Annotated in this window: 107 protein-coding genes, 1 tRNA gene and 2 pseudogenes (2 of these 110 running past the window's edge); 35 read left to right on the forward strand and 75 right to left on the reverse strand. The window is 71.1% G+C overall.

From position 1 onward, the window contains the following. Window positions 1-264, reverse strand: the 5' portion of a protein-coding gene (locus tag EDF21_RS02870; protein ID WP_123570218.1) for a hypothetical protein. The gene continues 291 nt to the left of window position 1, outside the view; 264 of the gene's 555 nt are visible here — the first part of the coding sequence; its start codon is at window positions 262-264; its stop codon lies off the left edge, out of view. Window positions 265-332: 68 nt separating this feature from the next. Between EDF21_RS02870 and EDF21_RS02875 the strand changes: the two genes are divergently transcribed. Further along, window positions 333-1,202 (forward strand): A/G-specific adenine glycosylase, encoded by an 870-nt coding sequence (locus tag EDF21_RS02875; RefSeq protein WP_233568336.1) that lies wholly within the window; start codon window positions 333-335, stop codon window positions 1,200-1,202. Window positions 1,203-1,230: 28 nt separating this feature from the next. Here EDF21_RS02875 and rbfA read toward each other — a convergent pair whose 3' ends face one another. The 20 genes from rbfA to EDF21_RS02975 all read right to left on the reverse strand — a co-directional run bounded on the left by rbfA (window position 1,231) and on the right by EDF21_RS02975 (window position 22,479). Continuing rightward, window positions 1,231-1,770, reverse strand: a complete 540-nt coding sequence (gene rbfA, locus EDF21_RS02880; RefSeq protein WP_123570219.1) for a 30S ribosome-binding factor RbfA — start codon at window positions 1,768-1,770, stop codon at window positions 1,231-1,233. Between the two features lie 101 nt (window positions 1,771-1,871). Next, complete coding sequence (gene infB, locus EDF21_RS02885; protein WP_056045821.1) at window positions 1,872-4,664, reverse strand: translation initiation factor IF-2; 2,793 nt, start codon at window positions 4,662-4,664, stop codon at window positions 1,872-1,874. 88 nt (window positions 4,665-4,752) lie between these two features. Further along, on the reverse strand, window positions 4,753-5,244 hold the full coding sequence (locus EDF21_RS02890) for a YlxR family protein (protein ID WP_369794377.1): 492 nt from the start codon (window positions 5,242-5,244) through the stop codon (window positions 4,753-4,755). 4 nt (window positions 5,245-5,248) lie between these two features. Further along, the gene (gene nusA / locus EDF21_RS02895) at window positions 5,249-6,238 is read right to left on the reverse strand and encodes a transcription termination factor NusA (protein WP_056045823.1); all 990 of its coding nucleotides are present in this window, start codon (window positions 6,236-6,238) and stop codon (window positions 5,249-5,251) included. A gap of 163 nt (window positions 6,239-6,401) precedes the next feature. Continuing rightward, window positions 6,402-8,162: a proline--tRNA ligase gene (locus EDF21_RS02900; RefSeq protein WP_123570220.1), complete on the reverse strand. Its 1,761-nt coding sequence runs from the start codon at window positions 8,160-8,162 to the stop codon at window positions 6,402-6,404. 26 nt (window positions 8,163-8,188) lie between these two features. Further along, the gene (locus EDF21_RS02905) at window positions 8,189-9,025 is read right to left on the reverse strand and encodes a hypothetical protein (protein WP_056045829.1); all 837 of its coding nucleotides are present in this window, start codon (window positions 9,023-9,025) and stop codon (window positions 8,189-8,191) included. After that, entirely contained in the window at window positions 9,022-10,116 is a 1,095-nt protein-coding gene (locus EDF21_RS02910) for a VWA domain-containing protein (protein ID WP_233568337.1), read from the reverse strand. Before EDF21_RS02910 ends, EDF21_RS02905 begins: the two co-directional genes overlap by 4 nt. Further along, window positions 10,113-11,111, reverse strand: a complete 999-nt coding sequence (locus tag EDF21_RS02915) for a VWA domain-containing protein (RefSeq protein WP_123570221.1) — start codon at window positions 11,109-11,111, stop codon at window positions 10,113-10,115. The genes EDF21_RS02910 and EDF21_RS02915 overlap by 4 nt, the downstream gene beginning before the upstream one ends. Further along, window positions 11,102-11,584: a hypothetical protein gene (locus tag EDF21_RS02920; RefSeq protein ID WP_123570222.1), complete on the reverse strand. Its 483-nt coding sequence runs from the start codon at window positions 11,582-11,584 to the stop codon at window positions 11,102-11,104. The genes EDF21_RS02915 and EDF21_RS02920 overlap by 10 nt, the downstream gene beginning before the upstream one ends. Then, window positions 11,571-12,458: a DUF58 domain-containing protein gene (locus EDF21_RS02925; RefSeq protein WP_056045840.1), complete on the reverse strand. Its 888-nt coding sequence runs from the start codon at window positions 12,456-12,458 to the stop codon at window positions 11,571-11,573. Before EDF21_RS02925 ends, EDF21_RS02920 begins: the two co-directional genes overlap by 14 nt. A 5-nt stretch (window positions 12,459-12,463) precedes the next feature. Continuing rightward, window positions 12,464-13,495 (reverse strand): MoxR family ATPase, encoded by a 1,032-nt coding sequence (locus tag EDF21_RS02930; RefSeq protein ID WP_082460258.1) that lies wholly within the window; start codon window positions 13,493-13,495, stop codon window positions 12,464-12,466. A 55-nt stretch (window positions 13,496-13,550) separates the two neighbouring features. Next, window positions 13,551-14,210 (reverse strand): methionine ABC transporter permease, encoded by a 660-nt coding sequence (locus EDF21_RS02935; protein ID WP_056045843.1) that lies wholly within the window; start codon window positions 14,208-14,210, stop codon window positions 13,551-13,553. Next, a complete protein-coding gene (locus tag EDF21_RS02940) occupies window positions 14,210-15,271 on the reverse strand; it encodes a methionine ABC transporter ATP-binding protein (RefSeq protein ID WP_056045846.1) in 1,062 nt (353 codons plus the stop codon). The genes EDF21_RS02935 and EDF21_RS02940 overlap by 1 nt, the downstream gene beginning before the upstream one ends. 81 nt (window positions 15,272-15,352) lie before the next feature. Beyond that, window positions 15,353-16,276 (reverse strand): MetQ/NlpA family ABC transporter substrate-binding protein, encoded by a 924-nt coding sequence (locus EDF21_RS02945; RefSeq protein ID WP_056045848.1) that lies wholly within the window; start codon window positions 16,274-16,276, stop codon window positions 15,353-15,355. Between the two features lie 230 nt (window positions 16,277-16,506). Then, window positions 16,507-17,655 carry a flavodoxin-dependent (E)-4-hydroxy-3-methylbut-2-enyl-diphosphate synthase gene (ispG, locus tag EDF21_RS02950; protein ID WP_171007237.1) on the reverse strand — a complete coding sequence of 383 codons (1,149 nt, stop codon included), beginning with the start codon at window positions 17,653-17,655 and terminating at the stop codon, window positions 16,507-16,509. Window positions 17,656-17,735: 80 nt separating this feature from the next. Further along, window positions 17,736-19,067, reverse strand: a complete 1,332-nt coding sequence (locus EDF21_RS02955) for an RIP metalloprotease (RefSeq protein ID WP_199736192.1) — start codon at window positions 19,065-19,067, stop codon at window positions 17,736-17,738. Between the two features lie 84 nt (window positions 19,068-19,151). Beyond that, window positions 19,152-20,228: a 1-deoxy-D-xylulose-5-phosphate reductoisomerase gene (gene dxr / locus EDF21_RS02960; RefSeq protein ID WP_123570223.1), complete on the reverse strand. Its 1,077-nt coding sequence runs from the start codon at window positions 20,226-20,228 to the stop codon at window positions 19,152-19,154. A 74-nt stretch (window positions 20,229-20,302) separates the two neighbouring features. After that, complete coding sequence (locus EDF21_RS02965) at window positions 20,303-21,316, reverse strand: FKBP-type peptidyl-prolyl cis-trans isomerase (protein ID WP_123570224.1); 1,014 nt, start codon at window positions 21,314-21,316, stop codon at window positions 20,303-20,305. A gap of 36 nt (window positions 21,317-21,352) precedes the next feature. Continuing rightward, window positions 21,353-21,913 (reverse strand): FKBP-type peptidyl-prolyl cis-trans isomerase, encoded by a 561-nt coding sequence (locus EDF21_RS02970; protein WP_056045854.1) that lies wholly within the window; start codon window positions 21,911-21,913, stop codon window positions 21,353-21,355. A gap of 74 nt (window positions 21,914-21,987) precedes the next feature. Beyond that, window positions 21,988-22,479 (reverse strand): OsmC family protein, encoded by a 492-nt coding sequence (locus EDF21_RS02975; RefSeq protein ID WP_056045857.1) that lies wholly within the window; start codon window positions 22,477-22,479, stop codon window positions 21,988-21,990. A gap of 69 nt (window positions 22,480-22,548) precedes the next feature. On the opposite strand from EDF21_RS02975, the gene EDF21_RS02980 reads away from it, so the two are divergent. Then, window positions 22,549-23,565, forward strand: coding sequence for an asparaginase (locus tag EDF21_RS02980; RefSeq protein WP_123570799.1), 1,017 nt, complete (start codon window positions 22,549-22,551; stop codon window positions 23,563-23,565). On the opposite strand, the gene EDF21_RS02985 is transcribed toward EDF21_RS02980, so the two are convergent. From EDF21_RS02985 to EDF21_RS17210, 9 genes are all read right to left on the reverse strand, one after another. Next, complete coding sequence (locus EDF21_RS02985; RefSeq protein WP_123570225.1) at window positions 23,562-24,422, reverse strand: hypothetical protein; 861 nt, start codon at window positions 24,420-24,422, stop codon at window positions 23,562-23,564. The genes EDF21_RS02980 and EDF21_RS02985 overlap by 4 nt on opposite strands. 95 nt (window positions 24,423-24,517) lie before the next feature. Further along, the gene (locus tag EDF21_RS02990) at window positions 24,518-26,413 is read right to left on the reverse strand and encodes a zinc-ribbon domain-containing protein (RefSeq protein ID WP_123570226.1); all 1,896 of its coding nucleotides are present in this window, start codon (window positions 26,411-26,413) and stop codon (window positions 24,518-24,520) included. Then, the gene (locus EDF21_RS02995) at window positions 26,413-28,785 is read right to left on the reverse strand and encodes a transglutaminase domain-containing protein (protein ID WP_123570227.1); all 2,373 of its coding nucleotides are present in this window, start codon (window positions 28,783-28,785) and stop codon (window positions 26,413-26,415) included. The genes EDF21_RS02990 and EDF21_RS02995 overlap by 1 nt, the downstream gene beginning before the upstream one ends. Continuing rightward, entirely contained in the window at window positions 28,782-30,245 is a 1,464-nt protein-coding gene (locus tag EDF21_RS03000) for a DUF58 domain-containing protein (RefSeq protein WP_233568338.1), read from the reverse strand. The genes EDF21_RS02995 and EDF21_RS03000 overlap by 4 nt, the downstream gene beginning before the upstream one ends. Next, window positions 30,242-31,213 (reverse strand): MoxR family ATPase, encoded by a 972-nt coding sequence (locus EDF21_RS03005; protein ID WP_056045870.1) that lies wholly within the window; start codon window positions 31,211-31,213, stop codon window positions 30,242-30,244. Before EDF21_RS03005 ends, EDF21_RS03000 begins: the two co-directional genes overlap by 4 nt. A gap of 34 nt (window positions 31,214-31,247) precedes the next feature. Beyond that, on the reverse strand, window positions 31,248-37,007 hold the full coding sequence (locus EDF21_RS03010; protein ID WP_158612838.1) for a tandem-95 repeat protein: 5,760 nt from the start codon (window positions 37,005-37,007) through the stop codon (window positions 31,248-31,250). 44 nt (window positions 37,008-37,051) lie between these two features. Next, window positions 37,052-38,473, reverse strand: a complete 1,422-nt coding sequence (locus EDF21_RS03015) for a serine/threonine-protein kinase (RefSeq protein ID WP_123570229.1) — start codon at window positions 38,471-38,473, stop codon at window positions 37,052-37,054. Window positions 38,474-38,648: 175 nt separating this feature from the next. Beyond that, window positions 38,649-39,446 carry a PP2C family serine/threonine-protein phosphatase gene (locus EDF21_RS03020; RefSeq protein ID WP_123570230.1) on the reverse strand — a complete coding sequence of 266 codons (798 nt, stop codon included), beginning with the start codon at window positions 39,444-39,446 and terminating at the stop codon, window positions 38,649-38,651. Continuing rightward, the gene (locus EDF21_RS17210) at window positions 39,443-39,997 is read right to left on the reverse strand and encodes an FHA domain-containing protein (RefSeq protein ID WP_123570231.1); all 555 of its coding nucleotides are present in this window, start codon (window positions 39,995-39,997) and stop codon (window positions 39,443-39,445) included. Before EDF21_RS17210 ends, EDF21_RS03020 begins: the two co-directional genes overlap by 4 nt. 211 nt (window positions 39,998-40,208) lie before the next feature. Here EDF21_RS17210 and EDF21_RS03030 point away from each other — a divergent pair, with 211 nt between their 5' ends. Then, window positions 40,209-40,769 (forward strand): methylated-DNA--[protein]-cysteine S-methyltransferase, encoded by a 561-nt coding sequence (locus EDF21_RS03030; RefSeq protein WP_123570232.1) that lies wholly within the window; start codon window positions 40,209-40,211, stop codon window positions 40,767-40,769. Window positions 40,770-40,802: 33 nt separating this feature from the next. Here the strand turns inward: EDF21_RS03030 and EDF21_RS03035 are convergent, their stop codons facing one another. The 21 genes from EDF21_RS03035 to argS all read right to left on the reverse strand — a co-directional run bounded on the left by EDF21_RS03035 (window position 40,803) and on the right by argS (window position 63,124). Further along, window positions 40,803-41,558 carry a YaaA family protein gene (locus EDF21_RS03035; RefSeq protein WP_123570233.1) on the reverse strand — a complete coding sequence of 252 codons (756 nt, stop codon included), beginning with the start codon at window positions 41,556-41,558 and terminating at the stop codon, window positions 40,803-40,805. 28 nt (window positions 41,559-41,586) lie between these two features. After that, on the reverse strand, window positions 41,587-41,847 hold the full coding sequence (locus EDF21_RS03040; protein WP_043594515.1) for a F0F1 ATP synthase subunit epsilon: 261 nt from the start codon (window positions 41,845-41,847) through the stop codon (window positions 41,587-41,589). A 2-nt stretch (window positions 41,848-41,849) separates the two neighbouring features. After that, entirely contained in the window at window positions 41,850-43,310 is a 1,461-nt protein-coding gene (gene atpD, locus EDF21_RS03045) for a F0F1 ATP synthase subunit beta (protein ID WP_043594513.1), read from the reverse strand. A gap of 41 nt (window positions 43,311-43,351) precedes the next feature. Continuing rightward, entirely contained in the window at window positions 43,352-44,251 is a 900-nt protein-coding gene (locus EDF21_RS03050) for a F0F1 ATP synthase subunit gamma (RefSeq protein WP_056045889.1), read from the reverse strand. Between the two features lie 44 nt (window positions 44,252-44,295). Then, window positions 44,296-45,933 (reverse strand): F0F1 ATP synthase subunit alpha, encoded by a 1,638-nt coding sequence (atpA, locus tag EDF21_RS03055; RefSeq protein WP_056045891.1) that lies wholly within the window; start codon window positions 45,931-45,933, stop codon window positions 44,296-44,298. Between the two features lie 59 nt (window positions 45,934-45,992). Further along, window positions 45,993-46,787, reverse strand: a complete 795-nt coding sequence (locus tag EDF21_RS03060) for a F0F1 ATP synthase subunit delta (RefSeq protein ID WP_123570234.1) — start codon at window positions 46,785-46,787, stop codon at window positions 45,993-45,995. 2 nt (window positions 46,788-46,789) lie between these two features. Beyond that, entirely contained in the window at window positions 46,790-47,350 is a 561-nt protein-coding gene (locus EDF21_RS03065; protein WP_123570235.1) for a F0F1 ATP synthase subunit B, read from the reverse strand. 20 nt (window positions 47,351-47,370) lie between these two features. Continuing rightward, complete coding sequence (gene atpE / locus EDF21_RS03070) at window positions 47,371-47,604, reverse strand: ATP synthase F0 subunit C (protein ID WP_043594505.1); 234 nt, start codon at window positions 47,602-47,604, stop codon at window positions 47,371-47,373. Between the two features lie 54 nt (window positions 47,605-47,658). Next, window positions 47,659-48,465 (reverse strand): F0F1 ATP synthase subunit A, encoded by an 807-nt coding sequence (gene atpB, locus EDF21_RS03075; RefSeq protein ID WP_043594504.1) that lies wholly within the window; start codon window positions 48,463-48,465, stop codon window positions 47,659-47,661. A gap of 182 nt (window positions 48,466-48,647) precedes the next feature. Then, a complete protein-coding gene (locus EDF21_RS03080) occupies window positions 48,648-49,073 on the reverse strand; it encodes a hypothetical protein (protein ID WP_123570236.1) in 426 nt (141 codons plus the stop codon). Beyond that, entirely contained in the window at window positions 49,070-50,350 is a 1,281-nt protein-coding gene (locus tag EDF21_RS03085) for an MraY family glycosyltransferase (protein WP_123570237.1), read from the reverse strand. The genes EDF21_RS03080 and EDF21_RS03085 overlap by 4 nt, the downstream gene beginning before the upstream one ends. Continuing rightward, window positions 50,347-51,024, reverse strand: a complete 678-nt coding sequence (locus tag EDF21_RS03090; protein ID WP_123570238.1) for an L-threonylcarbamoyladenylate synthase — start codon at window positions 51,022-51,024, stop codon at window positions 50,347-50,349. The genes EDF21_RS03085 and EDF21_RS03090 overlap by 4 nt, the downstream gene beginning before the upstream one ends. A 39-nt stretch (window positions 51,025-51,063) precedes the next feature. After that, window positions 51,064-51,921, reverse strand: a complete 858-nt coding sequence (prmC, locus tag EDF21_RS03095) for a peptide chain release factor N(5)-glutamine methyltransferase (protein WP_199736256.1) — start codon at window positions 51,919-51,921, stop codon at window positions 51,064-51,066. A 29-nt stretch (window positions 51,922-51,950) separates the two neighbouring features. After that, window positions 51,951-53,033 (reverse strand): peptide chain release factor 1, encoded by a 1,083-nt coding sequence (gene prfA / locus EDF21_RS03100; RefSeq protein WP_123570240.1) that lies wholly within the window; start codon window positions 53,031-53,033, stop codon window positions 51,951-51,953. Window positions 53,034-53,035: 2 nt separating this feature from the next. Continuing rightward, window positions 53,036-55,378: a transcription termination factor Rho gene (gene rho, locus EDF21_RS03105; protein ID WP_123570241.1), complete on the reverse strand. Its 2,343-nt coding sequence runs from the start codon at window positions 55,376-55,378 to the stop codon at window positions 53,036-53,038. A 290-nt stretch (window positions 55,379-55,668) separates the two neighbouring features. After that, window positions 55,669-56,622 (reverse strand): homoserine kinase, encoded by a 954-nt coding sequence (gene thrB / locus EDF21_RS03110; RefSeq protein WP_123570242.1) that lies wholly within the window; start codon window positions 56,620-56,622, stop codon window positions 55,669-55,671. Continuing rightward, a complete protein-coding gene (thrC, locus tag EDF21_RS03115) occupies window positions 56,619-57,701 on the reverse strand; it encodes a threonine synthase (protein WP_056045920.1) in 1,083 nt (360 codons plus the stop codon). The genes thrB and thrC overlap by 4 nt, the downstream gene beginning before the upstream one ends. Further along, the gene (locus EDF21_RS03120; protein WP_123570243.1) at window positions 57,701-59,032 is read right to left on the reverse strand and encodes a homoserine dehydrogenase; all 1,332 of its coding nucleotides are present in this window, start codon (window positions 59,030-59,032) and stop codon (window positions 57,701-57,703) included. The genes thrC and EDF21_RS03120 overlap by 1 nt, the downstream gene beginning before the upstream one ends. Window positions 59,033-59,101: 69 nt before the next feature. Next, window positions 59,102-60,532, reverse strand: coding sequence for a diaminopimelate decarboxylase (gene lysA / locus EDF21_RS03125; RefSeq protein ID WP_233568340.1), 1,431 nt, complete (start codon window positions 60,530-60,532; stop codon window positions 59,102-59,104). Between the two features lie 67 nt (window positions 60,533-60,599). After that, window positions 60,600-61,379, reverse strand: coding sequence for a DUF2993 domain-containing protein (locus EDF21_RS03130; protein WP_123570245.1), 780 nt, complete (start codon window positions 61,377-61,379; stop codon window positions 60,600-60,602). An 83-nt stretch (window positions 61,380-61,462) separates the two neighbouring features. Further along, the gene (gene argS, locus EDF21_RS03135) at window positions 61,463-63,124 is read right to left on the reverse strand and encodes an arginine--tRNA ligase (protein ID WP_123570246.1); all 1,662 of its coding nucleotides are present in this window, start codon (window positions 63,122-63,124) and stop codon (window positions 61,463-61,465) included. A gap of 64 nt (window positions 63,125-63,188) precedes the next feature. Between argS and EDF21_RS03140 the strand changes: the two genes are divergently transcribed. Further along, the gene (locus tag EDF21_RS03140) at window positions 63,189-63,815 is read left to right on the forward strand and encodes a hypothetical protein (RefSeq protein ID WP_123570247.1); all 627 of its coding nucleotides are present in this window, start codon (window positions 63,189-63,191) and stop codon (window positions 63,813-63,815) included. A 39-nt stretch (window positions 63,816-63,854) separates the two neighbouring features. Here EDF21_RS03140 and EDF21_RS03145 read toward each other — a convergent pair whose 3' ends face one another. Both EDF21_RS03145 and EDF21_RS03150 read right to left on the reverse strand, forming a co-directional pair. Then, window positions 63,855-64,682 (reverse strand): gamma-glutamyl-gamma-aminobutyrate hydrolase family protein, encoded by an 828-nt coding sequence (locus tag EDF21_RS03145; protein ID WP_233568341.1) that lies wholly within the window; start codon window positions 64,680-64,682, stop codon window positions 63,855-63,857. Between the two features lie 101 nt (window positions 64,683-64,783). After that, complete coding sequence (locus EDF21_RS03150; RefSeq protein ID WP_158612839.1) at window positions 64,784-65,503, reverse strand: pyridoxal 5'-phosphate synthase; 720 nt, start codon at window positions 65,501-65,503, stop codon at window positions 64,784-64,786. Between the two features lie 77 nt (window positions 65,504-65,580). On the opposite strand from EDF21_RS03150, the gene EDF21_RS03155 reads away from it, so the two are divergent. Continuing rightward, window positions 65,581-65,655: transfer RNA gene (locus EDF21_RS03155), tRNA-Arg, on the forward strand. Between the two features lie 67 nt (window positions 65,656-65,722). Here the strand turns inward: EDF21_RS03155 and EDF21_RS03160 are convergent. The 3 genes from EDF21_RS03160 to EDF21_RS03170 form a co-directional block, all read right to left on the reverse strand. Beyond that, on the reverse strand, window positions 65,723-66,307 hold the full coding sequence (locus EDF21_RS03160) for a recombinase family protein (RefSeq protein ID WP_123570249.1): 585 nt from the start codon (window positions 66,305-66,307) through the stop codon (window positions 65,723-65,725). A gap of 105 nt (window positions 66,308-66,412) precedes the next feature. Then, window positions 66,413-66,628 (reverse strand): hypothetical protein, encoded by a 216-nt coding sequence (locus EDF21_RS03165; protein ID WP_148053617.1) that lies wholly within the window; start codon window positions 66,626-66,628, stop codon window positions 66,413-66,415. 141 nt (window positions 66,629-66,769) lie between these two features. Next, a complete protein-coding gene (locus EDF21_RS03170; protein ID WP_123570250.1) occupies window positions 66,770-67,660 on the reverse strand; it encodes a DMT family transporter in 891 nt (296 codons plus the stop codon). A gap of 50 nt (window positions 67,661-67,710) precedes the next feature. On the opposite strand from EDF21_RS03170, the gene EDF21_RS03175 reads away from it, so the two are divergent. From EDF21_RS03175 to EDF21_RS03200, 6 genes are all read left to right on the forward strand, one after another. Then, a complete protein-coding gene (locus EDF21_RS03175; protein WP_123570251.1) occupies window positions 67,711-68,118 on the forward strand; it encodes a hypothetical protein in 408 nt (135 codons plus the stop codon). 106 nt (window positions 68,119-68,224) lie between these two features. Continuing rightward, on the forward strand, window positions 68,225-70,228 hold the full coding sequence (locus EDF21_RS16825; protein WP_123570252.1) for a TPM domain-containing protein: 2,004 nt from the start codon (window positions 68,225-68,227) through the stop codon (window positions 70,226-70,228). A 130-nt stretch (window positions 70,229-70,358) separates the two neighbouring features. Beyond that, window positions 70,359-71,081 carry a PspA/IM30 family protein gene (locus EDF21_RS03185; RefSeq protein WP_123570253.1) on the forward strand — a complete coding sequence of 241 codons (723 nt, stop codon included), beginning with the start codon at window positions 70,359-70,361 and terminating at the stop codon, window positions 71,079-71,081. A 29-nt stretch (window positions 71,082-71,110) separates the two neighbouring features. Then, complete coding sequence (locus EDF21_RS03190) at window positions 71,111-72,217, forward strand: DUF418 domain-containing protein (protein ID WP_123570254.1); 1,107 nt, start codon at window positions 71,111-71,113, stop codon at window positions 72,215-72,217. Between the two features lie 13 nt (window positions 72,218-72,230). Further along, window positions 72,231-73,058 (forward strand): arginase family protein, encoded by an 828-nt coding sequence (locus tag EDF21_RS03195; RefSeq protein WP_370274445.1) that lies wholly within the window; start codon window positions 72,231-72,233, stop codon window positions 73,056-73,058. Continuing rightward, window positions 73,055-73,891, forward strand: coding sequence for a crotonase/enoyl-CoA hydratase family protein (locus EDF21_RS03200; protein WP_123570256.1), 837 nt, complete (start codon window positions 73,055-73,057; stop codon window positions 73,889-73,891). Before EDF21_RS03195 ends, EDF21_RS03200 begins: the two co-directional genes overlap by 4 nt. 81 nt (window positions 73,892-73,972) lie before the next feature. Here EDF21_RS03200 and EDF21_RS03205 read toward each other — a convergent pair whose 3' ends face one another. Next, window positions 73,973-74,143, reverse strand: coding sequence for a CsbD family protein (locus EDF21_RS03205; protein ID WP_123570257.1), 171 nt, complete (start codon window positions 74,141-74,143; stop codon window positions 73,973-73,975). Window positions 74,144-74,336: 193 nt separating this feature from the next. On the opposite strand from EDF21_RS03205, the gene EDF21_RS03210 reads away from it, so the two are divergent. The 3 genes from EDF21_RS03210 to EDF21_RS03220 are packed head-to-tail and all read left to right on the forward strand — an operon-like array spanning window position 74,337 to window position 76,908. Then, on the forward strand, window positions 74,337-75,737 hold the full coding sequence (locus tag EDF21_RS03210; RefSeq protein ID WP_123570258.1) for an NAD(P)/FAD-dependent oxidoreductase: 1,401 nt from the start codon (window positions 74,337-74,339) through the stop codon (window positions 75,735-75,737). Further along, window positions 75,734-76,090 carry a Fe-S oxidoreductase gene (locus tag EDF21_RS03215; RefSeq protein WP_233568342.1) on the forward strand — a complete coding sequence of 119 codons (357 nt, stop codon included), beginning with the start codon at window positions 75,734-75,736 and terminating at the stop codon, window positions 76,088-76,090. Before EDF21_RS03210 ends, EDF21_RS03215 begins: the two co-directional genes overlap by 4 nt. Beyond that, window positions 76,087-76,908, forward strand: coding sequence for an SDR family NAD(P)-dependent oxidoreductase (locus EDF21_RS03220; protein ID WP_123570259.1), 822 nt, complete (start codon window positions 76,087-76,089; stop codon window positions 76,906-76,908). Before EDF21_RS03215 ends, EDF21_RS03220 begins: the two co-directional genes overlap by 4 nt. A gap of 73 nt (window positions 76,909-76,981) precedes the next feature. Here EDF21_RS03220 and EDF21_RS03225 read toward each other — a convergent pair whose 3' ends face one another. Together EDF21_RS03225 and EDF21_RS03230 are read right to left on the reverse strand one after the other, a co-directional pair. Next, a complete protein-coding gene (locus EDF21_RS03225; RefSeq protein WP_123570260.1) occupies window positions 76,982-77,938 on the reverse strand; it encodes a siderophore-interacting protein in 957 nt (318 codons plus the stop codon). Window positions 77,939-77,950: 12 nt separating this feature from the next. Continuing rightward, a complete protein-coding gene (locus EDF21_RS03230) occupies window positions 77,951-78,379 on the reverse strand; it encodes an SIP domain-containing protein (RefSeq protein WP_123570261.1) in 429 nt (142 codons plus the stop codon). Window positions 78,380-78,664: 285 nt separating this feature from the next. Here EDF21_RS03230 and EDF21_RS03235 point away from each other — a divergent pair, with 285 nt between their 5' ends. From EDF21_RS03235 to EDF21_RS03255, 5 genes are read left to right on the forward strand one after another with little or no spacing between them, the layout of a single operon-like run. After that, a complete protein-coding gene (locus tag EDF21_RS03235) occupies window positions 78,665-80,164 on the forward strand; it encodes an ABC transporter substrate-binding protein (protein WP_233568343.1) in 1,500 nt (499 codons plus the stop codon). Beyond that, window positions 80,161-81,114: an ABC transporter permease gene (locus EDF21_RS03240; RefSeq protein ID WP_123570263.1), complete on the forward strand. Its 954-nt coding sequence runs from the start codon at window positions 80,161-80,163 to the stop codon at window positions 81,112-81,114. Before EDF21_RS03235 ends, EDF21_RS03240 begins: the two co-directional genes overlap by 4 nt. Further along, complete coding sequence (locus EDF21_RS03245; RefSeq protein ID WP_123570264.1) at window positions 81,111-82,064, forward strand: ABC transporter permease; 954 nt, start codon at window positions 81,111-81,113, stop codon at window positions 82,062-82,064. The genes EDF21_RS03240 and EDF21_RS03245 overlap by 4 nt, the downstream gene beginning before the upstream one ends. Further along, the gene (locus tag EDF21_RS03250; protein WP_123570265.1) at window positions 82,061-82,840 is read left to right on the forward strand and encodes an ABC transporter ATP-binding protein; all 780 of its coding nucleotides are present in this window, start codon (window positions 82,061-82,063) and stop codon (window positions 82,838-82,840) included. Before EDF21_RS03245 ends, EDF21_RS03250 begins: the two co-directional genes overlap by 4 nt. Continuing rightward, the gene (locus tag EDF21_RS03255) at window positions 82,837-83,643 is read left to right on the forward strand and encodes an ABC transporter ATP-binding protein (RefSeq protein WP_199736194.1); all 807 of its coding nucleotides are present in this window, start codon (window positions 82,837-82,839) and stop codon (window positions 83,641-83,643) included. The genes EDF21_RS03250 and EDF21_RS03255 overlap by 4 nt, the downstream gene beginning before the upstream one ends. A gap of 30 nt (window positions 83,644-83,673) precedes the next feature. Here the strand turns inward: EDF21_RS03255 and EDF21_RS03260 are convergent, their stop codons facing one another. Beyond that, a complete protein-coding gene (locus EDF21_RS03260) occupies window positions 83,674-85,098 on the reverse strand; it encodes an amidase (protein WP_123570266.1) in 1,425 nt (474 codons plus the stop codon). Window positions 85,099-85,219: 121 nt separating this feature from the next. Between EDF21_RS03260 and EDF21_RS03265 the strand changes: the two genes are divergently transcribed. Both EDF21_RS03265 and EDF21_RS03270 read left to right on the forward strand, forming a co-directional pair. Continuing rightward, window positions 85,220-85,558 carry a multidrug efflux SMR transporter gene (locus EDF21_RS03265; RefSeq protein WP_056045992.1) on the forward strand — a complete coding sequence of 113 codons (339 nt, stop codon included), beginning with the start codon at window positions 85,220-85,222 and terminating at the stop codon, window positions 85,556-85,558. Between the two features lie 4 nt (window positions 85,559-85,562). Next, complete coding sequence (locus tag EDF21_RS03270; RefSeq protein WP_158612840.1) at window positions 85,563-86,159, forward strand: TetR/AcrR family transcriptional regulator; 597 nt, start codon at window positions 85,563-85,565, stop codon at window positions 86,157-86,159. Between the two features lie 3 nt (window positions 86,160-86,162). On the opposite strand, the gene EDF21_RS03275 is transcribed toward EDF21_RS03270, so the two are convergent. The 7 genes from EDF21_RS03275 to EDF21_RS03305 all read right to left on the reverse strand — a co-directional run bounded on the left by EDF21_RS03275 (window position 86,163) and on the right by EDF21_RS03305 (window position 91,908). Continuing rightward, window positions 86,163-86,756 (reverse strand): GNAT family N-acetyltransferase, encoded by a 594-nt coding sequence (locus tag EDF21_RS03275; protein WP_056045998.1) that lies wholly within the window; start codon window positions 86,754-86,756, stop codon window positions 86,163-86,165. A gap of 32 nt (window positions 86,757-86,788) precedes the next feature. Then, the gene (locus tag EDF21_RS03280; RefSeq protein ID WP_056046001.1) at window positions 86,789-87,493 is read right to left on the reverse strand and encodes a uracil-DNA glycosylase; all 705 of its coding nucleotides are present in this window, start codon (window positions 87,491-87,493) and stop codon (window positions 86,789-86,791) included. Next, a complete protein-coding gene (locus EDF21_RS03285; protein WP_233568344.1) occupies window positions 87,490-88,233 on the reverse strand; it encodes a Type 1 glutamine amidotransferase-like domain-containing protein in 744 nt (247 codons plus the stop codon). Before EDF21_RS03285 ends, EDF21_RS03280 begins: the two co-directional genes overlap by 4 nt. Next, on the reverse strand, window positions 88,230-88,778 hold the full coding sequence (locus EDF21_RS03290; RefSeq protein WP_123570267.1) for a phosphoribosyltransferase: 549 nt from the start codon (window positions 88,776-88,778) through the stop codon (window positions 88,230-88,232). The genes EDF21_RS03285 and EDF21_RS03290 overlap by 4 nt, the downstream gene beginning before the upstream one ends. A 34-nt stretch (window positions 88,779-88,812) precedes the next feature. Then, a complete protein-coding gene (locus EDF21_RS03295) occupies window positions 88,813-89,577 on the reverse strand; it encodes a YqjF family protein (protein ID WP_233568345.1) in 765 nt (254 codons plus the stop codon). 79 nt (window positions 89,578-89,656) lie between these two features. Further along, the gene (locus tag EDF21_RS03300) at window positions 89,657-90,853 is read right to left on the reverse strand and encodes an FAD-binding domain-containing protein (RefSeq protein WP_123570268.1); all 1,197 of its coding nucleotides are present in this window, start codon (window positions 90,851-90,853) and stop codon (window positions 89,657-89,659) included. Window positions 90,854-90,915: 62 nt separating this feature from the next. Then, the gene (locus EDF21_RS03305) at window positions 90,916-91,908 is read right to left on the reverse strand and encodes a glycosyltransferase family 2 protein (protein ID WP_158612841.1); all 993 of its coding nucleotides are present in this window, start codon (window positions 91,906-91,908) and stop codon (window positions 90,916-90,918) included. Between the two features lie 557 nt (window positions 91,909-92,465). Between EDF21_RS03305 and EDF21_RS03310 the strand changes: the two genes are divergently transcribed. After that, window positions 92,466-93,056, forward strand: a complete 591-nt coding sequence (locus tag EDF21_RS03310; protein ID WP_056046015.1) for a hypothetical protein — start codon at window positions 92,466-92,468, stop codon at window positions 93,054-93,056. Here EDF21_RS03310 and EDF21_RS03315 read toward each other — a convergent pair. Next, on the reverse strand, window positions 93,043-93,819 hold the full coding sequence (locus EDF21_RS03315) for an SDR family oxidoreductase (protein WP_233568346.1): 777 nt from the start codon (window positions 93,817-93,819) through the stop codon (window positions 93,043-93,045). The genes EDF21_RS03310 and EDF21_RS03315 overlap by 14 nt on opposite strands. Window positions 93,820-94,003: 184 nt before the next feature. Here EDF21_RS03315 and EDF21_RS03320 point away from each other — a divergent pair, with 184 nt between their 5' ends. The 5 genes from EDF21_RS03320 to EDF21_RS03340 all read left to right on the forward strand — a co-directional run bounded on the left by EDF21_RS03320 (window position 94,004) and on the right by EDF21_RS03340 (window position 99,981). After that, entirely contained in the window at window positions 94,004-95,335 is a 1,332-nt protein-coding gene (locus EDF21_RS03320) for a bifunctional o-acetylhomoserine/o-acetylserine sulfhydrylase (protein ID WP_056046021.1), read from the forward strand. 102 nt (window positions 95,336-95,437) lie between these two features. Next, the gene (locus EDF21_RS03325; protein WP_123570271.1) at window positions 95,438-96,637 is read left to right on the forward strand and encodes a homoserine O-acetyltransferase; all 1,200 of its coding nucleotides are present in this window, start codon (window positions 95,438-95,440) and stop codon (window positions 96,635-96,637) included. A gap of 175 nt (window positions 96,638-96,812) precedes the next feature. Then, the gene (locus EDF21_RS03330; protein WP_123570272.1) at window positions 96,813-97,970 is read left to right on the forward strand and encodes a sensor histidine kinase; all 1,158 of its coding nucleotides are present in this window, start codon (window positions 96,813-96,815) and stop codon (window positions 97,968-97,970) included. Further along, window positions 97,967-99,217 (forward strand): hypothetical protein, encoded by a 1,251-nt coding sequence (locus tag EDF21_RS03335; RefSeq protein ID WP_123570273.1) that lies wholly within the window; start codon window positions 97,967-97,969, stop codon window positions 99,215-99,217. Before EDF21_RS03330 ends, EDF21_RS03335 begins: the two co-directional genes overlap by 4 nt. A gap of 86 nt (window positions 99,218-99,303) precedes the next feature. Further along, on the forward strand, window positions 99,304-99,981 hold the full coding sequence (locus EDF21_RS03340) for a response regulator transcription factor (protein WP_043593728.1): 678 nt from the start codon (window positions 99,304-99,306) through the stop codon (window positions 99,979-99,981). Window positions 99,982-100,136: 155 nt separating this feature from the next. Here EDF21_RS03340 and EDF21_RS03345 read toward each other — a convergent pair whose 3' ends face one another. Then, complete coding sequence (locus EDF21_RS03345) at window positions 100,137-101,387, reverse strand: MFS transporter (RefSeq protein WP_233568347.1); 1,251 nt, start codon at window positions 101,385-101,387, stop codon at window positions 100,137-100,139. Window positions 101,388-101,641: 254 nt separating this feature from the next. On the opposite strand from EDF21_RS03345, the gene EDF21_RS03350 reads away from it, so the two are divergent. Then, window positions 101,642-103,702: a cell wall-binding repeat-containing protein gene (locus EDF21_RS03350; RefSeq protein ID WP_158612842.1), complete on the forward strand. Its 2,061-nt coding sequence runs from the start codon at window positions 101,642-101,644 to the stop codon at window positions 103,700-103,702. Window positions 103,703-103,764: 62 nt separating this feature from the next. On the opposite strand, the pseudogene EDF21_RS03355 reads toward EDF21_RS03350, so the two are convergent. Next, a pseudogene (locus EDF21_RS03355) lies at window positions 103,765-103,938 on the reverse strand (MTH1187 family thiamine-binding protein); the annotation flags it as partial. A gap of 66 nt (window positions 103,939-104,004) precedes the next feature. Between EDF21_RS03355 and EDF21_RS03360 the strand changes: the two are divergent. From EDF21_RS03360 to EDF21_RS03380, 4 genes are all read left to right on the forward strand, one after another. Then, complete coding sequence (locus EDF21_RS03360; protein WP_123570277.1) at window positions 104,005-105,468, forward strand: recombinase family protein; 1,464 nt, start codon at window positions 104,005-104,007, stop codon at window positions 105,466-105,468. 632 nt (window positions 105,469-106,100) lie between these two features. Beyond that, the gene (locus EDF21_RS03370) at window positions 106,101-106,406 is read left to right on the forward strand and encodes a hypothetical protein (protein WP_148053618.1); all 306 of its coding nucleotides are present in this window, start codon (window positions 106,101-106,103) and stop codon (window positions 106,404-106,406) included. 55 nt (window positions 106,407-106,461) lie between these two features. Beyond that, on the forward strand, window positions 106,462-107,355 hold the full coding sequence (locus EDF21_RS03375; protein WP_123570280.1) for a P22 phage major capsid protein family protein: 894 nt from the start codon (window positions 106,462-106,464) through the stop codon (window positions 107,353-107,355). A gap of 32 nt (window positions 107,356-107,387) precedes the next feature. Then, entirely contained in the window at window positions 107,388-107,627 is a 240-nt protein-coding gene (locus EDF21_RS03380) for a hypothetical protein (RefSeq protein ID WP_123570281.1), read from the forward strand. Window positions 107,628-107,679: 52 nt separating this feature from the next. On the opposite strand, the gene EDF21_RS03385 is transcribed toward EDF21_RS03380, so the two are convergent. After that, complete coding sequence (locus EDF21_RS03385; RefSeq protein WP_123570282.1) at window positions 107,680-107,952, reverse strand: hypothetical protein; 273 nt, start codon at window positions 107,950-107,952, stop codon at window positions 107,680-107,682. A 1,807-nt stretch (window positions 107,953-109,759) separates the two neighbouring features. Between EDF21_RS03385 and EDF21_RS03390 the strand changes: the two genes are divergently transcribed. Both EDF21_RS03390 and EDF21_RS03395 read left to right on the forward strand, forming a co-directional pair. Then, window positions 109,760-110,701 carry a hypothetical protein gene (locus tag EDF21_RS03390; RefSeq protein ID WP_148053619.1) on the forward strand — a complete coding sequence of 314 codons (942 nt, stop codon included), beginning with the start codon at window positions 109,760-109,762 and terminating at the stop codon, window positions 110,699-110,701. A 184-nt stretch (window positions 110,702-110,885) separates the two neighbouring features. Beyond that, on the forward strand, window positions 110,886-111,092 hold the full coding sequence (locus EDF21_RS03395; RefSeq protein ID WP_123570284.1) for a hypothetical protein: 207 nt from the start codon (window positions 110,886-110,888) through the stop codon (window positions 111,090-111,092). A gap of 538 nt (window positions 111,093-111,630) precedes the next feature. Here EDF21_RS03395 and EDF21_RS03400 read toward each other — a convergent pair. The 4 genes and pseudogenes from EDF21_RS03400 to EDF21_RS03415 form a co-directional block, all read right to left on the reverse strand. Continuing rightward, entirely contained in the window at window positions 111,631-111,939 is a 309-nt protein-coding gene (locus EDF21_RS03400; protein ID WP_123570285.1) for a thiamine-binding protein, read from the reverse strand. A 171-nt stretch (window positions 111,940-112,110) separates the two neighbouring features. Further along, a complete protein-coding gene (locus tag EDF21_RS16460) occupies window positions 112,111-112,875 on the reverse strand; it encodes a hypothetical protein (protein WP_148053620.1) in 765 nt (254 codons plus the stop codon). Window positions 112,876-113,017: 142 nt separating this feature from the next. Beyond that, window positions 113,018-113,185 (reverse strand): annotated as a pseudogene (locus EDF21_RS03410) (thiamine-binding protein); the annotation flags it as partial. Continuing rightward, window positions 113,182-114,513, reverse strand: a complete 1,332-nt coding sequence (locus EDF21_RS03415) for a glycosyltransferase 87 family protein (protein ID WP_123570805.1) — start codon at window positions 114,511-114,513, stop codon at window positions 113,182-113,184. The pseudogene EDF21_RS03410 and the gene EDF21_RS03415, both read right to left, overlap by 4 nt. Window positions 114,514-114,592: 79 nt before the next feature. Here EDF21_RS03415 and EDF21_RS03420 point away from each other — a divergent pair, with 79 nt between their 5' ends. Then, a protein-coding gene (locus tag EDF21_RS03420; protein ID WP_123570287.1) for a transporter substrate-binding domain-containing protein crosses the window boundary here: on the forward strand, window positions 114,593-115,343 show its 5' portion. Its footprint extends 80 nt past the window's final position; 751 of the gene's 831 nt are visible here — the first part of the coding sequence; its start codon is at window positions 114,593-114,595; its stop codon lies off the right edge, out of view.

Below are 115,343 nucleotides of genomic sequence, written 5' to 3' on the forward strand. Positions count from 1 at the left end.
TCGGAAGAGGCTCTCGTCGAGGACCGGAGCGGAGTCACGAGATGCCCCTGCGGGCCGTTTCTCGAAGCCGGCGAGCGAGGCACGGAACGCCGCGTGGCTCTGCTCGCGGAAGGCCTCGAGGAGGTCGTCGGCGAGACCGGCCGCACCCGCGCCTCCATCGCTGTCGATCGCGACGAGCACGCGTCCGCGCCCGTAGTTGTGCACGATCTCGGTGGCGAGTTCGCGCAGCGTGTCCTTCTTGGCAGGGGCCCATCGGGTGGTCATGAGGCCACCGTACGCCCGACGGCCGGGACCTCGCCGGGCACGCCCTCGACGAGCCGTAGGCTCGTACGGTGAGCATCTCCCCCGCCGTGGCCGCCTGGTTCCGCGAGAACGGTCGCGACCTCCCGTGGCGGCGTCCCGGCTTCACGGCCTGGGGCACGCTGGTCAGCGAGATCATGCTCCAGCAGACCCCCGTGGCCCGCGTCGTGCCACGACTCGAGCAGTGGCTCGACCGCTGGCCCACACCACGCGACCTGGCGGCGTCACCGGCCTCCGAGGCCGTGCGCGCCTGGGAACGCCTCGGCTACCCGCGTCGGGCCCTGGCCCTCCACGCCGCCGCCGTCGCCATCACCGAGCGACACCACGGGGTCGTGCCGGAGGACGTCCCCTCGCTCCTGGCCCTGCCCGGGATCGGCGACTACACCGCACGGGCCGTCGCGGTCTTCGCCTACGGCCACCGGCACCCCGTCGTCGACACGAACGTCCGCCGGGTCCTGGCCCGTGCGGTCGAGGGACTCGCCGAACCGTGGGCGCCGAAGGCCTCGCGGGACCTCCCCCTGATGGAGTCGCAGCTGCCCGACGACCTCGAGGAGGCGCGGGTCACGAACGCGGGCGTCATGGAGTTGGGTGCCCTGGTCTGCACGGCGCGGTCACCGAAGTGCGACGTCTGCCCGCTGGTCGACCGATGCGCGTGGGTGCTGGCGGGTCGTCCTGCGCACACCGGGCCGCGCCTCCGGACCCAGGCCCGCTTCGAGCGATCGGACCGCCAGGTGCGCGGATTGATCCTGGCCGAGCTGCGGGCCAGCGACGTCCCCGTCACGGCGGCCGAGATCGCGACCGTCTGGCCGGACGACGTGCAACGCGCGAGAGCCCTCGCCGGGCTGCTCCGTGACGGTCTGGCCACGGGGTCGCCCGACGAGGGCTATCGCCTGCCCGACTGAGGCGGGGGCGTCCTGACGGGTGCTCTGGCTAGCGGGTCGAGCCGTCGGGCTCGGTCGATTCGCCTGCGGCGGGTGCCTCGAGCTCGTCGTCCATCGCCAGGTCGTCGTCGAGATCGTCGTCCGCGTCGAGGTCGTCGTCCGCGTCCAGGTCGCGGGGCTTGACGTACGGGTCGGCGTCGCCGGCGTACTCGGCCGACGAGGCCATGGTCTGGCTCTCGTGGTCGCGCTGGCGAGCTTCTTGCAGCAGACGATCGATCGAGGCCGCGTTCTCGGGGAGTGCGTCGAGGATGAACTCGAGGCTCGGGGTGAGCCGCGCGGTGATGTTCTTGCCCACCTCGCTGCGCAACATGCCGGTCGCCGACTTGAGGGCGGCACCCGTGTCGCGCCGTTCGTCGTCGGTGCCGTAGACCGTGTAGAAGACCGAGGCGTGCTGCAGGTCTCCCGTCACCTTGACGTCGGTGATCGTCACGAACCCGAGTCGAGGGTCCTTGATGCCGCGTTCGAGACGCCGCGCGATGATCTCGTGGATGCGGTCGGCCATCTTGCGGGCGCGTTGCGCGTCAACCATTGTTCACTCCTGTTCGTGCTGCTCGCCGCCGTGGCGAGAGGGGTGAGGCCCCGCCCCGACCGTAGTCGGAGCGGGGCCTCGTGTACTGCGACGACGCCGGGTCAGCCCCGGGGCTTCTCGACCATCTCGATGGTCTCGATCTCGTCGCCGATCTGGATGTCGTTGAACTTGCCGAGACCGATGCCGGCCTCGAAGTCCGTCCGCACCTCGGTGACGTCGTCCTTGAAGCGACGCAGCGAGTCGATCGCCAGGTTGTCGCCGACGACGACGCCCTCGCGGATCACGCGGGCACGAGCGTTGCGGGTGATCGTTCCCGAGCGCACGATGACACCGGCGATGTTGCCGACCTTCGACGAGCGGAAGATCTCGCGGATCTCGGCGACACCGGACTGCTTCTCCTCGAACTCGGGCTTGAGCATGCCCTTGAGCGAGTTCTCGATGTCCTCGAGGGCCGCGTAGATGACCGAGTAGAACCGGACGTCGACACCCTCGCGAGCAGCACGCTCACGAGCCTTCGTGTCGGGACGGACGTTGAACCCGATGATGACCGCGTTGTCGACCGTGGCGAGGTTGACGTCACTCTCGGTGACGGCACCCACACCGCGGTGGATGATGCGCAGCTGCACGCTGTCGTCCACCTCGATCTTGAGCAACGATTCTTCCAGCGCCTCGACGGCACCGGACACGTCACCCTTGATGATGATGTTGAGGGCTTCGACCTTGCCCTCTTCGAGAGCACGGGTGAAGTCCTCGAGCGAGATGCGCTTGCGGGCCTTGGCCAGCGAGGCGTTGCGTTCGACGGCTTCGCGCTTCTCGGCGATCTGACGGGCGGTGCGGTCCTCCTCGGTGACGAGGAAGGTGTCACCGGCCCGGGGAACGCTCGACAGACCCTGGACCAGCACGGGCCGGCTCGGGTAGGCCTCGTCGACCGAGTCGCCGTTCTCGTCGACCATGGCGCGGACGCGGCCGTAGGCCGTACCGGCGACGATGGCGTCACCGACGCGCAGCGTGCCCGACTGGATCAGGACCGTCGCGACGGCACCGCGACCCTTGTCGAGACGGGCCTCGATGGCGACACCACGGGCGTCCTTGTCGGGGTTGGCGCGCAGGTCGAGACCGGCGTCGGCCGTGAGCAGGACGGCCTCGAGGAGGGCGTCGATGTTCTTGTTGTCACGGGCCGACACGTCGACGAACATGACGTCTCCGCCGTACTCCTCGGCGACGAGGCCGTATTCGGTGAGCTGCTGACGCACCTTCGCCGGGTTCGCGCCCTCTTTGTCGATCTTGTTGACCGCGACGACGATCGGCACGCCGGCCGCCTGGGCGTGGTTCAACGCCTCGACGGTCTGCGGCATGATGCCGTCGTCCGCCGCGACCACGAGGATCGCGATGTCGGTCACCTGGGCACCACGGGCACGCATGGCGGTGAACGCCTCGTGACCGGGGGTGTCGATGAAGGTGATGGCGCGCTCGACGCCCTCGTGCGGAGCCCACACCTGGTAGGCGCCGATGTGCTGCGTGATGCCACCGGCCTCGCCGGCGACCACGTTGGCGTTGCGGATCGCGTCGAGCAGACGCGTCTTTCCGTGGTCGACGTGGCCCATGACCGTGACGACCGGGGGGCGGATCTGCAGGACGGACTCGTCCTCGTCCTCGAGCTCTTGCTCGAGGTCGATGTCGAAGCCCTCGAGCAGCTCTTTGTCTTCGTCCTCGGGCGAGACGACCTGGATGTTGTAGCCCAGCTCTTCGCCGAGCACCTGGAAGGTGGCCTCGTCGAGCGACTCGGTCGCCGTCGCCATCTCACCGAGGTGGAACAGGACGGTCACCAGGTTGCCGGGGCTCGCGTCGATCTTGTCGGCGAAGTCGCTGATGGACGCACCACGACGCAGACGGACGATCGTGTTGCCGTCGCCGCGGGGGACGCTGACGCCACCCAGCGACGGGGCCGACCGCATCTCGAACTCGGCCCTCTTCGTCCGCTTCGACTTGCGTGCCTTGCTCTTGCCGCCACCACGACCGAACGCACCGGCGGTTCCGCCACCGGGGCCGCGGCCTCGACCGCCACCACCGGAGGGACGGGGTCCGCTGAAGCCGGGACGGAAGCCGCCGGCCGCGCCGGGGGCACCGGCGCCGGGACGCTGGAAGCCACCGCCGGCACCGCCGGGACGACCCGCGCCGCCACCGGCGGGACGCTGACCGAAGCCGTTGGGACGGGGGCCGGCACCGACGCCGGGACGCGGAGCGCCCGGACGAGGAGCACCGGGACGGGGTGCCTGCGGGCGCGGGCCCGCGGCGCCGCCGGGACGGGGCATGCTGCTGGCCGCACCGGAGCCGCCGGGACGAGGAGCACTGGGGCGCCCCATGCCCTGGTTGCTGGCGAAGGGGTTGTTGCCGGGACGAGGGGCACCGGGGCGCGGGCCGCCGGGCTTGGGACCCGCGGCGCCGGGCTTGGCGGCGTCGTCGGCCGGAGCTGCCGCGTCGTCCTTGGCTGCGGCGGCTGCTGCGGCACGCTGTGCCTCGGCCTGGGCCTGGCGCTCGGCGACCGTCAGCGGGGCGACGGGTGCGGGTGCCGCGTCGACGTCGGGCTCGGCAGCCGCCACGGGGGCGGGCGTCGGCTCGGCGACGGGAGGCTTGGGGGCTGCCGGACGGGGACCGCCGGGCTTGGGGGCCGAGCTCGCGGGCTGCGCGGCGGCACCGGCCGAGGGGGCCTTGGCGGCGGGGGTCGCGGGCTTCGCAGCACCGGCGAAGGCCTGGCGCAGCTTGCGGGCGACGGGAGGCTCGACGCTGGAGGACGGTCCCTTGACGAACTCGCCCATCTCTTTGAGCTTCTCTAGTGCGGTCTTGCTGTCGATCCCCAGCTCGCTGGCGATCTCGTGTACGCGTGGTTTAGCCACAGTTCTCCTGTCTCGGGCCCTTCCCGAGACGGGAAGAGCCTTAGTTCTGGACGGGTCTCATTTCGAGCCGCTCATTAGTGGTTGCTCATTAGTTGTCCATGTGCCGTTCAGCCTGTTCTGTCGTGGCGATGGGTCGTGAAGTGGTGATCCGCGTGAGGTGGGCGCGGAGCTCGTCGACGTCGGGTTCGGAGTCGAGGCGGAGTGCACGGCGGAAGGCCTTGCGCTTCACTGCCGACTCGAACGCGTCGATCGACGGCGTCAACCACGCACCCCGCCCGGGAAGGGTCGCGGTCGGATCGACCACGAGACGTCCGTTTCGGGCGACGACCCGCACGAGTGCGGATCGTGGAGCGCGCGCTCGAGTACCGATGCACGTTCTGACGGGTTCCACCTTACCCCCTCGGGTCGTCGGACGGGAGACGCCGAGGGCGAACGGCGTGGTGCGCCGGTCGCCCTCGACCACCCGGGTTCTCGTCGGGGCGATCAGTCGTCTTCGAGGATGCTGTCGGGCTGGATGGGTCATTCCCGTGACCGGGCCGCCGACGCTGGCGCGTCGTCGACCCGGCGCGCGGATCGACATCCACTCAGTCGTCTTCGAGGATGCTGTCGGGCTGGATGTCGATCCGCGCGCCCGTGAGCTTCGCGGCGAGGCGGGCGTTCTGGCCCTCCTTGCCGATGGCGAGCGACAGCTGGTAGTCGGGGACGAGGGCCCGGACGGCCTTGGTGGAGGCGTCGATCACGAAGGCCGACGACACCTTGGCCGGCGACAGGGCGCTGGCGACGAAGGTGGGGAGGTCGCTCGAGTAGTCGACGATGTCGATCTTCTCGTCGTTGAGCTCGGTGGTGACGGCGCGGACGCGCTGCCCCATCTCGCCGATGCAGGCACCCTTGGCGTTGACGCCGGGCTCGGTCGCACGAACGGCCATCTTGGTGCGGTGGCCGGCCTCGCGGGCCAGGGAGACGATCTCGACGACGCCGCTGGCGATCTCGGGCACCTCGAGGGCGAAGAGCTTGCGCACGAGCGACGGGTGGGTGCGCGAGACCGTGATCTGCGGCCCCTTGGTGCCCTTGCTGACGCCCGTGACGTACACGCGGATGCGCGAGCCGTGCGCGTACTTCTCACCCGGCACCTGCTCCTCGGGCGGGAGGATCGCCTCGACGGTGCCGAGGTCGACGTGGATCATGCGGGGGTTGGGCCCCTGCTGGATCACGCCCGCGACGATGTCGCCCTCACGGCCCTTGAACTGGCCGAGCACCTTGTCGTCGCCGATGTCGCGCAGGCGCTGGTTGATGACCTGCTTGGCCGCGAAGGCCGCGATGCGGCCGAAGTCGCTGGGGCTGTCGACGGACTCGCCCACGACCTCGCCCTCGTCGTCGCGTTCGATGGCGAAGACCGAGACGTGCCCGGTCTTGCGGTCGAGTTCGACGCGAGCGACCGGGATGCGGCTCTCGGGCTGGTTCGTGTGCTTGAGGTAGGCCGTGAGGATGGCCTGCTCGATGATGCGCACGAGTTCGTCGAAGGGGATTTCACGCTCGCGCTCCATGAGACGCAGCACGCTCAGGTCGATGTCCACTGAGGGCCTCCACTATTCAGATCTGCAGGCTGCACGCACGATGGCGCGCGCAGCATCCCCCTACGGTACCCGAGAGCGGGGTGGACGGCGGACCGTCCGCGAGCCCGGCACCGCGCCTCCTCGGGGTCGTCACGACCGGGACGAGGAGGCGCGGTGCCGACGCTCAGGACGCTCGCGGGGCCGTCAGGGTCGCGACGGCCTCGGCCACGGGGACCGGCGTGCGCTCGCCCGTGCGGCGGTCCCAGAGCTCGACGACGCCCTCGCCGGCCGAACGGCCGACGACGACGATCTGCGGCACGCCGAGGAGTTCGGCGTCGCCGAACTTGACGCCGGGCGAGACCTTGGGTCGGTCGTCGTAGAGGACGTCGAGACGGTGGGCCTCGAGGTCGGCGGTGAGTTTCTCGGCGACCTCGTAGACCACGGGGTCCTTGCCCGTGGCCACGACGTGGATGTCGAAGGGGGCGACGTTGGCCGGCCAGATCAGACCCTTGGCGTCGTTGTTCGCCTCGGCGATCACCGCGAGGATGCGCGTGACGCCGATGCCGTACGAGCCCATCGTGACCGTGACCTGCTTGCCGTTCTCGTCGAGCACCTTGAGGCCGAGCGCCTCGGCGTACTTGCGGCCGAGCTGGAAGACGTGACCGATCTCCATGCCGCGGGCGGTCTCGATGGGGCCGGAACCGTCGGGCGCGGGGTCGCCCTCGCGGACCTGCGCGGCCTCGATGGTGCCGTCCGCGGTGAAGTCGCGGCCCATGACGAGGTCGGCGACGTGCACGCCCTTCTCGTTCGCCCCGGTGACCCAGGCCGAGCCCTCGACCACGCGCGGGTCGACGAAGTAGCGGATGCCCGAGTCGGACTCGCCGCCGAGCACCTGGGGGCCGAGGTAGCCGCGGACCAGCACGGGGTTCTTCGCGAAGTCGGCGTCGCCGGCGGCCTCGACCTCGGCCGGGGCGAAGGCGACCTCGAGCCGCTTCATGTCGACCTCACGGTCACCCGGCAGGCCGACCACGACGAGCTCACGGCGTCCGTCGAGGTGGCTGAGTGCGACGACGACGTTCTTGAGCGTGTCGGCGGCCGTCCAGGGCCCGGAGTCGCGGGACTCGTCGGCGTTGAGCTGGGCGACCAGCGAGTCGATGGTCGGCGTGTCGGCCGGGGCCAGGCGTCGGGAGGGGGCCAGGCCCTCGAGCGGGACCGTGTCGGGGACGATCGTCGTGAAGGCCTCGACGTTGGCGGTGTAGCCGCCCGCCGAGCGGACGAAGGTGTCCTCGCCGATGGTGGTGGGGTGCAGGAACTCCTCGCTGCGCGAACCACCCATGGCCCCGGCATCCGCCTTGACGATGACGTACTCGAGGCCGAGCCGCGTGAAGATGCGCTCGTAGGCGTCGCGCTGCTTCTGGTAGCTGTCGTCCAGGCCGGCGTCGGACGCGTCGAACGAGTAGGCGTCCTTCATGGTGAACTCGCGGCCGCGCAGCAGGCCGGCCCGGGGTCGAGCCTCGTCGCGGTACTTGTCCTGGATCTGGAACAGGGTCAGCGGGAGGTCCTTGTAGGACGAGTAGAGGTCCTTCACCAAGAGGGTGAAAGCTTCCTCGTGCGTGGGGGCCAGGAGGTAGTCGGCGTCCTTCCTGTCCTTGAGGCGGAACATGCCGTCGCCGTACTCGGTCCACCGCCCGGTGGCCTCGTAGGGCTCGCGAGGCAGCAAGGCGGGGAAGTGCACCTCTTGGGCGCCGGCGGCCTGCATCTCGTCACGGATGACCGCCTCGATCTTCGCCTTGACGCGCAGGCCGAGCGGCAGCCAGGCGAAGACCCCCGGTGCCTGACGGCGGATGTACCCGGCACGGACGAGCAGCCGGTGGCTGGTCACCTCGGCGTCGGAGGGGTCTTCTCGGAGGGTGCGGACGAAGAGCTGGGAGAGACGTGTGGACACCCGTCCAGCTTAGGGGCGTGCCCGGGTCACCACGGCTTGCCGTCGTAGTCACCCGGGTTCTGCTCGTAGTAGCGGTCGCGGTCGGTGTCCTGCTGTTGCTGCTGCTGGCTCTGTTCGCCCTGCTGCTGCAGCTGGTCGAGCGGGTCGTCGGACTCGGCCTGCCCCTCGCCCTCGCCGGGCTCGTCTCCCCCGGCGCCGGGATCGCTGCCGTCGTCCCCTCCGGGCTGCTGCTCGTCGCCCTCGCCCCCCTGGGCCTGCTGCCCCTTCTCGTCGAGGCGCTGCTGGGCGTCGTCGAGCGGCTGGGAGGTGTCGGGCTGCCGGGGGTCCTCCGGCGGCTGGAAGCACCCCTCGGGAGCCTCGTCGACGGTCTTCGCCCCGAGTTCGTACAGCGCCTCGGCGTCGGCGTAGCGCAGTTCGAGCAGGGCGGCATCGCCCTGGGCCTCGATCGTGAGCACCAGGTTGACCCGGATGACGCACGAGATCGTGGCGTCGTCGGGGGCGAGGTCGAGTGCCGTGACGAACTCCTGACGCGCGACGTCGAGCACGCCGATCTGGGCGTAGGCGGTCCCCCGGTCGAAGTGGTGCACCCAGGGCTCGACCACGTTGGCGACGCCGAGGGGTTCGGACCAGGAGGCGCTGCGCTCGAACTCCCTGTCGCCGTACGACCACTGCGTCAGGGCGGCGAAGGCGGGCAGGCTGAGCAGCTTCAGGGCCACGAGCAGCACCACGAGCACGACCGGGGCCGACCAGAGCAGCAGCCGACGCCGGAGGCGTCTCCGGTACTGCTCGACGTCGGGCCCGGCCTCGGCCTCGTGGGCGCGGCGGATCTCGTCGACGGGCGGGGGGACGAGGGTGTCGGTCACGGGCGGACTCGCCTCTCGGGTCGTGAGGCGTCGGGTCCCGACGGCGCACCGCGCCCTCGACCGCGTCCGGCGCGGACGGGCCGTGGTGGACGGACCTCGCCCAGTGCCCTCGCCACGAGTGCGACGTCGAGGAGCAGCAGGACGAACAGAGGGATCGCGGCGATCCAGTAGAGGTCGATCAGGCTGTCGGCCCGTCCCTCGTCGGAGGCGACGGCACCGTCGCGAGCGTCCGCGACCGCAGCGTCGACGGATGTGTCGGCCGTGCGGTGCACGTACGGCACGCCGAGCTGATCGGCGATGCGCCGCAGGGCGTCCTCGTCGATCGTCGAGACGGCATCGGGATCGCCGGGCTGTGTGCGGTCCTGGATGTACTCCTTCGTCGAGTACTCGTCGCCGTAGCCGTCGAAGATGCGCATCTTGCCTCCCCGCTCGGTGCCGTAGCCGAAGACGGCACCGCCGTCGACGTCGCCGGCGGATGCCGCGAAGCTCTCGGGCTCGGTGCCGCTGGTCTGCTCGCCGTCGCCGAGGTAGTAGACGACGTTGGCCCGTTCGGGCGCACTCTGCCGGGCCTCGGACAGCCGCTCGGCCAGCAGGTCGTTCGCCTCGCTGACGGAACTGCCGCTCGAGTAGTAGGTGACCTCTTGGTTCATGGCGTCGGCGGCGGCGACCACGGCGGAGGCGTCGTCGGTCAGCGGCGTCCGCAGGACGGCGGTGCTGTCGAAGGACAGCAGCGAGAACCGGGCTCCCGCCAGCTGCGAGGTGACCTCGGCGATGTCGGCCCGCACCCCGTCGAGTCGACGCCGACCGTCGCCCCAGTCCTCCGCCGCGATGCTCGACGTCGTGTCGACCACGAAGAAGACGTTGAGCTGGGCGACCGACGCCTGCGCCGACCCGCCCGGGAGGCTCGGCCGCACGGCGACGACGAGCAGCAACGCGACGATCACCAGCCGCCGCCCCCAGGTGAGCAGGGCCCGCCGACGACGCCGCTCGGCCACCACGCGCCAGCCCGTGAAGCCGAGCAGGGCGACGGCGGATACGGCGAGGAGCGACCAGGGCAGGACGGGCTGGAAGACCAGCGCCCGGGCGATCACAGGCGCACCCGCCAGAGCATCACGAGCCCGCCCATCGCGACGAGCAGGGCCGCGATCGCGAGGGCCTGCGGGTGGTCGGTCACCACGAGCCGTCGGGCACCGGTGAACAGCCCCGCCTCGCGGGCGTCGATCTCGTCGACGATCTGCGGCACCGTCGTCGAGTCGTCGAGGGCGTAGTAGCCACCGTCGGTCGACTCGGCCGCGGTGCGCAGTTCGGCGGCGACCTGGTCGGCCACGGCGTCCGTGGCGTGGTCGGCGGGGTTCACCGCGTACACGCGGACGTCGCGCTCGGTCGCCAGGTCGGCAGCCTCGGTGAGCGTGAGCAGGGCCTTGCCGTTGACGTAGTTGTCGGTGGCGAGCACGACCGACTTGGGCCGCGTGCTGTCGTCGTCGCCGAACCCGAGGACGCACGACGCCAGACCGTCGCCGATCAGCGACGCACCGTCACCGAGGTCGGTGCCCGTCCAGTAGCGGGTCCCGTTCTCGCCCATGGTGTCGAACGAGTCGCGGTACTGCTCGAGTTGCGTGCGCACGAAGTCGTAGTCGTCGGTGAGCGGGAACGCCTGCACGGCCGAGCTGTCGAAGAGGTACAGCCCGACGCGTTCGCCGTCGAGCCCCTGCGAGAGGGTCGAGAAGGTGTCGACGATCTGCGAGTCGACCTCGGTCATCGAACCCGACACGTCGAGGCAGAGCATGATGTCGCGCTTGTACGACTGGGGCTCGACGACGTCGGTGCTCGAGACGCGGGCCGCGAGCAGGACGCTGATGCCGGTCAGCGCCACCATGGCGACGAGGACGACCGCGAGCGCGGCACGGTAGCGCCGGACGACGCGCTGGTACGCGGGCAGCGCGGTCAGCCGCTCGCCGTGCGCGACCGGGACGCCGAGGCGACGGAGGCGCGCTCTGTCGCGGCGCCTCCACCGCACGTAGAGCCATGCCGCGACCGCCACGACCGCCAGTGCGACCAACGGGACCCACCAGAAGATCAGCCCCATGACGACACCAGGTCCCTCGCGGTGGCGACGGCACGGGCCGGGTCGCCGGGCGCTTCGAGCCGGAAGGCCGGCGGGTAGTACTGCTCGACCGCACCGACGAGCCGGGGCAGGTTCGACTCGCGGAGGTCGGCGAGGGTCATCACGTGGGTGTCGACCCCGTTCGTCTCGTGCGCGAAGAACCGCAGGAGCAGGCTGAGCCGGGAGTGCACGCCACGGTCGTTCAGCCGCCCCGAGGAGGCGGCCGTCTCGACCTCGTCGATCAGGGCGAGGTACTTCGCCTTGGTGTCGGCGAGGGCGACCGGTCGGGAGGCCGCGCGGGCCGCCCGCTGGGCCGGAGGGAGGCGGCGGGCCGAGAAACGGATCACGAAGACGTACCAGGCGGCCACGAGTGCCAGCCCGACCAGGCCGAGCACCAGCCAGAGCACCCAGAGCGGGTACTGGTAGGGCCCGAAGAAGTCGTCAGCGCCCGACACGACGGTGCTTCTCGATCAGGGTGAACAGCCCGGGAACGACCTCGGCCTGGCTGCCGAGCCGTTGGCTGCTGATGCCGAGGGCCAGGAGCTCGCGCTCGGTGTCGCCGACGCGCCGCAGGGAGGAGTCGTCGAACTCTCGACGGAGCTGCGCGTTCTCGCGCAGGTACGCCGGCAGTCCGGCCATCTCGCGGACGTCGAAGACCTCGCCCGCCCGACCCGCGCGCGTCATCAGGTCGGCGTCGCCGATCGTCAGCCAGACGACCTCGTGCTGCGCGCGCAGACGCCGGAGCAACCGGGTGATGCGATCGTCGATCGCGACGTCGTCGGTGATCACGAGCAGCATGGAGCGCCGCCGGATGCCCCGCGCGACCCACTCGAGCACGGCCGCGAGGTCGCTCGTCGGGGCGTCGAGGTCGACGCGTCGGTCGACCTGCCGCAGGAGGGTCTCGAGGTGGGCTTCGGTCGCGCCCGCCGGGTGCGCGCGGGTACCCGACGAATCGCCCGCCACCAGTGACACGACGTCACCGTGCTTGGCGGCGATGTAGGCGAGGGCGCCGGCCGCCATCAGGGCGATGTCTTTCTTCGATTCGCCGCTCGTGGCCGTCGCGGCCATGTTGCGACCGGTGTCCATCACGAGGACGAGGTTCTGCCGGCGGCTCGCGATGTACCGCTTGACCAGGGGCTCGCCGTGACGGGCCGTGGCCTTCCAGTCGATGTCTTTCACCTCGTCGCCCGGGACGTAGGCCCGGAGGTCGTCGAAGTCGTGGCTGCGCCCGTGGTGCACCGAGGCGTAGCCGCCCTCGAGCAGGTCGATCGTGCGTCGGTGGGCGAACAGCCCCATCTTCGTCCTGACGCGCAGCAACAGGCTGGCCACCGGCGTCAGGGGGTCTGGACGGCGCCGAACACGGCGTCGATGATCGTCTCGGGCGCGACCTCGTCGGCCGTGGCCTCGTAGTTGAGGATCATGCGGTGTCGCAGCACGGAGTGGCGCAGGTGCTTGACGTCTTCGGGGATGACGTAGTCGCGCCCGTGCAGCAGGGCGAGGGCACGGGCCGCCTGCATGAAGGCGATGCTGGCCCGGGGGCTGGCCCCGAACTCGACGTAGTCGGCAAGGGTCGCCGGGATGTACTGCTGCGGGTGCCGCGTGACGTAGATGAGCTGCACGATGTAGTTGACGATCGACGCGTCGACGTAGACGCGCTTGGCCAGGTCTTGCAGGTAGACGACGTCGGCCAGGCCGACGCCCGTGGACGGTGCGGCGGCCTCGTCGTAGACGCCGCTCTCGATGCGCCGGATGATCTCGGCCTCCTCGGCGGGGGTCGGGTAGTCGAGGATCTCTTTCAACAGGAAGCGGTCGAGCTGCGCCTCGGGCAGTTGGTAGGTGCCCTCTTGCTCGATCGGGTTCTGGGTGGCCAGGACGAGGAAGGGCGACGGCAGTCGGTAGACCGTGCCCCCGATGGTCGTCTGTCGCTCTTGCATCGCCTCGAGCATGGCGCTCTGGGTCTTGGCGCTCGACCGGTTGATCTCGTCGAGCAGGACGAAGTTCGAGTGGACCGGCCCGAGCTGGGTGACGAAGGTCGATTTCTGGGCGTCGTAGATCTGGGTGCCCGTGATGTCGCTCGGCAGGAGGTCGGGCGTGCACTGGATGCGCCGGAAGCTCGCGTCGATCGACTGAGCGATGGTCTGTGCCGCGGTCGTCTTGGCCAACCCCGGGACGCTCTCGAGCAGGACGTGCCCGCCGGTGATCAGGGCGACGAGCAGGGTGTCGCGGAGTGCGGTCTGACCCACGACCTTGCGGCCGAACGCCTGCGACACCGCCCCGACGATCTGCCGAGCCCGCTCGAGCTCGGCGGGCGTCACGGGGGCCGGAGCCGGCGGCGGGGTCGGGCTGGCGGTGGCGGTGTCGGTCACGCGCCCCACTGTAAACCAGTCCCCCGACAGCTCCCGTGCCCCCGGGCACCGCGCCTCATCGCCGGAGCGCGCGCCTCGCCAGCCAGTTGCCCAGGAACTGGACGAGCTGCACCAGCACGATGATCAGCAGCACCGCGGCCCAGGTCACGACCGGGTCGAACTGCCGGTAGCCGTAGAGCAGGGCGAAGTTGCCGAGCCCGCCGCCGCCGATGTAGCCGGCCACCGCCGACATGTCGACCAGCGCGACGAAGATGAACGTGTAGCCGAGGACGAGCGGTCCGAGCGCCTCCGGCAGCAGCACCGTCCCGATGATGCGGGCCGGGCCGGCCCCCGCCGCCCGTGCGGCCTCGATGACGCCCGGCTGCACGGTGAGCAGGTTCTGTTCCACGATGCGCGAGATGGCGAACGACGCGGCGAGCGACAGGGTGAAGATGATGGCCGGGTTGCCGCTGCCCGACCCGATGACGAACCTCGCCAACGGCTGGGCCGCGGCCAGGAAGATGATGAACGGGATCGGTCGGAACACGTTGACGACCACGTTCAGCACGCCGTAGACGACGCGGTTCGCGAAGAGGGCTCCGCCCCGCGTCAGGTAGAGCGCCAAGCCGAGCAGGAGTCCGCCGATGCCGCCGAAGAGGAGGGTCAGGGCGACGATGTAGACGGTCTCGACGGCCGCCTGCCACAGCATCGGCTGCAGTTCGATCAGGGAGTCCATCAGCGTCCTTCCGTGGGTCGGACCGACGTCGTCGGCGAGGTGGGCAGTTCGGTCGCGTCGTCGCCCAGCTCGGCGACGGCCGCTCGGACGGCCGCGTCGTCGCCGGTCACGGCGAGGGTCAGGGTGCCGAACGTGCGTCCCTGGATGTCGTTCACGCCGCCGAAGACGATCTCGAACGACAGGCCGTGACGCGCGAGCAGCGCGAAGACGTCGCGCTGGTCGACGCCACCCTCGGCGATGCGCACCGACACCAGGACGCCGGGGTGGCGGGCCCGCAGCGCATCGAGTTCGTCACCGTGCGGCGTGCCCGCGATGACCGTCGAGACGAACCGTTTGGTCGACGCCTGCTTCGGGTCGGAGAACACCTCGAAGGTGGGGCCTGTCTCGACGACGCGGCCGGAGTCCATCACGGCCACCCGGTCGGCGATCGACTTGATGACGTCCATCTCGTGGGTGATCACGACGATGGTGATGCCGAGCTCGGCGTTGACGCGTTTGAGCAGGGCGAGCACCTCGCTGGTCGTCTCGGGGTCGAGGGCGCTCGTCGCCTCGTCGGCGAGCAGGATGCGGGGATTCGTCGCGAGCGCGCGGGCGATGCCGACGCGCTGCTTCTGACCACCCGAGAGCTGGTCCGGCCGCGCGTGGGCCTTGTCGCCGAGGCCGACGAAGTGCAGCAGGTCGCTGATCCGCCGCTGGTGCTCGTCCCTGGGTACCCCCGCCGCCTTGAGCGGGAACTCGACGTTGCCCCAGACCGTCTTCGACGAGAACAGGTTGAACTGCTGGAAGATCATGCCGATGCCGGCCCGGACCGAGCGCAGTTCGCGCTCACGGAGGCCGGTGATCTCGCGGCCGTCGACGCGGATGCTCCCGCTCGTCGTGGGCTCGAGGGCGTTGACGAGGCGGACGAGGGTGCTCTTCCCCGCGCCCGAGTAGCCGATGATGCCGAAGATCTCGCCCTCGGCGATCTCGAGGCTGACGCCGTCGACCGCGGTCAGCGGTGCGGCGCCCTTCTCACGGGGCGGGTACGTCTTGACGACGTCGGTCAGGGTGATGGCGGGCACGCGTTCTCCTCGGCACGGGCGGAGGCCCGGACCGCGAGCGGATGCTGCGCGCGGTCCGGGCCGGGGTGGCGACCTGGTGGGTCAGCCGTTCTGTTCGACGAGCTTCTCGGTCTCGGTCAGCGACTTCTCGAGGTCGCTCGCGGGGATCTTCGTGATGATCGCCGTGCCACCCGAGTTGTCGACGACGCCGTCGGTGACGGCCTTGGTGTCCTGGTAGATCTGGACGAGCTTCTGGTAGGTGGCGTCGTCCTTGTCTTCCGCCCGGGCGGCGAAGACGTTGGCGTAGGGCACCGACGAGGGGTCGTTGGGGTCGTCCTGGGCGATGACGTCGTCGGTCGACAGACCGGCCTTCGTCGCGAAGTCGTTGTTGATGATCGCACCGGCGTAGTCGGGCAGTGACGTGGCGGCGAGGTCGGCGCTCACCGTCGCGACCTTCACCTTCGACTTCGACTCGTCGACGTCGTTGACGCCCGAGAAGATCGTCCCGCCGTCCTTCAGCGAGACCAGCCCGTTCGACTGCAGGACGAGCAGGGCGCGGGCCAGGTTGCTCGAGTCGTCGGGGATCGCGATGGTGTCACCCTCCTGGAAGTCGCTCAGCTCGGTGTACTTCGACGAGTACAGGGGCAGGGGGTAGATCGCCGTCGAACCGATCGGCACGATGTCGTTGCCGGATGCCACGTCGTACTGCGCGAGGTAGACGATGTGCTGGAACTGGTTCAGGTCGATCTCGCCGTCGGCGAGGGCGGGGTTGGGCTGCTCGTAGTCCGAGTAGTCCACGAGGTCGACCGTGATGCCCTCGTCGGCCGCGGCCTGCACGAAGTCGGCCCAGTACGGGTCGCTCGCGCCCACGACGCCGATGCGGACGGTCTCGTCGTCGCCACCGCCACGGGTGACTCCGATCGCGATGCCGACGGCGGCGAGCACGACGACGACCGCGACGATGACGGCGATCAGACGACCGGGGCCCTTCTTGGGGGCGTCGATCAGGGGGGCGCTGCTGGTCATGGGTTCCTCTCGGGGCGCTGCGGGAGCACCGCTCGGGGGTGGGCCGGGGCCGTCACGGTGCGTCGTCCATGCTGGCGGACGCCCCGGGGCGCGTCACATCGGGGCGTCACACGACGACACACGGCCCCGTCGGCCCGGCCGCGGACGCGACCACACGAAGGAGGCGCGGTGCGAGAGATCTCGCACCGCGCCTCCTGACGGGGGTCGCGTCGCCCCCGGGGTGGACCCGATCAGACGGTGACGACCTCGGGCGAGCCCAGCTCGCCGGGGGGCATCTCGGCGGCGAGACGGTTCGCCTCGTCGATGAGGGTCTGGACGATCTCGGACTCGGGAACGGTCTTGATGACCTCGCCCTTGACGAAGATCTGACCCTTGCCGTTGCCCGAGGCGACGCCGAGGTCGGCCTCTCGGGCCTCGCCAGGACCGTTGACGACACAACCCATGACGGCGACGCGCAGCGGGACGGTCATGCCCTCGAGCCCGTCGGTGACGTCGTTGGCCAGCTTGTAGACGTCGACCTGGGCGCGACCGCAGCTCGGGCAGCTGACGATCTCGAGCTTGCGCTCGCGCAGGTTGAGCGACTGCAGGATCTGCAGGCCGACCTTAACCTCTTGGGCGGGCGGGGCACTGAGGCTGACGCGGATGGTGTCGCCGATGCCCTCGCTCAGCAGGATGCCGAAGGCCGTGGCCGACTTGATCGTGCCCTGGAACTCGGGCCCGGCCTCGGTCACGCCGAGGTGCAGGGGCCAGTCGCCGCGTTCGGCGAGCTGGCGGTACGCCTTGACCATGACGATCGGGTCGTTGTGCTTGACCGAGATCTTGAAGTCGTGGAAGTCGTGCTCCTCGAAGAGCGAGGCCTCCCACACGGCGGACTCGACGAGCGCCTCGGGGGTGGCCTTGCCGTACTTCTGCAGGATGCTGGGCTCGAGCGAGCCGGCGTTGACGCCGATGCGGATCGAGACGCCGGCGGCCTTCGCCGCGGCGGCGATCTTGCCGACCTGGTCGTCGAACTTGCGGATGTTGCCGGGGTTGACCCGGACCGCCGCGCACCCGGCGTCGATCGCCTGGTAGACGTAGTTGGGCTGGAAGTGGATGTCGGCGATGACCGGGATCTGGCTCTTCTTCGCGATGATCGGAAGGGCCTCGGCGTCGTCACGGCTCGGCACGGCGACGCGCACGATGTCGCAGCCGCTGGCCGTGAGCTCGGCGATCTGCTGCAGGGTGGCGTTGATGTTGGGGGTCGGAGTCGTGGTCATCGACTGCACGCTGACGGGGGCGTCGCCACCCACGAGCACCTTGCCGACCTTGATCTGCCGCGTCTTGCGGCGCGGGGCGAGGACTTCGGGGACCTTCGGCATTCCGAGATTGACTGCTGGCACGGAGTCATCGTAAACCTCGGCGCTGGACGCCGAGTGACGGACGCGTGACCGGTGCGTCACGGGTCGCTCGCGACCGGACGTCAGCCGAAGATGTCGATCGGGTTCACGATGTCGGCGTAGGTGAGCAGGACGGTCATGCCGCCGAGCAGGATCACGATGGCGAAGGTCACGGGGATGGCCTTGGCCGTGTCGACCGGGCCCGGGTCGGGCCGGCGGAGGAGCTTGGCGAAGCCGCGGCGGATCGCCTCGATCAGGGCCCCGGCCACGTGACCGCCGTCGAGCGGCATCAGCGGCACCAGGTTGAACACGAAGAGGGCGACGTTGAGGCTCGCGAGCAGCCCGACGAGGGTGCTGATTCGGTCGACCACCGGGATCGTGTCGAGGCTGGCGATCTCGCCCGCCATGCGACCGACGCCGACGACGCTGACCGGTCCGTTCGGGTCGCGCTCGGCCCCGCCGAAGGCGGCCTGGGCCACCCCGACCAGTCGCTGCGGCAGGGTGACGATGACACCGACGACGTGCGAGATGTTGTCGCCGACCGCCGGCAGCACGGCCGTCACGGGCTCGCGCACCTTCTCGTAGGCGAACCCGATGCCGACGAAACCGACCTCCTGCGTCTGGGAGCTGCCGTCGGGGTTCGTCGCCACGGCCCCGCTCGACGTCGTCACGTAGCGCTCGGACAGGGCCGGAGTCACCTGGAGCGTGCGCTCCGTGCCGTCGCGGTCGACCACGACGTCGAGGGTGTCGCCGGGAGAACGCTGCAGGATGCCCGTGATCTGGTCGCCGTCGGTCACGGTCGTCCCGTCGATCGACACGATGCGGTCGCCGTTCAGCATGCCCGCGGCGTAGGCCGGGGCCTCGGGCGCGTCCGAGGGGCAGCTCGTCTCGGTGGAGCCGGCGGGCAGGACGCAGGTGCTGACGCTGCCGACCGTCGTGCTCGCCTGCTGGACGCCGAAGCCGCAGAGCAGCACCGCGAACAGGGCGATCGCGATGAGCAGGTTCATGAACGGGCCGCCGAGCATGATGATGACGCGCTTGTACACGGGCAGACGGTAGAAGGTGCGCGACTCGTCGCCCTCGTCGACGGTCTCGGCGCTGGCCGTACGGGCGTCCTGCACGAGGGTGTTGAAGAAGCCGGTGCTCGACTGGCGCGCGCCTCCCCCGGTCCTTCCCGGGGGGAACATGCCCGACATCGAGATGTAGCCGCCGAGCGGCAGGGCCTTGACGCCGTACTCGGTCTCGCCCTTCTTGCGCGAGAAGACGGTCGGCCCGAAGCCGATCATGTACTGGCCGACCTTCACGCCGAACTTCTTCGCCGGCACGAGGTGGCCCACCTCGTGCAGGGCGATCGACACGGCCAGCCCGACGACCATGACCAGGACGCCGAGCACGAAGAGGAGGATCGTCTGCACCGGGCAAGGGTAGCCGCCCGTGCCCGGACGTCCACCGCGCCGGGGCCATGACGACGCTGGGAGCCCCGAACTGGGGCGGCGGGCTCAGCGGGCCAGCAGCGCGTCCGCCTCGGCACGGGCCCAGCGTTCGGCCTCGAGCACGCCCTCGAGGCTGCTCTCGCCCGCGGTGTGCCGGTCGACGACGGCCTCGACCACGTCGAGGATGTCGAGGTACCCGACGCGTCCCGCGTGGAACGCCAGGACGGCCTGCTCGTTGGCCGCGTTGAAGACGGCCGGGTACGTCCCCCCCGCGCGCCCGACCTGCTTGGCGAGTCGCACGGCCGGGAAGGCCTGTTCGTCGAGGGGCTCGAACGTCCAGGTGGAGGCGCGGGTCCAGTCGAGCGGGACCCCCACGCCCGCGACGCGGTCCGGCCAGGCGAGCCCGAGCGAGATCGGGAGGCGCATGTCGGGAGGCGAGGCCTGGGCGATGGTCGAGCCGTCGACGAACTCGACCATCGAGTGGACGATCGACTGCGGGTGCACCGTGACGTCGATGTGGTCGTAGTCGACGTCGAAGAGCAGGTGCGCCTCGATCACCTCGAGCCCCTTGTTGACGAGGGTCGACGAGTTCGTCGTCACCACCAGGCCCATGTCCCAGGTGGGGTGCGCGAGCGCCTCGCGCGGGGTGACGTCGGCCAGCGATTCCCGTGTGCGACCGCGGAACGGCCCACCCGACGCCGTCAGGACGAGCCGACGCACCTCGCGGTCGGAGCCCGACCGCAGCGCCTGCGCGATCGCCGAGTGCTCGGAGTCGACCGGCACGATCTGGCCGGGGGCGGCGCGCTTCGTCACGAGGTCGCCTCCGACGATCAGGCTCTCCTTGTTGGCCAGGGCGAGCGACGCCCCCGAGTCGAGGGCGGCGAGGGTCGGCGCGAGGCCGACCGAGCCCGTGATGCCGTTCAGGACGACGTCGGCCCGGACGTCGCGGACGAGTTGCACCGACTCGTCGGTGCCGAGCGCCGTGTGCTCGACCCCGAACTCGGCGGCCTGCGCGGCCACGCCCTCACGGTCGGAACCGGCGGAGAGGCCGACGACCTCGAAGAGGTCGGGATGGGCCCGGACGACGTCGAGGGCCTGGACCCCGATCGAACCGGTGGAGCCGAGGATCGTGATGCGACGCATGGGATCAGCCTAGGGCGAGCGTCGTCGGGGCCGCCCACCGCCGCGAGGCGAGCCGTGGTCGGGCGGACCGGGGGCTAGGCGACGGAGAGGATGTCGATGACGAAGACGAGCGTGTCGGTGCCCCCGATGCCGGCCGACGGTTGACCGGCCTCGCCGTAGCCCTCGGCGGGCGGGATGATCACCACGACCTGCGAGCCGACCGTCTGACCGATCATGGCCTTGGCGAACCCGGGCACGACCTGGTCGGTCGAGAACGGTGTCGGCGTGCCCTTGCCCCAACTCTGGTCGAAGACCTCGCCGGTGGTCCAGTTCACGCCCTGGTACTGGACGGTGACGTTCGCGGGGTCGGGGACGACGGGGCCGTCGCCCTTCTTCAGGACCTCGATCTGCAGGTCGGACGGCGGTTCGGTGCCGGGCGGGATCGTCACGGTGGGCCGACCGTCGTCGGCGAGCTCGACCGTCGGGAAACCGTCCTTCGGGGGCTGGGCCTCACCCGTCGCCTTGGTCGGCACGATCGAGACGACGTCCGCGACGATGACCACGGGCGTGGGTGCGGCCGCCTGCTCCCCCGCGGTCGCGGTCGTCATGTCGGCCGCCGAGGCGACGGTCACCGTGCGACTGCCCGAGGGCACGCAGGCGATGGCGTCGACGATGCCCGGCACGTAGTAGTCGGTGCTCACCGTGAGCTGCGTGGGCTGCTGACCCTCGTCGAAACCGGCCGAGGTGACCTCGGCCCCGGTGGTCGCGTCGTAGACCGCGATGCGGACGTTGGCCACCGCGCCCTGCCCGGCGACCTCGCCGCTGCCCTCGACCAGGGTGGTGCGCTGGGTCGACGAGACCTCGAGCGGGGTGTCGAAGACGACCTCGGGCTTGCTCTCGACCTCGCCCGTGACGTCGACGCCGTCGGACAGCGCCCCCGACGTCGGCGCCTTGCAGTCGCCCGCCGCGCCGCTCGCCGTCGTCGACGGTGAGGTGGAACCCCCCGTGCATCCGCTCAGCACGAGGACGACGAGCGGAACGGCCGCCACGGCGGCGAACCGTCCTCGGCGGACACGGGCGGACGGACGAGGAGGCGCGGTGCGGATCATCGGGGAATCGTGTCGGGGGTCGGCGGCGACGGTCGACTAGGAGACGGCGAGGATGTCGATGACGAAGACGAGCGTGTCGGTGCCCGAGATGCCGGCCTGCGGGGCGCCGGCCTCGCCGTAACCGTCGGCCGGCGGGATGACGACGACGGTCTGCGATCCGACGGTCTGCCCGACCATGCCGTCCGCGAAGCCGGTGATGACCTGGTCGGTCGAGAAGGTGGCCGGTGCACCGCGCGACCAGCTCTCGTCGAAGATCTCGCCCGTGTTCCAGATGACGCCCTGGTACTGGACGGTGACGGTGTCACCGGCCTGGACCGTGGCTCCGTCGCCCTTGATCAGGGTCTCGACACCGAGTTCGGTCGGAGCGTCCGCGTCGGGGACGGTCACCGTCGGGCGGCCGTCGGCGTCGAGCTCGACCGTCGGGAACCCGTCCTGCGGGGCCTGGGGCTCGCCGGAGGCGCGCAGCGGGACGTCGGAGGTCGCCTGCGACGAACTGCTCGGCGTCGCCGCATCGGAGGACCCGCCGGCGTCACCGGCACAGGCCGCGAGCGACAGGAGGAGGGCGGGGACGGCCAGGAGGGCGAGGGAACGGCGCATGGGGATCTCTCGGTCGGGGTGACGGGGGTCGTGCCGTGGGACTCGGCGCGGCGGAGGTGCCGTGCCATTCTGCCTCACGCCGGGTCGGCTTCTCTGGACACCGCCACGACGGTGGGCTCGTGACCGACCGGGAAGGCGACCGACGCGGCGATGAAGCACTTGCGGCTCGCCTCGGCGTGCAGCTCGAGGGCGCGCTCGACCATGTCGTCGTCGGCGACGGTCACCCGGGGCCGCAGGGTCACCGAGGTGAAGCGACCACCCCCGTCGTGCGTCTGGGTCATCCGTCCCACGGCGGCGTCCTCGTACGCGACCACGACCACCCCGGCGGCCGCGGCGACGTGCAGGTAGCTGAGCAGGTGGCACTGCGCCAGTGCGGCGAGCAGCAGCTCCTCGGGGTTCCAGCGGTCCGCGTCACCGTGGAAGGTGCGGTCGGCCGACGCCAGGACGTCGTGCTGCTTGCCGGTGGCGACGATCGTGGCGTCGCGGCCGTACGAACGGTACGAGGTCGTGCCCTCGCCCCGGTCGCCCGTCCAACGGACGTCGACGGCGTAGTCGTGGTCGAGCATGCTGCCTCCCTCTCGGGCCCCTCGTCCGTGCGACGTGGTCGCGTGGCGGGCCTCGGTACACTCCCCATCATGACCGACCCCCGCCCCGCCGCGCCCTCCCGTCACCCCCTGACCGCCTCGGCCAGCGTCGAGCTGGCCGTGCTCGAGCGCTCGGGTTGGGACGAGAGCCGTCACCTTGGAGCCGGTGTCGTCGTGGACGCCGACGGACGCGAACTGCGTCGGATCGGGGACGCCGACGCGACCATCTACCCGCGCTCGTGCCTCAAGCCGTTGCAAGCGCTCACGGTGCTGCGGTCGGGGGTCTCCCTCGACGGTTCCCAGGCCGTGCTGGCCACGGCGAGCCACGCGGGCACGCCGGCCCACCTCGAGGTGGTCGAGGCGTTGCTCGGCCGGTCGGGCAGCACCGAGGACGACCTCCTCTGCCCGCCGGACTGGCCCGGTGACCGGGCCAGCGCCCGCGAGGCCACCGCGCCGCGCCGGCTCGCGATGAACTGCTCGGGCAAGCACGCCGCGTTCCTCCTTGCCTGTGCCGAGAACGACTGGGACCCGTCCCGCTACGTCGCCACCGACCACCCCCTGCAGGCCGCGGTGCGCGAGACGGTCGCCGAGTTCACCGGCGAGGCCGCTGACCACTCCGGCGTCGACGGCTGCGGTGCCCCGGTGATCGCGACCACCGTGGTCGGCCTGGCCCGGGCGATCGCGCGCATCACCGGGTCGGTCGGCGCGACCGGGTCGGGACGCGACGGCCACGCCGCGCATCTCGTCGAGGCCGTCCTGGGCGACGCCTGGGCGATCGACGGTCCCGGTCGAGCCAACACGGTGACGATCGACGAGCTGGGCGTGCTGGCCAAGCTCGGCGCCGAGGGCGTCATGGTGATGGGCACGACCGACGGCGTCGCGGTGGCCGTGAAGGTGCTCGACGGGAACGTGAGGGCCGGCACCCTGGTCGCGCTGCGCCTCCTGGTCGACGAGGGGGCCGTCGACGCCGCCGCCGCCGCTCGCGTCGTCGAGCGCACGCTCGAGAAGGTCACCGGCGGTGACGGCCTGGTGGGCCGCATCCGCCTGGGCAGCGGGGTCGACCGCTAGGCGCACCGCGCGACGTCGTCGAGCACCGACACGAAGGCGACCCGCAGGCTCTGTCGGCACGGCCGGCCGTCCTTGAGGGTGACCGTGGCCCCTCCGTCCTGACCGATCACGACGACGGTGTCGACCGGGGGTGGCTCGGCCTCGGGCCGGGCCCCGCCCGAGGTCGGCGCCCGGACCACCACGCAGTCGATCGCCGCGGCCGCGTCGACCGACGATGCCCCTGCGGCCCGGAGCTGACGGCGGAGGCCCGACGCCACGGCCTCGGCCACCACGGGTGGACCGACGACCCTGACGACCGACGAGAGGGGCACGCACAGCGGAGCCTCGTCGAGGGTGGCCGCCTCGGCCCGGAGGCGTGCCAGACGTTCGGCGACCGGGTCGCCCGGCTCGAGGTCGTCCTCGGGACGCCCCTCGAGGAGGAGCCCGCTGGAGGCGCGACCCACCCCGAGCACCAGCACCCGGGTCGGACGACGTGCGACGTCGCACTCGTCGAGCCGATCGGCCGTCGGGTACCAGTCGGCCAGCTCACGCGACCGCACCGCCCGGAGGCGCGCGACGACCTCGTCGACGTCGTCGAGGGCGGCCAGGAACCTCGACCGTTCGCGCCGTGCCGTGAGCGTCGCCCCGACGACACGGTCGACGGCCCAGCCGACGAGGACCGCGAGAGCCGTCGCGAGCGAGAGCCCGAGGACGGCAGGCGGCGCGGTCCACGGGACGAGAGCACCGCACGCGGACACGACGGCACCCGTCGACATCGCCGCCACGGGCGTCGCCGTCGGGCGGGGTCTGGCCGGCCCGGACGGCAGCCGGACGCGGGACGGCAGGACCGGTGACGCCGCGGTGGTCGAGGAGTTCATGACTCCAGTGGAGCGGAGCACCTGCCGCGGCGGGTACCGGGTGGTCGGGTCGGGGGAAGGACCGACCACCCTGCCGCGTGGGGAGGAGCCGTGGGTCAGACCACGACGAAGAACTGCTCGCCGATCTCGACCCGGGTGCCACGCGTCACGCGGACGCGGACTCCGGGATCGGCACGGCGGGGCGGGAGGTCACGAGGACGGACGACCGTCCCGTTGCCGGACCACCGGTCGCTGACCCAGAGGGCTCCGGCCTCCTGACCGAACTCCAGATGCGTCTTCGACACGGACTTGCCGGGATCGACGATGCGGACGAGCTGGTCGAAGCGCTCCCCCGGCTGGGGCGTCGGTGCACGGCCGACGAGGCCGGTCCCGTCGACCGTGATGCTCTCACCGGTGCTGAACTGCAGCACGTACTCGGTCCCGAGTGCGCCACGACGGACGATCCGGGTCTCGTCGACGTCGGCGTCGTCGGTCAGGTCGACGGGCGCCCGACGCGGGCGCCAGGACGGAGCCGACGACGACGTGGGAGCAGGGGGGACGTCGGCGACGCTCGGCGTCGCAGTCGCCGCCGGTCGTTCGGCGCGGAATCCCGGGACGTGGTCGATCGGTTCGGGTGCCGGGCGTGGCGTGTCGTCCTGCCGGTCGTCGGCGCCGTCTCGTACGGGTACGTCGTCGCCGGAGCCCGGGCCGTCCGGAGAGGTCCCGGCGTCGTCGGAGCCCGATCCGGCGCCCTCACGGTCCTGTGTGGCGGGACGACGGCGGAGGACGGACTCGTCGTCGGGTCGCCATTCGGGCGGGAGCGGGACGACAGGCCCCGTGAACGACAAGGCGACCGACTGCACGACCGCACCGCATTCGCCGCAGAAGATGTCGTCCTCGTCGATGGGTGCGCCACAGTGCGTGCACCGTTCGGGGACGACGGCGGAGCCCGGTTCGACGAGCGGTACGGGCTCCACGAGCGGTGCGGGCTCGACGAGCGGTACGGGCTCCGGGCGGTCGGACTCGGGGAGAGCGGGCCGGGACCCGCTCGGGACGGGCGGGCGGAGGTCACGGCCGAGGGCGGCCACCGGGGCGGTGTCGCCGTCCCGCGGCCCGTCGGCCGTCGGCCGCACGAGAGGCGGCGGGCCCGCAGGAGGCTCGACGGGGTCGCCGGGGGCGACCTCGGAGGCGGAGTCGGACGAGGGAGTGGACTCGTCCGGCATCGCCGTCGCCTCGGGGTCGGTCGCGCCCTCGGTGTGGTCGTTCTCGACCGGCCGGGTTCCGTCAGGGGCGGTGGACGTCTCGACCTCGCCTGACGGGGTCTCGCCGTCGTCGTCTCGACCCCGGTGGGACGCCTCGGCGGAGGAGGGTTCGACGGCGGCCACCACGTCGGGAGAGGACTCGTCCGATGCGAGAGGCGTCAACGACGCCGTCCAGAGCGGGGCGGACGAGGGGCGGGGCCCGTTGTCGGGGTGCTCGGAGGGCACTCGGAGTGGTGTCGGCGATCCGACCGTCTCGGGTGCCGTCGTCGCGAGGGCCCCGACGGGGCCGTCGAGGACGGCGGGGATGCCGGGGACGGCGGGACTGCCGGGGTCAGGGGTCCTCGGGGACTCGGCCCGCGCCTCCTCGGAGGCCGTCGGGCGGTCGTCCTCGCCCGTGGACACGACGGTTCGATCGTCGACCGGCCACACCGGGGGCTCGGGAGCCGACGCGGGCGCTTCGGACCGGGCGTGATCGACACGGTGAGGCTCGGCCTCGGCCTCGGGCACGCCGGTGTCGGCCTGACGGTCGCGCACCCACCACGGGGGCTGCGCATCGCTGCGGCGGGGGTGCGAGGTCGCACGCGGAGGAGCCTCGGGCAGGTCGGGCGCACTGGTGGCGTCGACGTGCTCGGCGGCGGCGTCGGCCCGACGTCGGGCGGCCGCGAGGTCTGCGCTCGAGACCGCCCGACCGCACTCGCCGCAGAACATCGCGCCGACGGGCAGGGGGCTGGCACAGGTGGGGCAGTACATCAGTCGTTCCTCTGTCGCTCGGGAGGGGTGCGCCCATGGTAACCACGCAAAGACCGGAGCGAGACCGCCGCGGCGAACCGCTGCCGCCTCGTGAGCCCGACGCCGAGGGCGTGTCTCATCTCGGCGACGGCCGTCCAGACGCGGTCGGCGTCGGACTCCGCGGGCGGGTTCGGCGAGAACACCGCACGGTCCGCCACCCGGGCGAGCACCGCAGGACGCGAGCCACCGACGACGGCGGCGACCTCGCTCCGGGTCGCCGCGGGCGGGGTGCGGATGCCGTGGTCGACCACGGCGTCCTGGAACTCGTGCCAGCCGCCGCTGATGCGGTCGGAGGGACTCGTCGCCGTCCGGCGGCGACGACGCCTCCGCGCCTTCAGGACCACGATCGTCACGAACGGGGCCGCGAGCAGACCGGCGACGAGGGCGCTCCAGCCGACGACCCGCACGACCGCCAGGACGATGGCCAACCAGGCCGGGGGCGTCTCGGGATCGTCCTGCTCGGACTGCGGCGGCGTCTGGTCGTCCCGCATCTGAGGGTCCTGGGGTGGGGGCTGGACGACGGACTCGGGCCGGGAGATCTGCGTCGGGTCCTGCACCTGGTCCTCGGGTATGGGACGTTCGGCCGGGTTCGGGTCGAGCGTCACCCAGCCGTACTGAGCGGTGTCGACCTCGATCCAGGCGGTCACGCTCGACCCCGTGACGTCGACGGGGCCCCCGTCCGTCTCGGGGGCGAATCCCATGACGACCCTCGCCGGGAACCCCAGCCGGTCGGCCATCAGCGCGGCGGCCGTCGCGTACTGCTCGGCGTCGCCGATCATGACGGGGTCGGTGAAGAGCTGGGCGATGCGGTCCGCACCGTGCCCGGATCGGCTGACGGGTTCGTCGGCGGTGACGCCGTGGCTCACGTAACCGTCCTCGCGCAGGGCGCTCAGCGCCGCCCGGAGGCGCGCCCCGGGGCCCTGGACCCCGGCGACGTCCTCCTCGAGCGAGGAGGTGAGCTCGTCGGGTACGTCCCGCGGCGTCGGCACGGTGGCGGTCCCCGGTGTGAGCGCGTCGAGTTCGTCGTCGCCGGGCTGGCGGGGCTCGACCGCGTCCAGTCGGTACGAATCGCCCTGCCGCAGTCCGCCGAGGACGGCCGCCGTGCCCGTGAGGTCGTTGTAGAAGAACGCGTCCCGCCGCGCATCCGCCGTGGGTCCTCCGAACGAGACGGATTCGAGTCGGCCGACGGTGGGGAGCCAGAGGTCGTCGTAGGCACCGATCGTGACGTCCACCGCGGTCGCCTGCCCGTCGACCCGGGATTGGTCGACGTCGGACGGCACGCGGGTGAAAAACCCGGAGGCGCTGTCGACCTGGCCGCTGCCGACGCTGTAGACGACACCGTCGTAGGTGTCGAGCGTGGCCACGCGCAGTCGTTGACCGTCACGGAGGCCCGAGACCGTGAGGAGCGTCTGGTCGACGGTGGGCTCCTGTTCGTACGCCCGGAAGCCGCTGAGCGGACTGACGTGGTCCCGCGGGTCGAACGGTTGCTCGACGACCGTGCGCGCCACGGTCCGCGAGGTGACCGGCGGGATCGCGGCGACGGCGACCGTGCCGGCCGTCCCCGCGACGGCCAGCGTGGCGAACGCACCGACGACGGCCCGGACGGCCACCGGGCGGTGCCCGGCAGACGTCGTGACAGCACGGGTGGTGAGGGCCCCGAGCGCGATGCGACGTCGACGGAGGCGCCACCAGACGACCCAGGCGACCACCGTCACCAACACGGCGAGACCGGTGACGCGGGGCCACCAGGCCTCGCCCGGACCGAGCACGATCGCCGCGATCCAGACGACGACGGGAACGACGACGGCGAGTTCTCCGCGTCGGCTGCGGAGCGCGACGGACAGGCCGACGACCGTGCCGACGAGGACCAGCGCGAAGACCGGCACCAGCAGGGCCTCGTAGCTGCCCACCGGCAAGGCGATGGTGACGAGCTGCTTCCAGCCGAGAGCGGTCGCCGAGACCAACGTCAGGAGGCCCCGACCCGTGGGCAGCACGCCGCCGAAGGCTTGCGACGGCACGGCGAGCGGCACCCCGAGCAACAGGTACGCCACGATCGTCGCCGCGAACACCCACACGCTCGACAGCCGGAGGGCGGCGGTGCCCAGCGCGATGACCACGCCGACGGCGAAGGCGACGACGACGAGCACGACGAAGGCGGCGCTCTCGTACACCGGCCAGAAGGTCACGGTGGCGGCGCCGAGCGAGGCCGCGAACAACGCGACGACCCAGGCGACGAACGGGGCTCGCAGTCGTGACGGCCGCGCGCGGGACCGTGCGCGCGGAGCAGTCGCCGCGGGCCCCGCGGGCGTCCGGACCCCGTCGACGACGCTCATGCGCTCGCCGTTCGGGCGAGCGACTTCTGCAGGTCCTCGAGGAACCCGATGGTCAGCACGGTGAGGTCGGCGATGCGCCTCATGCCGGGGACCGTCTCGGGGTCGCACACGATCGCCACCGCCTCCACCCCCAGGGGGAACTGCAGGGCTGCGGCGCGCATCTCGGTGACCGTCGTCGTGGACCCGACGACGAGGAACGCCACCGAGATCCCCACGACCTGATCACCCGCCACCCGCGCGACGTCGGTGATGGCCAGCGCCGACTCCGCCGACGTGACGACCGCGAGTTCGTCGAGCAGGCGGTTCCGGGTCAGCGTGCTCAGGGAGCGGATCTCGAGGTTCTTCCGCTTGGCGAACTCGGGGGTGGTCTCGCCGACGACGACGCTGACCTCACGCGCGTCACGGATGGCGCGAGCACCGAGAGAACCCGCGACGCTGACGGCCAGTTCGAACTCGTCGTCGTTGGCGAAGTCACCGGCCGCGAGGCTCAGGGCGATGACCAGGTGGCTGCGCCTGCTCTCCTCGAACTGCCGCACCATGTAGGTGCCCGTCTTGGCGGTCGACTTCCAGTGGATGTTCCGTCGTTCGTCGCCCGGCTGGTACTCGCGCAGGGCGTGGAACGAGATGTCGCTGGGCGAGAGGTCACGCGTCGGATTGCCCTCGAGGTCACGGATGAGACCCGTGCTCGTGCTCGGGATGCCGATGGTGCGGGGGTGCACGAACACCTCGGTGACGCCGGTCCATTCGATCTCGCGTCGGGCGAGGCCGACCGGGTCGCCTCGCACGGTGCTGACCGGACCCACGGCCACGACGCCGCGTCGGGTGGTGGGCAGGTCGAACGACTCGGCGACCTCGTCTCCCGAGCGGAGGCTCGGCAGGCCGATCTCGGCGAGCCCCGGTCCGACGGGGACCTCGACGGACACTCCGAGGATGCGGCGGGCGCTCGCGTTGCGCACCCGCACGGTGCCGGCCGCCGGGGCGCCGACGGCCACGCGCTCGTGCGGGATCTCGAGCGTGATGCGGACGGTGTTCCGTCCGACGAGAGCGAGCCCTGCGACGAGCAGCAGGACGATCGCGGCGAACCCGACCACCACCAACTCGGTCCAGCCGAGCAGGTAGCCGACGAGCAGCCCGACCGGTGCGGCGACGAGCATCGACCACCCGAAGGGCGTGACCACCGAGGAGGCGCTGGTGAACGCCCGGCGGACGGAACGGCGAGCCCCACGCGTCGTCCTGACCAGCAGGACGAGCAGGTCCGCTCCGATGCCGGTACGGTCGCCGACGATCCGGGTCCGGGCGTTCGTCAGTCCTTGCGTTCCCGTCGAGAACGCGGAATCGAATCGCTGGTCGGCGCCGCGGGTGCCGCCCCGCGGTCGTGTCCGACCGGCGCGGGACCCGTCCACGGTCGACCCCGGCACGGGCCGGGCGGCCCGGTCGGTGCCTCGGGGACGCTCGCTCACACGGCTACCCGCTCGGCGGGTGGCGCCGTCTCGATGAGCAGCTGGCTCACGACGCTGGACGGCGTGACCCCGTCGAACTCCGCTTCGGGGTCGAGCACGAGACGGTGGGCGAGCACGGGCTCGGCGAGCGACTTGACGTCGTCCGGGATCACGTAGTGACGACCGAGGGACGCCGCGTAGGTCTTGGCCGAACGGACGAGGGCCAGCGCACCGCGGACGCTCACACCGAGACGGACCTCCTGGGCCGTGCGCGTCCCGTCGACGAGCCGGGCGACGTAGTCACTGATGGTGGGCTCGACGTGCACGGTGCGGGCGAGTTGCGCCATCTCGGTGATGACCCCGGCCTGGACGATCGGGTTGAGGCTGCCCTCATGAACCCTCGTGGCGGAGCCCTCGAGGATGCGGACGGTCGCCGCGTGGTCGGGGTAGCCGATCGAGGTCTTCATGATGAACCGGTCGAGCTGGGCCTCGGGAAGACGGTAGGTACCGGCCTGCTCGACCGGGTTCTGGGTGGCGATCACCATGAACGGCGAACCCACGGGGTGGCTGACGCCGTCCACCGTCACGCGGCTCTCCTCCATCACCTCGAGGAGGGCGGACTGCGTCTTGGGGCTGGCGCGGTTGATCTCGTCGGCGAGGACGATGTTGGAGAAGATCGGCCCGCGGTGGAACTCGAACCCACCGGCCTTCTGGTCGTAGATGCTGACGCCGGTGATGTCACCGGGCAGGAGGTCGGGGGTGAACTGCACACGGTTGCTCGAGCCCTGGACGCTCTGGGCGATCGCGCGGGCGAGCGAGGTCTTGCCCGTGCCCGGGAAGTCCTCGAGCAGCAGGTGCCCCTCGCTCAGCAGAGCCGTGAACGACAGCCGCACGACGAAGGTCTTGCCCAGCAGCACCTGGTCGACGTTGGCCACCAGTCGCCCGAAGATGTCGGAGAACCAGGTCGCCTGCTCGGGGGTCATGCTCATGTGTCTTCGTTCCTCGATGTGTCGTTCATGGGCTTCAGCCGCAGGTGACCCGTGCGTAGCCGCTGTCGGTCTTGCCGTCGACCGTCCCGCGGATGCGGACCTCCGTCGCCGAGGGATCGACCCGGGACGTCGTCGTGTACGCGCCGTTCCTGTCTCCCGACTGCCAGTTGTCCAGGATGAGGGGAGACACGTTGAACTCGACCGTCGCCGAGAAGTCGAGGTTACCGTTCGACGGCGGGTTCACCACGAGGGGTTCGCCGGGGACGCACGAGACGATGACGGGCCGCACCGTCACGGGCGTCGCGGCCTGACGATCGGACGCGGCGCCACAGAACGTCTCGGAAGCGTCTCGACAGCCTCGGACGTAGACCTGGAGTTCGGTGCCGTATCCCCCGGTGGAGACGAAGCCGTCGGCGGCCAGGGGCTGCCAACCCGTCTGCCCGTTCTGCGACCACTCGAATCGGGCTGCCGTACCCGACACCACGTCGGTCGCGGAGACCCTGACGTCGAAGCGTCCCCCACCGTTCTCGATCGACGCCACGGTCGCGCGAGCAGCACCCGGGGCCTTGAGTGCCGTGGTCCGACCCGAACCCGCGGAACAGAAGGTGCCGTTGTCCGCCTTCACGACGTAGAGGTAGCTGACTCCGTCCTCCGCGGACGAGTCCGTCGCTCCCCCGCCGGCGAGCGGAACGGGGTCACCAGGGGTGTCGCAGGACACCGGCCCGTCCGAGCCGGCGACGCGGACCACCCGGTACGTGGGAACCGATCCGCCGTTCGCGGTCGACGGCGTCCAGGTGATCTGCACGCCACCGCTCACGGGGGTGGCCGTGACCTGGGGTGCCCCGGGGCTCCCGACGGGTACCACCCGCGTCAGCGACGCCCGGGCCCACGCCGCCTCGCTGTCGACGTCGGCGTCGTTCTTCGCGAAGACGTTCACCGTGTAGTTCTGGTTCGGGACGAGGCCGGGGATGACGCTCTGCTGCACTCCACGGCGAACGGTCTGGGAGCCCGTCGTGGGCCCGGACCACTCGACGACGTACGACTGGATCGCGGAGCCCGGCCGGGGGTCCGGCGAGTCCGTCCACGTGATGCGGGTGTCGCCCTGGCCCGACGGCACCGCAGTCGCGCTCAGGCCCGTGGGCGCGGCGGGCACGTAGTCGGCACTGTAGGCGGGACTCGGCGCCGAGGCAGCGGAGTCCCCGACGCCGTTGGTGGCGACGACCGTGAAGGAGAACCGCTGGCCCGCGGGCAGGTCGGTCAGGGTGCAGACCGTCGCCAGCCCGCAGGCCTTGGAGTACGAGCCCCCGGACGAACCGGCCCCGGTCAGACGGTAGCCGGTCAACGGCGAGTTGTTGGCCGCCGGAGCCGTGTAGCTCAGGGTGAGCTGTCCCCCCGTGAAGGTGCCCGTTCGGACCGGGGCGTTGGGTGCGTTCGGAACGTCCTGCACGCTGATGGTGACGGTGCCCCAGACGTAACGGTCGGGGTCGTCCGTGACGTCGGCGACCTGGTACTGGAGGTTCGTGTCGCCGGGGGCCGCGGACGCCGCGACCGAGACGGCGAGACTCCGGTTGTCACCGCTCGGCGTGATCGAGACGCCTGCCGGAACGGACGACCCGTTCAGCCCACGGATCGCCACCACCCGCAGCGCCTGCCCGGGGAAGGGATTGGTCGCCTGGTCGTTCTGCAACACGTCGACCGAGGTCGAGGCCCCGCGCTTGACGACGGCACGATCGGCGGCCGGTTGAGCGAGCGGGCGGGTCGATCCCACCACCGACACGGTGACGGCACCGCTCCGGCCCGGGTTGAGGGCATCGCTGACGGCGACGGGCAGCGACCTGCTCGTCCCCTTCGCGGTGCCGGCCTCGGCCGAGACGGTGAGCCTCGACCCGGACAGGTCGAAGCCGAAGCCCGCGACGCCGCCCTGTTCGACCGAGTACCGGAGCTCGTCGACGTCGTCCGGATAGGGATACGTGGTGAGCCGAGCGAGGTCGAGCGTGCGGGACTGGCCCGGTTCGAGGTCGATCGAGGTGCCGTTGAAGACGGGTGGCTGGTTCTCTCGCGACGTCACCGTGATGGGCAGCACGAGCGACGCCGTCCGGCCGTCCGGGTCGTCGGCCGAGCGACCGTCGGTCACCTGGAACGAGATCGAGGCCGTACCCGAGAACAGGTCGGCGGACGTGAACCGGAGGGTCGTGTCGTCGACCACGAGGTCGTCGCCGTTCGAGTTCGTCGCCCGGACCGTCGCGGGGTCGGTCAGTCTGACGCCGTTGGTGCCGGCGGAGATCACGTAACGGTCGAGGTCGATCGTGACGGCCTTCTCGCTCTCGACCGTGATCGGACGGACCGTCCGGTCGACCTGCGGCAGGGCGTCGTCGAAACCGGGCACGACGATGAAGGCGTAGGAGCGGACGCCCGGGTCGTCCTTCCTCGAGACCGAGAACGGGATGATCTGGCTCGAATCGGTGATGCGGACGGTCACGCGCGAGTTCGGCGTCACCTCGGCCGTCGAGCCGAATCCCGGGGCCAGTCCGAGGTCGAGCTGCGAGGTGCTGCCGTCCGAGAAGAACACGTTGGTCAGGGGGTTGACCGTCACGGTCTGCCGACCGGCGATGTCGCTGAGTCCGAGCACCGTGTCGTCGGCGAGCGGGTAGTTCAGTGGTGCGTCGGGATCGACGGTCACGGTGACGAAGGTCGAGCTCTGCCCGCCGCGCTCGTTCGACACCGTGTAGACGAGGCCGTACGTCCCGGGGGTCTCGGGGGGCGTCACCGACACCATGGTCCCCGACACGACCTTGGCGACGACACCCTCGCCGTTCGGCTCGACGGCGTCGACCGACAACGCGCCCCCGTCGGGGTCGGAGTCGTTGTCGAGCACCCGGACCGTGATGGAACCCCCGGGTCGCATCGTCACGGCGTCCGCGACGGCGATCGGGTTGCGCGATCCGTCGGCGCGGGTCGAGATCCCCACGCGGACCGTGCCGGTGGCCCGGGCGCCCAAGCCGTCCACGACCGCGTAGGTGAAGCTGTCGGTGCCCGCCGAGCTGGCGTTCGCCTGGTACTCGACGTAGTCGGTGCCGACGGTCGACACGCTGCCCTTCTCGGGGTTCGTGCCCACCCCGAGCAGCTGGACCGAGTCGCCGTCGGGATCGATGCCGTCGAGCGGAACGCCGATGCGCACGGTCTCGCCTGCGACGACGCGCGCCGTCACCGACTGGGGCGCGGGGGCGGCGTTGCTGCCCGCGTCGACCTCGCGGACCGCGATGGCGACCTGGGCCGAGGCCCGCTGCCCGTCGGGGCCCTCGACGGTGTAGGTCGCCGTGACGTTGCCCGGGGTGGTGGGGGCCAGGTACCGGAGACGGTTACCCGACGCGAAGAGCAACCCGCTGCCGGCCGGGACGTCCCTCTCGAGTCGCGGCACCAGCGTCAACTCGTCGCCGTCGGGCTGCTCGTCGTTGGCGAGGACGTCGATGTCGATGGAGTCCCCCACCCGGACGGTCACCTGGTCGTCGGTCGCGATCGGCGGCTGGGTGATCGCCCGGCGCGGGATCTCGACCACCGTCACGGTGCCGGTCGCGGAGGCGAGGCCGTTGCTGACGGTGTAGCCGAAGGTGACCGGCCCGTCGTCGAGCGGGGCCGCGAGCGTGATGCGGGCGTAGCGCTGATCGAGCGTCTCGACCCTGACCCCGGATGCGGCGGGCACGGCATCGGTCGCCGTGAGCATGAGGACGTTGTTGGCCGGGTCACGATCGGTCGCGACGACGTCGAGCGTCTGCGTGCCCAACGTCTCGACGAAGATCGTCTTGGGCGTCGTGACGGGGGGTGTGCCCGCGTCCGGAGGGGACTGGACGTCCACCCTGACCGTGCCGGTCGCCGTCTGGTCGCCGTCCGTCACGGTGTACTCGAGCAGGTGGGTCCCGGGCACGTCGCTGAGGAACCGGAACGTGCCCTGTTCGTAGTTCGGCGTGACGGTGACGTCGGCCTTCGCCGGGACGCTGTTCAGCTTGACGGTGCCCGTGCCGCCTCGAGCGTAGGTCAGCGGCCGCACGGTCAGCTGCTGGCCCGCATAGGCCTGCTGCGAGAAGGGCAGGGCTTCGAGGGGCACCTGCCCTGCCCCCATCACCGTGATCGCGAGCGATCCTCGCCCCTCGTCACGGCCGTCCGAGACCGTCAGCGGGACGTCGAGGGTCGTGTCGCCCGCACCGGCGTCCTGGTAGACGACGTCCCCCGAGGGCTTGTACGAGAGCCCCGCCGCCCCTCCTGCCGAGGTCAGGTAGAAGGCATCACCGTCGGGGTCGATCCAGTCGCCGAGCACCGAGGTGGTGACCCGGCCCGAGGACGACACCGACGCCGACGTCCTGCGCGCCTGCTGCGGCGGCGAGTTCTCCGACGGTTGGCGCACGGTGAGGGCGACCGTCGCGCTGGCCTGACCGCCACGTCCGTCGGAGATGGTGTAGTCGAACGAGAACGTGCCGGAAGCCGAGTCGGTGAGGGTGAGGAGCACCTGTTGTCGGTCGTTGACGAGGTCGACCCGGCCGACGGCGTCGTCGAGTGCGGACACGTCGTCGATCACGAGCGGGTCGCCGTTCGGGTCGTAGTCGTTGAGCAGCACGGGCAGGGTGCTCGCTCGACCGGGTCGTGCGCCGAACGCGTCGTCCACGGCGACCGGTGGTTTCTGGTCGAGATCCAACTCGGGCGGTTGCCGGTCGTCGTTCTCCTGTTGCTCTTCTTGGTCGCGGTCCTCTTGGAAGAGGTCCGACCAGTTGTCGATGAGCTCGCCGGAACGCTGGACCGCCCAGGACCGACCCGACGCCGGATCGTTGAGCACGACCCGGCGCGCGTTGACGTCGAAGACCAGGCTCGCCCCTCCGGTGACCTGTTCGAGGTCGAGGACTCCCCCGCGGGCCGACGCACAGTCGCTCCACGCCGACCCGCCCGCCCAGGCGCCGAAGCGGCAGTCGCCGACGACGACGGGTCGCGCGGGCTTGCCCTCGCGTCCGCCGACGACCTCGGCGACCCGTGAGGAGTCGATCGACACGGACAAGAGGCCGGTGGACGTCGCGACCAGGACCTCGTCGCCCGTGTCGGACCCCGTCTGCAGGGCGAGCCCGCCCGAGGCCCGGTCGGACAGGTCGACCTGCCGTCCGTCGACGACCAGTTCCCCCGTGACGGCATCGAGCACGGCCCAGTGACCGCCGACCGAGGCCACCTGGTACCCGGAGGACGACGAGGCGGGCACGTCGTGCGTCTCGGCGACGTCGGGTGACACCGTTCCGTCGAAGATCGACACCCTGCCGGTGTCGGACGAGTAGGCGACCACACGGCCGTCGGGCGTGACGTCGGTGACCAGTCCCTTGCCGAGGCTGAGATCGGGGTCGACCTCGTTGCTGAAGGACGCCAGGTCGGAGAGCGGTTGGCTCCAGACCTCCCCCGTGCCCTGTGACACGACGAGCACACGGTCCCCGGCGATCGACACGTCGGGCGATTCGGGCGGGAGCGGGACGCTCTCGGCCACCTCGGCCGTGGCGGTGTCGACGACACCGACCGTGGCGTTGCTGCGATCCACGAGCAGGACGTCCTGCTCGCGCTGGACGACCGAGAGGTCGGCACCGGTGCCGCGCACGGCGGAGTTGAGCTGCAGGACGTCGGTGTTCGCCCGACCGATCGCGGCGCGTTCTCCGTTGGCGACCCAGACCGTTCCGTCGGAGAGGTCGACGCGCTGGGCCTCGTAGCCACCGCTGGCCACGGCGACGGTCGTGACGAGCGTGGCCACCACGACCACTCCGACCCCGGTCACGACAGCGGATCGACGACGGGAGGCCCAGTCGAGCAGCCGCCCCATCAGCCCTGACCCGCCGTCGCGCAGTTCTCGTTGCTCTCCGGGCCGGTCGAACCACCGCGGCTCACGGAGACGGTGATGCAGACCTCGTCACCCGGGTCGGCGGGGGTGGCGACGAACCGGTCGGCGGATTGCTGGCTCGTCTGCCCCCCGGTCGAGATGACGTAGGTGTCACCCGCCCGGAGCCCCGGGTCGCTCCAGGTGAAGACCACCGAGGAGCCGTCGCTCGACGACGCGACGTCGGCCACCCGGGGGATGTCGGTCGACGTCGAGCGGACGAGCACCAGCGTCGCGGCGGCCGCGAGGCCGATCCCCACCACCGACGCCGCGACGAGGGCCCACGTCACGACGAGCAACGACCGACGCCGCGTCGGACGTGTACCCGTGCTGCGAGGCACGGCGCGGCTCTGCTGGAGCGAACCGCCGTGCTGCGCCTGGACCTGGGCCTCGGTCGCCCGGCGCCGGCGGCGACGCCGCGAGGCCTGCACGGGGGTCACACCCCGGAGGCGCGTCTTGTCCTCGAGGTCGGCCACGGTCGCCAGGGCCCAGTCGTCGACCGCCACCTCGATGGGGGTCTGCGCGACGCCGATCTCGCTCTCGACCTGCTGGAGCTCGCGCACGAACTCGAGGACGCTGGCCTGGCGGTTCTCGGGGCGCCGCGACATGGACCTCGCGAGCAGTCGCTCGAGGGTGGGAGGGACGTCCGTCCGTCCGGTGGGCACGAGCTTGGCCTTGTCGATTCGACCGATCAGGTCGGACGCACCGTTCTTGTCGCCGCCGAGGACCTCGAAGGGGCTCCGGCCCGCGAGCAGCGAGTACACCGTCGCCCCGAGGGACCACACCTCGGACTCGATGGTGCCGTTGGTCTCGTCGAGCAGCACCTCGGGGGCCGACCACGGGATCGACATGCCGACGACCTCTTGCGGCTCGCTCTCGCTGAGGGACGCGGCGATGCCGAAGTCGGACAGCACGGGGTGTCCGTAGGCCGTCATGAGGATGTTCGACGGTTTCAGGTCGCGGTGCAGGACGCCCTGCCGGTGGGCCGTCTCGACCGCGCTGCCGATCTTGACACCGATGCGCAGCACGTCGGCGACGGGGATGCGGTCGCGCCGGTACCGCTCGCTCAACGACGACGAACAGAGTTCCATCACCAGGTACGGACGGCCGTCGGCCGAGACGCTGGCCTGGAACACCGTGAGGATCGACGGGTGGGCACTCAGCTGGGCCATGAGGTTCGCCTCGGCCTGGAACATCTGGCGGACCTGGTCGTTCACGACCTCGCTGAGCATGACCTTCACCGCGACCTGCCGGCGCGGCATGTTCTGTTCGTAGAGGAACACGTCGGCGAAGCCGCCCGACCCGAGCACGCGCACATGCGAGAATCCCGGCAGCACGGGGGGCGCCGAAGGCAGTCGTCGAGCCACGTCGCCTCCTCTGGGGATCGATGCCGGGTCGGCTGGGCGGAACAGGTCGGCGTCGGTCCGACCGCAGCCATTCTACGTGGGGGTCCCCGACGCCCGAGAGGCCCGTGGGCCCCCCTGTGGACGGACCCGGTCCCCCCATTTCGGGGGCGGGGCCGTCCGTGTCCGCGTGTCGCGCCTACTCGGCGTCCGTCGTCTCGGCGCTCCGGACGTCCACGACGACGGCCGTGACGTTGTCGCGTCCACCCGCCTCGACGGCGGCCTCGACGAGGGCCGTCGCCGCCGGCTCGGCACCGTCGACGCCGCCGAGGAGCTCGGCGATCCGCCCGGCGGACAGTTCTTTGGTCAGGCCGTCCGAGCAGACGAGGAGGCGCAGGCCGGGTCGGGCGGGCACCCTCCAGTAATCCGGACGCGGGTCGACGTCGAACCCGACCGCCCGGGTGATCACGTTGCTGTCGGGGTGCTTCTCGGCGTCGTCCGCGTGCAGGAGCCCCGCGTCGACCATCTCCTGGACGACGGAATGGTCGACGGTCACCTGGCGGAGACGGCCGTCCTCGAACATGTACACGCGGGAGTCGCCCACGTTGAAGACCGTGAAGTCGACCTCGGCGCCTTCACCCTCTCGTGAGAGGAACGCCCCGGTGGCCGTCGTGCCGACCCCGAGCTCGGTGTCGGCCGCCGCCACCGCGATGTCCTCCGTGGCCACGCGGAGCGCCGTCTCGACGTCGTCCGTGGTGGCGAACGGGCGTGACGCGATCTCGCTCATGCGGCGCACGACCGCGTCGCTCGCCACGTCGCCCGCGCTGTGCCCTCCCATGCCGTCGGCCACGACGAACAGCGGCGCCTCTGCGAGGTAGCTGTCCTCGTTGTGCGCCCGGCGACGACCCACGTCGGTCACCCCCGCCCAGTCGAAGGTGAGCCCCGGGCCGTCGAGGCCGAGGGCGTGGGCGGTCGTGGGGCGGCCGAGCTCTGTCACAGGAGGGGTTCTTTCGTCGGGATGATGCGCTGGGGAGGCAGGATCTCGAGAAGGTTCCCGTCACCTACGTCCACTATCGTGCCTGCACGGGCGACGAGCGACTCGCCTTGCCGGAGAACGACGGGAACGCGTCCGGGCTCGATCACCCGGGTCCCGTTCGTCGAACGCAGGTCGGTGACGACGACGGTGCCCCCGTGCTGGCGCACGTCGACGTGCGCCCCCGAGACCTCGTGTCGCGGAGACGGCACGGTCACCAACCGTGGCAGGGGCCCAGAGCCCACGCGCGGTCCGGTCGGGCGACGCCCCACGATGACGGGCACGTCGAGCGACAGGTCCTGCCCGGCGACCCTCACCCCGTGGAGGCGCGGGGTGGGTCGGCCCGACGGGCTCGGCTCCTGCCTCGTCGGCGGCCGTGCCGGTGGAGAGACGCGGAGCACCGTGTCGTCCGCGTCCGTCTCGTCGACGCCCGAGGGGCGGGCAGGGCGACCGACGACCGTGTCGTCGATCGAGCCGACTCGGTGCCACGATCCTGGTGACTGTTCGGTGGGCATCTCGTTCCTCTCACCGGGGGCTCTGACGCGGGTCGGCGACCACGACCTCCACGCTAGCGCCCGGTGACCGGTCCGTTCGGGTGCCGCGTCCACACCGGCGCCCAGGCTGCATCACCGCACGTCTCCTCCCCACGCCGGGTGCGGCAGCCGCCGGTGCACACCCGGCCCGTTCTCCGGCGTCCCGACCGGGCGGCCGCCCTAGCGTGACGCCATGACCGACCTCGTCCTCGTACCCCCGCTGCCACCCGGCCGTGCCGACGACGACGAACCACCGGGGCTCGTCCGACTCGACTCCCCCGTGGGACGCATCGAGATCGTCGGTCGCCACTTCGCCGTCGAGGGCCTCGCGATCGAGCGTGAGGGCGTCCTGCCTCACGACGGTCAACCCGAGCGGCCCGACAACCTGCTCGATGCAGCCCGACGTCAGGTCGACGGCTACTTCGAAGGAGTGCGCACGCGCTTCGATCTTCCGCTCCGCCTGGTCGGTTCGAGCTTCCAGCGCTCGGTCTGGTCTGCGCTGCTCGAGGTCGAGTGGGGACGGGCCACGACCTATGGACGACTCGGCGGGACCTTCGGCAATCCTCGGGCCGGGCGAGCCGTCGGTGGAGCGGTGGCGGTGAATCCGCTCCCCCTGCTCGTCCCGTGCCACCGCGTCCTGGGCCGGACGGGCGGCGTCACCGGCTACACCGTGGGCACAGGGGTCGAGACGAAGAAGTGGCTCCTCCGCCACGAGGGCATCGCGTTCCGAGAGGGTCCCGTGCCCCTGGACTGAGACAGAGCCGAAGCGTCGCCGCCCGCCCGGCGATCAGACGGACGCCTGCAGGACCGACTCGGCCACGAGCACGCTCTCGTCTCCGGGTTCGAGCACGAAACCTCGACCGCGGGCCCACTCCGTCAGGTCGCCGATGTCGGCCAGGTCCGGACGATCGGCCAGGAGGGCGCGAACGAGCAACCCCTTGCTCTTCTTGTTGAAGTGGTTGAGGGCTCGGCGTCGGTCGCCCGCGTCCGAGACGACACGGACGTACGTCGACGGCGTCCCAGCCGGCCCCAGAGCGACGTACCCCTCGGATCGCAGGTCGACGACGAGGTCGCCGACGCCTGCCAGGACCGAGGACACGGGCCCTCGCCAGAGTTTCTTCAACGACGTCCGGGGAACCCTCGAGTCGTGCGAGAGCCGGTACGCGGGGATCTCGTCACCAGCCCTGAGCAAGCCGAACAGGGCCGAATGCACGAGTACGTGCCGGTGAGCCCACGTCCACGCGTCGGCACTCATGCCTGCCACACCGAGAGGGTCGAAGAGGACCCCCGTGTAGCGCGACAGAGCGGGCATCGTGGGCGACACGGTCACGAGCCGGTTGCGCTCGACCTCGTGAGCCTGCGTGGGACCGAGTTTGAGGGCAGCGGCGGCCGCCGCTACGTCGGCCGACATCTCGTCGAGCAAGGCCAAGGAGGCGCGGCGAGGGCCGTCGAGCTCGTCGAACGACAGTGCCGTCACATCGAGCCGCGAACCGACGCTGCCCCCGTCGAGTTTGGTCTCGGACGGGGGCAGCAGGAAAAGCATGTCGTTCGGTGGTGCAGACGGGCGGAGCTCAGTTGAGCTGTGCGTTGCGCGCGACGACCGTCACGGTGTCGTTCTCGACGGACAGGAAACCGTCGTCGGCAGTCGCCTCGACGGTGGTGCCGTCGGACAACCGGACCCTGACCTGACCCGAGGCCAGGATGGCGAGGATCGGCTCGTGACCGGGAAGGATCCCGATCTCACCCTCGGCGGTGCGAGCGACGATCGACGACGCCTCGCCCGACCACACTTCGTGGTCGGCCGAGACGACGCTGACAGTGAGAGCAGCCACGATCAGCCGTTCTCCTTCTGGATCTGAGCCCACTTCTCTTCGACGTCCGAGATGGAGCCGACGTTGAAGAATGCCTGCGTGGCCACGTGGTCGAATTCGCCGTCGGCGATCGCCGTGAAGGACTCGATGGTGTCCTTCAGCGGGACGGTCGAGCCCTCGACACCCGTGAACTTCTTGGCCATGTAGGTGTTCTGCGAGAGGAACTGCTGGATGCGGCGCGCACGCGACACCGTGATCTTGTCCTCTTCGGAGAGCTCGTCGACACCGAGGATGGCGATGATCTCTTGCAGCTCCTTGTTCTTCTGCAGGATGGCCTTGACCCGGATCGCCGTGTCGTAGTGCGCCTGGCCCAGGTAACGCGGGTCGAGGATGCGGCTGGTCGAGGTCAGCGGGTCGATCGCGGGGTAGAGACCCTGCGACGCGATCTCACGCGACAACTCGGTGGTCGCGTCGAGGTGCGCGAACGTCGTCGCGGGAGCCGGGTCGGTGTAGTCGTCGGCCGGCACGTAGATCGCCTGCAGCGAGGTGATCGAGTGACCGCGCGTCGAGGTGATGCGCTCTTGGAGGACGCCCATCTCGTCGGCCAGGTTGGGCTGGTAACCCACGGCCGAGGGCATGCGACCCAGAAGGGTCGAGACCTCGGAACCGGCCTGCGTGAAGCGGAAGATGTTGTCGATGAAGAGGAGCACGTCCTGCTTCTGCACGTCGCGGAAGTACTCGGCCATCGTGAGGGCCGACAGCGCGACGCGGAGACGGGTTCCCGGCGGCTCGTCCATCTGGCCGAAGACCAACGCGGTCTTGTCGAACACGCCCGCTTCGTCCATCTCGGCGATGAGGTCGTTGCCCTCGCGGGTACGCTCACCGACGCCGGCGAAGACCGACACACCACCGTGGTCCTGCGCGACACGCTGGATCATCTCCTGGATGAGGACGGTCTTGCCGACACCCGCACCACCGAAGAGACCGATCTTGCCGCCCTGCACGTAAGGCGTGAGGAGGTCGATGGACTTGATGCCCGTCTCGAACAGCTGGGTCTTGGACTCGAGCTGGTCGAACTTCGGGGGCTTGCGGTGGATGGGCCAGCGCTCGGTGATCTCGACCGTCTCGTCACCCTCGAGGTTGAGGATCTCGCCCGTGACGCTGAAGACCTTGCCCTTGGTGACGTCGCCGACGGGCACGGAGATGGGCGCGCCGGTGTCGATGACCTCTTGCCCACGGACGATGCCGTCGGTGGGCTTGAGGGCGATGGCACGGACGAGGTCGTCACCGAGGTGCTGGGCGACCTCGAGCGTGATCTGCGTGGTCGTGTCACCGATGGTGATCTTCGTGGTCAGCGCGTTGTAGACGCCGGGGATGGCATCGTGCGGGAACTCGATGTCGACGACGGGGCCCGTGACCCGGGCGATGCGCCCGACGCCGGGAGCCGACTCGGTCGCGACCGGTGCGGTTGCGGTGTCAGTCATGGCTTCTCTCTCTTCGGATGATGATGCTGTGGTGCAGAGCTCTACTTGGCCGACCCGAGGGCGTCTGCGCCGCCCACGATCTCGGAGATCTGCTGCGTGATCTCGGCCTGACGCGCGTTGTTGGCCAGACGGGTGAAGTCGCGGATGAGGGTGTCGGCGTTGTCGCTGGCAGCCTTCATGGCCTTCTGACGGGCGGCGTGCTCGGAGGCGGCCGACTGCAGCATGGCGTTGAAGATGCGGCTCTCGATGTAGACCGGCAACAGGGCGTCGAGGACCTCGGTCGGATCGGGTTCGAAGTCGTACAGCGGCAGGACCTCGTCCTCTCCGGGCTCTTCGATGCCCTCGACGACCTCGAGGGGAAGCAGACGGACGACCTCGGGAACCTGGCTGACCATGTTCACGAAACGGTTGTAGACGATGTGGATCTCGTCCACGCCACCCTCGGCCGCCTCGGTGAGGAACTTGGAGACGACCGCGTCGCCGATCTCTTTCGCCGTGACGAACTCGGGCTGGTCCGTGTTGCCCGTCCACACCTGCTCGGCGTCACGACGACGGAAGGCGAAGTACCCCTGGGCCTTGCGACCCACGAGGTAGTAGACGACCTCTTTGCCCTGACTCCGCAGCAGCTGCGCGAGCTGCTCGCTCTCTTTCAGCGTGTTCGAGCTGAATGCACCGTTGAGGCCGCGGTCCGACGTGAACACGACGATCGCGGCACGCTCGACCGTCTCGGGCTCGGTGGTCAGCACGTGGTCGACGTCCGAGAACGTCGCCACGGCCGACACCGCGCGGGTGATGGCTCGCGAGTACGGCCCGGAGGCTTTCATCCGGGCCTGCGCCTTCTGGATGCGCGAGGCCGAGATGAGCTCCATCGCGCGAGTGACCTTCTTGGTCGTCTGCGCAGAGCGGATCCTCTGCCGGTAGACCCGGAGTTGGGCTCCCATTACTCTCCTGTTGTCTCGTCAGTCGTGAACGTCGAACGGGCGCGTCAGCGCTTCGTCTTGACGATCTTCTCCTGGTTGACGTCGTCGGCGTCGGTGGCCTCGAACTCTTCACGTCCCACCGAAGCGAGAGGCTTGCCCTCACCGGTCTGGAATTCTTGCTTGAACGAGTCGATGCCGCTCTCGAGAGCCGCGACGATGTCGTCCGACAGCACGTTCTTCTCCCTGAGATCGGACAACACCGACGTGTTCCGACCCATGTAGTCGAGCAACTCGCGCTCGAAACGCAGGATGTCGGGCACGGGGACCTCGTCGAGCTTGCCGTTGGTGCCGGCCCAGATCGAGACGACCTGGTCCTCGACCGGGTAGGGCGAGTACTGCGGCTGCTTGAGGAGCTCGGTGAGACGTGCACCACGTGCGAGCTGACGACGGCTCGCCGCGTCGAGGTCGGACGCGAACATCGCGAAAGCTTCGAGCGAGCGGTACTGGGCCAGTTCGAGCTTGAGCGTGCCGGAGACCTTCTTGATCGACTTGACCTGGGCGTCACCGCCGACGCGCGACACCGAGATGCCGACGTCGACCGCGGGACGCTGGTTCGCGTTGAAGAGGTCGGACTGCAGGAAGATCTGGCCGTCGGTGATGGAGATCACGTTGGTCGGGATGTACGCCGAGACGTCGTTGGCCTTGGTCTCGATGATGGGCAGACCCGTCATGGAGCCGGCGCCCAGCTCGTCGGACAGCTTCGCGCAACGCTCGAGCAGACGCGAGTGCAGGTAGAAGACGTCACCCGGGTAGGCCTCGCGTCCCGGCGGACGACGAAGGAGGAGCGAGACGGCACGGTAGGCCTCGGCCTGCTTCGACAGGTCGTCGAAGATGATGAGGACGTGCTTGCCGCTGTACATCCAGTGCTGACCGATGGCAGACCCGGTGTACGGAGCGAGGTACTTGAAGCCGGCGGGGTCCGAGGCGGGAGCGGCGACGATCGTCGTGTACTCCATGGCTCCGGCCTCTTCGAGGGCACCCTTGACCGAGGCGATCGTGGAGCCCTTCTGGCCGATGGCGACGTAGATGCAGCGGACCTGCTTGTTCTCGTCGCCGGACTCCCAGTTGGCCTTCTGGTTGATGATCGTGTCGATCGCGATGGCCGTCTTGCCGGTCTGGCGGTCGCCGATGATGAGCTGGCGCTGCCCTCGACCGACGGGGATCATGGCGTCGATCGCCTTAATGCCGGTCTGCATGGGCTCGTGGACCGACTTGCGCTGCATGACACCGGGGGCCTGGAGTTCGAGGGCCCGACGACCCTCGGTGGCGATGTCGCCGAGACCGTCGATGGGTGCGCCCAGCGGGTCGACGACGCGACCCAGGTAGCCGTCGCCGACGGGGACGGAGAGGACCTCACCCGTGCGGGTGACCTCCATGCCCTCTTCGATGCCGGAGAACTCGCCGAGGACGATGGCGCCGATCTCGTCTTCGTCGAGGTTCTGAGCGAGACCCTGCGTGCCGTCCGCGAAGCGGATGAGCTCGTTGGCCATGACGCCGGGGAGCCCCTGGACGTGGGCGATGCCATCGGCTGCGTCCGTGACGTGGCCGACCTCGGTGGTGGAGGCCTTCGAAGGGTCGTACGACGAGACGAAGTCCTTCAGCGCGTCGCGAATCTCATCCGGGCTGATCTTGATGTCTGCCATTGTGATTCCTATTCGTAGCGAGGCTTCGGGAGGCCTCGAGTCTGTGTGTGAGAGCGTGACTAGCCGGCGAGCTGCAGGCGGAGCAGGCTGAGCTTCGTCGCAACGGTGCCGTCGATGACCTCGTCGCCCACCTGGACGCGGAGGCCGCCGACGACGGCGGGATCGATGACCTGGTTGATGCGCAGGCTACGCCCGAACTGCCTGGCCAAACCGTGCTGCAACCGAGTGACGTGGGCGTCGTCGAGGTGGACGGCGCTCGTGACGGTGGCGACGAGCTGATCGGACTGGTCGGCGACGATGTCGGCTGCGTGACGGAGGAGCTCACCGATCCGACGGCCACGGGGCTGCTGCACCAGGTGCATCACGATGGCGACCGTCTGACGACTGGCCTTCCCTCCGAGCAGGCGCTCGACGAGGTCCGCCTTGGCGGCGGGATCGCCCAGCTTGGAGCCGAGGGCCAATTCGAGCTGCGAATCCGTCCGGACGGCGGCATCGAAGGCGAAGAGCTCGTTCTCGATGCTGCTGTCGGCCGGCGTGGTCGTCGCGATCGCTCGGAAGGCGACCTCTTCGATGCCGGCGAGCAGATCGTCGGACGACGACCAGCGGCTGCCGACGACCGATACGAGCACCGCTCGCGTCGACTCGGAGAACGACCCGAAGAGCCGGTCGAGCAGCTGCTTCTTCGTCGCCACGTCGACAGCGGGGTCGGCGAGATACGACTGCAGCTGAGCGGAGCCGCCGATGACCCGACCGGCGTCGAGCAACTGCTCGCCGGTCGTCAGATCGACCGACCCGCCGAGGTCGGACAAGACCGACCGCGCCGAACCGAGTGCTTCTCGGGACATGGAACCCATCGTCAGTTGCCCGCCTTAGCGTTCTCGTCCGCCTCGAGGTCGGCCAGGAAGCGGTCGACCACGGCCGACGCCTTCGCGTCGTCGCTCAGCGACTCACCGATGACGCCGGAGGCGAGGTCGATGGCCAGCGATCCGACTTCGGACCGGAGCGAGGCCACGGCGGCCTGACGCTCGGCCTCGATCTGCGCGTGGGCGGAGGCGGTGATGCGGTCGGCCTCGAACTGCGCCTGCTGCTTGAGCTCGGCGATGATCTCGTTGCCCTCGGCGCGCGCAGCCTCACGGATGCGAGCGGCCTCGGCACGAGCGTCGGCCAGCTGCTTCTTGTATTCGTCGAGGGCCTTGGCAGCCTCGGCCTGCGCGGCCTCGGCGTGCTTGATGCCGCCTTCGATGCGCTCGGCACGCTCGTCGAGGATCCTGCGGAACTTGGGGATCGCGAAGAGCCCGAAGAACGCGGCGATGACCACGAAGACGACCAAGGACCAGAGGATGTCGTAACCAGCGGGGAAGAAGATGGCGGCGCCTTCGGGCGCACCACCCTCGGCCGCGAGGATCGTCTCGATCATCGGTGTGTCGTCCTAACTGATCAGGAGAAGATGAAGCCGGCGGCGAGGCCGATGAAGCCCAGCAGCTCGGTGAACGCGATGCCGAGGAACATCGTGACCTGCAGGCGGCCGGCCAGCTCGGGCTGGCGGGCCATGGCCTCGACGGTCTTGCCCGCGACGATGCCGATACCGATGCCGGGGCCGATCGCAGCGAGGCCGTAGCCGACGGTCGCGATGTTGCCGTTGATCTCAGCGAGGATCGTGGTGGTGTCCACTTGTGTTTCCTTCCGGTTGGGCGATGCACGTCGGATGACGCGCGTCGTCTGTATTTAGTGTTCTTTCGCCGCGGCCTGTTGGATGTAGACCGAGGCGAGGAGCGTGAAGACGTAGGCCTGCAGCACGGCGACGGCCATCTCGACGATGGTCATCACGAAGCCACCGATGAGGGTGAGAGCACCGAAGGCCATGAAGCCCCCGCTCATGCTGAAGAAGAAGAAGTGCGTCGCCGCGAAGCAGAGCACCAGCAAGAGGTGGCCGACCATCATGTTCAACAGGAGTCGGAGGGCCAGGGAGATCGGCCGCACGATGAAGATGTTGATGAACTCGATGGGCGTCAGCAGGATGTACATGACCCACGGCACACCGGGCGGGAAGAGGGCGTTGCGCAGGAACGTCGCGCCACCGGCCTCGCGGAAGCCCGCGTAGATGAACATGATGTAGGCCACGACCGCCAGCAGCAGGGGCATGGCGATGACCGACGTGCCTGCGATGTTGAGGCCGGGGATGATGCCCGTGATGTTCATGGCGAAGATGCCGAAGAACATGGCGGCCAGCAACGGCAGGTATTTGCGTCCGAGCTTCTCGCCGAGGATCTCCTCGACGATCTGGATGCGGACGAAGTCGAGGCCCAGCTCGGCGATGCTCTGCCCGCGGGACGGGATGAGCCGCCCCTTGCGCAGGGCCAGCCAGAACAGCAGCAACATGACGGCGATCGCGAAGAGGCGGACCAGCATGATGCGGTTCAGCTCGAAGGGGGTGCCCTCGAAGAAGATGGCGGGAGGGAAGAACTCGTCAAGAGTCGGGGCATGGAATCCCCCGTCCCCGTGGCCGGCTTCGGCAGCGGAGAGCAGGTTCACAGCGTTCGCTATCAGCGCTATCTCCTGTGTCGGGGCGAGCACCCTGAAGTGTCGCGACGATTGGTGGGGTTTGTCATCCGTGCACGCTGGAGACGCGGCCGGGGAACGTCGTCAACCCTATCAAGGTAATGGTTGCTTCCACGAATCGGTCGAGGTATTTTCACCGTGTGCACGCATGGTCGTCAGTCCTGCGGAGCAGGGGGAAGCGTGGCATCGCTCACGTACGACAGGCGCCCCCGGACGACCACGAGGGCGTCGACTGCCAGCGTGCCGATGATCGAGACCACGAGGGCCAGGAACAACACGACGTCGTCCACGAACGGTTGGTCGCGCAGCAGGACGAGCAAGACGATGAAGATGACCAGCTTGAGGAGCCAGGCACCCATCACGATGCCGAAGAACGCACCGAGGGTGAAGCGGATCGCCACCAGCATGCTCGCGGCCGTGATCGCCGCGAAGAGGATCGCGAGCCCCACCCCCACGAGGGCACTCCACAGGCCGTCGGTGCCGGCGAAGAGGTAGCCGAGCCCTCCTCCGACCACGGCGATGACGAGGGCGAGTGCGCCCGTGTACTTGAGGATCTGGGTGAAGATCGAGCTGGCGTTCATGGGTGGTCCTTCGGGTTCGTCAGTTCGGGCACCTCGGCCTTGGCCGCGGTGTCGGTGTCGTGCGGGTCGAGGACGTCCGCGGCGGCGTCGAGCGGGTCGAACCGGTCGGACTCCGTCGTCGACAGGTCACCCGTGCGGGTCGTCTGGACGGCGATCTCGACCTTCTTGCGACGGCTGAGCGGAGACAACGTGGCGGCGGTGCAGGCGACCAGACCGACGCCGAGGAAGACGGCGACCAGGTAGGTCGGCTTCACGAAGAGGAACATCAGGCCCCCGACGGCCGCCACGATCGTCCAGGCGTAGAAGATCAGGACGGCCTGGAAGTGCGAGTGTCCCATGTCGAGCAGGCGGTGGTGCAGGTGCTTTCGGTCGGCGGTGAAGGGGGACTTCCCGGCACTGAGTCGGCGGAGGACGGCCAGGCCGAAGTCGAGCAACGGCACGACGAGGATCGCGAAGGGCAGGACGATCGGGATGAACGCCGGCAGGAGTGCCGTCCGGGAGATCCCGGCCGGGTCGATCTGCCCGGTGACCGAGATCGCACTCGTGGCCATGACGAGTCCGGTGAGGAGCGCACCCGCGTCGCCCATGAAGAGCTTGGCCGGGTGCCAGTTCAGCGGAAGGAAGCCGAGGCAGGCCCCGATCAACACGGCGGAGAGGAGGGCGGCGAGGTTGAAGTACTCGGTCTGGCCGATGGTGATCGAGATCACGAAGCTGTAGACGAAGAAGACGCCGTTCGCGATGATCGCGACCCCGGCCACGAGACCGTCGAGTCCGTCGATGAAGTTCACGGCGTTCATGACGAGGACGATCGTGAGGACCGTGAGGACGAGCGACATGTAGGGCGAGCCGATGGCCAGGCTGCCCCCGATGGGCAACGAGACGAGTTGGACGCCCTGCCACGCGAGGACTCCCGCGGCGACGATCTGGCCCGCCAGCTTGGTCATCCAGTCGAGGTCGTACAGGTCGTCGACGACTCCGATGACGACGATGATCGTGGCGGCGCCGATGATGGCCAGAGGAGGCCCCGCGTCGGCGAAGACGAGACGGAAGTAGTCGACACCCGAGATCAAGGGGAACACGAACCACGCCGCGAGCAGCGCGACCACGATGCCGGCCCACATCGCGATTCCCCCGAGACGCGGCGTGGGCGTCTGGTGGACGTCCCGCTCGCGGATCTGGGGATAGAGGCGGTACTTGAGGCCCACCCGCCAGACGACGACGGACAACACGAAGCTGACCCCCGCCGAGATCGCGAGCGCGAGGAGGTAGTACCTCACGCGAGGGCGTCGACCCCGACGACGCGGATGATCTCGGCGTCGGACAGGACGCCGTGGCGCACGATGCGCAACACCCCGTCGGCGCCGCCCGTCGCGTCGACGATCGTCGACCCCGTGTTGGCGCCGGCCCGGTGTTCGTACGTGGCCCCCGCGGGGCCGTCGTCGAGGTACACCGACACGGAGTCGCCGAGCATGCGGCGGGCGTCGCCTGCCGTCTCGGCCGCGGGCTGGCCCGTGAGGTTGGCGCTCGACACCGCGAGCGGGCCGGTCTCTTCGAGCAGCTCGAGGGCGATGCGGTGGCTCGGCACGCGCAGGGCGACGGTGCCGCGCGTCTCGCCGAGATCCCAGCTGAGCGACGCCTGCGCACGGAAGATGACCGTGAGCGGGCCGGGCCAGAACTCGTCGAGCAACGGACGGACGACCTCGGGCACCCGGTCGGTGAGAGCGGCGAGGGTCTCTTGGCCCTTGATCAGCACCGGAGGCGGGGACTGGCGACCACGACCCTTGGCGTCGAGCAGGCGCTGCACGGCGGTCGGGTCGAACGCGTCGGCCGCGACGCCGTACACCGTGTCGGTCGGCAGGACGACGAGCTCGCCTCGACCGACGGCACCGCGCGCCATGCGCATGCCGGCGAGGAGTTCGGAGTCGACGGAGCAGTCGTGAAAAGTGGCCATGACCTGACGATGATAGTGCGACGGACCGGGAGAACCCGGTCAGCGCACCGCCGTCGTGGCCCGGTCGCGGCCGGTGAGGTCGGGATGCGTGGCCGGGGAGCGCCAACCGTCGGCCGTCAGGAGGTCGCGGATGGCGCCTCCTTGGAGCTCGCCGTGCTCGATGACGAGCGCTCCGCCCGGGCGCAGCAGCCGTCGGGCCGTGAGGGACAGGGCGCGGACGAGGTCGAGGCCGTCCTCACCGCCGTAGAGGGCGAGCGCAGGATCGTGGAGTCTCACCTCGGGGTCGCGCGGGACCATGCCGACGGGCACGTACGGCGGGTTCGACACCACGACCGAGACCGTGCCGTCGAGTTCGGGCAGGGCGTCGGCGAGGTCGCCCTCGACGAGGCGCACGTTGTCGACCCCCACCGCGTCGATGTTGCGACGGGTCCAGACGGCCGCCTCGGGAGACAGCTCGACGGCGACGACCGTGGCCGTCGGCACCTCGGAGGCCATCGCCAGGGCCAGGGCGCCGCTCCCGGTCCCGAGGTCGACGGCGACGGGTGACGCGTCCGCCACGGCGTTCAGGGCGTCGATCGCCAGCTGGGCGACGCCTTCGGTCTCGGGTCGCGGGACGAAGACACCCGGCCCCACGCGCAACTCGAGGTGGCGGAACGACGCCCGCCCCGTGATGTGCTGCAGGGGCTCGCGGGAGGCGCGGCGCGTGATCGCGGCGACCAGCGCCTCCTGCTCGTCCGGTGTCAACGACGCGGCCGTGACGGCCCTCGCCCGCACCACTCCCCTGTTCAGGCCCGTGACGTGGCCGAGCAGGAGTTCGGCGTCGACGTCGGGCGACGGTACCCCGGCGTCGACGAGGACGGTCGACGCGACCCGGAGGGCCACGTCGACCGTCGTCACGCCGTCGAAGGCCGTGGCGATCGCATCGGTCACGACGCGGTGTCACCGATCTCGGCGAGACGTGCCTCTTCGTCGGCCTGGATGCACGACTCGACGACCGCGTCGAGCGCACCGTCCATGACGGCGTCGAGGTTGTACGCCTTGTAGCCGGTGCGGTGGTCGGCGATGCGGTTCTCGGGGAAGTTGTAGGTGCGGATGCGTTCCGACCGGTCCATGCCCCGGATCTGGCTCTTGCGGGCGTCCGACGCGATGGCCGCCTGCTCTTCTTGCTGACGGGCGAGGATGCGGGCCCGCAGGACCCGCATGCCCGCCTCGCGGTTCTGCAGCTGGCTCTTCTCGTTCTGCATCGCGACCACGATGCCCGTGGGCAGGTGGGTGATGCGGACGGCGGAGTCGGTCGTGTTGACCGACTGGCCGCCGGGGCCGCTCGACCGGTAGACGTCGATCTTGAGGTCGTTCTGGTTGATGTCGACCTCTTCGGGCTCGTCGACCTCGGGGAACACGAGCACGCCCGTGGTCGAGGTGTGGATGCGGCCCTGCGACTCGGTCGCCGGCACCCGCTGCACGCGGTGGACGCCACCCTCGTACTTGAGGTGCGCCCAGACGCCCTGCGAGGGGTCGGACGCGTTCGACTTGAGCGCGACCTGCACGTTCTTGTAGCCACCGAGGTCGGAGTCGTCGCTCGCGATCATCTCGGACTTCCAGCCCTTCGACTCGGCGTAGTGCAGGTACATGCGCAGCAGGTCGGCCGCGAACAAGGCGCTCTCGGCCCCGCCCTCGCCGCCCTTGATCTCCATGATGACGTCGCGCCCGTCGTCCGGGTCGCGCGGGATCAGGAGGCGCCGCAAGCGCTCCTGGGACTCGTCGAGCGCCTGCTCGAGGGCGGGCACCTCGTCGGCGAACGCCTCGTCCTCCTTCGCGAGTTCGCGCGCGGCCTCGAGGTCTTCAGCCGCCTGCTGCCACGCCGAGTGGGCAGCCACGATGCGGCTGAGCTCGGCGTAGCGGCGGTTGATCTTCTTGGCGCGTGCGGCGTCGGCGTGGACCGCCGGATCGCTGAGCTGCGTCTGCAGATTGTCGTGCTCGGCCAGCAGCACGGCCACCGACTCGAACACGCTCAGTGCTCCTTGTGGCCGGAGTCGTGTCCGTTCGACGCGGGGACCGACTTCTGGACCTGGACGAGGAACTCGACGTTCGACTGCGTCTCGCGCAGGTTGCGCAGGACGATCTCGAGGGCCTGCTGCTGGTCGAGCCCGGCCAGGGCGCGGCGCAGACGCCAGGTGATCTTGACCTCGTCGGGGCTGAGCAGCATCTCTTCACGTCGCGTGCCCGAGGCGTTGACGTCGACCGCGGGGAAGATGCGCTTGTCGGCCAGGTGGCGCGACAGGCGGAGCTCCATGTTGCCGGTGCCCTTGAACTCCTCGAAGATGACCTCGTCCATCTTCGAACCGGTCTCGACGAGCGCGGTCGCGAGGATGGTGAGCGAGCCACCGTTCTCGATGTTGCGCGCGGCACCGAAGAAGCGCTTGGGCGGGTACAGGGCCGACGAGTCGACGCCACCCGAGAGGATGCGGCCCGACGCGGGTGCGGCCAGGTTGTACGCACGGCCGAGACGCGTGATCGAGTCGAGCAGCACGACGACGTCGTGGCCCAGCTCGACGAGGCGCTTGGCGCGCTCGATGGCCAGCTCGGCGACGGTGGTGTGGTCCTCCGCCGGACGGTCGAACGTCGAGGCGATGACCTCGCCCTTGACCGTCCGCTGCATGTCGGTGACCTCTTCGGGGCGCTCGTCGACGAGCACGACCATGAGGTGGACCTCGGGGTTGTTGATCGCGATGGCGTTGGCGATCGACTGCAGCACGAGCGTCTTGCCCGCCTTCGGCGGCGAGACGATCAGACCACGCTGCCCCTTGCCGATCGGCGACACGAGGTCGATGATCCGGGTCGAGAGCTTCTGGGGCTCGGTCTCGAGACGGAGGCGCTCCTGCGGGTAGAGCGGGGTCAGCTTGCTGAACTCGACGCGCTTGGCGGCCTCGTCGACGGGCTGACCGTTGATCGAGTCGATCCTGACGATCGCGTTGTACTTCTGGCGCCCCTGGCCCTGGTCGCCCTCGCGGGGCTGACGGATGGCGCCGACGACCGCGTCGCCCTTGCGCAGGTGGTACTTCTTGACCTGACCGAGCGAGACGTAGACGTCGCTGGCGCCGGGCAGGTAGCCCGTGGTGCGCACGAAGGCGTAGTTCTCGAGCACGTCGAGGATGCCCGCGACGGGGATGAGGACGTCGTCCTCGCCGATCTCGGGCTCAACGTCGTCGTTCTGAGCCCCACGACCGCGCTTGCGGTCCCTCTGACGACCACGGCCCTGTCGGCCGCCCTCGTCGTTCTGACCGCCGGACTGGGGGCCGTTGCCGGACTGCTCGCCGCGGGCGGCGTCGTTCTTCTCGCCGGCTTCGCGCTGGGCCTGCTGCTCGGCCCTCTGGTCCGCGCGCTGCTGGTCGCCGCGCTGCTGCTGGCCGTTCTGGGGGGCATCGGCCTTCTGGCCGCCGTTCTGCGGAGCGTCGGCCTTCTGGCCACCGTTCTGCTGGTTGCCGTTCGGCTGGCCACCGTTCTGCTGGCCACCGTTCTGGTCGGCCTGGGTCTGCTGCTGACCGCCCTTGCCGCGGTTGCGGTTGCGGCTCCGGCGGCCCCCACCCTGCTGGCCACCGTTCTGCTGGTCGCCGCCCTGCTGGTCGGACTGGCCCTGCTGGTCGGACTGGCCCTGGTCGGACTGGCCCTGCGCTTCGGAACCAGCCTCGTCGGAGGGCGCGGACGGGGAGGCCTCGAGGGAAGCCGAGCCGTCGGCGGCCGGGGACTCGACCGACGCACCGGGCTGCGCCGCGTCGGCGGCGACGGACGCGTCGGAGGCGCGGCGCGAGCCGCGACGACGCGACGGGCGCTCGGAGGCGGCCTTCTCGGTCGGAGCCTGCTCGGTCGAACCCTGCTCGGCGTCGGCGGCCCCGGCGGCCTCGACGGCCACGGCCTCGGTGGCGGGCACCTCGACGAGAGGAGTGACACCGGTCTCGCCGGCGTTGACGTGGGCGCCGGCGGCCCGGGACTCGGGAGCCCCGGCGGCCGACGTGGCCCGGCGCGAGCCCCGGCGGGCACGGGTCGGTGCCTCGGTCGGCTCGGTCGGCTCGGTGCCCGTCTCGGCGACGGGGGCCTCGGCACCCTCGGCGACGGCGGTCTCGACGGAGGCCTGGACACCGGCGTCGACGACTCCGTCGAGCGTCGGCTGGGGCGCGACCTCGCTGGCCGCCCCCTCACCCTGCTTCGCCGCGATGGCGGCCACGAGGTCGCCCTTGCGCAGCTTGGAGATGCCGCTGATGCCCAGCGACGAGGCGAGGGCCTGCAGCTGGGGCAGGCGCATGGCGGTGAGTTCGGGCGTGGACGGCGCAGCGGCGCCGTTCTGGACGTCAGTCACGAGTGATGGGTTCCTTTCGCTCCCCCGCGTTGATCGGCGGGGCAGAGCTGGTCACACCTCGTGGCCTCTCACCTGCACTGAACGGGTTCGCCCCGAGGGGGCGACCCTGTGCCGGCTCTGCCCTGAACGAGCAGCTGCCCGGGATGAGCAGGAGGCCTGGGAGGTGCGGTGCGCGCCGACCAGATCGGCAGACGAACACTGCTAGATGTGCACTACGGGATGTGCGACCCGGGGACTCGAAGACTTGTGACCCCACGCGGTAATCCCCGCGAAGGACTGCGGGGACGAAGCTAGATGCCCAGGAAATCTGAGTTTTCTACCGGGTGCGGCACCACTGTAGCACCTTTGAGATCGACGGCCAGCATCAACGGACGCCACGCCGAGACGGCGTGTTCGCGCACCAGTTCGGCGGCGAACAAGCGCTGTGCCGGGTCGCTGCCGAGGACCAGGAGGGAGGGGCCAGCCCCCGAGACGACGGCCGCGAGACCGGCGTCGCGCAGCATGCGGATCAGGGCGTCGGTCTCGGGCATGGCACTGGCGCGATAGCTCTGGTGCAGGCGGTCCTCGGTCGCCGCGAGCAACAACTCGGGACTCTGCACGAGGGCCGCCACCAGGAGAGCGGACCGCGACACGTTGAACGTGGCGTCCTCGTGCGGAACGGAGGCGGGCTGCAGGCTCCGCGCCAGCTTCGTCGAGAGCGTCGATTCGGGCACGAACACGACGGGCGACACGCCTCGGTGCACGAGCAGTCGCTTGTGGGACGGACCGTGCGAATTCATCCAGGCGATCGTGAGGCCGCCGAACAGCGCGGGTGCCACGTTGTCGGGGTGACCCTCCATCTCGGTCGCCAGGGCGAGCAGAGCCGCGGAGTCGAGTTCGACCGTGCCCTCGAGCAGTCCCTTGGCGGCCATGATGCCCGAGACGATCGCGGCTGCGGACGACCCGAGTCCCCGGCCGTGCGGGATCGCGTTGCGGGCCCGGAGCCGAAGCCCCGGCAGAGGGACGTCGACCGACGCGAAGGCCGCGGCGACGGCCTGGACGACGAGGTTCGACCCGTCGGTGGGCACCTGGCCGGCCCCGACGCCCGTGACCTCGACCGAGACCCCGGGCTCACCGGTCGCCGTGACCTCGAGCTCGTCGTAGAGCGACAGCGCGAGCCCCAGCGTGTCGAAGCCGGGACCGAGGTTGGCCGAGGTCGCGGGGACCTTGACCAGCACCGAACGCCCGACGACCCCGGGGGTCATGCAGAGGCCGGTGCGAGACCGAGCACCTCGGCCACCCGGGCCGTGTCGCTCGCGACCACGGTCGGTTGCACGTCGCTGCCGTCGGCGCGCCGCAGGGCCCATTGGGGGTCCTTCAGGCCGTGGCCCGTGACGGTGAGGACGACCGTGGCCCCGGCGGGGATGACCCCGGCGTCCGCCCGCTCGAGCAGACCCGCCACGCTGATGGCCGACGCGGGCTCGACGAAGATGCCGACCTCGGCCGAGAGGATCTTCTGCGCGGCGAGGATGGCTTCGTCGGTGATGGCCCCGAACCAGCCGTCGGTGAGGTCACGCGCCTCGAGGGCGAGCTGCCACGAGGCGGGGTTGCCGATGCGGATCGCGCTGGCGATGGTCTCGGGGGCCTTGACGACCTCACCGGCGACGATCGGTGCCGAGCCGGCGGCCTGGAACCCGAACATGCGCGGCAGCTTGGTGGCGCGGCCGATCTCGAGGTCTTCACGGTAGCCGCGCGTGTAGGCCGTGTAGTTGCCAGCGTTGCCGACCGGGATGAAGTGGAAGTCGGGGGCGTCGCCGAGCACGTCGACGACCTCGAACGCCCCGGTCTTCTGGCCCTCGATGCGGTCGTTGTTGACCGAGTTGACGAGGTGCACCGGGTAATTGGCGGCGAGGTCGCGTGCGATGTCGAGGCAGTCGTCGAAGTTGCCCTGGATCTGCAGCAGCTGACCGTCGTGCGCGACGGCCTGGCTCAGCTTGCCCATGGCGATCTTGCCCTCGGGGACGAGCACGGCGGCCGTGATGCCGGCGTGGGCGGCGTAGGCGGCGGCCGAGGCGGACGTGTTGCCGGTCGACGCACAGATGACGGCCTTGGCCCCGTGTTCGACGGCCTTCGAGATCGCCATCGTCATGCCGCGGTCCTTGAAGGAACCGGTCGGGTTCATGCCCTCGTACTTGACGTAGACCTTCGCGCCCGTGCGGTTCGACAGGGCCGGAGCCGGGATGAGCGGCGTTCCGCCCTCGCCGAGGGTGACGATCGGGGTGGCGTCGGTGACGTCGAGACGGTCGGCGTATTCGCGCAGGACACCCTGCCACTGGTGGGCCATCAGGCTCCTTCGACTCTCAGCACGCTCGTGACGGAGTTCACGACCGTGGCGTTCTTCAGGGCGGTCACCGTGGCGGCGAGGTCGGACTCGCGCGCCCGGTGGGTGCCGATGATCAGCGTAGCGGTGGCCACGGCGTCGCCCTCGCCCGTGACGCCCGGCGTCGCACCCGACGTCTGTTCGACGTTGTGCACGCTCACGCCGTGGTCGCTGAGCACCCCGGCGACCTCGGCGAGGACGCCCGGCTGGTCCGCCACGTCGAGCGTGATCTGGTACCGCGTGGACACGCGACCGATCGGCATGACGGGCAGGTTCGCGTGGGTGGACTCGGCGACGCCGGGGCCGCCGATGACGTGGCGTCGCGCGGCCGAGACGAGGTCGCCCAACACGGCGGACGCCGTCTCGACTCCCCCGGCTCCGGCGCCGTAGAACATGAGGTCTCCGGCCGACTCGGCCTCGACGAAGACGGCGTTCTTCGCTCCGTGCACGGCCGCGAGCGGGTGGCTCAGCGGAACGAGCGCCGGGTAGACGCGTGCGCTGACGCCCTCGACGCCGTCGTCGTCGACCAGGCGCTCGCAGATCGCCAGGATCTTCACGACGTACCCGGCCTTGCGAGCCGCGACCACCTGGTCGTGCGTGACGGACGTGATGCCTTCGCGGTGCACGGCGGAGAGGGGCACGGCCGTGTGGAAGGCGAGGCCGGCCAGGATGGCCGCCTTCTGCGCCGCGTCGTAGCCCTCGATGTCGGCCGTGGGGTCCGCCTCGGCGTAACCCAGGGCCGTGGCCGTCGCCAGGGCGTCCTCGAGGCTCGAGCCGTCGGTGTCCATGCGGTCGAGGATGAAGTTCGTCGTGCCGTTGACGATGCCCATGATGCGTTGGACGCGGTCGCCGGCGAGGCTGTCGCGCAACGGGCGGATGATCGGGATGGCACCGGCCACGGCGGCCTCGTAGTACACCTGCGCGCCCACCTGCTCGGCGGCGTCGAACAGCTCGGGACCGTGGCTCGCGAGCAGGGCCTTGTTGCCCGTGATGACGTCGGCCCCCGAGTTGAGGGCCTGCAGCACGTAGCTGCGGGCCGGCTCGAGTCCCCCGATCAACTCGACGACGATGTCGGCGCCGACGATCAGCGACTCGACGTCGGTCGTGAACAGCTCGCGCGGCAGGTCGACGTCGCGCGGCGCGTCGACGTCGCGCACCCCGATGCCGACCAGCTCGAGCCCGGCACCCGCGCGCCCGGCGAAGTCGTCGCCCTGCTCGAGCAGCAATCGCGCCACCTGCGACCCCACGGAGCCGGCGCCCAGCAGGGCGACCCTCACGTTGCGGTATTCGATCATGTCAGTCCGTTCTCGGGTGCTTCGTCGGCGGGGTGCGGTGCTCGCACGAGGTGAGGAGGCGCGGATCGCTCAGTCGAGGCCGGCGTCGCGGGCCAGCAGGTCGGCTTCGCTCTCGCCCCGCACGATCACGCGTGCCCGGCCGTCGCGCACGGCCACGACGGGCGGACGCCCGACATGGTTGTAGTTGCTGGCGAGGCTGTGGCAGTAGGCCCCGGTGGCGGGCACCGCGAGCAGGTCGCCGGGGACGACGTCGCCGGGGAGGTAGTCGGCGAGCACGACGAGGTCGCCGCTCTCGCAGTGCTTCCCGGCGACCCGCACGAGGGCGGGCGGGGCCGAGGAGGTGCGGTTCGCGATGCGCACGGAGTAGTCCGCCGCGTAGAGGGCCGTCCTCGCGTTGTCGCTCATCCCGCCGTCGACGCTGACGTAGCGGCGCACCGCGCTGCCCTCGTCGATCGCGACCGAGACGTCCTTGATCGTGCCGACCTCGTAGAGCGTCGTGCCGGCCGGACCGACGATGACGCGTCCGGGCTCGACCGCGAGGAGCGGCACGTCGACGCCGAGGCGGAGGCACTCCGCCTGGACGATGTCGGCCAGGGCGACGGCGAGGTCGTCGAGCGGGCGGGCGTCGTCGGCGCTCGTGTACGCGATGCCGAAGCCCCCGCCGAGGTTGAGCTCGGGCACCGGGCCGGACGCCAGCAGGTCGGCGTGCACGGCGAGCAGGCGGCGGGCGGCCTCCGCGAAGCCGTCCGAGCCGAAGATCTGCGAGCCGATGTGCGAGTGCAGGCCGACGAACTCGAGCGACGGCTGCCGGCGGATCGAGTCGACGATGTCGGCGGTCTCGGAGAGCGGGACGCCGAACTTCTGGTCTTCGCGGGCGGTGGCGAGGTACTCGTGCGTGGAGGCGTGGACCCCCGAGTTGACCCGCAGGCGCACCCGCTGGACGCGTCCGTGCCGTTCGGCCGCCGCGGCGACCCGTCCGACCTCGGCGGCGTTGTCGAGCACGACGGTGCCGATGCCGGCCTCGACCGTGCGGTCGATCTCGGCGAGCGACTTGTTGTTGCCGTGGAACCCCATGCGGGCGGGGTCGACTCCGGCGGCCCGGGCCACGGCGAACTCGCCGCCGGTGCAGACGTCGACGGCCATGCCCGCCTCGGCCACCCAGCGGGCGACCTCGGCGGAGAGGAACGCCTTGGCCGCGTAGTAGACCGTCGCCGTCGTGCCGATGCGGGCCGCCTCGCGCTCGAACGAGCGGACGGCCTCGACCGCGCGGGCACGGGCGTCGTCCTCGTCGAGGACGTAGAGCGGCGTGCCGTACGACGCCACGAGGTCGGAGACGGTGACGCCGCCGAGCACGAGTTCGCCGTCGGAGGACCGCTGGGCCGTGGCCGACCAGACGGCCGGGTCGAGGGCGTCGGCGTCGGTCGGCTCGTGGAGCCAGGCGGGAGCCAGGGGGTTCGGGGACACGCGGACCTCGGGGGTTTGAAGGACGGGGAACGACATCAGAGCCTACCGACCGCCGAGGTGCGTGACGGCCAGGGTCGTGGCGACATGGTCGCCACACCGGAGGTCAGGAGCAGGACCCCTTGGTGCCGATGCCGCTCGACGAGATCGGCAGGCCGGGCGACGTGACGTCGAGGGTCGCCGCCGACGGCGTGACGTCCACGGCGGTGAGGGTGGTGCCCTGGGGCAGGTACTGCGCGGCGCACACGTCGAAGGCGTAGCCGCCGATGAAGGGGGCGAGGTCGAGCGACACCGACGTGTCCCGCAGCGACGCCGTGGTCGGGGTGAGCGAGATGACCCGGCCCTCGCTCGTGATCGAGGGGGTCGCGACGACGTCCACGGGCACGACCGTGTTCACCAGCGGGATCGTGAAGTCGCGGGCGTAGGTGACCTCTCCGTCGCCGAAGGAGATCGCTCCGCCGCTCTCCTGCACGGCCGCGAGCCCGTTGACGGTCGCCGAGTCGGCGGTGACCGTGCCGGTGATGGCCCCGGTCGATCCGCTCAGGTCGGTCGGCACGTCTCGGACGTCGAAGTCGAACGACAGACCACCCGAGGACCCGGCGGACGAGATGGTGGCCTGCTCGATGGTGCCCTGCACCAGCTGCCAGAGCATCGAGAAGCCGCCGATCTGCACGTCGACGGGACCGGCCGCGTCGCCGAGTTGCTGCGAGATCTGCTTCTCGGCCTGGTCCTCGGCGACCGTCCGCACGACGAGGTCGGCGACCACGGCCAGGATCCCCAGGACGACCACGATCCCGAGCAGGACGAAGACGACGATGCCGAAGCCGCGGCCTCGGCGACGGGCGACGGGCTTGGCCTCGAAGAAGTCGGAGTCGATGTCGCTCATCGGGCCATCTTGTCAGCCGGGTGGCGAGGGACGCTCACGCCGCGCCTCCTGCGGTCGAGACCGAGGAGGCGCGGCGCGCGAGGTCACATGCGGTCGGGTGCCGAGACGCCCAGCAGTCCGAGGCCGTTGCGGATGACCTGGCCCGCCGCGTCGTTGAGCCACAGACGGGTGCGGTGCAGGTCGGTGACCTCGTCGTCGCCGAGCGGTGTGACGCGGCACGTGTCGTACCAGCGGTGGTAGGTGCCGGCGAGTTCTTCGACGTAGCGGGCGACGCGGTGCGGCTCGCGCAACTCGGCGGCCTGGACGACGACGCGGGGCAGCTCGGACAGGGCGCCGAGCAGGGCGCTCTCGGTCTCGTGCGTGAGCAGCGACGCGTCGAACGCGTCCCGCGTCACGCCGGCCGCCTCGGCGTTGCGCCCGACCGCACGGGTGCGCGCGTGGGCGTACTGGACGTAGAAGACGGGGTTGTCGTTGCTGCGCTTCGTGAGCAGGTCGAGGTCGATGTCGATCGAGCTGTTCACCGGGCTGCGGACCAGCGAGTACCTGCCGGCGTCGACGCCGACGGCGTCCACGAGGTCCTCCATCGTGACGACGGTGCCCGCACGCTTGGACATGCGCATCGGTTCGCCGTCGCGCAGCAGGTTGACCATCTGGCCGATGAGGATCTCGAGGTTGACGCCCGGCTCGTCGCCGAACGCCGCGCACATCGCCATCATTCGACCGACGTAGCCGTGGTGGTCGGCGCCGAGCATGATGAGGTTGCGTTCGAAGCCACGTTCGCGCTTGTCGAGGTAGTAGGCCAGGTCGCCGGCGATGTAGGCGGCCTCGCCGTCGCTCTTGACGATGACGCGGTCGCGGTCGTCGCCGAAGTCGGTGGTGCGCAGCCAGGTGGCGCCCTCGGACTCGTAGACGTGCCCGAGCTCGCGGAGCCGGGCGATGGCGCGCTCGACGGCCTGGGATTCGTGCAGCTCGTTCTCGTGGAAGTACACGTCGAAGTCGACGCCGAAGTCGTGCAGGGACGACTTGATGTCGGCGAACATGAAGTCGACGCCGGCGGCGCGGAAGACCTCTTGCGCCTCGTCACGCGGCAGGGCGGCGGCGTCGACGCCGGTCGAGGCCACGACGCGCTCGACGATGTCGCCGATGTACTGCCCGCCGTAGCCGTCGTCGGGGGTGGGTTCGCCGAGTGCGCTGGCCAGGAGGCTACGGGCGAAACGGTCGATCTGCCCACCGTGGTCGTTGAAGTAGTACTCGCGGGTGACGAGCGCGCCCTGCGCCTGGAACACGCGGGCGAGGCTGTCGCCGACCGCTGCCCAGCGCACGCCGCCGAGGTGGATCGGGCCGGTGGGGTTCGCCGAGACGAACTCGAGGTCGATGGTGACGCCCCGGTAGTAGTCGCCGCGACCGTAGGACTCGCCCTGCTCGACGATCGAGCGCGCGAGGAGGCCCGCGGCCGCGGCGTCGAGGCGGATGTTGATGAACCCGGGGCCCGCGACGTCGACGTCGGCGACCCCGTCGACCTCGGCCAGGTCGGCCGCGATGTCGGTGGCGAGCTCACGGGGGTTCGTGCCGACGCGCTTGGCGAACTTCATGGCCACGTTCGACGCCCAGTCGCCGTGCTCGCGGTTCTTCGGACGCTCGAGCGCCACGTCGCCCTCGGTCACCGCCACGTCGACGGTGCCTCGGCGTTCGAGGACGCCCTGGACGACGGCGAGCAGGGACGTGGAGAGTTCGGCGGGAGTCACGAGGGTCGATCTTACCGGGAGGCACGGAGACGACGGCGAGCCCGACGTCGGTGATGATGGAGGGATGAGCCCCGCCTCGACCCGCTCCCCCGTCGTCCTGCGCACCCTCGTCGTGACGGGTGCCCTCGCCCTGACTCTGACCGCCTGCACGGCACCGTCGCAGGCCGCGCCGAGCGCGACCCCGACCACGGGCGAGGAGTCGTCCTCCACCCCCGTCGGGACGCCGACGGCGGCGGCCACGCCCGAGCTCGTGAGCACCCCGTTCGACGTCGACTGCGGCGAGCTGCTCGATCCCGGCTCGCTCGCCTCCTGGTACCCGGGGTTGACGGCCGTCGCCGACGACGAGGCGAGCGGCGACGCGAGCCGCGACGGCGAGGCCCTGCAGCAGGTCGCCGACGCGGACGGCACGACGTGCACGTGGCAGGACTCCAGCGGCGCCACCGTCACGGTCGGTGTCGCGCACTTCGACGCGGACAGCCTCGACGAGCTGGCCAACGACCTCGTCGCGACCAGCAACTCGGTGCCGACCTTCGGCGTCGAGGGCTACTTCGACACCCCCGGTGAGATCGGCACGGCCGAGGCGTTCTCGTCGCCGGCGTTCGTCGTCGCCCGTTCGACGACCTTCCTCGAACCCGGCGACGCCGAGCCGGTCGTGTCTGCCGTGCTGTCGGCGCTGAAGCAGGTCGACTGAGACCGAGGGCGGGAGGCGCGCTCCGGTGAGGAACGCGGCCTAGGCGACCAGCGCCTCCTGGTCCGTTCGCGAGGCGACGGACGCGGCGAGGCGCCCCGCCTCGACGGAGGCGCCCAAGGACGCCAACAGTGCCTCGAGCTGGCCGACCGGGGCTCCTCTGTCTTCGGGGTGCCACTGCACGCCGACGACCGGGGCCGAGTCGTGCTCGACGGCCTCGACGGTGCCGTCGGAGGCGCGGCCGACGACGCGCAGGCCCTGGCCCAGGCGGCCGACGGCCTGGTGGTGCGCGCTCTGGACGACGGGCTCGGTGCCGAGGGCCCGGGCGAGGCGACTACCGGGCTCGAGCCCGACGGCGTGCGGGTGCATGAGCTGGTCGACCGGCGCGTCGGGGGTGCGGTGCACCCCGTCGTGGTCGTCCAGGTGTTGCACGAGGTCTCCGCCGAGGGCGACGTTGATCAGCTGGTGGCCGCGGCAGACGCCGAGCAGTGGGGTGCGGCGAGCGACCGCGCGGCGCACGACGGCGAGCTGGGCCTCGTCGGCCACGGGGTCGTGGCGACCCTCCCCCGGGTAGCCGGTCGCGCCTCCGTAGAGACGGGGAGAGAGGTCCTCGCCACCGAGGACGACGATCGCATCGGCGTCAGCGGTCACGCGCAACAGCTCGTCGGTGCCGAGGTCGCCCGCGGCGAAACGCGTCGCCTGCCAGCCCGCGGCCTCGGCGGTCGCGCGGACTCGGGAGTTCATGTCGTCGACGTAGGCGTGGTACTCGGGGGCGTGCGGCCGGTGCCGGGCGACCTCGACCACGGCGAGACGCATCGAGGCGACGGCGGGGTCGCTCGGGCGGGTCGACGGGGCGGCGTACGAGGTCATGGCTCCATGCTGCCGTCGGGACGGGCGCCCTGCCAGGTGCGTGTCGTCGCGTTACGCCGCTGCGGCGGCAGCGGTCGCGCCGCCGGCTCCCTCAGGGGTGGTCAGGGCCACAAGGAGGCGCGGGTCCAGCCGTCGCCGTCGCGGTCGTACCGCAGGCGCACCTGGTCTCGGCCCGTGGTGGCCTGCCAGAACTCGATCGAGGTGGGGTCGACCCGCCAGGCCGTCCAGTCGTCGGGGACGAAGGTGTCGTCGGACTCGATCGTGGCCTTGGCCTCGGCGAGGCGACGCCGCGTCTCGGCCTCGTCGGTGATCGGGCTGCTCTGCGGCTGCGTCATCGCGACGGCGCGCGAGTCGGGGTGGCGAGCGGTGAAGTCCTTCTCGCTGACGTCGCGCGGACCGGGCGTCGCCCGGCCGAGCACGCGGACCTGGCGGCCCTGCTCGCGCCAGTACAGGGTGAGCGCCACCCGGGGGTTCTCGGCGATCTGCCGTCCCTTCGGGCTGATCGACGAGGTCGCGAACCAGAGGGCACCGTCGTCGACGTCCTTGAGGAGCAGGGTGCGGGCCGTGACGTCGCCGTCGGACGACGAGGTCGAGATCACCATGGCGTGCGGCTGGGCGACGTCCTGGTCGACGGCCTCGACGAGCCACGCGACGAACTGGTCGACCGCGTCGTCGGCCACGTCGTCGACGTCGAAGGTGGGCAACTCGGGGTGGAAGACCTTGGCGGAGCGGAGACGCTCGCGCAGCGTCGGACCCTCGGGGTCGGTGCGGTCGGAACGGGTGCCGGAGTCGGCTCGGTCGGTGCTGGTGTCGTCGGTCACTCCCCCACGATGCACCTCCCGCGGCGGGGCCGTCCCAGGCCGGACCGATTCGCTGCTAACCTGGACGACGTTCCCGGGCCCCCATAGCTCAGGGGATAGAGCACTGCCCTCCGGAGGCAGGGGCGGCAGTTCGAATCTGCCTGGGGGCACCACTTCTTCTCTCGAAGCCCCTCTCGATGCGCAGGCCTTCCGGTGCCGCGGTCGAACGGCCCCGGCAGGTCAGTCGGACTGCTGGCGGCGGGCGCGGTCGGCGTCGTCGCGGTCGAGCTCGCGACGCAGGACGCGTTCGGGGACGGCGACGTGCTCGGCGGCCTCGCGCATGCTCGCTCCCCCGGCCCGTAGCTGACGGGCCGCGTCGAGGCGGCGTCTCGAGACGGGGGGCTTCGGGGTCTGCGCCACCCGCGCCTCCTGCCGTTTGCGGGTCTCGGCACGGTGCAGCTCACCGCCGACCTGCTCGTCGAAGCGGGCCAGGGCGGCGGTGACGCGGAAGAAGAAGCGGCCGTAGGCGTTGAGCTCGTCGATCTGCTCGTCGATCGAGCGGAAGGCGACGCCCAGGGCGTCGAGGGTCGCCATCACCCCCACCAGCTCGGCCACCGAGCGGCCGATCCGGTCGACGTTCGTCACGACGAAGACGTCGCCTTCCCGCAGGCTGCCGATGGCCTTGGCGAACTCGGGGCGGGACTGCCTGGTTCCGGTGGCGTGGTCGACGAAGACCCGTTCGCACCCGCCCGCCCGCAGGCGCTCCACCTGGCGATCGGACGACGGGTCGTCTCGCGAGATGCGGGCGTACCCGACGACGGTCACGGTGGGCCTTCCGGCGAGGCGAGGGTGGACAGAGAGGTGAGGCCCCGCCGACGGCGAGGCCTCGAGGACGTCCGCCGGGAGGCGTGCGTCAGTGGTGGGTCGAGCTCAACTGTAGGTGAGCGCGATCACGGCGACGTCGAGCGTGCGGTACGAACCCTCACGCCGGACGGCGGTGCGGACGCGACCCCGCAGCACCTCGAACAACCCGTCGGACTCGTGCACGAACCCGATCACCCCGGCGGTCGGCGTCGACACGCGGTGGAATCCGTCACCCAGGGGGACGACCTCCGCTCGGGACGTGCGCTCCAAGACAGCACCCATGATGTCTCCTTCTTCGTTCTCCGGCCCTCGTACCGGGCCGTCATCGCAGCGTACCCCGCAGGTGGGGTACAAGTCCCCGTGGAGTTGTCAGACTGGTCCTCTGACTCGTTCCTCGGACAGAGGCGGGGCCTCGCCGTCCGATCAGGCCGGCGGAGCCTCGGGCAGGGCCCCACGACGCCGTCGGCGACCGGCCGCGATCGTGACCCCGACGCTCGCCGCCGTGACGCAGGCGAGGGCGACGACCTCGCGCACCCCGAGCGCCTCGCCGAGCACGACGAGGCCGGCCAGGGCTGCCACCGCCGGCCCCAGGCTCGACAGGACGCCGAACACGCGCGTCGGCAGCCGCCGCAGCGCCACCGACTCGAGCGCGTACGGGATCGCGGAGGTCAGGGCGGCCACCACGAGGAACACCAGCAGGAGGCGCGGGTCGGCCCGGACGGCCACCGTCGCGTCGTGCGCCCCGAACGGGACGACCACGAGGGCGGCGACCAGCATCGCGGTCGCGAGGGCGCCCATCGGGTCACGGCCTCGACCCAGGGCGGCGTTCGCGAGGATGTAGCAGGCCCAGAACGCCCCGGCGCCGAGGGCGAGCAGCACGCCGACGACGGGGATCGCCCCGGTCGAGTCGGAGCCGAGCAGCACGACCCCGGCGAGGGCGAGCAGGGCCCAGGCCGCGTCCCACCAGCGTCTCGTCTGCACGAGTGCCACGACCAGCGGACCGAGGAACTCGAGGGTGACCGCGACCCCGAGCGGCACGACGTCGATCGCGAGGTAGATGAGCGAGTTCATCCCGGCGAGGGCGAGACCCAGCAGGACCACGCCCGGCCACGTCCGGCGGGGCCACCGCCAGGGGCGCGGTCGGAAGACGAGCACCAGGAGCGTCGCGCCGAAGGCGAGGCGCAGGCTGGCGGCGCCCAGCGGTCCCAGGGCCTCGAAATGCGTCTTGGCGAGGGCGGCCCCGAACTGCACCGAGACGATCGCCGCGACGGCGAGCAGGGGCGACGGCACACGGCCGAGGGGGCTGGGGTTCACGGGGCTCCGGGTTCGTCACGGGGTGCGCGGCGGCACAGTACGATCGTGGCATGAGCGACGCCTTCTCCGTCATCTCGCCGGTGGTGGAGCTCTTCGGCTGGTTCGGGTTCATCGTCGGCACGCCCTTCCTCCTGGCCGGGTGGGTGCTCCGGCGCCGCGCGACCCGCCTCGAGAGCACCGTCGGCGTGGTCATCCCGCCGCCCGACTGGGCCCGTGCCGCCACCGCCCGATGGATGGACGTCGACGGGCAGCTGCACGAGACGCAGTTCGGCGACGTCCCGGTGACGACGCCGCTCGAGACCGAGCTCACCGTGCACTACGACCCCGACCGACCCCACCGGGCCCGCGTCCACCCCCCGCACGAAGACGGACGGGCGCCCCGCACCGTGGGGGTCGTGCTCTACGCCGTCGGGGCGGTCTGTGCCGTCGCGTCGGTGGGCCTGCTCTTCGTCTCCTGACCCGTCTCGCGGCCGGTTCGACGTCACCCCCTGCGGGCACAGGGCACCCCGGGCGGTCTGACGGGGGCCGTCGATAGACTCCCCCGCAACGAGCGAGGGGAGCGTCGTGAGCACGAGATCCACGACCGGCCGACGACCGGCGAGACGAACGGTGACCGCCGTCGCCGCGGCGGTCCTGGCCGTGGTCGGCACGATCGCCTTCGGTGCGGTCCCGGCCCAGGCCGTCGAACCGGTCGAGTTCTCGGGCGCCTACGTGGTCGACCAGGCCGACGTGCTGTCGAGCGCGGACGAGGCCGAGGTGACCGACGCACTCGACCGGCTCGCGACCGACACCGGCGTCAACCTCTTCGTCGTCTACGTCGACTCCTTCTCCTCGCCTTCCGACCGCACGGCCTGGGGCGAGGCGACGGCCTCCCTGAACCAACTGGGTGCGAACGACGTGCTGCTCTCGGTGGCGGTCGACGACCAGTTCTACGACCTCTCGGCCGACACGTCCGTGATCTCGGAATCCGATCGGCAGGCGCTGCAGACCGACGTCGTCGTGCCCGAGCTGCGTGACGGCGACTGGGCCGGTGCCGCCGTCGCCCTCGCCGACGGCATCCGCAGCGACGAGGCCGGGCCCGACCTCAGCTGGGTGCTCTGGGCGCTGCTCGTGCTGGTCCTCGTCGCGGCGGCCGTCGCCGTCGTCGTCGTGGTCCGCCGGGCACGACGTCGACGCAGCGAGTCCGATGCGCAGAAGGCCCGCCAGGACGAACTCGACAAGCGTGCCGCGCGGGTGCTGGTCGCCCTCGACGACGAGTTGACCGCAGGCGCACACGAGGTCGGTTTCGCGGCGGCACAGTTCGGGGACGACGCGGCCCGGCCGTTCGCCGAGGCGCTCGACGCGGCCCGGGTGCACGCCCGCGAGGCGTTCGCCCTGCAGCAGAAGTTGGACGACTCCGTCCCCGACTCCCCCGAACAACGCCTCGAGTGGACCACCCGCATCATCGAGTTGTGCGAGGCGGCCGACGCGTCGCTCGCCGAGCAGTCCGCCGCGTTCGACGAGCTGCGTGAGGCCGAGGGGCGGGCGCCGAGCGACGTGGCGGCCCTCCCCGGCGAGGTCGCGACCCGACGAGCCCGGCTCGCCTCGGCCCGCACCCTCATCGGCGAGCTGACCACGATCTACTCGGCGCGGGCGGTCGCGTCGATCGACCAGAACGACGACCAGGCCGACCGTCTGCTCGAGTTCGCCGACGAGAGGGCCGGTACGGCGGCGACCGCGCTGGCGTCGTCCTCCACGTCGGAGGCCGTCATCGCCGTCCGAGAGGCCCGTCAGGCCCTGGCGCAGGTCGACCAGCTGCTCAGCGCGGTCGACGGGGCCGCCGAGTCGCTGCGGACGGCGGGCAGCACCATCTCGGCCATGACCCTCGACCTGCGGCAGGACATCGCGACGGCCGAGGGGCTGCCCGACGGTTCGGCCCCGCAGGGCGTCGACGTCGCCGGCTCCGTCTCGGCTGCGCGGGCCTCCATCGCGCTGGCCGAGACGACGACCGACGACCCGCTCGCCGTCGTCGCCTCGCTCGGTGCTGCCAACGACCGCATCGACCAAGTGCTGGCGGCCGTGCGCGACGACTCCGAGAAGCAGCGCCGGGCCCAGGCGGCCCTCGACCAGGCGCTGCTGACCGCGCGGAGTCAGATCAGCGCCACCCGCGACTTCATCGAGACCCGTCGCGGCGGCATCGGCCCGCAGCCGCGCACCCGGTTGTCCGAGGCCGAACGTCACCTGGCCACCGCGGTGTCGCTCGCGACGTCCGACCGCGACGCCGCACTGTTCGAGGCCCACCAGGCCGTCCAGTTGTCTCAGGCCGCAGCCGCCGGTGCCGAGGCCGACGTCTCGTCCTACCAGCAGGCGAGCCCGTTCGGCGGCGGAGTCGGCACGCGGGGGTCGGCCGGGGCCGATCTCGGCGGCATCGTCACCGGCATGCTGCTCGGTGGACTCTTCAGCGGGGGTGGCGGCGGCTTCGGCGGCGGCGGCTTCGGTGGCGGAGGCGGCGGCTTCGGCGGGGGCGGCGGCTTCGGCGGTGGGGGTGGCGGCGGAGGCGGCCGCAGCTCGGGCGGCGGACGGTTCTAGGGCCCGCCCGTCACGGTCCACGCCCCGTTCCGCCCCATCCGCCCCAATCCGCCCCCCTCCGCCCCCAGACAGCAGCACGACCGACAAGCCGAGCACCACCCCACGGCACCACCTCTCGAAAGGACGCACCATGGCAAAGCAGTCGATCTTCGGACGCATCGCGCAACTGACCCGCGCGAACATCAACAGCCTGCTCGACCAGGCCGAGGACCCCAGCAAGATGCTGGACCAGATGGTCCGCGACTACACCAACAGCATCGCCGAGGCCGAGGAAGCCGTCGCGACCACCATCGGCAACCTGCGCCTCCTCGAGCAGGACCACGCCGAGGACGTCGCCGCCGCCGCGGACTGGGAGCGCAAGGCCCTCGCGGCGAGCAACAAGGCCGACGAGCTGCGCTCGTCGGGCAACACGGTCGACGCCGACAAGTTCGACGCCCTCGCTCGCGTGGCCCTCGGCAAGCAACTGCAGAGCGAGAAGGAGGCGAAGACGGCAGAGCCGCAGATCGCCTCCCAGACGGACGTCGTCGACAAGCTCAAGACGGGGCTGAGCGGCATGCGGTCCAAGCTCGACCAGCTCGCCGCCAAGCGCGACGAACTGAACGCGCGCTCGAAGACCGTCGAGGCCCAGACCAAGGTCGCCGACGCCGTCCAGAGCATCGACATCCTCGACCCGACGAGCGAGATCAGCCGCTTCGAGGACAAGGTCCGCCGTGAGGAGGCCAAGATGCTCGGTCGTCAAGAGCTCGCGGCCTCGAGCCTCGACGCCCAGTTCGAGGGCCTCGACGACCTCGGGGAGCAGACCGAGGTCGACGCCCGCCTCGCCGCCCTCAAGCTCGGCGCGCTCGACAAGTGAGCCAGCCGCCGCCCGTCACGCCTGCGCCGGTGGACGTCCCGCCGGTGCAGGCGCGCCGGGCGGCACCCCGCCTGATGGGCGTCGACGTCGCCCGCGGCCTCGCCGTGCTCGGCATGTTCGCCGCCCACATGTGGCCTCGGCCGCTGCTCGACGAGCGCGTCTTCGACGGACGATCGGCGATCCTCTTCGCGACCCTCGCCGGCGTCTCGCTCGGTCTGATGTCGGGAGGCGCCCGGCCGACGCCCCGTGGCGGTCGAGGGCGGGTCGTCGGTGGGATCGCCATCCGGGCGGGCCTGCTCGTCGTGCTGGGCCTCGCGTTGCAGGCCTGGAACCCGTACCTCCTGGTGATCCTGCCCTACTACGGCGTGATGTTCGTCCTGGCACTGGGGCTGCTCTTCGCCCCCCGGGCCGTACTGTTGGCGGCCGCCGCCCTGCTCGCCGTCGTGGCCCCGTGGCTGGCCTCGTCCGTCCCCGTCGACGCCTACGGCGACACCGCGGTGTCCGGCGCCGCCGGCCTGGCGACCCAGGCCCTGCTCGTCGGCGCCTACCCGGCGCTGGTCTGGACGCCCTTCCTGCTCGTCGGTCTCGTCGCGGCTCGTTCCGACCTGATCCGCACCCGGACCCAAATCACGCTGATCGTCGCCGGGACGTCGGCCGCGATCGTGGGGTACGCGGCGCGCTTCCTGCCCGGCGCCTCCTCGATCCCCTGGTTCGACCCGGCCGACCACGAAGGCATGCCCGCCGAGATCGTCGGCTCGGGCGGCGTCGCCGCCGCCGTGCTCGGACTGCTCCTGCTCGCCACCACCCCGCGTCGTCCCGTGACGCCCGAGGGTCGGGGACGAGGAGGCGCGGCTGCGGTCGTCCGCACCGTCCTCCGGCCCCTCGCGGCCACGGGCGCGCAACCGCTCACCGTCTACGCGGCCCACGTGCTGATCACCGCGCCGCTGTTCACCGTGTACCGGTTGTCCGACCCGGCCGCCGCCTACGGTCTGCCCCTGGGCCACCTGGTCGTCGCCGTCGTCCTCACGCTCGTCTACGCCACCCTCTGGCAACGGTACGTCGGGCGCGGGCCGCTGGAGCGCGCCGTCGGGGCGCTGAGTCGTCCCTGGGCCTGGAGCACGGGCCCCCGCCCGTGACAGACTGACGCCCGTGAGGTTCGTCGTGGTTCCACAGTGGCAGGGTTCTCCGTCGTCGCGCGCCATGCGGCTCGCCGAGGGTGCGTACGCCGTCCTCGGAGACCTGCCGTCGACGGCCACCACCCTGGTCGAGGTCCCGGTGGGTGCGGGCGACTCGCTCGGCACGCGGGTGCACCGGCTCTCGTCGGTGCTCACCATCGCCGAGTCGGTCGGACGCGAGCTGCGGGCCGACGACTCCCCCGCGATCGTGGTGGGCGGCGACTGCGGCGTCGAGTTCGCCGCGGTCCGCCACGCGGTCACCCCCCGCACCGCCGTGGTCTGGTTCGACGCGCACCCCGACCTCCACAGCCCGCGCAGCAGCGAGAGCGGTGCCTTCAGCGGCATGGTGCTGCGGGCCCTGATCGGTGACGCCACCGAGGACCTCCCGACCATCGGCCCCGGTCCGACGCCCGAACCGCTCGACCCCGCCCGGGTCGTGCTCGCCGGGGCTCGCACCTACGACGACGCGGAAGACCGCTACATCGAGAGCCGCCACGTCCCCACGGTGTCGTCGCTGGACTTCGACCCGGCCGAGGTGGTCGCCGCCGTCGAGGCGTCCGGCGCCACCGAGGTGTACCTCCACGTCGACCTCGACGTGCTGGACCCGGGGGTGATCGAGGGCCTGCTCGACCCGCAGCCGTTCGGTCTCGAGCTCGGGGTGTTGATCGAGACGATCACGGCCCTGAAAGAGCGCTTCTCCCTGGTCGGCGCGGGCCTGTGCTCGTTCGCGCCGGTCGACGCCGCGGCCGCCTCCGACGACATGGGCCCGATCCTGCGCATCCTCGGAGCCCTGTCCCGATGAGCGCGGGCCCCCCGAGCGCCGCCCCGGCCGACCCCGCCGCCTCCGCGGCCGACCGTCCGCGCGTCACGGTGGAGCGGGACGGCCACGTGCTGCTGATCGGCCTCGACCGGCCCGAGAAACGCAACGCGGCCGACCTGCGGATGCTGCGCGAACTGGCCCTGGCCTACGGCGAACTCGACCGCGACCCCGACCTGCGGGTGGGGCTGCTCTTCGCCCACGGCGACCACTTCACCGCCGGACTCGACCTCGGCGACGTCGTGCCCGCGGTCACCGCGGAAGGCCTCGACGTGGTTCCCGAGGGCGGCCTCGATCCGTGGCAGGTCCACGGCCGCCAGGTGGGCAAGCCCGTGGTGATGGCCGTGCAGGGCACCTGCCTGACCCTCGGGGTCGAGCTCGCCCTGGCGAGCGACGTCGTGGTGGCGAGCCGGGACGCCCGCTTCGGCCAGATCGAGGTGAGCCGCGCCATCCTCCCCTTCGGTGGCGCGACGATCCGCCTGCCACGACGGATCGGCTGGGGCGACGCCATGCGGTACCTGCTGACCGGCGACCTCCTCGACGCCGAGGAGGCGCGGCGCATCGGACTCGTGCAGGACCTGGTGGACGTCGGGTCGGCATTCGACCACGCCCGCGACCTCGCCCGTCGCATCGCCGCCCAGGCACCCCTGGCCGTGCAGGCCACCCTGGCGAACGCCCGGCTCGCAGTCCGTGACGGCGACGCCGCGGCCGAGGCCCGCCTGCAGCCCGAGCTCGTGCGGCTGCTCGCCTCGGACGACGCCCGGATCGGGTTCGAGGCCTTCGTCTCGCGGACCGCCGCCGAGTTCACGGGACGGTGACCGCGCCTCCTCGGTCGTGGGCACACGAAAGAGCCCGCCCACCCCGAGGGGTGGACGGGCCCGAGAACGAGGCGGATCGGCCTACTTGAAGACGTCCTTGACGTCTTCGCCGACCTTCTTGGCGGAGGCACCGGCCTGGTCCTTCTGACCTTCGGCCTTCAGCTCGTCGTCGCCCTTGCGGTCGCCGAGAGTTTCTTTCGCCTTGCCGGCGATGTCCTGAGCGGCGTTCTTGATCTTTTCGTCGAGTCCCATGTGTGCCTCCTCGTAGGTTGACGCGCTCCCCCGCAACGATCGCGATGGTGCGCTGATGTGAGGGACGCTACCCGTGCCTCCCGGATCTCGCTCGTGCCGTTCAGGAAAGACCCAGCAGGGTTTCACGAAACGGCCACGCCCGCCCGGGGACCCGCCTGAGAACGCCGGGCCCCGGGCGACTAGCGTCGGGGCCATGACGACTTATGACCTCATCGTGATCGGAGCCGGCGCTGTCGGCGAGAACGTGGCCGACTACGCCACCCGCAACGGGCTCAAGGTGGGGCTCGTGGAAGCCGAGCTCGTCGGGGGCGAGTGTTCGTACTGGGCCTGCATGCCGTCGAAGGCGCTGCTCCGCTCGAGCGCGGTCGTCCGTGCGGCGAAGTCGCTCGACGGGGCCAAGCAGGCCGTGACCGGTGACGTCGACGTCGCCGCCGTGCTGCGTCGCCGCGACTCGTTCACCAGCAACTGGGACGACTCGGGCCAGGCCGACTGGGTCGAGGGCGCCGGCATCGACCTGATCCGCGGGCACGCCACCATCACCGGCGTCAAGGAGGTGACGGTGAACGGCGAGGTGCACCACGCGACGTACGCCGTCGCCGCGGTGACCGGTTCGTCGGCGCTCCTGCCCGACATCCCCGGCCTCGCCGAGGCGAAGCCCTGGACCAGCCGTGAGGCCACGAGCGTCGAGTCGATGCCGCAGAGCGTCGTCATCGTCGGCGGTGGCGTCGTCGCCGCCGAGATGGCCACGGCGTACCAGCAGCTCGGCTCGACCGTCACCCTGATCGCCCGCAGTGGTCTGCTGGGTGGCCAGGAGCCCTTCGCCGGCGAACTCGTGGCCGACTCGCTGCGGGGTCTCGGCGTCGACGTGCGCCTCGGGGTCTCGCCCTCGACCGTGCTGCGCACCGAGCACGACACGGTCGAGGTCACCCTCGACGACGACTCCACGGTCGTCGCCGACGAGATCATCGTCGCGACCGGCCGTGTTCCCCGCACCTCCGACCTCGGCCTCGAGAACGTCGGGCTCACCCCGGGCGACTGGCTCGACGTCGACGACACCATGCTCGTCAAGGGCACCGACTGGCTCTACGGCGTCGGCGACGTCAACCACCGCGCCCTGCTCACCCACCAGGGCAAGTACCAGGCCCGCGCCGCCGGCGAGGTCATCGCCGCCCGCGCCTTCGGAAAGCCCGTGCACGCCGAGCCGTGGGGTGCACACGTCGCGACCGCCGACGACGCAGCAGTGCCGCAGGTCACCTTCACCGACCCCGAGGTCGCGAGCGTCGGCCTCACGGCCGACGCCGCCGGCAAGCGAGGCATCGACGTCAAGGTCGTGGACTACGACCTCGCCGCGGTCGCCGGTTCGGCGATCCACTCGGACGAGTACGCGGGCCAGGCGCGGCTGGTCGTCGACGAGTCCCGCGGGGTGATCGTCGGCGCGACCTTCGTCGGCCCGGACGTCAGCGACCTGCTGCACGCCGCCACGATCGCCGTCGTCGGCGAGGTGCCGATCGACCGGCTGTGGCACGCCGTCCCGTCGTACCCGACGGTGAGCGAAGTCTGGCTGCGCCTGCTCGACGCCTACGGCCGTCCGTGAAGAACCCCCTGCTCGACTCCCCGATCTCGAGACTCGGCTGCGCCTGGGCGACGGTCGTCGGTCTCGCGGTCGGGGTGCCGCTCAGCGTGGGGCGGGTCCGCATGGTCGGTGACCTCATCGTGTGCAGCGGCCTGCCCCGCTGGGCGTTCAAGCGGGGAGGCACCTGTGTCGGTCGGGTCTACCTGACCCGGGACAACGACGGGCCGCGCGTCCTCGAACACGAGGCCGTGCACGTCCGTCAGTGGCGGAGGTACGGCATGCTGATGCCCGTACTGTACTTCCTGGCCGGCAGCGACCCGCTGTCGAACAGATTCGAGATCGAGGCCGGCCTCGAGAAGGGCGGATATCGATGACCCGCACCGTGATCATCACCGGGGCGAGCAGCGGCATCGGCCGCGAGGCCGCCCGCGAGCTCGCGAAGGGCGGCGCCGAGATCGGCGTCGTCGGACGCAACCCGGAACGCACGCAGGCGGTCGCCGACGAGGTGGGCGGGACGGCCTTCCTGGTCGACTACGACCGGCTCGACGACGTCCGGTCGTTGGCCGACCGGTTGCTGGAGCGCTATCCCCGCATCGACGCCCTCGCCAACAACGCCGGAGGTCTCGTCAGCGAACGAGGCCTCACCGCGGACGGGTTCGAGCGCACCCTCCAGTCGAACCACCTCGCACCGTTCCTCCTGACCAGGCTCCTCCTGCCCCGCCTCGTCGAGAGCGGTGGCCGGGTCGTGTCGACGGCCAGCGCGGCCAACCTGCTCGGGCACGTCCGACTCGACGACCTCAACTGGTCGAAGCGTCGATGGGCCGGGGGCTGGCGTCAGTACGGCACGACCAAGATCGAGACCGTCCTGTTCATCCGCGAACTGGCGAAGCGCACGGGCCTCGACGCGTTCTCGTTCCACCCGGGCATCGTGATGACCGGCTTCGGCTCGGATTCACGCTCGATGCGGGTCGCGAACGTCCTGACCAACGGCAACTACGGCATCTCGGCGTCGGCCGGCGCCGTGCCGTTGATCCAGCTCGTCGGGCCCACGACGATCTCGGTCGAGAGCGGCACCTACTTCGACCAGCTGTCGCCGCACGGTCGCCTGCACCGCCAGGCCACCGATCCCCTGCTCGCCGAGGCCCTCTGGGAGCGGACCTCCGAGCTCGTCGGTGTGCCCGCCGAGGTCTAGGCGCGACCGGGGCACGAGACGAAGGAGGCGCGACCGACGTGGTCGCGCCTCCTTCGTCGTCGAGGGCCTCGCCTCAGGACTCGGACTTGCCGACCCGCCAGTAGCCCATGAAGGCGACCTGGCGCCGGTCGATGCCGACCTCGCTGACGAGGAAGCGTCGGAGCGTCTTGATCGCCCCCGCCTCGCCGGCGAACCAGGCGTACAGGTCGGAGCTGACGGCGGTGCCGCGCGGATCGTCGCCCTGCGGGACGTCCCAGAGGATGTCGTGCTCGATGTCGACCTCGCTCACCTCGACGCCGTGGTGCCAGGCGGTCACGTAGCGGGCGGTCCAGCGGCGGACGGCGACCACCAGGGCCTCGCCGTGACCGGACGTGGCGTCTCGCCTCGGCAGCCAGTGGACGTCGACCCCGGGAGGCGCGACGAGGTCGAGCTCGTCGGCCGCTGTCGGGATCTCGATGAAGACGCACCCCCGGGCGTCGACCGGCAGGGCCTCGACGATGGAGCAGATTGCCGGGGCCGCCGTCTCGTCGCCGGCCAGCAGCACGGTGCGCGCGTCACCCGGTGACCACTCGACGCCGCTGCCGGTGACGCCGCTCGTCGCGTCGGGCCCGATCAGCATGAGCTCGTCACCGACGCGCGCGCGCCCGGCCCAGGCCGAGGCGGGGCCGGTGTCGCCGTGGCAGACGAAGTCGACGTCGACCTCGCGCCTCTCGGCGCGGGCGGCCCGGGCCGTGTAGGTGCGGAAGGCGTTCTGCTGCTCGGGCGGCAGGGCGCGCCAGGAGGCGTACCAGTCGTCGGTCGGGAACGTGTCGTAGCCCGTGGCCTCGAGGGGCAGGACGACCTTGATGCGCTGGTCGAGGCCGTCGACGCCGAAGTCGCCCAGGTCGTCACCGGTGAACGTGATGCGCACGAACGACGGAGCGAGGCGACGCACGGCCGCGACCCGGACGCGGTAGGGGCGGTGGGCCGGCTTCGCCGGGCGCTCGACGGTGGCGGCGGACGTGGACGTGCCCGGGGACGTGATCGTCATCGAGGGAGCCGGTCAGGCCGCGGCGGGGGTGCCGACGTGGAAGAGCTGGTGCAGGTCGTGCCGCAGGTCGTAGGCGAACGAGGGCGGGCCGCCGATCCAGACGACGTGGTCACCCGTCGCGACGGTCTCGGGTTCGACGTACATCTCGCCGAGCCACGCACGGACCGCCCGCTCGAGGGCCTGGCCGGGGGCGCAGGCGGTGCCGGTGCCGGGCACGCCCGAGCGGCGGTCCCGCGCGAGCCAGGTGACGGTGACGCGCCCCGGCGAGGCGAGCGGCACGACGTCGGCAGCGCTCTCGACCTCGACGAACACCTGGCCCCTCGCGCAGATCGGCAGGACCGAGAGCATCTCTCGCAGGACGGGGATCGAGGTCGCGTCGGCGGCGAACAGGACGCGCAGGGCGTCGTGCGGCAGGGGCGGGTTCTGGTCTACGAGGAGCATGACCCCTTCAATATAGGTAAGGCTTGCCTCATCCGCCACACGGGTCTCTCGATTGACAGCGACCTCGCTGCCGTGATGGTAAGTTCTGACGGGTTCGGGAGTCCGTCAGCGACGCCCGGCGCAAGGGGCCGTGCCGTGTCCGACAGCAACACGGTGACGGATCGCGTGGACCGGTTCAGCAGCGACCGGGACTCCCCCGCCGAACGACCGAGGGGCTCTCCCGCGCCCCCGGTCCCCCGTCGCCGTGGACGATCCGCCACGGCCATCCCCGGAAGGCCCCACCAGGTGCGCACCCTCCCCCTCTCCGCCGCCGTCGCCGCGCTGTTGCTGCTCGCGACGGGTTGCTCGTCCGCCTCGTCCCCCGACGGGTCGGGCACCCCCGACCCCGACGCGACCGTCACGGTCGGCCTCGTGCTCGAGCCGAGCGACCTCGACATCCGCACCACGGCCGGCATCGCGCTCGACCAGGTGCTGATCGACAACGTCTACCAGGGCCTCGTCGGCCGCACGCAGGACAACGAGATCCGCGACGTGTTGGCCGCGAGCCACACGGTCAGCGACGACGGCCTGACCTACACGTTCACGCTGCACGACGGCGTGACCTTCCACGACGGGGCCGCGATGACGGCCGACGACGTCGTCTGGTCGCTGTCCCAGGTCAAGGACGACGCCTCGCTCGCGAGCCATTCCGACCTCGCCGCGGTCTCGACCATCACGGCGCCCGCCGCCGACACCGTCGTGCTGACGCTCTCGCGACCCGACTCGTCCCTGCTGTTCGACCTCACCGGTCGCGCGGGCCTCGTGCTGCAGCAGTCCGCGACGAACGACCTCTCGACGACGGCGAACGGCACCGGCCCCTTCGAGCTGACGAGCTGGCGACAGGGCGACAACCTGCAGCTCGGGCGCTTCGACGACTACTGGGGCACCCCGGCGAGGGTCGCGGGCGTGACCTTCCGCTACGTGACCGACCCGTCCGCGGCGATCAACGCCTCGATCTCGGGTGACGTCGACGTGCAGACCGCGGTCGACGCGACCCTGTCGACCCAGCTCGACGGCGTGGACGGCATCACCCTCGAGAAGGGCAAGACGACCGACAAGTACACCCTCGCATTCAACAACGCCGTCGCCCCCTTCACCGACGCGAAGGTCCGCAAGGCCCTGCGCCTCGCGATCGACAACGATGCCCTGATCGCCGCCGTCGGCGGGTCGGCGGTGGACCAGGGGGGCCCGATCCCCGAGCTCGACCCCGGCTACGAGGACCTCACGAGCGTCGAGTCCTACGACCCCGACGAGGCGAAGGGCCTGCTGGCCGAGGCCGGTCACGACGGTGACCTCTCGCTCACCCTCGAGTACCCCAACGTCTACCCGGCCGCCATCGGCGACGTGCTGACGACGCAACTCAAGGCGGTCGGCGTCACGTTGACGGTGCAGCAGGTCGACTTCAGCACCTGGCTCGACGACGTCTACGTGAACAAGGACTTCGAGCTCAGCATGGTCAACCACGCCGAGACGCACGACTTCGCGAACTGGGCGAACCCGGACTACTACTGGGGCTACGACAGCGCCCCCGTGCAGCAGCTCTACGCCGAGTCGATCGCGGCGACCGACCCGGAGGTTGCCGACGAGAAGCTCGCCGAGGCGGCGACGATCGTCTCGGAGGACGCACCGGCCGAATGGCTCTACACGGCCACGACGCTGACGGCGATCCACGACGGCGTCACCGGGTTCCCGACGAGCTCGACCACGACCCGCCTCGACCTGGCTGACCTGGCCACGACGGAGTGACCCGCTTCGTCGTCGGCCGCCTGCTCCTCTTCGTCGGGGGGCTGGTCGTCGCCAGCGTGCTGATCTTCGCGACGCTGCGGTTGCTGCCGGGCGACGTCGCCCAGGCGATCGCCGGCACGACCGGCTCACCCGAGCAGGTCGCCGCCCTCCGTCAGCAGCTCGGCCTCGATCGTCCCATCGTCGTGCAGTACCTCGACTGGGCCGGCGGGCTGCTGAGGCTCGACCTGGGCGAATCGCTCGTCACGGGGACGCCGGTGGTCGACGAGGTGCTCGACAAGCTGGCCGTCACCCTGCCGCTCGCGGGGCTGTCCCTGGTCTTCGGATTGCTGATCGGCATCCCGCTCGGCGTGACGAGCGCGCTCCGCCGTGGCCGCGCCTCCGGGGTCGTCCTCGGCACCGGGGCCCAGCTGCTCGCTGCCGTGCCGGTCGTCTGGGCGGGCATGCTGCTGATCGCCGTCTTCGCCGTGACGCTGCGGTTGCTGCCGACGCAGGGGTTCCCGGCCGACGGGTGGAGCGAGCCCGGGCGGGCCTTGCGCTCGCTCGTGCTGCCGGCCCTCACCATCGGCATCGTCGAGGGGGCCGTGTTGTTGCGCTTCACCCGGTCGGCGGCGCTCGGGGCCCTCGACCAGGACTACGTGCGGACGGCCGCCGCCAACGGCATGACCCGGTCCCGCGCCCTCGTGCGACACGGGCTGCCCAACGTGATGCTCAGCATCGTGTCGATCCTCGGCCTGCAGGTGGCCGGCCTGATCGTGTCGGCCGTCGTCGTCGAGCAACTCTTCACGCTGCCCGGGCTCGGCCGCATGCTGGTGACCGACGTCGGCCGCCGGGACCTGACCAAGGTGCAGGGTGAACTGATGACGCTGACCACGCTCGTGCTGTTCATCGGCCTCGTGATCGACGTCGTGCACCGGCGGCTCGACCCGCGCCTCCGCGAGGGCGACCGATGAGGCGCGGCGCGTTCGTCCGCGAGCTGCTGCGTCGACCGCAGGGCGCATTCGGCGCCGGCTGGCTGACCCTGATCGTCCTGTCCGCCGTGGTCAGCCGGTTCTGGACCCCGCTCGACCCCTTCGACACCGACCCCTACTCGGCCTGGCTGACGCCCTCGCTCGGTCACCCCTTCGGCACCGACTCGATCGGCCGCGACATCTTCAGCTACGTCGTCGCGGCGACCGGCACGACGGTCGTGGTCGCCGTCGCCTCGGGCGTGGTCGCCACCGTGGTGGGGGTGGGACTGGCCGCCCTCGGCTCGTTGACGTCTCGCTGGGTGCGCGAGTCGGTCGCCGTGCTGATCGACGTGCTCGTGGCGTTCCCGACGCTCCTGATCGCCATGGCCCTCGCCGCGGCGTTCGGCGGGTCCCTCACCGTCGTGGTCGTCGCCGTGGGGATCGGCTACGGCGTGACGATCGCCCGGGTCAGCCGGTCCGAGATCCGTCAGGTGGCGCGGACCGACTACGTGCTCGCCGCCCGGGCGAACGGGCTCGGCACCGGGGCCGTGCTGCGTCGCCACGTGCTGCCGAACATCGCGCCCGTCTTCGTCGTCCAGCTCTCGCTGTCGATGGCCACGAGCGTGCTCGCCGAGGCCGGACTGTCGTTCCTCGGCTACGGCGCCCCGGCCGACACCGCCTCGTGGGGGCGTCTGCTGAGCGACCTGCAGAAGTTCATCGGCGTGCACCCGGGGTCGGTCGTCTGGCCCGGGCTCGCCATCACGCTGACCGTCCTGGCGCTGAACCTGCTGGGCGACGCCGTGCGCGACGCCTCCGATCCCCGGTTGCGGTCCCGGCCGGCGGGACGTGGCACCCCGGGCTCCCCCACGACGCCGGCTCCGTCCACCACTTCCCCGCGGGCCACCGCCCCGGGCACCGCAGGCACCCCGACCACCCCGGGGGTCGTCTCGTGAGCCTGGTGATCGACGACCTCACCGTGACCGTCGGCGGCCGCCGCGTCGTCGACGGCCTCTCGCTCGACGTGCCCGACGGTGCGAGGGTCGGACTGATCGGCGAATCCGGTTCGGGCAAGTCGATGACGACGCTGGCCGTGCTCGGCCTCCTGCCCGACGGCGCCCGCGCGACGGGCAGCATCCGGCTCGACGGACGCGAACTGCTCGGAGCGTCCGAGCGCGACCTGGCCGGCCTGCGCGGCCGCGTCGTCGGCACGGTCTTCCAGGACCCCCGCACGGCGCTCGACCCCGTCGTGACCGTCGGGCGACAGATCGCCGAGCCCCTCCGCCTGCACGGCCGCGTCGGTCGCCGGGACGCCCGCTCGCGAGCGGTGGCCGCGGCCGCCGAGGTCGGCCTGCCCGACCCCGAGACCGTCGTGGACCTCTACCCGCACCAGCTCTCGGGTGGTCAGCGGCAGCGGGTCGGCATCGCCATGGCGCTGATCAACCGGCCGGGGCTCGTCCTCGCCGACGAGCCGACCACCGCGCTGGACGTCACCACGCAGGCCGAGGTGCTCGCGCTCTTCCAGCGCCTGGTCGACGAGCAGCGGACGTCGCTGCTCTTCGTCACGCACGACCTCGCCGTGCTCTCGCGCATCACCGACCAGGCGGCGGTGCTGTCGCACGGGCGCGTCGTCGAGCGGGGCCCCGTCGAGCAGCTGCTGCACCGCCCCGGGCACGAGGTCACCCGCGGGCTCGTCGAGGCCACGAGGGCGACGACCTGGAGGGCCTCGTGAGCGACCCGACCACCGCACCCGCGCCTCCTCTGCTCGTCGCCCGGGGCCTCACCCGCACCTTCATCCTGCCGCGCCGGTCGCCCTTCCGACCGGGCCCGGTGCGCCACGCCCTGGTCGACGCCGACCTCGAGGTCGCCGCCGGCGAGAGCGTCGCCTTGATCGGCGAGTCCGGCTCGGGCAAGTCCACGCTCGTGCGCCTGCTGCTGGCCCTCGACCGGGCGACGTCCGGCACGGTGACCTTCGACGGGCGCACGGTCGCCCCCGACCGCGCCTCGCGCCTGCGCTGGCTACGGCGCCAGACGGGCATCGTCCTGCAGGACCCCTACGCCTCGCTGGACCCCCGCATGCGCGTGGGCGACACCGTGGCCGAGCCGTTGCGCGCCCTGCGCGTCGAGGGCGACCACGACCGCCTGGTGGCCGAGATGCTCGAACGCGTGGGCCTCTCGGCGCACGACGCCGAGGCCTGGCCCCACGAGTTCAGCGGGGGCCAACGGCAGCGCATCGCCCTGGCCCGGGCCCTCGTGCACGGGCCGCGGCTGCTGATCGGCGACGAGCCCATGAGTGCGCTCGACGTCACCGTGCGGGCGCAGATCCTCGAGCTGCTGCGCGAGCTGCGCGACGAACGCGGGCTGTCGCTGCTGCTCGTGTCGCACGACATCGGACTCGTGCAGCACCTCGCCGACCGGGTCGCCGTGCTGCGAGACGGTCACATCGTCGAGCAGGGCCTCACCGACGACGTGCTGCGTCGACCGCGGCACGACTACACGCGGACGCTGGTCGACTCGGTGCCGACGCTCGACTGAGCCCCGGCTCGTCAGCGGTGCCCACGCGGCTCACCACATCGGCGGGTGCCGACGCTGCCACCGCAGCCGCCGCTCGAGCTGGGCGCCGAGCGCGAGCAGGACGTCCTCGCGCCCCGGTCGCCCGATCAGCTGCACGCCCGCGGGGACGCCGTCGACCTCGCCCACCGGGAGGCTGATCGCGGGCAGCCCGACCACGTTGACGAACGACGTGAACGGCGAGTACAGGCACTGCTGCTCGAAGTTGCGCTCGGCGTCCTCGGCGTCGTACCAGCCGAGCGGGCGCGGCAGCATCGCCAGGGTCGGCGTCAGGACGGCGTCGAAGGCCGAGAACCGCTCGACGACGGCGCGCTCGAACGACGCGAGCCCGACGAGCGCCGCCGACAGCTCGCGTGCCGTGACGCGTCGCCCCTGCTCGACCAGCCACCGGGTGACGGGCTCGAGCAGCGCCAGGTCGGCCTCGGTCTCGGCCGGGATGCCCGCCGCCCCCGCCTGCCAGATCGTGCGGAACAGGGCCGGGTAGTCGGACGCCGGCAGGGTGGTCTCGTCCACGCCGTGCCCCATCGTCGTGAGCAGGTCGGCGGTCTCGCCGAGGACCCCCAGGAGGCGCGGGTCGACCCGGACGTCGAACGCGTCGTCCCACGGGCTCGTCGTCATGACGGCGACCTGGAAGCGTCCCTCGCCCCGCACGGCCGTGCCGAGGTAGGCGCCGTCGGGCGACGGAGGCGCCCAGAGGGCCTGGTGGTGGCGCGGTTCGCGCCCGTCGGGCGACACCATGGCGTCGAGCAGCAAGGCGGCGTCGGCCACCGATCGGGCCAGGGCCCCGCCGACCGGCAGGCCCGCGAGGCTCGTCAGACCCGACTGCGCCGGCACGCGTCCCCGGGAGGGCTTGAGCCCGACGAGGCCCGTGGCGGCGGCCGGGATGCGGATGCTGCCCCCGCCGTCGGACCCGGGCGCGAAGGGCAGCAACCCCGCGGCGACGGCGGCCGCGGCGCCACCACTCGACCCGCCCGCGCCCGTCTCGGGCGCCCACGGGTTGCGCGTCGGAGGGCCCACGAGCGTCTCGGTGTACGCGGTCAACCCGTACTCGGGCGTGGCCGTCTTGCCCACGCTGATCGCGCCGGCCTCGTCGAGCGCCTCGGTGATCTCGGCCGACGTCTCGGGCACCCGCCCCCTGCTGAGGCGCGAGCCCGACCAGGTCGGCACGCCCGCGCGGTCGCTGAGGTCCTTGTCGGCCAGCGGCAGCCCCCAGAGCGGCGCGACCGAGGGGCCTCCGGCGGCCAGGGCGTCGGCCCGCGCGAGGGCGGCCTCGCCGGTCACCGTCACGAACGCGCCGACGTCGCCGTCGAGGCGGGCGATGCGCTCCAGGTAGTGGGTGGTCAGCTCACGGGGCGAGACCTCGCCGCGACGCAGCCAGTCCCACTGCTCGTGGGCGCTCAGGTGGTGGAGTTCGAACACCCGTCGAGCCTAGGCCGCGGCTCCGACCACGGATCTCGCTTTCTGGTACATTTGTCCCATTCGTGCTCCCCCGGTCGCAGGTCGCCTCCGGGACCGTCGCACGTCTCGACAGGACGTCGTCATGGGTTACCTCTTCCTCGCGCTCGCCATCGTCGGCGAGGTCTTCGCCACGAGCTTCCTCAAGGTCACCAGCGGCCCCGACGCCAAGTGGTGGCAGTACGCGGCGGTCGTGGTCGGCTACGTCTTCGCGTTCGCGATGCTCTCGCAGTCGCTGAGCAAGGGCGTGCCGCTCGGCATCGCCTACGCGATCTGGGCCGGCGTCGGCGTCGTCCTCGTCGCCCTCATCAGCTGGATCTTCTTCAAGGAGCCCCTGACCCTCGTCCAGCTCGGCGGCATCGTCCTCGTCATCGGCGGCGTGACCATGCTCGAGCTCGGCGGTCGCCACGAGGCCGCGGCCTGACCCCGTGACGGACACCACGTCGGGTGACGGCCGGGGCCCCGGCGGCTCGACCGTCGGCCCCGGCGGCCAGGCCCTGACCCCGAAGGGCGAGACCAGGAGGCGCGCCCTGCTCGACGGCGTCCTGGCCGTCCTCGAGGCGGGCGGCCCCTCGGCCGTGACGCACCGCGCGGTGGCCCGCGCGGCCGGCGTCCCGGTCTCGGCGGCCACGTACTACTTCGCCGGACGCGACGACCTGCTGCGGGCGGCGCTGCGCCACGCGACCACGGACTGGGTGCGGTCCTTCGACCGACTCGAGCGCGCCTCCTCGGCGGACCTGGCCGAGACGCTCGTCCGGTACGCGATCACCGAGCGCGGGTCGGCCCGGGCGCAGTACGAGCTGCTCTTCACCGCCATGCGGGACGAGTCGCTGCGCGAGGACGCGGACCTCTGGTACTCGTCGCTCGAGCACGTGCTGAGGCGGACCGGCGTGCCGAGCGAGCGGCTCGACGTCGTGGCCCTCGCCGTCGACGGCCTGATCGTCCGCATGCTCTGGCGCGGCGAGCCCGGCACCGTCGACGCGACCGATCGCATGTTGCGGGAGATCATCGGCCCGCTGCCCTGAGGTTCAGGCGCGGCGGCGCTTCTTGAGCGACTTCTGCATCGTGATCGTGCCGAGCCAGCGGCCGAACTTGAAGCCGACCCGGCCCATGCGACCGACCTCGGTGAAGCCGAGGCGCTCGTGCAGGCCGATCGACGCCTCGGCGTTCTTGTCGGCGATCACGGCGATCATCTCGCGGATGCCCGCGTCCCGGCAGGCCTCGACGAGCGCCTCGAGCAGGGCACGGCCGAGGCCCTTGCCGGTCGAGGCGGCCCGCAGGTAGATCGAGCTCTCGACGGTGTAGCGGTAGGCCGCCTTGCCGCCCCACGGGGTCGCGAGCGCATAGCCGAGGGCCTCGCCGGACGGGTTCACCGCGACGAGGAACGGCATGCCGAGCGTCGTGACGAAGGCGAACTTGCGGCGCCACTCGGCGAGGGTCATCGCGTCCTCGTCGAAGGTGACGGACGAGTTCGCCACGTAGTGGTTGTAGATCTCCTGGACGTAGGGCAGGTCGGCGGGCGTCGCGGGTCGGATCTCGAACGTGAAGCCGGGCTCGACCGGGGCCGGGGGGCGGAGGGCTCGGGGAAGCCGACGCCGGGGCTGGTATTCCTCTTCGAGCACGGGATCACTCTGCCACGCCGGGTGCGGGACCGTCAGACGGCGGGCGGGAGCGTCCAGTCGACGGGGTCGCCGCCCTGGGCGACGAGCAGCTCGTTCGCCCGGCTGAACGGCCGCGAGCCGAAGAATCCGCGCGACGCCGACAGGGGGCTCGGGTGCGGCGACTCGATCGAGGGGACGTCGCCGAGCATCGGCTTGAGCGCCGACGCGTCACGGCCCCAGAGGATGGCCACGAGGGGCCCTCCCCGCGCCGCGAGCACCTCGATCGCGCGCTGGGTGACCGGCTCCCAGCCCTTGCCGCGGTGCGACGCCGTCTCGCCCGGACGCACCGTGAGCACCCGGTTGAGCAGCAGCACGCCGTGGCGCGACCACGAGGTCAGGTCACCGTGCTCGACGACGGGGACGCCGAGGTCGTCGTGCAGCTCGCGATAGATGTTCGCGAGGCTCCGCGGCACCGGGCGCACGTGCGGGTCGACGGCGAACGACAGCCCGATCGGGTGGCCGGGCGTCGGGTAGGGGTCCTGACCGACGATCAGGACGCGCACCTCGTCGAGCGGCTGTCGGAAGGCGCGCAGCACGTCCTCGCCGGCGGGCAGGTAACCGCGCCCCGCGCGCACCTCGGCTCGCAGGTACTCGCCCATGTCGGTGATGCGGTCGGCCACGGGTTCGAGCGCGGTCGCCCACGAGGGGTCGATCTGCTCCGAGAGCGGTCGACGGTGGTCGTGCGCCTCGACGGTCACTCGACCCCGAGCGTGCCGACCGAGACGCCGACGATCTCGCCGTCGTCGTCGAGCTGCGGTTCGACCCGCCAGACGCTGCCGGTGCCGAGCACCGCGAGGGCGCCCTCGCCGACGACCAGGGCGGTGTTCTCGTCGATGGCGACGCCACCACGGACGAGTCCCGCCTCGGTGGCGGCGATGAGCCTGGTCAGGGTGCCCCACTGGGCGGCGTGCACGTCGATGGCGAGGTCGACGAGGCCGAGGCCGTCGGCGAGGGTGACCTCGTCGAGGTCTTCTGCCGCGTCCTCGGGGCAGACCGGGACGTCGCCGATCAACCAGCCGCCGAGCACGGCGCGGTCCGCGGCGATCATGGCGCCGGCCGAGAAACCGAGGTAGGGCAGCCCGTCGGCCACCAGGAGGCGCACCTGGTCGATCAACGGAGCGACCGCGTCGAGGTAGGCGGGGGTGAGCCCACCCGCCACCAGCAGGCCGTCGACGTCGCTCAGCACGCGGGTGTCGAACTCGTCCCCGGCGGAGACGATGGTGGTCAGGGCCTCACAGCGCCCCCCGGCGGCCAGCATGGCGGGGTACCCGTCACGGAACTCGGCGGACGGCGAGTCGTCGGCCACGACGATCAGCACGGCGATGCGCGGCACGCTCCGGCCGACGGCGGCACCGCGGACGGCGGCCTCGGCGACGAAGAGGTCGTACAGCTCGGTGTCGTCGGGCGACCAGCCGCCGCCCACCAGGTGGATGCTCACTCGCCCGCCCCCGCTCCGACCTCACGCGTGACGGGCGGCAGTGCGCTCCACGGGAAGGTGATCCACTGGTCGGTGCGCTTCCAGACGAAGTCGGGTTCGAGCACGGTGCGGGGCTTGCTGTAGAGGCAGACCGTGCGGACCTCGGAGGCCACCTCGGCGAGCAGGTCGCGCACGAGCACGAGGGTGCGCCCCGAGTCGGACACGTCGTCGACGACGAGGACCTTCCTGCCCTCGAGCGACGGGGCGTCGAGGGTCGGGGGCAGCAACACGGGCTCGGGCAGCCGCTCGTCGACGCCCGTGTAGAACTCGACGTTGATCGAACCGCACATCTTGGTGTCGAGCGCGTACGCCACGGCACCGGCGAGCACGAGCCCCCCGCGGGCGACGGCGACGATCACGTCGGGCGTGAACCCCGCCTGGACGACGTCGGAGGCCAGGTGGCGAGCGGCCTCACCGAACTCGAGCCAGCCCAGCACCTCCCGCTCGGGAGCCTCGACCTCGGGTCGTGCGGGGGCGGCCTGGCTGTCGTCGGGTGGGGTGACCATGCCGACAACCGTAACGCGCGCAGGGCGCCCCGCGTCACGCCGGGACCCAGGCACCCCCGGGAGGCGCGAAGACCGTGTCGACGCCGTCGGACCACAGCAGCGAGTCCGGCTCGCGGTCGGTGACGCCCGGCAGGCCGCCGTCGGCGACGAGCTCGTCGTCGAGGTCGACGAGCTCGGCCCGTCGCAGCGACCAGGTGTCGTGCCGGTTCGGCCAGTACCGGGTGCGCCCGCCGCGGGCGACGTGCATGCCCCAGCGGGCGGTGAGGAACTCGGCGAGCGGGTCGCCGTCGACGACCTCGTCGGTGGGTCGGACGGACAGGCGTGACGACGGGTTCGCCCCTGGCCCGAGCCGGGTGCTGCGGTAGGTCACGACCCCGTCGACCCGGGACTCGCGCATCGACGCCCAGCGATAGGGCAGACCGAGGCCCACGTTCGCCGCGAGCACCGAGACGAGGCGCTGCGCCTCGAGGGTGCGGAACACCACGCCGCGTCGGCCCAGGGCGTCGACCGAGTACAGCCGCACGTTCGTCTCGAGGAAGTCCCCGGCCCAGGGCACCGCGGGCAGCGGCCCGAAGGCGCTGCCCGTCAGCTTGAACGGGATGAGCCCGACCCAGGTCGACCCGTCGAACACGTCGGGCCGCGTGCCGGGCGGCAGCAGCGGGGCGACGCGATCGGGCTCGACCCGCCAGTGTGCGAAGGCCAGGCCGCCCCAGTGCTGTCGGATGAACGCGGGGCGGAGCAACGGAGGCGCGGTGCGGGACACCGGATCGGCTTCGGCCCCCGGCATGGTCTGGTCCATGTGGCCCACGGTACGGGCGACCGCCTGGGCGGTCCACAGCCTCGGACGAGCTGCCGCCCCCGGCCCTCCCCGGGCCGCCTCAGAGCTGGCGGACGAGTTCGGGGATGCGACCGCGGAACGGGAAGAAGCCCCGGGAGGCGGACGGCCACGCCTCGCCGTCCCACCGCCGCCGGACGGTGACGAGGTCGATCCCCTCGGCAGAGAGGGCTCCGCGCACGGACGTCAGTCGCTCCTGGACGGGACCGACCGGGGCGTACGGCGTCACCACCGTGTCGAGCCCCTCGGACCGCGCCCACTCGACGACGGCGGCGGGCCGTGCGTCGGTGAGCGTCCGGGCGGGCCGACCGTCGGCGTCCCGCGTCCGTGTCGCCGCGTCGTCCCGAGCGCCCGTCGTGAAGGCCACGACGGCGGCGGAGGCGCCCTGTGGGGACCGGCCTCCGGGGTCGGCGGAGACGGCCACGGCCGACAGCCGCGCGACGAGACCGGGGCGTTCGGCGAGCAGGCTCTCGGGCTCGAGGTCCTCCTCGTGGAGCAGCAGCCCGACCCGCCCATACGGGGAGCCGACGACGTCGGAGGCCTCGACGGGCGTCCGTGGCGGCAACGGCTCCTCGTCGAGGGCCCTGGCCGTGGTGGCGAGACCCTCGGGCGAGAAGCGCCCGTCGGTGAAGCGCGAGATGTTCGAGGCCGTCACGAGGTAGGTCTTGCCGGCGGTCTGCAGGCCCGCCACCCAGCGCCAGGACAGGGTGTTCGAGGCCGCGTCCCCGTCGAGCAGGTGGCGGTGGAAGAAGTCGGCGCCCAGGTGCCACGGAAGGCCGAGGGTGAAGATCCAGATGCTGGCGAACCACATGCGCGTGTGGTTGTGGAGGTACCCGGTGTCGACGAGCTCGCGCACCCAGGCGTCCATCGCGTCGATGCCGGTGCGGCCGGCGACCGCCTCGTCGTACCCCGCGGGGACGCCGGCGTCGACGGCGCGGTCGACGTCCCGTCGGTACCGCCGCCACACCTCGGGGTTCTGCTCCAGCCAGCCCTTCCAGTAGGTGCGCCAGAACACCTCCTGCACGAACTTCTCCGCCGCACCGAGCGTGTGACGCTCGAGGACCGCGCCGACGACCTCGCGTTCCGTCACGAGACGGTGGCGGAGGTACGGCGACAGTCCCGAGACGGTGCGGCGTGAGACCCCGAGGTCGTGGTTCCGGTCACGGGCGTAGGCGGAGCCGGCGAGGGGGAGGAACTCGTCGAGGGCCTCGAGGCCGGCGACTCTGGTCGGGACGATCACACGTCCATCTTGCGACCCCGGACCCGTGGGGGCCCGGGGAACGCCGTCGCGATCAGGAGACGTCAGTGACGGACGGTGGCCGAACGCAGCGGTTCGAGCTGGTCGATCGGCAGACCGACGTGCGTTCCGCGCAGCAGCCCGAGCAGGCGACCGGCCACGAGACCGACGGCCGCGGCGGCCAGCACCGCCGTGCCGCGCCGGCGACCGACGAACGAACGCCACGCGCCCGAGGCCAGGCGGGCGGCCGTGACGCCCGGGACGACGGCGGTGTCGGCTTCTCCGCCGAGGGAGCGTCGCAGCGCGGCCTGGGTGACGCCGCGGTCGACGGCGGCGCCGACGACCGAGCTCCGGCGCGTCCGCGAGGGACGCACGGTGCGCGAAACCCTGGCCGACGAGGTCGACACGACCCGCGCCTCCGGCTCGTCCGCGGCCAGGCGCAGGCACAGCTCGACGAACTCGGCGCCGCGGGGCACGCCCTCACGGGCGTCGACACCGCTGGCCAGGCCACCGACCTGCAGCAGGTCCCACCGTCGGAAGGCCACGGTCGCTCCCGCCACGTCGTCGAGGCCGACGAGGCCGTCGGGTCGCGTGCGGGGCGTGCAGTCGACGGCCCAGAGCAGGTCGTCGGGCAGGGCGGACGAGGCCGCACCGGGCCAGGTCGGTTCGGTCCGTCCCACGACCGCGATGACGTCGACCTGGTCGAACGGGGCGGCGAGCGCGCGGGCCCAGCCGGCGTGGGCGACGCAGTCCGCGTCGAGGAACGCGACGACGTCGCCGCGTGCCGACTCGATGCCGGTGTCGCGGCTGCCGGCGAGCCCCGGGGTGCGGGTGTTGTCGACGACGAGCAGGTCGTCGTACCGGTGGCGCAGGTGGTCGCGGAGTCGGGGTGCCCGATCGACGACCACGAGGACGTCGTGCACGTCGCCGTCGCGGAGGACGGAGTCGAGCGCGGCCGTCAGGCCGTCGAAGGGGGTGGATTCGTCGGCGCAGACGACGACGCTGACGCGGGGGGCCGGGGGGACGGAAGGCAGGGAGGTGCGGACGCGGAGGGTCACGGGGGTTCCTCTGGGTTCGTCGACGGTCGCCGTCGCGCCGCAGGGCGTCGCGTTCGGGTGGCGACCCTCGTCGGAGGGTGCGTTCGGGTGGCGTCGTCGGGAGGGGTGGCCCGACGTCGTCGGCCGGCGGTCGATTCGGGCGACCACGGCAGAGGCACGTCCCGGATTCGGGTTCGGGACGTCCTGACCTCCACAACGGTACGGGTCCCTCCTGGGAAGACGAAGAACGAGGGGGTCCCCCGTTCGAGGGGGCCTCGTCCGGGTGACGTCCGGGTGGCGGCCGGGTGGGGGCCGGTCCGCGTCGGCTCCCCCCGGGTGAGGCTCGCCGTCCCGCGCGGTTCTGCGGCCCTCCGGGCCCCGGACGGCAGGAGGCGCGGGCACCGTCGGCGACGTCCCCCCGGTCGCCGAGCGGGTCGTCCCCCGCCGGAACCACCCGCTGGTGACCCGTGTGACGCGTCGTCCGCCCACCCGTCGCGCGGGCCGCCCACCCGGTCGTCGCTCCCCCGCGCGCCGGTAGGGTCGGGGCCTGACCCGCCACCACGAGAGGACGTCGACCAGTGCCCCACGGACCGGGAACGCGCCGTCGCGCGGAACGCACGGCGCTCGAGCGCGCGGTCGACGAAGGCCTGTTGATCGTCCGGGCGGCCCTGGTGGTGGCCGTCACGAACCAGATCATCCGCCGTGCCCTGCAAGAGCGCCTCCCGTTCGACGAGGACGTCGCGACGCGGGTCACCCGCGACGAGATGGACCGCCTGACGGCCGAGCAGACGTCGGCCGCGGTGCGCGTCCGCAGACTGCGTCGGATGACCGGCCGGTCGTACGGTCAGTCCCGTCACCAGTTCGACTACCGTCCCGAGGACGCCGACGCCCTGAAGCTCCGCGAGGCCGCGTCGAAGGGCGTGGCCCGGGCGCTGGCCGCCCGCCGGGAGGACGACGACTTCGTGGCCGAGGTCGTCGCGGACGCCCGGTCGCGAGCGTGGGACGACGTCGGGCAGACGGTCGTCGACCGGCTCGGCTGGGCCGCGCGCCCGGCCGACGACTACGACGACGGGCGCCACGAGCGCCTGCGCGACCTCGTCGAGGGCGACCTCGCGGCCCTGCGCGAGAGCCGCGCGGACGGCGGGGCCGGCTCGGTCAGTCCTTCTTGACCCTCAACTCGCCCTTGGCCACCTTGTACGTCGCCGCCTGGGCCACGGGCTTGATGGTCACCAGGTCGAGGTTGACGTGGGCCGGCAGCTCGACCGAGTGCACGATCGACTCGGCCACGTCGTCGGCCGTCAACGGCGACTCGACGTCGCGGTAGACCGCGTCGGCGCGGTCCTGGTCGCCGCCGAAGCGCACGAGCGAGAACTCCTCGGTGTGCACCATGCCCGGCGCGATCTCGATCACCCGGATCGGCTCCCCGGCCAGCTCGAGCCGCAGCACGGCCACGAGGGCGTGCTCGGCGAACTTCGAGGCGTTGTAGCCACCGCCGTTCTCGTAGGCGACGTGACCGGCGATCGACGTGACGGTCACGATGTCGGCACCCCGCGCCTCCTCGGCTCCGCGGCGGAGCGACGGCAGCAAGGCGGTGACCGCGCGCTTGGTGCCCAGCACGTTGACGTCGAACATGCGCTGCCAGTCGTCGATCGAGCCGTTCTCGACGCTGTCGAGTCCGAACGCCCCACCCGCGTTGTTGACGAGGGCGTGCAACGGTCCGGTCTCCTCGACGTGAGCCCGCAGGGCGGCCACGTCGTCGTCGCTGGTGAGGTCGGCCCGGAACCAGGCCGCCCCCGTCTCGTCGGCGAGCGCCCGGAGGCGGTCCTCACGTCGCGCGACGGCCAGGACCTCCCATCCGCGCGAGCGGAACGACCGCACCGTCGCCGCTCCGATGCCCGAGCTCGCTCCCGTCACCACGACCCGCTTCGCCACGTCTGCCTCCTGTTGCCTCGTTCGTGGTCGGCGCCCGCTGCGGGCGCACCGCCCCACGCTAGCGGCCCCGTTACGTCCCGTGTCCGGCATCGTGGACGGTCGGGGGCACGGTCCGTACCGTGGCTGTCACCGCAGACCCCCGCCGACGACCCCGGCCCACGCACCCCGACCGCAGGAGCACACCATGACCGACGCCCAGCCCGCCTGGAAGTTCGAGACGCAGCAGATCCACGCCGGGGCCCAGCCCGACCCGACGACCCATGCCCGCGCCACGCCGATCTACAAGACGACGTCGTACGTCTTCCGGGACGCGCAACACGCGCAGGACCTCTTCGCCCTCGCCGAGAACGGCAACATCTACTCGCGCATCATGAACCCCACCCACGACGTCGTGGAGAAGCGCATCGCCGCGCTCGAGGGCGGGACGGGTGCCCTGCTGGTGTCGTCGGGCCAGGCCGCGTCGACCTTCGCCGTGCTGAACATCGCCGAGGCGGGCGACCACATCGTGTCGTCGTCGTCGATCTACGGCGGCACGTACAACCTCTTCAAGTACACGCTCGCGAAGCTCGGCATCGAGACGACGTTCGTCGAGAACCAGGACGACGCCGACGAGTGGCGCCGCGCCGTGCGTCCGAACACGAAGCTGTTCTTCGCCGAGACGATCGGCAACCCGAAGATCAACATCCTCGACCTCGAGAAGGTGTCCGGGGTGGCACACGCCGAGGGCGTCCCGCTGATCGTGGACAACACGATCGCGACGCCGTACCTGATCCGGCCGCTCGAGCACGGGGCCGACATCGTCGTCCACTCGGCGACGAAGTTCCTCGGCGGGCACGGCACCGTCATCGGCGGCTTCATCGTCGACGGCGGGACCTTCCCGTGGTCGTCCCACGCGGAGCGCTTCCCCGGTCTGACGCAGCCCGACCCGTCGTACCACGGGGCCGTCTACACGCAGGCCGTCGGCGACGCTCTCGCCTACGTCATCAAGGCGCGCGTGCAGCTGCTGCGCGACCTCGGGGCATCCAACAGCCCCGACACGGCCTTCTCGTTGATCCAGGGCATCGAGACGCTCAGCCTGCGGATCGAGCGACACGTCCAGAACGCGCAAGAGGTGGCGGAGTGGCTCGACGCCCGCGACGACGTCGCCGCGGTGTACTACGCGGGCCTGCCGACGAGCCCGTGGTACGCGGCGGCGAACAAGTACGCACCCAAGGGCGTCGGGGCCGTGCTGTCCTTCGAGCTCAAGGGAGGCGTCGACGCCGGCCGAGCGCTCGTCGACGCGCTCGAGCTCTTCAGCCACCTCGCGAACATCGGCGACGTGCGCAGCCTCGTGATCCACCCCGCCTCGACGACGCACTCGCAGCTCACCCCCGAGCAGCAGCTCACGACCGGCGTCACGCCGGGGCTCGTCCGCCTCTCGGTCGGCCTCGAGAACGTCGACGACCTGAAGGCCGACCTCGACGCGGGCTTCGAGGCGGCGCGCGCCGTCACCCGGGAGGCGCTCCGCAGCAGCTAGGACGGGCGGCGGCCGGTCGGGGCCTGCGCGGTGGACTCGAGGAGGCGCGGTGTGCGTAACAAACGCACCGCGCCTCCTCGGCTCGTCCAGGATGGACGTCACATGGACTGGCAGAGCACACCCGAGGACACCGTCCCGTCGAGCGTCATCAGCGAGCGCACGCGCCTGGCGATGCTCGGCCGGCCGCCGGTCACCGGAGCCTGGCGCGACGGCGACGACCCCGGCGGACGGTCGTTCGTGAGCCTGGACGACCTCGTGCTCGAGAGCGGCGTCACGCTGCCCCGACCGCGGCTCGCCGTCGAGACCTGGGGCGAACTCGACGCCGAACGGAGCAACGCCGTGCTCGTCTCGCACGCCCTCACCGGCGACAGCCACGTCGTCGGCGCGGCCGGCCCCGGCCACCCCACGGCGGGCTGGTGGAACGGCGTCGTCGGCCCGGGGCTCGCGATCGACACCGACCGCTGGTTCGTCGTCGCACCGAACGTGCTCGGGGGCTGCCAGGGCAGCACCGGTCCCTCGTCCTTCGCGCCGGACGCCGTCGAGTGGGGGTCGAGGTTCCCCCACCTGACGATCCGGGACCAGGTCGCCGCCCAGGCGGCGTTGGCCGACCATCTCGGCATCGAGCGGTGGGCCGCGGTCGTCGGCGGGTCGATGGGCGGCATGCACGCCCTCGAGTGGGCGATCACTCACCCCTCGCGCGTCGCCCGGCTCGCGGTGCTGGCCGCGCCGCCAGTCGTGAGCGCCGACCAGATCGCCCTGAACACGGTGCAGTACGAGGCCATCCGGATGGACGCCGCCTTCGACGGCGGCGACTACTACGACGCGGTCGACGGCCCGTACCGCGGCCTCGCCCTCGCCCGGCGGATGGCCCTGCTCAACTACCGCTCGCCCGACGAACTGAACGCCCGCTTCGGTCGCAGCTGGCAGAGCGAGATCTCGCCGTTGGGCGGTCCGGGACGGTTCCAGGTCGAGAGCTACCTCGACTTCCACGGCAACAAGTTCACCCGCCGCTTCGACGCGGGCAGCTACGTGACCCTGCTCGGTGCCATGAACTCGCACGACGTCGGGCGGGACCGGGGCGGCGTGGCGGCGGCGCTGAACCGCATCACGGCTCCGACGCTGGTGCTCGGCGTCGACAGCGACCGACTCTTCCCCGTGTCCGACCAGCGGGTCATCGCACGACACCTGCGACACGGCCTGGACGGCGACGGCGTGGCCGTGGTCGAGAGCCCCTATGGGCACGACGGATTCCTCATCGAAGGCGACGCGGTGGGCGCCCAGCTGCGCCGCTTGCTCGACTGACCCCAGTTCGGTGGACACCACGGGGTACAGTTCCGCATCGCGACCGGATCGTTACCCCGACAATCGGCGTTTCGGGCCCTGCACGACCCCCTGAGAGGGGGCTGGGTGTGAAAACATGAGGAGTCGCCAGCCACCCGGCAGCCGTGACGCCACCGTCGGAAGCCACTCACGAATCATGGACATCTTCGCCCAAGAGCGCGATCGTCTGCTCAGCAGCACGACCCGCACCCTGGGGCTCGCCTGCGCGGCGGTCTCGGTCGTGGCCCTGGCGATCCCCGGTGTGACCGACCCCCTGCACCTCGCGGTGATCGCCCCGCTCGCCGCTCTGCTCGTCGTGTCGCTGCTCTTCGTCACCGGGCCGCGCGCCCGTGTCTGGGTCCCGGTTGGGCTGGCCTCGGGCATCGCGGCGACCGTGGTGGCCCTGTTGCCCGCCGGCGGCCCCGACGACGGTCCGCTCGCCACCGCGATCATCCCCCTGGCCGGCGGTGCGACCGCCGCCTTCAGCCTCATGCTCTCGTCCAGTCGCCCACGGCTGACCACGGCGGTCGTGGCCTTCGTCGTCGAACTGACCCTGGTGGCCCTGGCGACCGGCTCGCCGTTCACCTTCCCGGTCGCGGCCGTGCTGCTCGGCTGGGTGTCCTGCTTCGTCACGGGCCTCTGGCTCGGACGCGCCGTGCCCCTGGCGGCACGCCGCATCTACAGCATCGGCAACGCCCACCGGGCCGAACGTCAGGCCAGCGAGACCGAGGCCCAGCGGCGGCAGGGCGCCCGCCTGCTGCACGACACCGTGCTGGCCACGCTGACCCTGCTCGCCCACTCGGGGTTCGGCGTCACGCCCCAGGCGCTCCAGGACCAGGCCGCCGAGGACGCACGCCTGCTGCGCCACCTCCGTCTCGGCGGCACGCCGCAGCCGCAGGCGTCGGGCGACTACAGCCTCGAGACGGTCGAGGAGTCCCCGCTCGGACAGACCCTCGAGTCGGTCAAGCAGCGCTTCGGCCGGATGGGCCTCGAGGTGAGCTGGCACGGCACCGGCCAGGTCCTGCTGCCCACCCACGTGCTCGACGCGTTCCTGCTGGCCCTCGCGGAATGCCTCGAGAACGTGCGACGTCACGCCGGCGTGACCGAGGCCCACGTCACGATCATCCACGACGACTCGATGGTCCGTGCCATGGTCACGGATGCGGGCGTCGGGTTCGACCTCGCCGGCATCAGCGAAGAGCGCCTGGGCTTCAAGGAGTCCGTCGTCGGCCGGCTGCACGAGGTCGGCGGCAGCGCCCGTCTGTTCTCGTCTCCCGGGTCGGGCACCACCGTCGTCCTGGAGGCACCGCGATGAGCGTCGACGAGAACACCTTCGGGATCGTCCGGGGCCGCCGAGCCGCTCGCGGCCTGCCGATCAGTTCGACCGGAGCGCGTTCGCTGCGCCAGGCCCGCGCGGCCGGTGCCACACTCGGCACCGGGTACCTGGGCGTCGGCGCGGCCGTGGTCGCCGCGCTCCAGGCCGTGTACGGCCTCGCCTTCTTCCTCAGCCACCTCTCGGCCTATCCCGACGTCGCCCCCGTCCTGATCTCGTGGCTGCTCTACGTGGCGACCTTCATCGGCACGGCCGTGCTGGTGACCGTCCGGGGCGAGCGGCTGACCACGGGCGTGTTCGCCGTGATCGGGGTCGTCCTGGCCGTCGTCGTCACGCTGGACTTCGTCGCCATCTGGCCGCTGCACGACGTGGGCGCCTATGCCACGTCGAGCGTCGCCGTCGGCTTCGGCCTGCTGCCCATCGTCACCCTCAGGCCCGTGCGGGAGGTCGTCACGGCCACCGCCCTGCTGTTCGTGGCGTTCGTCGTCATGGTGGCGCTCTCGACCCCCGTGACCAGCGACTCGGGCCCGCAGCAGATCACCGTCGTGGCCCTGGCCGTCCTGCCGAGCGCCATCGCCACCTTCGCCGTGCACCGCTTCCGTCGCATGGTGCAGGTCGAACTCGACCGGGTGCTCGTGCAGAGCAACGTGTCACAGCCCCGTTTCGCGGTGGGCATGCTCGCCAGCGACGAACTGGCGCGACTCGACCTCGCGGCCGAGAAGCTGCTCGACGGCGTCGCGAACGGCGACGTGCCCCTGCCCCTGTCACCCAAGGTCGCGTCGCAGGCCGCGTCGCTCGCCACCGAACTGCGCCTGCACCTCATCGAGGGCCGGCGCGAGACCTGGCTGCACCACGCCGTCACGGAGTCCGAGTACCTCGGCCGGTCGGTCGCGCTGGTCGACCCGTCGTCGCTCGCCGGCCTGCTCGCCCCGGCACAGCGCGACGGACTGTTGCAAGGCGTCTGGCTGTTGCTCGGCGACTCGAAGAGCCGCGCACCGGGCACGACGATCCAGCTGACCCTCGGCCCGGTGACCGCCGCGTCCCAGTCCTTCGCCGGTCGCAGCGTCTGCGTGCCCGTCGTGCTCTCGACCACGGGCATCCGCCGCAACCGCGTCACGCCCGCCACCTGGAACGCCCTCGAGCGCGCCGGTGAGTACGTCGTCTCGACCCACGAGTCGAGCGTCAAGATCTCGGTCGACTGCATCGTCGACAACCCCGCCGAGGCCTGACCCGCCGAGCACCCCGCGTGGCCCGGCCCCATCACCACCCCCGCCCGTAGCATGAACCCCACTCCGTCCTGAAAGAAGGTCCCGACGTGTCAGACCACGACGACCGCATCCGCCTCGCCCTCGTAGACGACCACAAGATGCTCCTGGGCGCCCTCAGCGAGTGGATCCGTGGTGCCGCGAGCGACATCTCGATGGTCGCCGCCGTCGCGTCCTGGCCCGAGCTGCTCACGCACCCCGAGTTCCCGGTCGACGTCGTGCTGCTCGACCTCGACCTGAAGGACAACATCCCGATCTCGCTCAAGATCAACACGCTCAAGACGACGGGCGTCAAGACCGTGCTGATGAGCACCTACTCCGAGCCCAACGTGGTGCGCGAGGCCCTCGCCGCCGGCGCCCTGGGGTACCTCGTCAAGAGCGAGGACGCCGAGATGATCGTCGAGGCGATCCGCTCGGCCGCCAAGGGAGAGTCGTACATCTCGGCCGAACTCGACCTGGCCCTCAACGCCGCCGAGGTGGGTGGTGTGCCGAAGCTCAGCGCGCAGGAACGCCGGGTCATGGCTCTCTACGGCGGTGGCGAGCCGGTCAAGGCCGTCGCCTACCAGCTCGGCATCAGCGAAGAGACGGCCAAGAGCTACCTCAAGCGCATCCGCGAGAAGTACCGCGTCGCCGGCTACGACGTCGGCACCAAGGTCGCCCTCCGGAAGCGCGCCATCCAGGACGGCATCCTCCTCCAGACCGACACGCCGGCCCAGACCAGCTTCTGACGCCCGGCCCCACGCGGAGAACGGCCCGACCCCCTCAGGGGCCGGGCCGTTCGTCGTCGGCGTGACCCGAGCCTCCTCGGGACGGGGCCGTTCGTCGTCTGCTCGACCCGCGCCTCCTCGGGACCCGTCGTCCCGCCTCGGCGGCGCGAGGGAGGCTAGGCCGAGACCGACTCGCGTTCGGCGGTCGTGATCCGTGCCGCTCCGCGCCGGTCGTCGACTCGCTGCATGCCGAAGCTGATCATGGTGAGGACGACCCCGGCGAGGGCGAGCACGACGCCGACCCACCCGGGTGCCGAGAAGCCGAGGCCCGCCGCGATGACCGCGCCGCCGAGGTACGCGCCGAAGCTGTTGCCGAGGTTCATGGCCGAGTGGTTCAGGGCGGCTCCGATGACCTGGCTCTCGCCTGCGACCTCCATCAGGCGGGACTGCACCGACGGGCCGACGCTCGAGCCGACGAGGCCGACGAAGAACGTGCTGACGAAGATGCCGACGATCGAGCTCGACGTGAGCGCGTAGGCCGAGAGCGCGGCGATGAGGCCGACGAAGCCGAGGTACATGGCGAGCTTGAGCGACCGGTCGGCCAGCCAGCCGCCGAGCAGGTTCCCGATGGTCATGCCGACGCCGACCGTGACGAGCACCCAGGGCACGACGCCCTGGGAGACGCCCGCGCCCTCGGTGACGGCGTTGGCGATGTAGCTGTAGACCGCGAAGAACCCGCCGAAGCCGATGGCTCCGATGCCCATCACGAGCCACACCTGGGGCTGCTTGAACGCCCGCAGCTCGCGCTTCATCGAGGCGGACGCGTCGCCGTCCTGGTGCGGCACGGCGAGGGCGACGGCGGCGAAGGTCAGGGCGAAGATGAGGGCCACGGCGAGGTAGGCGACGCGCCACCCGGCTTGCTGGCCGAGCCAGGTGATCGAGGGCACGCCGATGACGTTCGCGATCGTCAGGCCGCTGAGGACGAGCGCGACGCCCTTGCCCCGGTTGCCCGGCCCCATGATCGACGCGGCGACGATGGAGGCGATGCCGAAGTACGCGCCGTGCGGCAGGCCCGCGGCGAAGCGGGCGGCTAGCACCCAGCCGAACGACGGCAGCAGGGCCGACGCGATCGTGCCGACCGTGAAGGCGGCGAGGAGCGCCAGGAGCAACTTCTTCTTCGGGAAGTGCGACGACATCGCGGCGATGGTCGGGGCCCCGACGACGACGCCGAGGGCGTAGGCGCTGATCAACCAGCCGGCCTGGGCGATGCCGGCGTCGGCCGACCGCGAGTAGAGATCGGGCAGCAGGTCGCCCGCCATGTTCGGCAGGAGGCCCATGGCCACGAACTCGGTCGAGCCGATTCCGAACCCGCCGAGGGCGAGGGCGATCAAGGCGGCCGTGCGACGACGGCGGGAGAGGTGGGTCACGAGCGGGCCTTTGCAGATCGAGAAGAGCCAGAGGAGAAGGGAGGAACGACCTTCGCTCGTCATCGAGCAGGGCACGTGCGGAAGAGCGCGACACGTCGCGCCTCCCTCCTGATCGTATCGATTCGACCCGCGGTTGCCAACCGTCCGAAGGGACCCCGACCCGTCCGGCGACGCACCCGCAGCCAGCGATCTGGCGTCGAGCCGCTCCGTGCCGCTAGATTCGAGCGTTCCGTTCCTTCCCGATGGGTTCTCGCATGTCCACACCCGGCTCCTCCCCCGCCGCCACCCACCGAGGGCTCGGGGGCTCCGGCGACCCGATCCGGCCTCTCACGCGGACCCTCGTCGGGGCCCTGACGGTCGTCGCGCTCGTGTTGGTCTCCACGCTGGTCGGCCTGGCGGTTCCCCCTCCGGCGCACGCAGCGACGACGGGGTACGTGACCGGGCACCTGACGGGGACCGATCCCGCGCGCAGCGACGTCATCGCCGAGGCACGGTTGATCCGCCCCGACGGAGCCGAGGTGGGCTCGACCCAGTTCGTCGACCGCACCACGGGCGCCTACACCCTCGAGGTCGTGACCGCGGGTCGCTACACGGTGCTGTTCGAGGACGGCGACACGCGCCGGAGCCAGTACTGGGGTGGAGCCCACGATCTCACCGGAGCCCGCTGGTTCGACGTGGCCGACGGCCAGACCGTCACCGACGTCGACGCCCGCCTGGTCGTCCAGGAGGCCCTGGCGGGGCGTGTGTGGCTCGGCGGGGGTCGTGACGACTTCGCCGCCGTCGGCAACGCCGACATCTCGGTCGTCAACGTCGACACCGGCGACCATTCGTCGGCCCTGACCGACTCGAGAGGCGCCTACTCGGTCGCGGTCGACCCCGGCCGCTACCGAATCCGCGCCTCGGTCAGGCCCTCACCCGACGCGCCGGACCTCTCGACGTCGTGGTTCGGGGGCGCCGCGGCCGAATCCGACGCGACGATCGTGACCGTGGCCAAGGACGCCCGGCTCTCGGGACTCGACCTGCAGGTCGAAAAGTCGGCCGTCCTGACGGGTTCGGTGACCCCGGTCCTCGACGACCCCCTCGACGTCGGCTTCAGCGCAGAAGCGTGGACGACCGACCTTCGAGGTCGTTGGTACCTCGCGACGGTGGCGGCGATCCGGAAGGGAGCGTTCGCGTTCCACGGGCTGCCGGCGGGTGACTACGTCGTGCGGTTGACGGGCCTCCCCCTGAACCGCACCGACGACTCCGCCCCCGCCGTCGCGCCACGCTACGCACCCGGTGTGGAGAACCGCGACGACGCGACGCGCTTCCGTGTCGCCAGCGGTGAGACGCGCTCGGTGGGAACGGTCCTCCTCCCGCCCCTTCGTCAGACCACCACCCGCATCTCCGGCCCCGATCGCTTCGCCGTCGCTGCGGCCATGTCCTCGCGGTTCACCGAGACCGGCGGCACGGTCGTCGTCGCCAACGGGCTGGGCTTCCCCGATGCGCTGTCGGCCGGACCGGCCGCGGCGCATCTCGACGCCCCCCTCCTGTTGGTCACCCCGACCACCGTTCCCGACGTCGTCGCCGCCGAGCTGAAGCGCCTGCGACCGAAGACGGTCGTCGTCGTCGGTGGTCCCGTCTCGATCTCGCCGGACGTCGAGAAGGCCCTCGGCGTCGTGGCCACCCCGACGAGCGGTCCGCGCTCGACGGTGGTGCGGATCGGCGGCGCCGATCGGTACGCGACGTCCCGAGCCATCGCGCGCTATGCCTTCGTCTCGTCCGACTCCCCTGCCGCGACCACGGGCACCTCACCGGGCCGCGTGCTGTACCTGGCCTCGGGTTCGGGGTTCGCGGACGCCCTCTCGGCCGGTGCCGCGGCTGCGGAGGCCGACGCCCCGCTCGTGATGGTGGACGGCCGGGCGGCACGCGCCGACGACGCGACGCGCGAGCTGTGGGGCGATCTGGGCAGCCCTGCAGCCATCGGCGTGGGAGGCCCGCGGGCCATGTCCCCCGGCATCGCCACGTCCCTGTCGGGCACCGACCGCGGCGGGCAGATCGTCGGCGCCGATCGCTACGAGGTGTCCCACCACACCACACGCGGGTCGTTCGACGAAGCCGGCACGGTCTATCTCGCCACCGGCGTCAACTACCCCGACGCGCTGTCGGGCGCAGCCCTCGCAGCCCGGACCTCGTCGCCACTGTTCATCGTGCCGGGCACGTGCGTGACGGCATCGATCCTGCACGACCTCGACGTCCTCCAGACCGAGCACGTGGTCCTGCTCGGAGGCCAGCAGGCCCTCTCGTCCCGGGTCGACTCCCTCACGGCCTGCTGACGGCGGCGTCCCGTTCCCCACGCCGGACCGACGCGACGGTGGTCCGGCCCTGCGTGATGCGGTCAGGCGTCGCCGAGTGCGGCTTCGAGTCGTTCGACCTTGCCGGTCAGTTCGCCGGTGCGTCCCGGCCGGATGTCGGCCTTGAGCACGAGGGAGACGCGCGAGCCGAAGGCGCCGACGGCCTCGGTCGCGGCCTTGACGACGGCCATCACCTCGTCCCACTCGCCCTCGTGAGTGGCACATGAGCAGTTAGGCACTTCTCGGTCCCCTTCTCGGGCGCACACCTAGACAAGGAGGCCCTAGTGAAAATAGTCGGCTATGTCCGCCTCTCCCGCGCATCCCGGGAGGAGTCAACCTCGATCGTTCGTCAGCGCGAGGTCATCGCGAAGCACTGTGAGCTCCGCGGCCTGGAGCTCGTCGAGATCGTCGAGGACGACAACACCTCCGCGACGAAGACCCGCCTGGACCGCCCCGGCCTGACGCGCGTCCGCGAGCTCGTCCGCGGCGGAGACGCCGACGCCGTAATGGTCTGGCGCCTCGACCGGCTCGTCCGCTCCGTCGTCGACGTCGGGGTCCTCCTCGACGAGGGGCTTCAAATCGTCAGCGCGACCGAAAGCCTCGACACGACCTCTCCAATGGGGCGCGCAATGGTCGAGATCCTCCAGGTGTTCGCCAGTATGGAGGCGAAGACGACCGGGCTTCGCGTCTCGGCCTCTCAGGAGCACCTCCGCCAGGTCGGCCGCTTCCCCGGCGGCGTCGTGCCCTACGGCTACCGCGCCGTCCCGCACCCGTCCGGCGTCGGGCGCGCGCTAGAGCCGCACCCGGAAGAGGCCGCCGTCGTCCGTCGCGTCGCCGACGAGGTGCTCGCGGGCTCGTCGGTCTACGCGGCGTGTGTGAGGATGAACGCCGCTGGCATCAAGCCGCGCCGAGCCGCCGAGTGGGGCTCGACGGCGCTCCAGCGTGTCCTACGCTCCGACGCCGTGCTCGGCCGTGTACGGACCGGAAGCGTTCGCGCGCCCCACCCCGTCACGGGGAAACCTCACATCGTTAAGCCTGCCGAGCTCATCCGGGACGACAAGGGGCTCCCGGTCGTCTACTGGGAGCCAATCCTCCCGGTGGAAGACGTCGAGCGACTTCGCGCGCTGACGGACTGGACGACCACCCCCGGGCGGGCGGAGGCCACGCAGCGCGGCCGACGCGAGAAGGCATCCCGTCTCCTCTCCGGGCTGATCTCGTGCCCGGGGTGCGGCGGCAATCTCGTGCGGAAGACTCGTCGGAGCTCGACTGGCCAGGATATTTATGCCTGCCATGCGGCCGGTCAGGGACGAGCGTGCCCCCGCGGCGTCGCGATCGAGTGCCACCGGGTCGAGGAGGAGGTCGAGCGCCAATTTCTCGCGATCGTCGGCCGTTTTTTCGTCGTCGAGCAACGCGTCACCGTCCGCGACGTGCCCGGGCTTGCAGCCGTCGACGAGGCGCTTCGACACACCACGGCGGCACTGAGCCGCCCGGGAGCCAACCTGGCACCCCTCATGGAACGGCTCCAGCGCCTCCACTCAGAGCGCGATCGGCTCGACGCAGCCCCCGCGGCTCCCACGGTCGAGCTCGTCGAGACCGGCGAAACGTTCGCCGAGTCCTGGAAGCGCCTCGACATGCTAGGCCGCCGGGCGCTTCTCCTATCAAGTGGCGCCGAGGTAGCGATCGCCCCCGCCAAGCAACGCGGCAAATGGGACCCCTCCCGAGTGACCCTGACCTTGACCGCCGGGTAGACGCCGACGGCTCTGTTTACACGCACCTATAGCCCCTTTCCACGCCGGAGAGGGGCTCGTCGGCGTCTCTGGGCGTGGTGAAGTGTCGGAAGTTACGTCACTTCCCCTTCCTCGCTAGAGAGCTCTCTCTCTCGATCAAGTAACTAGAAGTGACGACACTTCCGTCACAACGTCACGCCCCGACCATCCCGGCGTCAATCTGAGCATGGGGCTACCTCTCGGTCCCCTTCTCTCCTGTCGGCGGCCGTCGGCCACCCGCCGACGAAAGGACCGACCATGACCCCCGAGGAGCGCGTCCGGGCAGCGACCGCCGCGCTCGGGTGGGAGCAGGAGGTCGCCGACTCGGCGGTCCGCGCTCTCACCCGGCGCCAGGCCTCGGCCGGGAAGACCTGCGCCAGGTGCCGGCAGGAGAAGCCGTTCTCCGCCTTCGGCGTCGACTCGACCCGGCCCGACGGGCGCGAGCCCCGGTGCCGCGTCTGCCGATCACGTCCTCGGCGGCGTGTGTAAACGGCTTTCTCTGCCACGCCCCCGGTCCCCTACTCCTATGCGGAGGCGAAGTCCCTTCGCCGTCATTCGTGGAGAGGTAGGCCCTCGGTCTTCGGACCGGGGGCGCCTATTTACGCTCCCTATGCGTGCGCACGCTTTTAGACCCGACTCCTGGAGGTGTCATGCGCTTCTGCGATCACTGTTCCGCCTCGCTGGAGGGAATGCGCCCCTCGGCGCGCACCTGCTCCGCAGCCTGCCGTCGCGCCGTATCCCGGTCCGCCGCTGACACGCTCGCCGCCCGGGACGCCGCAGCCGCCGCCCTGCTCCTGCGCGAGCGACAGGCCCTCGAAGCACTTGAAAGCGCAGCCAGCCCCGAAGAGCGCGCAGCCGCCAGCGAGGAGCTCGCCCGCATCGGCGATTACGTCGACCGGCTCTTTACCGCCCACGGCTGACGCCCACCCCGCTCCGCGGCCTACCGCCGCGACCCACCACCCAGAAAGGGGCACCATGCCCAACACCCTCCTGATTCCCGCGGAAGTCGCTACCGTCGCGGCAACACTTGTCGGCGGCGACCTCGTTCTCGCCGGCCTCATATCCCGCGACCTCGAAGCAGACTTCCGCAAGGGGGCCGGCACGACCGTCCGTGTCCGCGTTCCCGGCTCCGTCGTCGCACACCGTCGCGACCTCCACGACACCACGAGCGTCCTCGAAGTCGACGAGCTCGTCGAGCAGCAGATCGACGTCAAGCTGAACGACCACCTCTACTCGAAGGTGACCCTCTCCGAGGGCGAGCTCGACCTCGACATCGCGAGCTTCGCCGCGCAGGTACTGAAGCCGCAGACCGACGCCCTCGTGAAGCGCATCGAGCGCTACGTCGTCGCCGTAATGAAGGCGACCCCCGCCGACACCGCGCTCGCCTACGATCCGGCCAACCCGGCCCGTGTCTTCACCGCGATGCGGACGAAGCTCCGACAGAACGGCGTCGGCGACTCCGCGCAGCTCTATGCTGCCGTGGGTAGCCAGGTCTACGCCGACCTCCTCGACGGGCCGGTCGGGTCGAGCGGCACGACCTTCGACTCGCCCGACGTCGTCCGTGGCTTCCAGGTCGTCGAGTCGACCCGCCTCGCGCCGACGGAGATCGTTGGATTCGTGAAGCCCGCCTTCGCCCTCGTCGTGCGCGCACCGGCCAAGCCCGACGGCGCCGCCTACGGCGCCAGCGTGAGCGCCGGCGGCTTCGCTCTCCGCCACATCATGAGCTACGACGACAGCGTCGCGGCTGACCGCTCCCTCCTCAGCGTCTTCGCCGAGGTCACCGCGATGCCCCTCGCCGTCGACCGCGAGGACGGCACCGTCGACCTCGTCGAGCACGGCGGCGCCGTCCGCGTGCTCGCCACGGCCTGATCCCCCACCTCTCCGCAACGAAAGGCCACCCCATGGCACTGTCCCCCGAGACCATCACCGCAGTCGTCGCCGACGTCATCGCCGACGAACTGATCCCGAAAGCGACCGACGAGATCGACCCGGCCGCCTGGAGCGACATCACAGCCGAGGCCGACCGCCACGGCGTCACCGAGCCGGCGCTCATCGCGGCCACGCACCGATACGCAGCGTCGCGTCGCGCGGCGGCCCAGCGCGCCGAAGAGCTCGCCCTCCGCGTCACCCGCTCGAAGTAGTGGAGCACCCGAGGGGACGCGAGCGCGCCGCGTCCCCTCGGGGCTAAGGGCGTCAAAGGTGGGTGTTCATCCACTCCCACTTGTCCTTCGAGAGCCAGCCCTGCCTCGACTTGCCGCTCACCTCGATGCACAACAGGTTGTCGCCGCCGTCCATCACGGAACGCAGATCGTCAGATACGGACTGCGCCGTCGCGTTCGGCCCGTAGACCATCCAGGCGGACTTCATCATCGGGCACCAGCCCGGGTACGTCTTGATCTGGGCAATGAGCTTGTCGTAGCTCTGCCCCGGGGCGTTGAGGTCGTAGGAGACCAGCACTGCAGCCATGTTGTGTCCAATCGGGTTGTGGCGCCTCTAGGTTCGAGCACCTCTCAACAAATATTACATCTGATGACTGACACCCGTCAATAACATCTCACACCCGGCGCGCTACAGGCCGGGGCGCGGCTGGATGCCGCAGACCATGAGCATTCCAAAAAAGCCCACTCGACCGGCTACTCCCAGGACGATGCGTCCCGACCCCGAGACTGCCGTTGACTGGTTGCCGCCGTCCCCGAGCGGCTACTACGTCGCCTGCGCCGACGGGTGTGGGCGCCTGCTACCCGCGCCGGGCCCGCGAGGAGTGCTCCGCTTCACCAGCGGGCCACCGGCCCAAGCGCAACCGCCCCGCCCGCCGCTGGGGTGCAGCATGACCCCCCGCCCCCCTCGACGACGCCCCCCTGCCCGCCGCAGTCACTCCACCCGCTGACCGCGCGGGCCCGGCGACGCCGCTGCCGCCCGTCGTGCACGACCTCGCTGAGCGTGCCCTCGAGCTGGCACGGCTGGTGCACCAGAACAGCGACGCGTAGTAGAGTCGCGCGCCTCGCCTGTCGGTAGACACCTTGGGCCGCCGAGCAACGGGCGGGCCCGGCGACCCCACCTTCGATGTCGGTGTCGACGACGGGCGGCTCGCGTTGCGCGGAGCCGTGCAGCAGAGCTACCGAGCGCTCGAGCAGGCCGTCATTGCCCTGCGCACGACGTCCACGTCACTCGAGCGCGCGCTCGCTGAGCCGGACGCCGCGCCTGCCGTCTCGTAGGCGGGCGCGGCGTAGCTCGCCTGCGACGACCGAGGGGGTGGCAGGGGACTCCCCTCCGGCCCCCTCGTCCGCGTCCGAAGCGGCATAGCGCCTCGCTGTGCGTACGGGCATAGAGGTTGCGCTAATAGCCCGCACGCGGGTTTACGTCCTAAAGACTTTTGTGAGCGCCTTTTCTAGCGCCTTGGCCCTCTTCCACATAGAAGTTGACCGCGCTAGAGGGTCTCGCTGCGGGTCCCATTCGTCGACCCAGTTCGCGCGCAGATGGTCACGATCCTTGGGCTTAAGATAAGTAATATACGGATATGCAGACCGACGGGCTTCTGCGAGGTCGTCATCGGAAGTATCTGTGAACGTGACTGTTCCATCACGAATCTCACGCGATTCCTCTTCAGCGGCTGTGTCGCGTAGGGCACGCTGAAAACCCCACAGAGCCAGTCGCGCAGCTTCACGACTCGGCTTCGCTGCCGCCGCTCGCGTGGAGCTCCCAGTTATCCATGCCGCGAGCGCCCCCGCGACGACGGCCAGAAACAGAGTGCCAACTACGGTCGGCCAATTAGCCAGGAATTGCGCCCAAGCGTCTCCAATACTCACGGTTCGAGTATCCCCCCACGAAGCGACCTAAACACGGATGCGAACGTTTGGCGAGTTCCTCCGTGGCGGCGGCCGTCCTGGCGCCAGCACGCGCAGAGTCCTCCAGGGCGAGTGCAATTCGAGTTGCCGCGGCTTCAGCTTCGTTTCCCGCAGCCTGAGCGGCCTTTCGCGCTGTCCTTGCTTCGGCGGCTTGCCATACCGCAGCCACGGCAGCCACTACGGCGACGACCGACGCCAACCATTTCATGCGCCGTTCCTATCCGCGCCCGCCCCCGCTCGAAGCCCCCTCGTGACCACCCGCCGAGGGGGCTTTGCCGTACCCCCGGAGACCCATGTCCGCAAATGTCGGCTTCGCGACACTGAATCTCGTACCCGCCAGCGCGAACCTTTTACGCACCCTCGGGCAGTCCTTCACGCCTGAGCTCGGCAGAGCGGGAGGCGTGGGCGGAGGCCTGTTCGGAAAGGCCGTGACCCGGGCCCTGGCGCCCCTTGCTCTGTTCGCCAGGGCAGCGTGGCTCGGCCAAAAAGTCTGGGCGGGGTTGCGCAACGCCGTGCAGGGCGCCGCCGACCTGGAGCAGAGCGTCGGCGCGATCGAGATCGTCTTCCAAAGCTCCGAGCCTCAAATGCTCAACTGGGCGAGCTCCGCCGCTACGGCCGTGGGCCTGACCAAAATCGAATACGCCGAGCTCGGGACCCTGATCGGCACCCAGCTTAAAAACGGTGGCACGGCGATGGACGATCTCGCGCCGAAGACAAACAACCTGATCGAGCTCGGTTCGGACCTCTCCTCGATGTTCGGCGGCTCGACTGCCGACGCCGTCGGCGCGCTGTCGTCGGCGCTGAAGGGCGAGCGCGACCCGATCGAGCGATACGGCGTGTCGCTGAATCAGGCAGCCGTGGACGCGAAGGCCGCCGAGCTCGGCTTCTCGAAGGTCGGCGGAGCCCTCTCGGCCGAGGCGAATCAGGCCGCGACCCTCGCAATCATCATGGACCAGACCGCCGACGCGCACGGCAACTTCGCGCGCGAGGCCGACACGCTCTCCCACAAGCAACAGGTCCTTAATGCGCTCTGGGAGGACGGGAAGACGCGCATCGGCGCGGCCCTCGTCCCTGCCGTCTCGGCTCTGACCGGCGTCCTCATCGGCGCGCTGGGCCCGGCCCTCGACGGCGCCGAGCGCGGCATCGTCAAGGTGACGGAGGTCGCCGGGGGCATCTTCTCGATCCTCGGGAAGGGCGACTTTAAGCCCTTCGCCGGTCTCCAGGAGGACTCCGGCTTCGTCGACTTCCTCTTCACCATGCGCGAGACCGTGATCGACCTGGCGCAGCAGACCGACGGCGCGTTCGCTTCGCACCTCCCGCAGATCGTCGAAGCCTTCTCCTCCCTGATCGGCCCGCTCACGACGTCGTGAACGCGCGCGAGACGGCCGCTGAGCTCGCGAGGCGACGTGGCGCCGGCGGGGGGCTCGATGACTTATATCGGCGAAGCTCCTAGTCGACGCGCAACATAGGGCAGCGTGCTCGCTTCCCTCAAGCGGACGAAGATCCGGAGGGGCTTCGTTAGCCGTTAGCCCCGAGGCGTGAAACACTCGGCGGATGCTTGCTCTTGTCGCAGTCCTCATTGTGTCCGGCGCCGTAGTCGCCGTCCTCGGCGCAGTGGACGCCTATCGGGGCCGGATGCGCGAGGACCCCAAGGAAAGCGGCCTGTACACCGTTCCCGACGCGAGTCCACGCGGCCTGATCCTTGCGAGCATCGGGGCCGCTGTCTCCCTCGCAAGCGGCCTGGCCGGGCTCACGCTCTGACAAACCACCAGCGGCGCTCTGACAGTCGAAGGCGTCGCCCCTGTCTTTGCACTTCGTCCGGGCGCGTCGCCGTTGCACGCGGCGCGCGAGGCGCTACCCCTCAGGCGTAGGCAGGCGTCATGCGCTCCCGCACAACTGCATGCACGAGCTCTTCAAAGTCCGTTTCCGTTACGGCCTCCCCGAGCACTGCCCCGAGCTCCGCCGCAATCTCGTCAATCATGGTCGCCGTCATCATTGCCTCTCCGTCGCTCGGCCTATTCGGGCGAGTGGAGACGACGCAAGCAGAATCCGATCTGCAATATATTATTTGAGTTGACTTGCTTAGGGTGACTCACGCGGTCGAGACGTCATCCCGCATGGATCGCCTAGCATCCGACTGAGTCGAAGCGCGAGGTCGCCGACGTCGCCCGCCTGGTGTCCGGGCCGAGTCGCTGGAGACCCTCCGCTACAAGGTTGGCCGTCACGTCGAGCTCTTCGAATAATCCTCTACCGAAAGCCCCCGTGCCCTCACCGGCCGGGGCTTTCGTCGTTTCCAGACCTACTCGCCGAGTGCTTCCTCTAGTCGTGCGACCTTCCCGTCGAGCTCCCCGGTGTGGCCCGGCCGTATGTCGGCCTTCAGAACGAGCGACACACGCGACCCGAAGGGGAGGACGGCCTCCGTAGCCGCCTTTACGACCGCCATGCATTCGTCCCACTCACCTTCCACCTCCGTAAACATCGAAGACGTGTGATTTGGGAGGCCCGAGGCACGGACGACTCGGACCGCAGCGGCCACGGCGTCATGCACGGCGCCGTCCTCAGCGGCAGCTGCGCCCCCGCTCGGAGCAACACTAAAAGCAATAATCATCGTCAGACCTTCCTGTGTAATCGGGTACCACTCACGCGGGCTCTACCTCCTTAGATCGAGGAGGTTCCATTTGGGAGTCCCGACCTACGGATCACCTGGCCAGCGGCAACTACAGCGTCGGGCACTTCACCAGTCTCAGCCGCCGCGGCTCCGTCACCAGGAAACGAATTTTTACCCTGATCCTGACGGTCGATCAATTTCGGACTCAGGCACGGTGTAGCGGGCCATCCGATTCATCGAATCGACCGCCAGCGCAAATAGATCTTGAACTTCATCCATCTCGTATGTCATTTCGGGATGTTGAGTGGGGTTTCGAAAGTTTGCACGCAGGCTGTCGAGATTGACCAGCAGAACGGCCGGAGGTGGAGTCTCGCTGGCCCGAATATGGGCTAACATGGCTGCCCACATCCACGGCTCGCTAATGCGATTCTTACTGGTCACTTTTGCATAGAACTGACGGAGAGCGGCCTCGGTCGCGCGAAGAATGTGAAAGGCGGCCGCGGTCGGAAGGTCGAAGGCCATAGCCTTTCCCGCCTCCTCCAAGTCTTTTTGTGCAATCGTCGGCAGAGACGCGAAGACGTCAGGGCTCATCAGAGTCCCTATGTCGTTCAATAGTTTTCCGACCGCGTAACGCCCATCCGACGCGATGAAAGCAACCTTTCCTTCACCCTCGGCTATCATCGCTTCTCGAAGAGTCGATGAGGTCGTTCTCAAAGAACGGACTTCGGCAGCCGTTAGCAGACGGGTTTTCTTGAAGCTTTCCCTGTCTTCATGACTGGCAAGTTCGGCATCCCACGAGTCCTTGATTTTTATTAGCCCACTCGCGAGGCGGAGCGAGACGTAGAGCTCGGCTCCGTCCAAGGCAACCATTAGATCCGCGATGTTGCCCTCGACGTTGTCTTCTCCGAAGACCCGTGATCCTACTTGCAAGTCCATCAAAAATCTGACGGCAGTGCCTGCCCAAATGTAATCCGCTATAGGACGCATTTCCACGGCTACACCTGGCCTTCATTCGACGATTGAACTTCGCGTTCTGTCTGGAAATTGCTGCGCCCAAGTAGACTTGAAGCACTCACGCGCCCTCGATCTCGGTGAACATCGACGAGGTGTGGTTCGGCAGCCCGGACGCCCGCACGGCCGCGACGGCGGCGGCCACGGCCGAGTGGACCGAGTCGGGCTCGGAGCCGGCGGACGGCCCGCCCTCGGGAGCGGCACCACTGGGCGAGACGGAGAACGCGACGATCATGCGTCCATCCTCGCGTGTGCGGGCCGCAGGCGCCAGAGCGTCACGACCGTCCACCCCAGCAGTCCGAGCTCGAGCACGGCCCGCACGGTGACCACGGCCACCAGGTCGGGTCGCGCGGCGAGCAGGGCGTCGTACTCGAGGGGGTAGACCACCTGGGTCAGCCCCGCGACGACCACGGCCGCCACCGCCGGCACGACGAACCGCGGCCCGCCCGATCGTGCGAGCACGAGCCCGACGACGACGGGCACCGCGAGCCAGGCCACGAACTGCGGCGAACCGACCTTGTTGGTCACGATCAGGGCGACGACGACGGCGAGCGACAACGGACCCAGGAGGCGCGTGGCCGTCACCCCGCGGCGCACGGCCCGCAAGCCCAGCAGCACGACGCCGAGCACGACCGCGGCCATCACGAGGCTCATCGCCTTCGCGGCGAACCCGACCCCGTCGCCGGCGATCTGGTACGTCAGGATCTCGCGGTCGTAGTAGACGAAGGTGCCGGGCACCCCCGCGGCCGCGCGCCAGAGCCAGAGCACGGCTGCGGGCGACTCGACCTGGAGACCGCGACCGGCCTGCTGGCCGACGAAGCCGAAGACGTTCCACCCGCTGCCGAGCACGAGCGAGACGGACACCACGACCGCACTCGTCACCGCCGCCGCCACGACGACCTCGACCCGACGACGCAGGGCGAGGACGGCGACCACCACGAGAGCGGCGGGCCAGACCTTGACCCAGGCCGCGATCGTGAGCAGGGCGGACGCCGCCGAGGGCCGCGTCGAGACGAGCAACAGTCCCACCAGCGCGATCGAGACCGTGACGGCGTCGATGCGGCCGAGGGCGATCGGCCCGAGGGCGACGAGGAACGCCAGCCACCACCAGGCGGCGACCACGGACCCGGCACGCCGCCGCGCCACGAGCACGACGAAGGCGCCGGCGTTCAGCAGGGACACCAGCACGAGCCACACGGCCCCGTACCCGGAGTCGCCCCCCAGGCGGGCGAGCAGCATCGGCACCGCGGCGAGCAGCGGGTAGACCCACGGTCGGTCGACGCCCACCCAGTCGCCCCCGCCGACGCCCTGCTGCATCCAGGTGCGGTAGACGACGTCGACGTCGCCCAGGGTGCGGTTGCCGCCGACGAGGTTGAGCCGGACGAGCCAGGCGTGGACGAGCACGAAGGCGATGCCGAGCACGACCGGCGACGCCACGAACGACCTCGCCCGGTCGACGAACGTCGTCGGGCCGTCGGCGACGGGCCGGGTGCCCGACGTCCGCGCCGCGCGGACGATCGGTGCCCCGGGGGTGGCCGACGCGGGGGGCACGGAGGTCGGCATGCCCACAGGCTAGCCGCCGGCCCCGACGCCGGGCGTCATGCGTCGGCCGACGTCCGCGGTCGCCGCTACGATCCCTCTCATGCGCAGACCCGCCTCCCTCCGACTCGTCGCGACCGCCGCCGCCCTCGTGCTGGCCGGGTCGCTCGCCGCCTGCTCGTCCGACGGGGGCGCGGGTGCCGACGGGGCGGCCGTCGCTCCGGTCACCGACGGCAAGATCACCGTCGCGACGGGTGAACCGGCCTACGGCCCCTGGGTCGAGGACGACGATCCGACCTCGGGCAAGGGCTACGAGGCCGCCGTCGCCTACGCGGTCGCCGAGAAGCTGGGCTACGACGACTCCGACGTGGTCTGGGTGCGGACCACGTTCGACGAGGCCATCGCCCCCGGGCCGAAGACCTTCGACCTCAACCTGCAGCAGTTCTCGATCACCGACCAGCGCAAGAAGGCCGTCGACTTCTCGCCCGCCTACTACGAGACGCGCCAGGCGGTCGTCACCCTGCCCGGCACCTCCGCGGCCGACGCCACCTCGATCGCCGACCTGAAGGGCCTCGCCATCGGCGCCCAGAGCGGCACGACGAGCTTCACCGCCGCCGAGGACGCCATCGACCCCGAGGGCGGCGTCCAGGCCTACAACTCGAACGACGACGCCAAGGCGGCCCTCGAGGCCGGCCAGGTCGACGCCATCGTGCTCGACGTCCCCACGGCCACGTACTTCGTCGAGGGCGGCGTCGTGCTCGGCCAGCTGCCCGCCACCGACGGGGCGAGCGACCAGCTCGGCATCGTCCTGCCGCTCGGCAGCTCGTTGACCGCCGACGTCACGAAGGCCGTCG

The organism is Frigoribacterium sp. PhB118, from assembly GCF_003751725.1.
Lineage (GTDB): Bacteria > Actinomycetota > Actinomycetes > Actinomycetales > Microbacteriaceae > Frigoribacterium.

Coding starts and splice junctions, on each gene's coding strand:
- EDF21_RS03380 (WP_123570281.1), top strand. CDS start 107,388: ATGGCACTGTCCCCCGAGACCATCACCGCAGTCGTCGCCGACGTCATC.
- EDF21_RS03415 (WP_123570805.1), bottom strand. CDS start 114,513: ATGCCGACCTCCGTGCCCCCCGCGTCGGCCACCCCCGGGGCACCGATC.
- EDF21_RS02945 (WP_056045848.1), bottom strand. CDS start 16,276: ATGACCAGCAGCGCCCCCCTGATCGACGCCCCCAAGAAGGGCCCCGGT.
- EDF21_RS02985 (WP_123570225.1), bottom strand. CDS start 24,422: ATGAACTCCTCGACCACCGCGGCGTCACCGGTCCTGCCGTCCCGCGTC.
- thrC (WP_056045920.1), bottom strand. CDS start 57,701: ATGGCCCACCAGTGGCAGGGTGTCCTGCGCGAATACGCCGACCGTCTC.
- EDF21_RS03205 (WP_123570257.1), bottom strand. CDS start 74,143: ATGGGACTCGACGAAAAGATCAAGAACGCCGCTCAGGACATCGCCGGC.
- EDF21_RS02990 (WP_123570226.1), bottom strand. CDS start 26,413: ATGTACTGCCCCACCTGTGCCAGCCCCCTGCCCGTCGGCGCGATGTTC.
- EDF21_RS03065 (WP_123570235.1), bottom strand. CDS start 47,350: ATGATCGAGACGATCCTCGCGGCCGAGGGTGGTGCGCCCGAAGGCGCC.
- EDF21_RS03210 (WP_123570258.1), top strand. CDS start 74,337: ATGACGACTTATGACCTCATCGTGATCGGAGCCGGCGCTGTCGGCGAG.
- EDF21_RS03090 (WP_123570238.1), bottom strand. CDS start 51,024: ATGGCCACTTTTCACGACTGCTCCGTCGACTCCGAACTCCTCGCCGGC.
- EDF21_RS03350 (WP_158612842.1), top strand. CDS start 101,642: ATGTCCACACCCGGCTCCTCCCCCGCCGCCACCCACCGAGGGCTCGGG.
- EDF21_RS03330 (WP_123570272.1), top strand. CDS start 96,813: ATGGACATCTTCGCCCAAGAGCGCGATCGTCTGCTCAGCAGCACGACC.
- dxr (WP_123570223.1), bottom strand. CDS start 20,228: ATGCGTCGCATCACGATCCTCGGCTCCACCGGTTCGATCGGGGTCCAG.
- EDF21_RS03005 (WP_056045870.1), bottom strand. CDS start 31,213: ATGAGCATGACCCCCGAGCAGGCGACCTGGTTCTCCGACATCTTCGGG.
- EDF21_RS03265 (WP_056045992.1), top strand. CDS start 85,220: ATGGGTTACCTCTTCCTCGCGCTCGCCATCGTCGGCGAGGTCTTCGCC.
- EDF21_RS03165 (WP_148053617.1), bottom strand. CDS start 66,628: ATGGGTGCTGTCTTGGAGCGCACGTCCCGAGCGGAGGTCGTCCCCCTG.
- EDF21_RS02890 (WP_369794377.1), bottom strand. CDS start 5,244: ATGTCGATCCGCGCGCCGGGTCGACGACGCGCCAGCGTCGGCGGCCCG.
- EDF21_RS03120 (WP_123570243.1), bottom strand. CDS start 59,032: ATGATCGAATACCGCAACGTGAGGGTCGCCCTGCTGGGCGCCGGCTCC.
- EDF21_RS03220 (WP_123570259.1), top strand. CDS start 76,087: ATGACCCGCACCGTGATCATCACCGGGGCGAGCAGCGGCATCGGCCGC.
- lysA (WP_233568340.1), bottom strand. CDS start 60,532: ATGTCGTTCCCCGTCCTTCAAACCCCCGAGGTCCGCGTGTCCCCGAAC.
- EDF21_RS03140 (WP_123570247.1), top strand. CDS start 63,189: ATGAGCCCCGCCTCGACCCGCTCCCCCGTCGTCCTGCGCACCCTCGTC.
- EDF21_RS03375 (WP_123570280.1), top strand. CDS start 106,462: ATGCCCAACACCCTCCTGATTCCCGCGGAAGTCGCTACCGTCGCGGCA.
- EDF21_RS03395 (WP_123570284.1), top strand. CDS start 110,886: ATGCTTGCTCTTGTCGCAGTCCTCATTGTGTCCGGCGCCGTAGTCGCC.
- EDF21_RS03030 (WP_123570232.1), top strand. CDS start 40,209: ATGACCGACCTCGTCCTCGTACCCCCGCTGCCACCCGGCCGTGCCGAC.
- EDF21_RS03295 (WP_233568345.1), bottom strand. CDS start 89,577: ATGGACCAGACCATGCCGGGGGCCGAAGCCGATCCGGTGTCCCGCACC.
- atpD (WP_043594513.1), bottom strand. CDS start 43,310: ATGACTGACACCGCAACCGCACCGGTCGCGACCGAGTCGGCTCCCGGC.
- EDF21_RS03385 (WP_123570282.1), bottom strand. CDS start 107,952: ATGGCTGCAGTGCTGGTCTCCTACGACCTCAACGCCCCGGGGCAGAGC.
- EDF21_RS17210 (WP_123570231.1), bottom strand. CDS start 39,997: ATGCCCACCGAACAGTCACCAGGATCGTGGCACCGAGTCGGCTCGATC.
- EDF21_RS03335 (WP_123570273.1), top strand. CDS start 97,967: ATGAGCGTCGACGAGAACACCTTCGGGATCGTCCGGGGCCGCCGAGCC.
- EDF21_RS03320 (WP_056046021.1), top strand. CDS start 94,004: ATGACCGACGCCCAGCCCGCCTGGAAGTTCGAGACGCAGCAGATCCAC.
- EDF21_RS03225 (WP_123570260.1), bottom strand. CDS start 77,938: ATGACGATCACGTCCCCGGGCACGTCCACGTCCGCCGCCACCGTCGAG.
- EDF21_RS02995 (WP_123570227.1), bottom strand. CDS start 28,785: ATGAGCGTCGTCGACGGGGTCCGGACGCCCGCGGGGCCCGCGGCGACT.
- EDF21_RS02915 (WP_123570221.1), bottom strand. CDS start 11,111: ATGGGGCTGATCTTCTGGTGGGTCCCGTTGGTCGCACTGGCGGTCGTG.
- EDF21_RS03050 (WP_056045889.1), bottom strand. CDS start 44,251: ATGGGAGCCCAACTCCGGGTCTACCGGCAGAGGATCCGCTCTGCGCAG.
- EDF21_RS02935 (WP_056045843.1), bottom strand. CDS start 14,210: ATGGACTCCCTGATCGAACTGCAGCCGATGCTGTGGCAGGCGGCCGTC.
- EDF21_RS03290 (WP_123570267.1), bottom strand. CDS start 88,778: ATGGTCACCCCACCCGACGACAGCCAGGCCGCCCCCGCACGACCCGAG.
- EDF21_RS03400 (WP_123570285.1), bottom strand. CDS start 111,939: ATGATTATTGCTTTTAGTGTTGCTCCGAGCGGGGGCGCAGCTGCCGCT.
- thrB (WP_123570242.1), bottom strand. CDS start 56,622: ATGACCCCCGGGGTCGTCGGGCGTTCGGTGCTGGTCAAGGTCCCCGCG.
- EDF21_RS03200 (WP_123570256.1), top strand. CDS start 73,055: ATGAGCGCGGGCCCCCCGAGCGCCGCCCCGGCCGACCCCGCCGCCTCC.
- EDF21_RS02965 (WP_123570224.1), bottom strand. CDS start 21,316: ATGATCCGCACCGCGCCTCCTCGTCCGTCCGCCCGTGTCCGCCGAGGA.
- EDF21_RS02970 (WP_056045854.1), bottom strand. CDS start 21,913: ATGCGCCGTTCCCTCGCCCTCCTGGCCGTCCCCGCCCTCCTCCTGTCG.
- EDF21_RS03325 (WP_123570271.1), top strand. CDS start 95,438: ATGGACTGGCAGAGCACACCCGAGGACACCGTCCCGTCGAGCGTCATC.
- EDF21_RS03245 (WP_123570264.1), top strand. CDS start 81,111: ATGAGGCGCGGCGCGTTCGTCCGCGAGCTGCTGCGTCGACCGCAGGGC.
- EDF21_RS03175 (WP_123570251.1), top strand. CDS start 67,711: ATGAGCGACGCCTTCTCCGTCATCTCGCCGGTGGTGGAGCTCTTCGGC.
- EDF21_RS03060 (WP_123570234.1), bottom strand. CDS start 46,787: ATGGGTTCCATGTCCCGAGAAGCACTCGGTTCGGCGCGGTCGGTCTTG.
- atpA (WP_056045891.1), bottom strand. CDS start 45,933: ATGGCAGACATCAAGATCAGCCCGGATGAGATTCGCGACGCGCTGAAG.
- EDF21_RS02975 (WP_056045857.1), bottom strand. CDS start 22,479: ATGCTCGACCACGACTACGCCGTCGACGTCCGTTGGACGGGCGACCGG.
- EDF21_RS02980 (WP_123570799.1), top strand. CDS start 22,549: ATGACCGACCCCCGCCCCGCCGCGCCCTCCCGTCACCCCCTGACCGCC.
- EDF21_RS03035 (WP_123570233.1), bottom strand. CDS start 41,558: ATGCTTTTCCTGCTGCCCCCGTCCGAGACCAAACTCGACGGGGGCAGC.
- EDF21_RS03145 (WP_233568341.1), bottom strand. CDS start 64,682: ATGACCTCGTACGCCGCCCCGTCGACCCGCCCGAGCGACCCCGCCGTC.
- EDF21_RS03080 (WP_123570236.1), bottom strand. CDS start 49,073: ATGAACGCCAGCTCGATCTTCACCCAGATCCTCAAGTACACGGGCGCA.
- EDF21_RS03230 (WP_123570261.1), bottom strand. CDS start 78,379: ATGCTCCTCGTAGACCAGAACCCGCCCCTGCCGCACGACGCCCTGCGC.
- EDF21_RS16460 (WP_148053620.1), bottom strand. CDS start 112,875: ATGGACTTGCAAGTAGGATCACGGGTCTTCGGAGAAGACAACGTCGAG.
- rbfA (WP_123570219.1), bottom strand. CDS start 1,770: ATGGTTGACGCGCAACGCGCCCGCAAGATGGCCGACCGCATCCACGAG.
- EDF21_RS03185 (WP_123570253.1), top strand. CDS start 70,359: ATGGCAAAGCAGTCGATCTTCGGACGCATCGCGCAACTGACCCGCGCG.
- EDF21_RS03130 (WP_123570245.1), bottom strand. CDS start 61,379: ATGAGCGACATCGACTCCGACTTCTTCGAGGCCAAGCCCGTCGCCCGT.